This window comes from Burkholderia seminalis DSM 23518, from assembly GCF_902832885.1.
Classification (GTDB): domain Bacteria; phylum Pseudomonadota; class Gammaproteobacteria; order Burkholderiales; family Burkholderiaceae; genus Burkholderia; species Burkholderia seminalis.
This window is the reverse complement of the sequence record NZ_CADFDK010000017.1, coordinates 1-113992: the sequence shown is the minus strand read 5'-3', so window position 1 is coordinate 113992 and position 113992 is coordinate 1. Positions and strand designations below refer to the sequence as shown.

General features: G+C 66.7%; 107 protein-coding genes, 1 tRNA gene and 2 pseudogenes (1 of these 110 cut by a window edge). 62 read left to right on the top strand and 48 right to left on the bottom strand.

All coding sequences use genetic code 11. The features are described 5' to 3' along the window. Window positions 1–266: the 3' end of a hypothetical protein gene (locus HWX00_RS32555; RefSeq protein ID WP_059558780.1), read on the top strand. 307 nt of this gene lie to the left of the window's left edge; the window shows 266 of its 573 coding nt (coding positions 308–573); the start codon falls outside the window, past its left edge; it ends in the stop codon at window positions 264–266. A gap of 332 nt (window positions 267–598) precedes the next feature. Here HWX00_RS32555 and HWX00_RS32550 read toward each other — a convergent pair whose 3' ends face one another. Then, complete coding sequence (locus HWX00_RS32550; protein ID WP_034189216.1) at window positions 599–2197, bottom strand: YifB family Mg chelatase-like AAA ATPase; 1599 nt, start codon at window positions 2195–2197, stop codon at window positions 599–601. A 266-nt stretch (window positions 2198–2463) separates the two neighbouring features. Beyond that, complete coding sequence (locus tag HWX00_RS32545; RefSeq protein WP_006489451.1) at window positions 2464–2715, bottom strand: accessory factor UbiK family protein; 252 nt, start codon at window positions 2713–2715, stop codon at window positions 2464–2466. Between the two features lie 355 nt (window positions 2716–3070). On the opposite strand from HWX00_RS32545, the gene HWX00_RS32540 reads away from it, so the two are divergent. The 7 genes from HWX00_RS32540 (at window position 3071) to ptsP (HWX00_RS32510) (ending at window position 10494) form a co-directional block, all read left to right on the top strand. Further along, window positions 3071–3409: a P-II family nitrogen regulator gene (locus HWX00_RS32540; RefSeq protein WP_006398175.1), complete on the top strand. Its 339-nt coding sequence runs from the start codon at window positions 3071–3073 to the stop codon at window positions 3407–3409. Window positions 3410–3446: 37 nt separating this feature from the next. Continuing rightward, window positions 3447–4958: an ammonium transporter gene (locus HWX00_RS32535; protein ID WP_034189217.1), complete on the top strand. Its 1512-nt coding sequence runs from the start codon at window positions 3447–3449 to the stop codon at window positions 4956–4958. A gap of 243 nt (window positions 4959–5201) precedes the next feature. Next, on the top strand, window positions 5202–6491 hold the full coding sequence (gshA, locus tag HWX00_RS32530) for a glutamate--cysteine ligase (protein WP_034189218.1): 1290 nt from the start codon (window positions 5202–5204) through the stop codon (window positions 6489–6491). Between the two features lie 27 nt (window positions 6492–6518). Next, on the top strand, window positions 6519–7475 hold the full coding sequence (gshB, locus tag HWX00_RS32525; protein WP_034189219.1) for a glutathione synthase: 957 nt from the start codon (window positions 6519–6521) through the stop codon (window positions 7473–7475). A 231-nt stretch (window positions 7476–7706) separates the two neighbouring features. Then, window positions 7707–8177: a PTS sugar transporter subunit IIA gene (locus HWX00_RS32520; RefSeq protein ID WP_021163157.1), complete on the top strand. Its 471-nt coding sequence runs from the start codon at window positions 7707–7709 to the stop codon at window positions 8175–8177. Between the two features lie 73 nt (window positions 8178–8250). After that, the gene (locus HWX00_RS32515; protein WP_011353292.1) at window positions 8251–8520 is read left to right on the top strand and encodes an HPr family phosphocarrier protein; all 270 of its coding nucleotides are present in this window, start codon (window positions 8251–8253) and stop codon (window positions 8518–8520) included. A gap of 201 nt (window positions 8521–8721) precedes the next feature. Then, a complete protein-coding gene (gene ptsP, locus HWX00_RS32510) occupies window positions 8722–10494 on the top strand; it encodes a phosphoenolpyruvate--protein phosphotransferase (RefSeq protein ID WP_124608972.1) in 1773 nt (590 codons plus the stop codon). 66 nt (window positions 10495–10560) lie between these two features. Here the strand turns inward: ptsP (HWX00_RS32510) and HWX00_RS32505 are convergent, their stop codons facing one another. From HWX00_RS32505 to gpmA, 3 genes are all read right to left on the bottom strand, one after another. Further along, window positions 10561–11313, bottom strand: coding sequence for a HesA/MoeB/ThiF family protein (locus tag HWX00_RS32505; protein WP_034189220.1), 753 nt, complete (start codon window positions 11311–11313; stop codon window positions 10561–10563). A gap of 106 nt (window positions 11314–11419) precedes the next feature. Further along, window positions 11420–12967 (bottom strand): S41 family peptidase, encoded by a 1548-nt coding sequence (locus tag HWX00_RS32500; protein WP_034189221.1) that lies wholly within the window; start codon window positions 12965–12967, stop codon window positions 11420–11422. A gap of 255 nt (window positions 12968–13222) precedes the next feature. Next, window positions 13223–13969: a 2,3-diphosphoglycerate-dependent phosphoglycerate mutase gene (gene gpmA, locus HWX00_RS32495; RefSeq protein WP_034189222.1), complete on the bottom strand. Its 747-nt coding sequence runs from the start codon at window positions 13967–13969 to the stop codon at window positions 13223–13225. Window positions 13970–14105: 136 nt separating this feature from the next. Between gpmA and HWX00_RS32490 the strand changes: the two genes are divergently transcribed. The 5 genes from HWX00_RS32490 (at window position 14106) to HWX00_RS32470 (ending at window position 17016) form a co-directional block, all read left to right on the top strand. Next, window positions 14106–14528, top strand: coding sequence for a rhodanese-like domain-containing protein (locus HWX00_RS32490; RefSeq protein ID WP_034189223.1), 423 nt, complete (start codon window positions 14106–14108; stop codon window positions 14526–14528). Continuing rightward, window positions 14525–14785 (top strand): glutaredoxin 3, encoded by a 261-nt coding sequence (gene grxC / locus HWX00_RS32485; protein WP_006477722.1) that lies wholly within the window; start codon window positions 14525–14527, stop codon window positions 14783–14785. Before HWX00_RS32490 ends, grxC begins: the two co-directional genes overlap by 4 nt. A gap of 107 nt (window positions 14786–14892) precedes the next feature. Then, the gene (gene secB / locus HWX00_RS32480) at window positions 14893–15375 is read left to right on the top strand and encodes a protein-export chaperone SecB (protein ID WP_011353285.1); all 483 of its coding nucleotides are present in this window, start codon (window positions 14893–14895) and stop codon (window positions 15373–15375) included. A gap of 25 nt (window positions 15376–15400) precedes the next feature. Next, the gene (locus HWX00_RS32475; protein WP_059558774.1) at window positions 15401–16399 is read left to right on the top strand and encodes an NAD(P)H-dependent glycerol-3-phosphate dehydrogenase; all 999 of its coding nucleotides are present in this window, start codon (window positions 15401–15403) and stop codon (window positions 16397–16399) included. A 92-nt stretch (window positions 16400–16491) separates the two neighbouring features. Beyond that, a complete protein-coding gene (locus tag HWX00_RS32470) occupies window positions 16492–17016 on the top strand; it encodes an O-acetyl-ADP-ribose deacetylase (RefSeq protein WP_034189225.1) in 525 nt (174 codons plus the stop codon). Between the two features lie 34 nt (window positions 17017–17050). Here HWX00_RS32470 and trmL read toward each other — a convergent pair whose 3' ends face one another. Together trmL and HWX00_RS32460 are read right to left on the bottom strand one after the other, a co-directional pair. Continuing rightward, window positions 17051–17521: a tRNA (uridine(34)/cytosine(34)/5-carboxymethylaminomethyluridine(34)-2'-O)-methyltransferase TrmL gene (gene trmL, locus HWX00_RS32465; RefSeq protein WP_034189226.1), complete on the bottom strand. Its 471-nt coding sequence runs from the start codon at window positions 17519–17521 to the stop codon at window positions 17051–17053. A gap of 105 nt (window positions 17522–17626) precedes the next feature. Then, the gene (locus HWX00_RS32460; protein ID WP_175028903.1) at window positions 17627–18424 is read right to left on the bottom strand and encodes a ComF family protein; all 798 of its coding nucleotides are present in this window, start codon (window positions 18422–18424) and stop codon (window positions 17627–17629) included. A gap of 81 nt (window positions 18425–18505) precedes the next feature. On the opposite strand from HWX00_RS32460, the gene HWX00_RS32455 reads away from it, so the two are divergent. The 8 genes from HWX00_RS32455 (at window position 18506) to HWX00_RS32420 (ending at window position 25572) form a co-directional block, all read left to right on the top strand. Beyond that, window positions 18506–19471, top strand: a complete 966-nt coding sequence (locus HWX00_RS32455) for a methyltransferase domain-containing protein (protein ID WP_175028904.1) — start codon at window positions 18506–18508, stop codon at window positions 19469–19471. A 195-nt stretch (window positions 19472–19666) separates the two neighbouring features. Next, entirely contained in the window at window positions 19667–20191 is a 525-nt protein-coding gene (locus tag HWX00_RS32450) for a DUF2244 domain-containing protein (RefSeq protein WP_049030539.1), read from the top strand. 56 nt (window positions 20192–20247) lie between these two features. Next, window positions 20248–21843, top strand: a complete 1596-nt coding sequence (gene coxB, locus HWX00_RS32445) for a cytochrome c oxidase subunit II (RefSeq protein ID WP_175028905.1) — start codon at window positions 20248–20250, stop codon at window positions 21841–21843. Between the two features lie 43 nt (window positions 21844–21886). Further along, window positions 21887–23494, top strand: coding sequence for a cytochrome c oxidase subunit I (gene ctaD / locus HWX00_RS32440; protein WP_021163746.1), 1608 nt, complete (start codon window positions 21887–21889; stop codon window positions 23492–23494). 80 nt (window positions 23495–23574) lie between these two features. Beyond that, window positions 23575–23715, top strand: a complete 141-nt coding sequence (locus HWX00_RS32435) for a cytochrome oxidase small assembly protein (protein ID WP_006752059.1) — start codon at window positions 23575–23577, stop codon at window positions 23713–23715. Between the two features lie 35 nt (window positions 23716–23750). Continuing rightward, complete coding sequence (locus tag HWX00_RS32430) at window positions 23751–24359, top strand: cytochrome c oxidase assembly protein (RefSeq protein ID WP_034189231.1); 609 nt, start codon at window positions 23751–23753, stop codon at window positions 24357–24359. Window positions 24360–24375: 16 nt separating this feature from the next. Next, on the top strand, window positions 24376–24576 hold the full coding sequence (locus HWX00_RS32425; protein WP_021163748.1) for a DUF2970 domain-containing protein: 201 nt from the start codon (window positions 24376–24378) through the stop codon (window positions 24574–24576). A 138-nt stretch (window positions 24577–24714) separates the two neighbouring features. After that, window positions 24715–25572, top strand: coding sequence for a cytochrome c oxidase subunit 3 (locus tag HWX00_RS32420; RefSeq protein WP_027785504.1), 858 nt, complete (start codon window positions 24715–24717; stop codon window positions 25570–25572). A gap of 172 nt (window positions 25573–25744) precedes the next feature. Here HWX00_RS32420 and HWX00_RS32415 read toward each other — a convergent pair whose 3' ends face one another. Next, the gene (locus HWX00_RS32415) at window positions 25745–25954 is read right to left on the bottom strand and encodes a twin transmembrane helix small protein (RefSeq protein WP_011353273.1); all 210 of its coding nucleotides are present in this window, start codon (window positions 25952–25954) and stop codon (window positions 25745–25747) included. A gap of 84 nt (window positions 25955–26038) precedes the next feature. On the opposite strand from HWX00_RS32415, the gene HWX00_RS32410 reads away from it, so the two are divergent. From HWX00_RS32410 to HWX00_RS32390, 5 genes are read left to right on the top strand one after another with little or no spacing between them, the layout of a single operon-like run. After that, entirely contained in the window at window positions 26039–26749 is a 711-nt protein-coding gene (locus tag HWX00_RS32410) for an SURF1 family protein (protein WP_034189298.1), read from the top strand. 60 nt (window positions 26750–26809) lie between these two features. Continuing rightward, window positions 26810–27436, top strand: coding sequence for an SCO family protein (locus tag HWX00_RS32405; RefSeq protein ID WP_034189232.1), 627 nt, complete (start codon window positions 26810–26812; stop codon window positions 27434–27436). A 25-nt stretch (window positions 27437–27461) separates the two neighbouring features. Further along, a complete protein-coding gene (locus HWX00_RS32400; protein ID WP_034189233.1) occupies window positions 27462–28574 on the top strand; it encodes a COX15/CtaA family protein in 1113 nt (370 codons plus the stop codon). An 8-nt stretch (window positions 28575–28582) separates the two neighbouring features. Then, entirely contained in the window at window positions 28583–29485 is a 903-nt protein-coding gene (gene cyoE, locus HWX00_RS32395) for a heme o synthase (protein WP_034189234.1), read from the top strand. Window positions 29486–29502: 17 nt separating this feature from the next. Further along, entirely contained in the window at window positions 29503–30120 is a 618-nt protein-coding gene (locus tag HWX00_RS32390; RefSeq protein ID WP_049030543.1) for an SCO family protein, read from the top strand. A gap of 112 nt (window positions 30121–30232) precedes the next feature. On the opposite strand, the gene HWX00_RS32385 is transcribed toward HWX00_RS32390, so the two are convergent. Next, window positions 30233–30523, bottom strand: a complete 291-nt coding sequence (locus HWX00_RS32385) for a YciI family protein (RefSeq protein WP_034189236.1) — start codon at window positions 30521–30523, stop codon at window positions 30233–30235. A 189-nt stretch (window positions 30524–30712) separates the two neighbouring features. Between HWX00_RS32385 and HWX00_RS32380 the strand changes: the two genes are divergently transcribed. Together HWX00_RS32380 and HWX00_RS32375 are read left to right on the top strand one after the other, a co-directional pair. Further along, complete coding sequence (locus tag HWX00_RS32380) at window positions 30713–32350, top strand: methyl-accepting chemotaxis protein (RefSeq protein WP_175028907.1); 1638 nt, start codon at window positions 30713–30715, stop codon at window positions 32348–32350. Window positions 32351–32556: 206 nt separating this feature from the next. Next, window positions 32557–33372, top strand: a complete 816-nt coding sequence (locus HWX00_RS32375; RefSeq protein ID WP_034189238.1) for a MetQ/NlpA family ABC transporter substrate-binding protein — start codon at window positions 32557–32559, stop codon at window positions 33370–33372. Between the two features lie 99 nt (window positions 33373–33471). On the opposite strand, the gene HWX00_RS32370 is transcribed toward HWX00_RS32375, so the two are convergent. Further along, entirely contained in the window at window positions 33472–33780 is a 309-nt protein-coding gene (locus HWX00_RS32370) for a VF_A0006 family four-cysteine protein (protein WP_034189239.1), read from the bottom strand. A gap of 331 nt (window positions 33781–34111) precedes the next feature. Between HWX00_RS32370 and HWX00_RS32365 the strand changes: the two genes are divergently transcribed. From HWX00_RS32365 to HWX00_RS32340, 6 genes are all read left to right on the top strand, one after another. Next, entirely contained in the window at window positions 34112–35077 is a 966-nt protein-coding gene (locus HWX00_RS32365) for an ABC transporter substrate-binding protein (RefSeq protein ID WP_175028908.1), read from the top strand. 139 nt (window positions 35078–35216) lie between these two features. Further along, entirely contained in the window at window positions 35217–36113 is an 897-nt protein-coding gene (locus HWX00_RS32360; RefSeq protein ID WP_034189241.1) for an ABC transporter permease, read from the top strand. Window position 36114: 1 nt separating this feature from the next. Beyond that, the gene (locus HWX00_RS32355) at window positions 36115–36909 is read left to right on the top strand and encodes an ABC transporter ATP-binding protein (protein WP_059558759.1); all 795 of its coding nucleotides are present in this window, start codon (window positions 36115–36117) and stop codon (window positions 36907–36909) included. A 147-nt stretch (window positions 36910–37056) separates the two neighbouring features. Then, entirely contained in the window at window positions 37057–37764 is a 708-nt protein-coding gene (gene imuA / locus HWX00_RS32350; RefSeq protein WP_034189243.1) for a translesion DNA synthesis-associated protein ImuA, read from the top strand. Continuing rightward, the gene (locus HWX00_RS32345) at window positions 37697–39193 is read left to right on the top strand and encodes a Y-family DNA polymerase (RefSeq protein WP_059558756.1); all 1497 of its coding nucleotides are present in this window, start codon (window positions 37697–37699) and stop codon (window positions 39191–39193) included. The genes imuA and HWX00_RS32345 overlap by 68 nt, the downstream gene beginning before the upstream one ends. Before the next feature lie 6 nt (window positions 39194–39199). Continuing rightward, complete coding sequence (locus tag HWX00_RS32340; protein ID WP_175868178.1) at window positions 39200–42415, top strand: error-prone DNA polymerase; 3216 nt, start codon at window positions 39200–39202, stop codon at window positions 42413–42415. 85 nt (window positions 42416–42500) lie between these two features. Here the strand turns inward: HWX00_RS32340 and HWX00_RS32335 are convergent, their stop codons facing one another. The 3 genes from HWX00_RS32335 to HWX00_RS32325 are packed head-to-tail and all read right to left on the bottom strand — an operon-like array spanning window position 42501 to window position 48382. Further along, on the bottom strand, window positions 42501–43952 hold the full coding sequence (locus tag HWX00_RS32335; protein WP_175029281.1) for a short-chain fatty acid transporter: 1452 nt from the start codon (window positions 43950–43952) through the stop codon (window positions 42501–42503). 25 nt (window positions 43953–43977) lie between these two features. After that, a complete protein-coding gene (gene lhpI, locus HWX00_RS32330; RefSeq protein WP_175029280.1) occupies window positions 43978–44913 on the bottom strand; it encodes a bifunctional Delta(1)-pyrroline-2-carboxylate/Delta(1)-piperideine-2-carboxylate reductase in 936 nt (311 codons plus the stop codon). 22 nt (window positions 44914–44935) lie between these two features. Next, window positions 44936–48382 carry a molybdopterin-dependent oxidoreductase gene (locus tag HWX00_RS32325; RefSeq protein WP_175029279.1) on the bottom strand — a complete coding sequence of 1149 codons (3447 nt, stop codon included), beginning with the start codon at window positions 48380–48382 and terminating at the stop codon, window positions 44936–44938. A gap of 183 nt (window positions 48383–48565) precedes the next feature. Here HWX00_RS32325 and HWX00_RS32320 point away from each other — a divergent pair, with 183 nt between their 5' ends. From HWX00_RS32320 to nagE, 6 genes are all read left to right on the top strand, one after another. Continuing rightward, the gene (locus HWX00_RS32320) at window positions 48566–49477 is read left to right on the top strand and encodes a LysR family transcriptional regulator (protein WP_175029278.1); all 912 of its coding nucleotides are present in this window, start codon (window positions 48566–48568) and stop codon (window positions 49475–49477) included. Window positions 49478–49885: 408 nt separating this feature from the next. After that, window positions 49886–50620 (top strand): GntR family transcriptional regulator, encoded by a 735-nt coding sequence (locus tag HWX00_RS32315; protein ID WP_034189246.1) that lies wholly within the window; start codon window positions 49886–49888, stop codon window positions 50618–50620. A gap of 123 nt (window positions 50621–50743) precedes the next feature. Further along, entirely contained in the window at window positions 50744–51847 is a 1104-nt protein-coding gene (gene nagA, locus HWX00_RS32310) for an N-acetylglucosamine-6-phosphate deacetylase (protein WP_034189247.1), read from the top strand. After that, window positions 51840–52847, top strand: a complete 1008-nt coding sequence (locus HWX00_RS32305) for an SIS domain-containing protein (RefSeq protein WP_175029282.1) — start codon at window positions 51840–51842, stop codon at window positions 52845–52847. The genes nagA and HWX00_RS32305 overlap by 8 nt, the downstream gene beginning before the upstream one ends. Before the next feature lie 15 nt (window positions 52848–52862). Beyond that, on the top strand, window positions 52863–55445 hold the full coding sequence (gene ptsP / locus HWX00_RS32300; RefSeq protein ID WP_175029277.1) for a phosphoenolpyruvate--protein phosphotransferase: 2583 nt from the start codon (window positions 52863–52865) through the stop codon (window positions 55443–55445). An 87-nt stretch (window positions 55446–55532) separates the two neighbouring features. After that, window positions 55533–57302 carry an N-acetylglucosamine-specific PTS transporter subunit IIBC gene (gene nagE / locus HWX00_RS32295; RefSeq protein ID WP_059558745.1) on the top strand — a complete coding sequence of 590 codons (1770 nt, stop codon included), beginning with the start codon at window positions 55533–55535 and terminating at the stop codon, window positions 57300–57302. 151 nt (window positions 57303–57453) lie between these two features. Here the strand turns inward: nagE and HWX00_RS32290 are convergent, their stop codons facing one another. From HWX00_RS32290 to rpoH, 6 genes are all read right to left on the bottom strand, one after another. After that, window positions 57454–59937 carry a family 20 glycosylhydrolase gene (locus HWX00_RS32290; protein WP_175868177.1) on the bottom strand — a complete coding sequence of 828 codons (2484 nt, stop codon included), beginning with the start codon at window positions 59935–59937 and terminating at the stop codon, window positions 57454–57456. 561 nt (window positions 59938–60498) lie between these two features. Further along, window positions 60499–60621 (bottom strand): cytochrome bd-I oxidase subunit CydX, encoded by a 123-nt coding sequence (gene cydX / locus HWX00_RS32285; protein ID WP_175028681.1) that lies wholly within the window; start codon window positions 60619–60621, stop codon window positions 60499–60501. Between the two features lie 56 nt (window positions 60622–60677). Continuing rightward, the gene (cydB, locus tag HWX00_RS32280) at window positions 60678–61814 is read right to left on the bottom strand and encodes a cytochrome d ubiquinol oxidase subunit II (RefSeq protein WP_034189253.1); all 1137 of its coding nucleotides are present in this window, start codon (window positions 61812–61814) and stop codon (window positions 60678–60680) included. 31 nt (window positions 61815–61845) lie between these two features. Continuing rightward, on the bottom strand, window positions 61846–63426 hold the full coding sequence (locus HWX00_RS32275; protein WP_175028680.1) for a cytochrome ubiquinol oxidase subunit I: 1581 nt from the start codon (window positions 63424–63426) through the stop codon (window positions 61846–61848). Continuing rightward, window positions 63416–63694 carry a cytochrome oxidase putative small subunit CydP gene (cydP, locus tag HWX00_RS32270; protein ID WP_034189255.1) on the bottom strand — a complete coding sequence of 93 codons (279 nt, stop codon included), beginning with the start codon at window positions 63692–63694 and terminating at the stop codon, window positions 63416–63418. The genes HWX00_RS32275 and cydP overlap by 11 nt, the downstream gene beginning before the upstream one ends. Window positions 63695–64098: 404 nt before the next feature. Beyond that, window positions 64099–65034, bottom strand: coding sequence for an RNA polymerase sigma factor RpoH (gene rpoH, locus HWX00_RS32265; protein ID WP_034189256.1), 936 nt, complete (start codon window positions 65032–65034; stop codon window positions 64099–64101). A 358-nt stretch (window positions 65035–65392) separates the two neighbouring features. Between rpoH and HWX00_RS32260 the strand changes: the two genes are divergently transcribed. Together HWX00_RS32260 and HWX00_RS32255 are read left to right on the top strand one after the other, a co-directional pair. Then, complete coding sequence (locus HWX00_RS32260) at window positions 65393–65962, top strand: acyloxyacyl hydrolase (RefSeq protein WP_175028679.1); 570 nt, start codon at window positions 65393–65395, stop codon at window positions 65960–65962. A gap of 45 nt (window positions 65963–66007) precedes the next feature. Next, window positions 66008–66391 carry a nuclear transport factor 2 family protein gene (locus tag HWX00_RS32255; protein ID WP_034189258.1) on the top strand — a complete coding sequence of 128 codons (384 nt, stop codon included), beginning with the start codon at window positions 66008–66010 and terminating at the stop codon, window positions 66389–66391. Between the two features lie 142 nt (window positions 66392–66533). On the opposite strand, the gene leuA is transcribed toward HWX00_RS32255, so the two are convergent. Continuing rightward, complete coding sequence (gene leuA, locus HWX00_RS32250) at window positions 66534–68186, bottom strand: 2-isopropylmalate synthase (RefSeq protein WP_034189299.1); 1653 nt, start codon at window positions 68184–68186, stop codon at window positions 66534–66536. Window positions 68187–68565: 379 nt separating this feature from the next. After that, the gene (gene ybiB, locus HWX00_RS32245; RefSeq protein ID WP_034189259.1) at window positions 68566–69540 is read right to left on the bottom strand and encodes a DNA-binding protein YbiB; all 975 of its coding nucleotides are present in this window, start codon (window positions 69538–69540) and stop codon (window positions 68566–68568) included. Between the two features lie 178 nt (window positions 69541–69718). Here ybiB and maiA point away from each other — a divergent pair, with 178 nt between their 5' ends. Then, a complete protein-coding gene (gene maiA, locus HWX00_RS32240; protein WP_049034324.1) occupies window positions 69719–70363 on the top strand; it encodes a maleylacetoacetate isomerase in 645 nt (214 codons plus the stop codon). A gap of 82 nt (window positions 70364–70445) precedes the next feature. On the opposite strand, the gene ftsY is transcribed toward maiA, so the two are convergent. Beyond that, window positions 70446–71600 (bottom strand): signal recognition particle-docking protein FtsY, encoded by a 1155-nt coding sequence (ftsY, locus tag HWX00_RS32235; protein ID WP_034189261.1) that lies wholly within the window; start codon window positions 71598–71600, stop codon window positions 70446–70448. A 217-nt stretch (window positions 71601–71817) separates the two neighbouring features. Between ftsY and rsmD the strand changes: the two genes are divergently transcribed. From rsmD to HWX00_RS32220, 3 genes are all read left to right on the top strand, one after another. Next, complete coding sequence (rsmD, locus tag HWX00_RS32230; protein ID WP_175028678.1) at window positions 71818–72432, top strand: 16S rRNA (guanine(966)-N(2))-methyltransferase RsmD; 615 nt, start codon at window positions 71818–71820, stop codon at window positions 72430–72432. Between the two features lie 111 nt (window positions 72433–72543). Continuing rightward, window positions 72544–73044, top strand: a complete 501-nt coding sequence (coaD, locus tag HWX00_RS32225) for a pantetheine-phosphate adenylyltransferase (protein WP_175028677.1) — start codon at window positions 72544–72546, stop codon at window positions 73042–73044. Window positions 73045–73245: 201 nt separating this feature from the next. Then, entirely contained in the window at window positions 73246–74232 is a 987-nt protein-coding gene (locus HWX00_RS32220; RefSeq protein ID WP_175028676.1) for a tyrosine-type recombinase/integrase, read from the top strand. A gap of 144 nt (window positions 74233–74376) precedes the next feature. Here HWX00_RS32220 and HWX00_RS32215 read toward each other — a convergent pair whose 3' ends face one another. Further along, entirely contained in the window at window positions 74377–74562 is a 186-nt protein-coding gene (locus tag HWX00_RS32215) for a hypothetical protein (RefSeq protein ID WP_175028665.1), read from the bottom strand. A 150-nt stretch (window positions 74563–74712) separates the two neighbouring features. Here HWX00_RS32215 and HWX00_RS32210 point away from each other — a divergent pair, with 150 nt between their 5' ends. After that, window positions 74713–75621, top strand: a complete 909-nt coding sequence (locus HWX00_RS32210) for a TIR domain-containing protein (protein ID WP_175028675.1) — start codon at window positions 74713–74715, stop codon at window positions 75619–75621. Next, window positions 75618–76394: a hypothetical protein gene (locus tag HWX00_RS32205; RefSeq protein ID WP_175028674.1), complete on the top strand. Its 777-nt coding sequence runs from the start codon at window positions 75618–75620 to the stop codon at window positions 76392–76394. The genes HWX00_RS32210 and HWX00_RS32205 overlap by 4 nt, the downstream gene beginning before the upstream one ends. Before the next feature lie 41 nt (window positions 76395–76435). On the opposite strand, the pseudogene HWX00_RS32200 reads toward HWX00_RS32205, so the two are convergent. The 4 genes and pseudogenes from HWX00_RS32200 to HWX00_RS32185 form a co-directional block, all read right to left on the bottom strand. Further along, window positions 76436–76881: pseudogene (locus tag HWX00_RS32200) on the bottom strand (DUF6641 family protein). A gap of 635 nt (window positions 76882–77516) precedes the next feature. Further along, the gene (locus tag HWX00_RS32195; RefSeq protein WP_226194142.1) at window positions 77517–78452 is read right to left on the bottom strand and encodes a HEPN domain-containing protein; all 936 of its coding nucleotides are present in this window, start codon (window positions 78450–78452) and stop codon (window positions 77517–77519) included. 7 nt (window positions 78453–78459) lie between these two features. Beyond that, complete coding sequence (locus HWX00_RS32190) at window positions 78460–79551, bottom strand: DUF262 domain-containing protein (RefSeq protein WP_208456749.1); 1092 nt, start codon at window positions 79549–79551, stop codon at window positions 78460–78462. An 86-nt stretch (window positions 79552–79637) separates the two neighbouring features. After that, window positions 79638–79703, bottom strand: a pseudogene (locus HWX00_RS32185) (YfhL family 4Fe-4S dicluster ferredoxin); the annotation flags it as partial. Window positions 79704–79886: 183 nt separating this feature from the next. Between HWX00_RS32185 and HWX00_RS32180 the strand changes: the two are divergent. Next, window positions 79887–80153, top strand: coding sequence for a YfhL family 4Fe-4S dicluster ferredoxin (locus HWX00_RS32180; protein WP_006477774.1), 267 nt, complete (start codon window positions 79887–79889; stop codon window positions 80151–80153). Window positions 80154–80235: 82 nt separating this feature from the next. On the opposite strand, the gene hisC is transcribed toward HWX00_RS32180, so the two are convergent. From hisC to HWX00_RS32140, 8 genes are all read right to left on the bottom strand, one after another. Beyond that, a complete protein-coding gene (hisC, locus tag HWX00_RS32175) occupies window positions 80236–81303 on the bottom strand; it encodes a histidinol-phosphate transaminase (protein WP_175028672.1) in 1068 nt (355 codons plus the stop codon). 118 nt (window positions 81304–81421) lie between these two features. After that, window positions 81422–82021: an aminoacyl-tRNA hydrolase gene (gene pth, locus HWX00_RS32170; protein ID WP_034189264.1), complete on the bottom strand. Its 600-nt coding sequence runs from the start codon at window positions 82019–82021 to the stop codon at window positions 81422–81424. Between the two features lie 120 nt (window positions 82022–82141). Then, entirely contained in the window at window positions 82142–82747 is a 606-nt protein-coding gene (locus tag HWX00_RS32165; protein WP_034189265.1) for a 50S ribosomal protein L25/general stress protein Ctc, read from the bottom strand. Between the two features lie 161 nt (window positions 82748–82908). Continuing rightward, window positions 82909–83871, bottom strand: a complete 963-nt coding sequence (locus HWX00_RS32160) for a ribose-phosphate pyrophosphokinase (protein WP_034189266.1) — start codon at window positions 83869–83871, stop codon at window positions 82909–82911. A gap of 45 nt (window positions 83872–83916) precedes the next feature. Further along, window positions 83917–83993: transfer RNA gene (locus HWX00_RS32155), tRNA-Gln, on the bottom strand. Window positions 83994–84048: 55 nt separating this feature from the next. Further along, window positions 84049–84930: a 4-(cytidine 5'-diphospho)-2-C-methyl-D-erythritol kinase gene (ispE, locus tag HWX00_RS32150; protein WP_069706839.1), complete on the bottom strand. Its 882-nt coding sequence runs from the start codon at window positions 84928–84930 to the stop codon at window positions 84049–84051. A 25-nt stretch (window positions 84931–84955) separates the two neighbouring features. Next, entirely contained in the window at window positions 84956–85579 is a 624-nt protein-coding gene (gene lolB / locus HWX00_RS32145; protein WP_034189268.1) for a lipoprotein insertase outer membrane protein LolB, read from the bottom strand. Beyond that, on the bottom strand, window positions 85579–87402 hold the full coding sequence (locus HWX00_RS32140) for a tetratricopeptide repeat protein (RefSeq protein WP_175028671.1): 1824 nt from the start codon (window positions 87400–87402) through the stop codon (window positions 85579–85581). The genes lolB and HWX00_RS32140 overlap by 1 nt, the downstream gene beginning before the upstream one ends. Window positions 87403–87488: 86 nt before the next feature. On the opposite strand from HWX00_RS32140, the gene mutM reads away from it, so the two are divergent. Both mutM and mutY read left to right on the top strand, forming a co-directional pair. After that, entirely contained in the window at window positions 87489–88316 is an 828-nt protein-coding gene (gene mutM, locus HWX00_RS32135; protein WP_034189270.1) for a bifunctional DNA-formamidopyrimidine glycosylase/DNA-(apurinic or apyrimidinic site) lyase, read from the top strand. 24 nt (window positions 88317–88340) lie between these two features. Beyond that, complete coding sequence (gene mutY, locus HWX00_RS32130; RefSeq protein ID WP_034189271.1) at window positions 88341–89447, top strand: A/G-specific adenine glycosylase; 1107 nt, start codon at window positions 88341–88343, stop codon at window positions 89445–89447. Window positions 89448–89497: 50 nt separating this feature from the next. On the opposite strand, the gene HWX00_RS32125 is transcribed toward mutY, so the two are convergent. The 11 genes from HWX00_RS32125 to kdsD form a co-directional block, all read right to left on the bottom strand. Continuing rightward, window positions 89498–90133 carry an LON peptidase substrate-binding domain-containing protein gene (locus HWX00_RS32125; protein ID WP_034189272.1) on the bottom strand — a complete coding sequence of 212 codons (636 nt, stop codon included), beginning with the start codon at window positions 90131–90133 and terminating at the stop codon, window positions 89498–89500. Between the two features lie 27 nt (window positions 90134–90160). Continuing rightward, a complete protein-coding gene (gene rapZ / locus HWX00_RS32120) occupies window positions 90161–91069 on the bottom strand; it encodes an RNase adapter RapZ (RefSeq protein WP_034189273.1) in 909 nt (302 codons plus the stop codon). Between the two features lie 75 nt (window positions 91070–91144). Further along, complete coding sequence (gene hprK, locus HWX00_RS32115; RefSeq protein WP_011353227.1) at window positions 91145–92113, bottom strand: HPr(Ser) kinase/phosphatase; 969 nt, start codon at window positions 92111–92113, stop codon at window positions 91145–91147. A gap of 129 nt (window positions 92114–92242) precedes the next feature. Next, entirely contained in the window at window positions 92243–92755 is a 513-nt protein-coding gene (locus HWX00_RS32110) for a PTS sugar transporter subunit IIA (protein WP_049034209.1), read from the bottom strand. Between the two features lie 194 nt (window positions 92756–92949). Next, entirely contained in the window at window positions 92950–93309 is a 360-nt protein-coding gene (gene hpf / locus HWX00_RS32105) for a ribosome hibernation-promoting factor, HPF/YfiA family (protein ID WP_006477786.1), read from the bottom strand. 158 nt (window positions 93310–93467) lie between these two features. Continuing rightward, window positions 93468–94973, bottom strand: a complete 1506-nt coding sequence (locus HWX00_RS32100; RefSeq protein ID WP_034189274.1) for an RNA polymerase factor sigma-54 — start codon at window positions 94971–94973, stop codon at window positions 93468–93470. 171 nt (window positions 94974–95144) lie between these two features. Beyond that, window positions 95145–95921: an LPS export ABC transporter ATP-binding protein gene (lptB, locus tag HWX00_RS32095; protein WP_034189275.1), complete on the bottom strand. Its 777-nt coding sequence runs from the start codon at window positions 95919–95921 to the stop codon at window positions 95145–95147. Continuing rightward, the gene (gene lptA / locus HWX00_RS32090) at window positions 95918–96583 is read right to left on the bottom strand and encodes a lipopolysaccharide transport periplasmic protein LptA (protein ID WP_006483139.1); all 666 of its coding nucleotides are present in this window, start codon (window positions 96581–96583) and stop codon (window positions 95918–95920) included. The genes lptB and lptA overlap by 4 nt, the downstream gene beginning before the upstream one ends. A gap of 20 nt (window positions 96584–96603) precedes the next feature. Continuing rightward, window positions 96604–97218, bottom strand: coding sequence for an LPS export ABC transporter periplasmic protein LptC (lptC, locus tag HWX00_RS32085; protein ID WP_034189276.1), 615 nt, complete (start codon window positions 97216–97218; stop codon window positions 96604–96606). A gap of 3 nt (window positions 97219–97221) precedes the next feature. Next, window positions 97222–97758, bottom strand: a complete 537-nt coding sequence (locus HWX00_RS32080) for a KdsC family phosphatase (RefSeq protein WP_034189277.1) — start codon at window positions 97756–97758, stop codon at window positions 97222–97224. Further along, on the bottom strand, window positions 97758–98741 hold the full coding sequence (gene kdsD / locus HWX00_RS32075; RefSeq protein ID WP_034189278.1) for an arabinose 5-phosphate isomerase KdsD: 984 nt from the start codon (window positions 98739–98741) through the stop codon (window positions 97758–97760). The genes HWX00_RS32080 and kdsD overlap by 1 nt, the downstream gene beginning before the upstream one ends. 125 nt (window positions 98742–98866) lie before the next feature. On the opposite strand from kdsD, the gene HWX00_RS32070 reads away from it, so the two are divergent. From HWX00_RS32070 to purU, 5 genes are all read left to right on the top strand, one after another. Next, on the top strand, window positions 98867–100873 hold the full coding sequence (locus tag HWX00_RS32070; RefSeq protein ID WP_034189279.1) for a monovalent cation:proton antiporter family protein: 2007 nt from the start codon (window positions 98867–98869) through the stop codon (window positions 100871–100873). Window positions 100874–100950: 77 nt separating this feature from the next. Next, complete coding sequence (locus HWX00_RS32065; RefSeq protein WP_034189280.1) at window positions 100951–101517, top strand: adenine phosphoribosyltransferase; 567 nt, start codon at window positions 100951–100953, stop codon at window positions 101515–101517. A 31-nt stretch (window positions 101518–101548) separates the two neighbouring features. Next, window positions 101549–102163, top strand: a complete 615-nt coding sequence (locus tag HWX00_RS32060; protein WP_034189281.1) for a LysE family translocator — start codon at window positions 101549–101551, stop codon at window positions 102161–102163. 5 nt (window positions 102164–102168) lie between these two features. Beyond that, window positions 102169–103035, top strand: a complete 867-nt coding sequence (locus HWX00_RS32055) for an NUDIX hydrolase (protein ID WP_034189282.1) — start codon at window positions 102169–102171, stop codon at window positions 103033–103035. A 74-nt stretch (window positions 103036–103109) separates the two neighbouring features. Next, window positions 103110–103994: a formyltetrahydrofolate deformylase gene (gene purU, locus HWX00_RS32050; protein ID WP_034189283.1), complete on the top strand. Its 885-nt coding sequence runs from the start codon at window positions 103110–103112 to the stop codon at window positions 103992–103994. 89 nt (window positions 103995–104083) lie between these two features. Here purU and HWX00_RS32045 read toward each other — a convergent pair whose 3' ends face one another. Together HWX00_RS32045 and uvrA are read right to left on the bottom strand one after the other, a co-directional pair. Beyond that, the gene (locus tag HWX00_RS32045) at window positions 104084–105169 is read right to left on the bottom strand and encodes an AI-2E family transporter (RefSeq protein ID WP_034189284.1); all 1086 of its coding nucleotides are present in this window, start codon (window positions 105167–105169) and stop codon (window positions 104084–104086) included. 246 nt (window positions 105170–105415) lie between these two features. Continuing rightward, on the bottom strand, window positions 105416–108301 hold the full coding sequence (uvrA, locus tag HWX00_RS32040) for an excinuclease ABC subunit UvrA (protein WP_034189285.1): 2886 nt from the start codon (window positions 108299–108301) through the stop codon (window positions 105416–105418). 266 nt (window positions 108302–108567) lie between these two features. Between uvrA and HWX00_RS32035 the strand changes: the two genes are divergently transcribed. From HWX00_RS32035 to phaP, 6 genes are all read left to right on the top strand, one after another. Further along, the gene (locus HWX00_RS32035; RefSeq protein WP_175028670.1) at window positions 108568–109755 is read left to right on the top strand and encodes an MFS transporter; all 1188 of its coding nucleotides are present in this window, start codon (window positions 108568–108570) and stop codon (window positions 109753–109755) included. Between the two features lie 100 nt (window positions 109756–109855). Next, window positions 109856–110407 carry a single-stranded DNA-binding protein gene (locus HWX00_RS32030; RefSeq protein ID WP_034189287.1) on the top strand — a complete coding sequence of 184 codons (552 nt, stop codon included), beginning with the start codon at window positions 109856–109858 and terminating at the stop codon, window positions 110405–110407. 135 nt (window positions 110408–110542) lie between these two features. Then, window positions 110543–111073, top strand: a complete 531-nt coding sequence (gene mug, locus HWX00_RS32025; protein WP_175028669.1) for a G/U mismatch-specific DNA glycosylase — start codon at window positions 110543–110545, stop codon at window positions 111071–111073. Continuing rightward, window positions 111060–111683: a DNA-3-methyladenine glycosylase gene (locus HWX00_RS32020; protein ID WP_175028668.1), complete on the top strand. Its 624-nt coding sequence runs from the start codon at window positions 111060–111062 to the stop codon at window positions 111681–111683. Before mug ends, HWX00_RS32020 begins: the two co-directional genes overlap by 14 nt. Before the next feature lie 101 nt (window positions 111684–111784). After that, on the top strand, window positions 111785–112549 hold the full coding sequence (locus tag HWX00_RS32015) for a ParA family protein (protein ID WP_175028667.1): 765 nt from the start codon (window positions 111785–111787) through the stop codon (window positions 112547–112549). A gap of 499 nt (window positions 112550–113048) precedes the next feature. Then, window positions 113049–113630 carry a TIGR01841 family phasin gene (gene phaP / locus HWX00_RS32010; RefSeq protein ID WP_034189291.1) on the top strand — a complete coding sequence of 194 codons (582 nt, stop codon included), beginning with the start codon at window positions 113049–113051 and terminating at the stop codon, window positions 113628–113630. Window positions 113631–113992 lie beyond the last annotated feature (362 nt).

Here is a 113992-nt window from a genome sequence, read left to right as displayed (position 1 = left end):
ACTTCCTGCGCGCCGGGCTGTCGCGCAACCTCGAAGGCGCGCCGCGGACGGCATCGGTGCCGGTGCCGCTCGCGGCCGGCGGCGCGGTGGACGGGATCGAGCTGCGTATCGCGGGGGCCGCCGCCGGCGGGGATCGCGCGCGCAAGACGATCGTCGCACGACTCGCCGCGCGCGGCCGGCACGCGTACCAGGCCGTCGTGATCGCCGACCGGCCGCTCGCGCAGGAGCAGCTCGACCAGTTTTTCGGCTCGTTCAAACTCGATTGATCGCGGCCCGCGAGCGCCCCGGACACGCTGTGACAACTGAAAGTTCATTCGCAGCTTTCGACGCTAGTGACCGGATTTTGCGAGGTTTTTTCGACTATCCACAGCGCATGTGGATAACTTTGTTGAAAAGTCACCCGGATTTCCCGCCGAGCCTCACCGGACGGCCTTCCGGCTCATTTGGCCGTGCACGTGCCGTTTGGGAAAGATCAATGAAAACAAAGGGATACGGATTCCGTCACGCAACGGCCCCGGCGAGCCGCGATCCGGGGCCGGATTCGCTAAATTGTGCATAAGTCAAGTCTTGACAGCCGGATTTTGTCCTAAGAGGGCGCTTAGAGCGCCGTGAGCGCGCGCCGGTAGCGGATCGCCTCGGCGATCTGCGCGGCCGTCGGCAGCGGGTCGCCGGCCAGGTCGGCGATCGTCCGCGCCACTTTCAGCACGCGGAAATACGCGCGCGCCGACCAGCCGAAGCGCTCGCCGGCCTCGCGCAACAGCCGCTCGCCTTCGTCGGTCGGCCGGCACAGGTCGTCGGTCTCGCGGCCGCTCAGCATGTGATTCGTCTTGCCCTGCCGGTCGAGCTGCAGCGCCCGCGCCTGCGCGACGCGCGCGGCCACCGCCGCGCTCGGCTCGCCGGGCGCCGTCGTGCGCGACGCGAGCTCGGCCGGCGACAGCGCGGGCAGGTCGATCTGGATGTCGATGCGATCGAGCAGCGGCCCCGACAGCTTGCGCAGGTAGCGCGCGGCGACGTCCGGCGAGCAGCGGCAGCGCCCGGACGGATCGCCGTGCCAGCCGCACGGGCACGGATTCATCGCGGCGATCAACTGGCACGCGGCCGGGAAGTCGGCCTGCTGGGCCGCGCGCGAAATCGTGATGCGGCCGGCTTCGAGCGGCTCGCGCAGCATTTCGAGCACGTGCCGGTCGAATTCCGGCAGCTCGTCGAGAAACAGCACGCCGAGATGCGCGAGCGTGATTTCGCCCGGCTGCGGCGGATTGCGGCCGCCGACCAGCGCGGCGGCGCTCGACGAGTGATGTGGCGAACGGAACGGCCGCCGGCGCCACTGCGCGGGCGAGAAGCCGAGGCGGCTCGCGGAAAGCAGCGCGGCCGACGTCAGCGCCTCGTCGTCGGTCAGCGGCGGCAGCAGGCCGGCCAGCCGCGCGGCCAGCATCGACTTGCCGGCCCCCGGCGGCCCGACCATCAGCATGTGATGGCCGCCTGCGGCGGCGACTTCGAGCGCACGCCGCGCCCCGCGCTGGCCGACCACATCCGCGAGGTCGGGCGCGGCCGGCGCCGGCAGGCCGTCGAGGCAGGGCGCCGCGACCGGCGTGAGCCGCCCGTCCGGCGCATCGGCGAGGTGCGCGCACAGCGCGGGCAGGTCGCGCGCGCCGAACACGGTCACGCCCGGCACGAGCGCGGCCTCGGCCGCGCTGTCGAACGGCAGGTACAACTCCGGCGCGCGTGATGCCGCCGCGGAGCCCGGCGTCGCGACGGCGTCCGGGCCCGAGCCCGGTTCCGATCCGGTTTCGCCCGCCCGCCAGTCCCGCGCGGCACCGCACGCCATCGCGAACGCGCCGCGCATCGGCCGCAGCGCGCCCGTCAGCGACAGTTCGCCGGCGAATTCGCGGCCGGCCAGCGCGTCGGCCGGGATCTGGCCGTTCGCGGCGAGGATGCCGAGCGCGATCGGCAGGTCGAACCGGCCCGACTCCTTGGGCAGGTCGGCCGGCGCGAGATTCACGGTGATGCGGCGCACGGGAAATTCGAAGCCGCAGTTCTGCAGCGCGGCGCGCACGCGCTCGCGGCTCTCGCGGACTTCGAGATCGGGCAGGCCGACGATCGAGAACGACGGCAGCCCGTTGGCGAGATGGACTTCGACGGTAACGTCCGGCGCGCGGCCGGAGGCGGGCGCGCGACTGCGCACCACGGCGAGCGACATGGCGAGGCTCCTGTAAGCAGGCGGACGACGGCCGTTCGGGGCCGCATGCCGCGGGAATCGGAGAAATCGGTGCGCGCGTGCCGGCGTGGCGCGGGGAAAGAACGAGGGACTGCGAAACGACGAACTGCGAAGAGCGATGGACTGCGAAGAGCGGGGTGCTGCGGAGAACGACGGACGACGAACTACGACGAAAACGGCGGCTCGGCGGTGGCGGGCGCGGGCCGCGCGAGGCGGCCCGCGCCCGGACCTTGCGGCCGGGTGCGGCGTCAGGCCTGCGGTGCGGCGAGCTTCTGCTCGAGTTCCGCGACGCGCTTTTCGAGTTCCTCGAGGCGCACGCGGGTGCGGGCGAGCACCTGGGCCTGCGTGTCGAATTCCTCGCGCGTGACGAGATCGAGCTTCGAGAAGCCTTGCGACAGCATGGCCTTCACGTTGCGCTCGACGTCCTTGGCCGGCGAGTTTTTCAGCAGGTCGCTGACGCGCGACTGCAGATCGTTGAAAACGTCGCTGGGTTGCTTCATGTGATTCCCCTTCCTTGCACAAAAATTGTGCATCTTCAGTTGCGTACGTGCCCATGATGCACGCATGACCGGAAATGGTGCGCCGGGGGCGCGAATTCCGGGCATGGCGCCGGCATGGGTGAATGGCCCGGTAATCCGGGACGTGCGTGCACTCTAGCAACGTTCCTTTCGCCGCGCCAGCAAACCGGCCCGCGTTGGCCATTCGGCCGGGCTTCGGCGCCTTACATCGGGGGATGCGACCCCGTTCCCGAGCCCTTCGAGACGGTGCTCGGATCAACATGGCATGCGAGTTGCTGAGGAGAGTCCGTTACAACATTCCAACCAATTCGACGGGACAACTCAGCGAGAGGACTTCATGAAACTCATTACCGCAATCATCAAGCCGTTCAAGCTCGATGAGACGCGCGAGGCGCTGTCGGCGCTTGGCGTCTCGGGCATCACGGTGACGGAGGTAAAAGGGTTCGGCCGCCAGAAGGGGCATACCGAGCTGTATCGCGGCGCCGAATACGTGGTCGATTTCCTGCCGAAGATGAAGATCGAGGCGGCCGTGTCCGACGATCTCGTCGACCAGGCGGTGGAAGCGATCGAGCGGGCCGCGCGCACCGGGAAAATCGGCGACGGCAAGATTTTCGTCACGCCGATCGAGCAAGTGATCCGGATTCGCACCGGGGAGACCGGCGCCGACGCGCTGTAACAGAACAGACAAGACAAGCGACAAGAGGAAACCCAAGATGCGCAAACTTCTGATGTCCCTGCTGATGGCCGGCTCGCTGATGGCGGCCGGCGTCGGCTCCGCGCTTGCCGACGACGCGGCGTCCGCCGCGGCCGCATCCGCGCCCGCCGCCACGGCTTCCGACGCATCGGCCGCCGCCGCGCCGGCCGCTTCGGCGCCGGCCGCCGACGCATCCGCCACCGCCGCTGCCGCCGCACCGGCTTCGGGCGCCGCCGACGCATCGGCCGCCGCCGCCGCGTCCGCGCCGGCCGCACCGGCTGCGCCGACCGCCCCGTTCTCGGTCGATTCGTCGAAGATCAGCGCGGGCGACACCGCGTGGATGCTGACCTCCACCGCGCTCGTGCTGTTCATGACGATCCCGGGCCTCGCGCTGTTCTACGCGGGCATGGTCCGCAAGAAGAACGTGCTCGCGACCGTGATGCAGAGCTTCGCGATCACCGCGGTGATCACGGTGCTGTGGACGGTGGTCGGCTACAGCCTCGCGTTCACGCCGGGCAACGGCTTCATCGGCGGCCTGTCGCGCGCGTTCCTGCACGGCATGAACTACATCAAGGGCGACAAGGCGACGACGCTGACCGTCAGCCATCTCGCGACGACGATTCCGGAATCGGTCTACTTCGTCTACCAGATGACGTTCGCGATCATCACGCCGGCGCTGATCTGCGGCGCGTTCGCCGATCGCATGAAGTTCTCGGCGATGCTCGTGTTCATGACGCTCTGGTCGCTGATCGTCTACGTGCCGATCGCGCACATGGTGTGGGAGCCGACCGGCTGGCTGTCGGCCGACGGCGTGCTCGACTTCGCGGGCGGCACGGTGGTGCACATCAACGCCGGTATCGCGGGCCTCGTGTCGTGCCTCGTGCTCGGCAAGCGTGTCGGCTACGGTCGCGAATCGATGGCGCCGCACAACCTCGTGCTGACGATGATCGGCGGCTCGATGCTGTGGGTCGGCTGGTTCGGCTTCAACGCGGGTTCCGCGGTCGCGGCCGACGGCCGTGCCGGCTTCGCGATGCTGACCACGCAAGTGGCAACCGCCTGCGCGGCGCTCGGCTGGATGTTTGCCGAGTGGATCGCGAAGGGCAAGCCGTCGGTGCTCGGCATCGTGTCGGGCGCGGTCGCGGGTCTCGTGGCGATCACGCCGGCCGCCGGTTTCGTCGGCGTGGCGGGCGCACTGGTGATCGGTATCGCCGCCGGCGTCGTCTGCTTCTGGTCGGCGACCTGGCTCAAGTCGAAGCTCGGCTACGACGATTCGCTCGACGCGTTCGGCGTGCACGGCATCGGCGGGATTCTCGGCGCGCTGCTGACGGGTGTGTTCGCGGTCAAGGACATCGGCGGCGCCGACGGCAGCCTGCTGCTGCAGGCGAAGGGCGTGCTGATCACGCTGGTCTACAGCGGCGTGCTGAGCTTCGTGCTGCTGAAGCTGATCGATCTGACGATGGGCCTGCGCGTGACCGAAGAGGAAGAGCGCGAAGGTCTCGACGTGATCCTGCACGGCGAGCACGTGGAATAAATCTCACGAATCAACAGCGGGCCGCCGCGACGACGGCGCCCGCTCCGAATGAGCGCAGCGACTTCGGCCCGCCTACCCGGCGGGCTTTTTTTCTCCTGCCACTCACTGCCGTAGCGGATAACCCTTCACTCTATCGGGTCAATAGCCGAAAACTTCCTCCTTATCCTTGTGAAGCCGGGAACAATCCCCAAATGGGCAAGGCAATTGCTCTACAATCTTCATTCTCCCGCTCGCGAGTGATTCATGGTTCCCCACCTCGTTACCGCGTTGAACGGTCCGCTGCTCGAACTCGAGCAGAAGATCCTCGACGCGACGCCTGCGATCGAACGCTGGTTCAGGCTCGAATGGCAGGAACACACCCCGCCGTTCTATTGTTCGGTGGACCTGCGCAATGCCGGCTTCAAGCTGGCGCCCGTCGACGCGAACCTGTTTCCCGGCGCGTTCAACAACCTGCCGTCCGAAGTGCTGCCGCTGGCCGTGCAGGCCGCGATGGCCGCGATCGAGAAGATCTGCCCGGACGCGAAGAACCTGCTCGTGATCCCCGAGCTGCCGACCCGCAACGCGTTCTACCTCGAAAACGTCGCGCGCCTCGCGACGATCATGCGTCAGGCCGGCCTGAACGTGCGCTTCGGCTCGCTCGACCCGAGCATCACCGACATGACGCCGATCACGCTGGCCGACGGCCAGAAGATCGTGCTCGAGCCGCTCGAGCGTTCGCCGCGCCGCCTTGGCCTGAAGAATTTCGATCCGTGCTCGATCCTGCTGAACAACGACCTGTCGGCCGGCATCCCGGCCGTGCTGGAAAACCTGCACGAGCAGTACCTGCTGCCGCCGCTGCACGCGGGCTGGGCCGTGCGCCGCAAATCGACGCACTTCGCGTGCTACGACGACGTCGCGAAGAAGTTCGCGAAGATGGTCGGCGTCGATCCGTGGATGGTGAATCCGTATTTCGCGCACGTGGAAGGCGTCGACTGGCAGGCGCATGAAGGCGAGCAGGCGCTCGCCGACGCGATCGACGGCGTGCTGAAGAAGATCGCGCGCAAGTATCGCGAATACGGGATCAGCGAGAAGCCGTACGTCGTCGTGAAGGCCGACGCGGGCACGGCGGGGCGCGGCGTGATGACCGTGCACGACGCGGCCGAGATCGGCCGGATGTCGAAGGCGGAGCGCGCGCAGATGGCCGAGTCGAAGGCCGGCCTCGCGGTGCGCGACGTGATCGTGCAGGAAGGCGTCTATACGTTCGAGCGCGTCGGCGACGAAGTGGCCGAGCCCGTCGTGTACATGATCGACCGCTACGTGGTCGGCGGCTTCTACCGCACGCACGGCGGCCGCGAGCGCGACCAGAACCTGAACGCGCCCGGCATGCACTACGTGCCGCTCGGCTTCGAGCACACCGCGCTGCCGGATGCCGGCGCGAAGCCCGGCGCCGCGCCGCCGAACCGTTTCTACATGTACGGCGTCGTCGCGCGGCTGTCGCTGATCGCGTCGTCGATCGAACTGGAAAAGACCGATCCCGAAGCCATCCAGGTGTAACGGACCTTCGCTACGTACAGGACCCGCATGGACATTCTTTTTATCGCCGACCCGCTCGAGCATTTCAAGATCTACAAGGATTCGACCTACGCGATGATGGCGGAGGCCGCCCGGCGCGGGCATGCGGTGTACACGTGCCAGCCGCACCAGCTCGCGTGGACGGGCTCGGGCGTCGAGGCGGACGTGCAGCGCGTGACGATCGTCGGCGACACGACCGACCTGCATCGCCGTCCGTGGTACGAGGCGGCCGCGCACGAGTCGCGTCAACTGACGTCGTTCGGCGCGGTGCTGATGCGCAAGGATCCGCCGTTCGACATGGAGTACGTGACGGCCACCTGGATGCTGGAGCTGGCCGAACGCGCGGGCGCACGCGTGTTCAACAAGCCGCAGTCGATCCGCGATCACTCGGAGAAGCTGGCGATCGGCGAGTTTCCGCAGTTCGTCGCGCCGACGCTCGTCACGCGCGACGCGGCGCGCTTGCGTGCATTCCACGCCGAGCATGGCGACGTGATCGTGAAGCCGCTCGACGGGATGGGCGGGATGGGCGTGTTCCGCGTGAAGGCCGACGGGATGAATCTCGGCGCGATCATCGAGATGCTCGGCCATGACGGCACGCGCTCGCTGATGATCCAGAAGTTCATTCCGGAGATCAAGGCGGGCGACAAGCGCATCCTGTTGATCGCCGGCGAGCCCGTGCCGTATTCGCTCGCGCGGATTCCGCAGGGCAGCGAGGTGCGCGGCAATCTCGCCGCGGGCGGGCTCGGCGTCGCGCAGCCGCTGACGGCCCGCGATCGCGAGATCGCGGCCACGCTCGGGCCCGTGCTTGCGTCGCGCGGGCTGCTGCTGGTCGGCCTCGATGCGATCGGCGACTGGCTGACCGAGGTGAACGTCACGAGTCCGACGTGCTTCCGCGAGATCATGGAGCAAACGGGCTTCGACGTCGCCGCGATGTTCATCGACGCGCTGGAGCGTGCGGCCGCGTAGGCCGCTTTCCGCGCAACCCCGGCGGCGGCCGCGCAGGCCCCCCGTCGCCGGAGCCGCTTGACCGGCCTGCTACAATGCCCGCTTGCCAGGTGCCGTTTTCGGCGCACCGAAGGCCCGGCGGTCGGGCCGATACTGTTGCAAGGCTGAACATGAAACGTTTCCCACACTCGCTACGCTCCTTGCCCCGCCGCGGGGCGTCGGCCCGCCAGGGGCGGCCGGGAGCGATCTGACATGGCCGGGATCCTGATCATCGCGCACGCTCCGCTCGCCACCGCGCTGCGGGACTGCATCGCGCACATCTATGGCGGCGTGCCTGCCCGCATCGGCTGTATCGACGTGATGGCGGACAGCGACCCGGCCCAGGTGATGGCGTTCGCGCACGCGGAACTCGCGCGGCTCCGGGAAGACAACGGCGTGGTCGTGCTGACCGACATGTACGGCGCGACGCCGGCGAACATCGCCGGCCAGCTCGCGAAGCTCGACAACGTGCGCGTGCTGGCGGGCGTGAACCTGCCGATGCTCGTGCGGGCCGTCTGCTACCGTACCGTGCCGCTCGACAAGCTCGTCGACAAGGCGCTGTCCGGCGGCGCGAAGGGCGTCCACGAGGTGTCGGCCGGCACACCGCCGCCGCCGACGGAAACCGGCTGCGGCCAATGCGCGCCGATTCCGCCGGAACCGCAGCCGCGCACCGAGTCGCACTGATTTCCCGTTTTCCGTTTTAGACCACACCGCCGGCGTGCGCCGCCGGCGGCCTCGACCGACCCGACCGAGAATCATGCTTCAACAAGAAACCACCATCGTCAATAAATTGGGGCTCCATGCGCGCGCATCGGCCAAGCTCACGCAACTGGCCGGCAACTTCCAGTCGGAAGTCTGGATGACGCGCAACGGGCGCAAGATCAATGCGAAGAGCATCATGGGCGTGATGATGCTGGCGGCGGGGATCGGCAGCACCGTGACGATCGAGACCGAAGGGTCCGACGAGCAGGAAGCGATGGACGCGCTGCTGAAGCTGATCGCCGACAAGTTCGGCGAAGGCCAGTGATCGCCACGCGCGATCGTTGCCGTTTCCAGTCAGAATGCCGCGGATTTCGCGGCATTTTTTTCGTCGGCAGCATTGATGCGGAATGCGCAATGCTGCGGTGCATGCAGTCAGCGGGGGGGCGCGGAATTTATAATCGCTAACCGGGGTCATAAGCGCATCGCAGCAGTGTGCCGCGGCTTTACTTGTACAGAGGAGGTGCGCGTGTCCTTCACGCTGCATGGCATTCCCGTCTCACGTGGTATCGCGATCGGGCGAGCGTATCTGATCGCGCCGGCGGCGCTCGACGTCGCCCATTACCTGGTCGAGGCACCCCAGATCGACGCCGAGGTCGAGCGATTCCGCACGGCGCTCGACGTCGTGCATCACGAACTCGAGGCGCTGCGCGCCGACCTGACCGACGACACCCCGAGCGAAGTCGGCGCATTCATCGACGTCCACACGATGATCCTGAGCGACGAGATGCTCGTGCAGGAAACCATCGACCTGATCCGCACGCGCCGCTACAACGTCGAATGGGCACTGACCGAGCAGCTCGAGCTGCTCACGCGCCACTTCGACGACATCGAGGACGAATACCTGCGCGAGCGCAAGGCCGACATCGAGCAGGTGGTCGAGCGCGTGCTGAAGGCCTTGGCCGGTGCGCCGTCCGCGTCGCAGGCGCTCGACCGCGCGGCCAGGAACGGCACGAACGAGATGATCGTCGTCGCGCACGACATCGCGCCGGCCGACATGATGCAGTTCAAGACGCAGTCGTTCCAGGCGTTCGTCACCGATCTCGGCGGGCGCACGTCGCACACGGCGATCGTCGCGCGCAGTCTCGGCATTCCGGCCGCGGTCGGCGTGCAGCACGCGAGCGCGCTGATCCGCCAGGACGACCTGATCATCGTCGACGGCGACCAGGGCATCGTGATCGTCGATCCCGCGCCGATCGTCCTCGAGGAATATTCGTACCGCCAGTCCGAGAAGCAGCTGGAGCAGCGCAAGCTGCAGCGGCTGAAGTTCTCGCCGACGCAAACCTTGTGCGGCACCAAGATCGAGCTGTACGCGAACATCGAGCTGCCCGACGACGCGAAGGCGGCCGTCGAGGCCGGTGCGGTCGGCGTCGGCCTGTTCCGCTCCGAGTTCCTGTTCATGCATCAGAAGGAGATGCCGGAAGAGGAGGAGCAGTTCGCCGCGTACAAGCGCGCCGTCGAGTGGATGAAGGGCATGCCGGTGACGATCCGCACGATCGACGTCGGCGCGGACAAGCCGCTCGAGGCGCTCGACGAAGGCTACGAAACCGCGCCGAACCCGGCGCTCGGCCTGCGCGCGATCCGCTGGAGCCTGTCCGAGCCGCAGATGTTCCTCACGCAGCTGCGGGCGATCCTGCGCGCGTCCGCGTTCGGCCAGGTGAAGATCCTGATCCCGATGCTCGCGCACGCGCAGGAAATCGACCAGACGCTCGACCTGATCCGCGAGGCGAAGCGCCAGCTCGACGATGCGGGGCTCGCGTACGACCGGAACGTGCGCATCGGCGCGATGATCGAGATTCCGGCCGCGGCGATCGCGCTGCCGCTGTTCCTGAAGCGGTTCGATTTCCTGTCGATCGGCACGAACGACCTGATCCAGTACACGCTCGCGATCGACCGCGCCGACAACGCGGTCGCGCACCTGTACGACCCGCTGCATCCGGCCGTGCTGCACCTGATCGCCTATACGCTGCGCGAAGCGAAGCGCGCGGGCGTGTCGGTGTCGGTGTGCGGGGAGATGGCGGGCGATCCGGCGCTCACGCGCCTGTTGCTCGGGATGGGGCTCACCGAGTTCTCGATGCACCCGAGCCAGCTGCTCGTCGTGAAGCAGGAGATCCTGCGCGCGCATCTGAAGGCGCTCGAGAAGCCGACGGCCGACGTGCTCGCGGCGTTCGAGCCGGAAGAGGTGCAGGCGGCGTTGCAGCGGTTGTCGGTCGCCGAGCCGCGGGCGGATGCGGCCGCCTAGGCGGCCAGGTCGCCGCTCGCTGTCGCCGTGTCGCGCAGGCGCCGCTCGGCGCCTGCCCGTCGCGCGTCAGTGCCGGCCCCCGCACACGGGGCAGTCGGCCTGGCGCGCGATTTTCATCGTCGTCCACTCCATTCGCAGCGAATCGAGCATCATCAGCCGCCCGTTGAGCGTCTTGCCGATGCCGCCGATCACGCGCAGCGCTTCGGCCGCCTGCATCGCGCCGATGATCCCGACCGTCGGTGCGAACACGCCCATCGTCGCGCACGCGACTTCCTCGAACGGCTGGTCTTCCGGGAACACGCACGCATAGCAGGGCGCGGCCGGATCGCGGAAGTCGAACGTGCTGATCTGGCCGTCGAAACGCAGTGCGGCGCCCGACACGAGCGGCACGCCGTGCGCGACGCACGCGCGGTTGATCGCGTGGCGCGTCGCGAAGTTGTCGGTGCAGTCGAGCACGACGGTCGCCCGCGGGACGTGCGTGTCGAGCCACGCATCGTCGACGCGTGCCGCGACCGCGTTCACCTTCACCTCGGGGTTCAGCTGCGCGAGTGCGTCGCGCCCCGATTCGACCTTGCTGCGGCCGACCGATGCCGTCACGTGCAGGATCTGCCGCTGCAGGTTCGTGAGGTCGACCGTATCGGCGTCGACGAGCGTGATCGTGCCGACACCCGATGCCGCGAGGTACATCGCGGCGGGCGAGCCGAGGCCGCCCGCGCCGACGACGATCGCATGCGCGTCGAGAAAGCGCTGCTGCGCGTCGATGCCGATTTCGTCGACGAGGATGTGTCGGGAGTAGCGCAGGAGTTGATCGTCGTTCATGGGGAGTCGTGGGGCGAGGCGGGCGGACGTTTCGTTATTTTAGGCGCGCATGAAAAACGGGCCATCGCGGTCTTCCCGCGATGGCCCGTCGGATGCCGGCCGGCGCTTACTTCGGCGCCGACGCGGGCTTCGGTGCGGACGCCGGCTTTGCGCTGGCGCCCGATGCCTTCGATACGGCGGCAGCCTTGCCGGTCGGGCTCTTCGTGCTCTCGGCGAGCAGCGACTTCGATTCCTGGACCGGCTTGCCCTCGAGCTTGTTGAGCGCCTGCTGCATCATGAAGTCGTCGGCGCTGCCGAACTCGATCGGCTTGCGATCGCGATCCTTCTGGCGTTGCTCCGGCGTCTTCTTGTCGTTCTGCTCTTCGAGGATGCGCAGCTGATCCATCCGGCGCTGCTCGCGCTCTTCCTGTTCCTTCTTCTCGTTCGGGTCCTGCGTGTTCGCGAGGTGGTTCGTGTAGTCGACCTCGCGCGTCACGAGCACGTCGTCGGGATCGCCGTCCGCGTACTGATCGACCGGCACGTCCGGCGTGATGCCCTTGTTCTGGATCGAACGGCCGCTCGGCGTGTAGTAGTACGCGGTGGTCAGGCGCAGCGCCGTGTCGGCCGTCATCGGGCGGACCGTCTGCACCGAACCCTTGCCGAACGTCGTCTTGCCCATGATCTGCGCGCGCTTCGAATCCTGCAGCGCACCCGCGACGATTTCCGACGCGGATGCCGAATAGGCGTTCGTCAGCACGATCATCGGCACGGTCTTGAAGACCGGCGGCAGGTTCTTCAGCGGATCGCCGTCGAAGGACGGCAGGCGATAGTTGTCGTACGTATCGCGGTAGACCTGCTTCGAATCGGGGATCTGGCCGTTGGTCGACACGACGACCGAGTCGGGCGGCAGGAACGCGCCGGCCACGCCGACCGCGCTCTGCAGCAGGCCGCCGCCGTTGTTGCGCAGGTCGAGGATGAGGCCCTTCAGGTTCGGCTGCTGGCGCGCGATGTCCTGCAGCTTCTGCGCGAGGTCGGGCGTCGTGCGCTCCTGGAAGCTCGTGATGCGGACATACGCGTAGCCCGGATCGAGGATCTTCATCTTCACGCTCTGGACCTTGATGATCGCGCGCGTGACCGTGACCGGGAACGTGCGGTCGTCGCTCTTGCGGAAGATCGTCAGCGTGACCTTGGTGCCCGGCTCGCCGCGCATCTGCTTGACGGCCTTGTCGAGCGTCATGCCGCGCACCGGCTTGTCGTTGATGCGCGTGATCAGGTCGCCCGGACGGATGCCGGCGCGGAACGCGGGCGTATCCTCGATCGGCGAGATCACCTTGACGAGGCCGTCTTCCTGCGAGATCTCGATGCCGAGACCCGCGAAGCGGCCCTTCGTCTGCTCCTGCAGCTCGTCATAGTCGGTCTTGTCGAGGAACGACGAGTGCGGGTCGAGGCTCGACACCATGCCCTTGATCGCCGCCGTCAGCAGCTTCTTGTCGTCGACCGGTTCGACGTACTCGCGCTTGATCTGGCCGAAGACTTCCGCGAACAGGCGGAGCTGGTCCAGGGGAAGCGGCGCCGTGGCGGTCTGCTCGGCCGATGCGGAAACCTGCAGCGTGGCGAACACGCCCGTGGCGAGGCCCGCGGCAATCAGGCCGATGTTCTTCAATTTCATTCGCATAGAGATCTGGTGCGGTCGGGAAGCGCGTGGCGGTAGCGGGGATGTAGCGGACAAGTATAACTGTTCGTCCGAAGACTCAGTGGAACGGCGCGAAAAGCGCCGCAAACGGCCCGGAGCCGGCCTGGCTGGGCCCCGCCGGCCGCGCTGCGGGTTCGAAAGCGGATTCGACAGCAGCGGGGCCGAGAAGGTTCGCGCGGGGTGCGGGCCGCGGCCGGGCACCCCGCGCCGGACGCGGCCCGCCCGGCGCGACGGGCGTCAGCCCGCCTTGCCCTGCTTCGCGACGGCGGCCTGCGCCTGCGCGATCGCGTCCTGGTCGCCGAGGTAATAGTGCTGGATCGGCTTCAGGTTCTCGTCGAGTTCATACACGAGCGGCACGCCGTTCGGGATGTTCAGGCCGACGATGTCGCTGTCCGAGATGCCGTCGAGGTACTTGATCAGCGCGCGCAGCGAGTTGCCGTGCGCGGCGATCAGCACCTGCTTGCCGGCACGGACGGCCGGCGCGATCGATTCGTTCCACAGCGGCAGCACGCGCGCGACCGTGTCCTTCAGGCACTCGGTGAGCGGCAGCTGCTCGCGCGGCACCTTCGCGTAGCGCGGGTCGTTGAACGGCGCGCGCTCGTCGGTCGGCTCGAGCGCGGGCGGCGGCGTGTCGTAGCTGCGGCGCCACACGAGCACCTGCTCGTCGCCGAACTTCGCGGCCGTTTCCGCCTTGTTCAGGCCCGACAGCGCACCGTAGTGGCGCTCGTTCAGGCGCCACGAGTGGACGACTGGCAGGTACATCAGGTCCATCCGGTCCTGCACGTGCCACAGCGTGCGGATCGCGCGCTTGAGCACCGACGTGTACGCGATGTCGAACGTGTAGCCGGCCTCCTTGAGCAATTCGCCGGCCTGGTAGGCCTCGTTGCGACCCTGTTCGGTCAGGTCGACGTCGACCCAGCCGGTGAAGCGGTTTTCCTTGTTCCACGTCGATTCGCCGTGGCGGATGAGAACGAGTTTGTACATGGATCTTGCGGTCGGTAGTGATAGGGAAGCGGGGCGCGTCGCACGGGCCCCGACCGGGGCCCGCCATCGCGCAAGACGGTTATTTTATAATGGCGGGATTGTCCTCATCCGATTTCTCTTTTTCCGGCGGAATTCCGTGACGTTCTTTACCGATTACACGAACCTGGCCCTCATCGCGATCCTGGTGGTCTCCGGCGGCCTGCTGGCCTGGCCCGCACTGCGCCGCGGCCGTGGCGGCCTGTCGGCCGCGGAGGCGACGCAACTCATCAACCGTCGCAACGCGGTCGTGATCGACCTGCGCGCCGCGTCCGATTTCGCCGCCGGCCACCTGCCGTCGGCGCGCCAGGTCGCCGCGGGCGAGATCGGCGCGAAAATTGCGCAAGTCGCGAAGAACAAGAGCACGCCGGTGCTGCTCGTCTGCCAGAACGGCCAGCAGTCGCAGAAGGCGGCGCGCGAGGTCGAGGCGGCCGGTTACGCCGAGGTGCACGTGCTCGAGGGCGGCGTGGCCGCCTGGCAGCAGGCCGGGATGCCGGTCGTCAAACAAGGAGTGGCGAAGTGAACAAGGTTTTGATGTACAGCACGCAGGTGTGTCCGTATTGCATGCAGGCCGAGCGCCTGCTGAAGCTGCGCGGGGTCGAGCAGATCGAGAAGGTGCTGATCGATCGCGATCCGGCCCGCCGCGAGGAAATGATGACGCGCACGGGGCGCCGCACGGTGCCGCAGATCTATATCGGCGACACGCACGTCGGCGGTTACGACGATCTGTCGAAGCTCGACCGCGAAGGCGGGCTCGTGCCGCTTCTGCAAGCGGCCTGATTAGGGCAGAATGGCCGCCGGCCGCGCCGCGGCTTGGGCGCGCAGGATTCATCCGTGGCGGCCGGCGAGAAGCCGGGCCGCCCCGTCACCACTTTTAGGGAAACACCATGTCCGACGTCGAAAACCAACCGTTCTTCAACATCCAGCGCGTCTACCTGAAGGATATGTCGCTCGAGCAGCCGAATTCGCCGGCGATCTTCCTCGAGCAGGACATGCCGTCGGTTGAAGTCGAAGTCGACGTGAAGGCCGACCGTCTCGCGGAAAGCGTGTTCGAAGTCGTCGTGTCGGGGACCGTCACGGCGAAGGTGAAGGACAAGGTCGCGTTCCTGATCGAAGCGAAGCAGGCCGGTATTTTCGACATCCGCAACATTCCGGACGAACAGCTCGACCCGCTCGTCGGCATCGCTTGCCCGACGATCCTGTTCCCGTACCTGCGTTCGAACATCGCCGACGCGATCACGCGCGCGGGCTTCCCGCCGATCCACCTGGCGGAAATCAACTTCCAGGCGCTGTACGAGCAGCGCCTCGCGCAGCTTCAGCAGCAGGCCGGCGCCGCGGCAGGCGCGCCGAACGGCACGACGCTGAACTGACGTTGAACGCAGACCGGTGCTGGGTATGAAAGTAGCCGTTCTCGGCGCCGGTGCCTGGGGCACCGCGCTCGCGGGCCATCTGGCCGCGCGGCACGATACGCTTCTGTGGGCGCGCGACGCCGCGCTCATCGCCGGGCTGCAGGCCCGGCACGAAAACGCCCGCTATCTGGACGGCATCGCGCTGCCCGACGCGTTGCGCTACGACGCCGATCTCGGCGCCGCGCTCGCGCACGGCGCCGCGGACGACGCGCTGTGCGTGATCGCCGCGCCCGTGGCCGGGCTGCGCACGCTGTGCCGCGCGATGCGCGACGCAGGCTGCGTGCCCGCGCATATCGTCTGGGTCTGCAAGGGCTTCGAGGCCGACACGCATCTGCTGCCGCACCAGGTGATCGCGGCCGAGCTGCCCGAGCAGCAGAGCAACGGCGTGCTGTCGGGCCCGAGCTTCGCGCGCGAGGTCGGCCAGTCGCTGCCCGTCGCGCTGACGGTGGCGAGCACGTCGTCCGCATGCCGCGAGCGCACGCTCGCCGCGTTCCATCACGGCGCCATGCGGATCTACACGGGCGACGACGTGGTCGGCGTCGAGGTCGGCGGCGCGGTGAAGAACGTGCTGGCGATCGCGACCGGCATCTCGGACGGCCTGGGCCTCGGGCTGAACGCGCGCGCCGCGCTGATCACGCGCGGCCTCGCCGAAATGTCGCGGCTCGGCGTCGCGCTCGGCGGCCGCGCGGAAACCTTCACGGGCCTCACGGGCCTCGGCGACCTGATCCTCACCGCGACGGGCGACCTGTCGCGCAACCGTACGGTCGGCCTGCAACTGGCGGCCGGCCGCACGCTGAACGACATCCTCGGCGCGCTCGGCCACGTGGCCGAAGGCGTGCGCTGCGCGCAGGCCGTGCTGGCGCTCGCGCGCGCGCAGTCGATCGAAATGCCGATTACCGAGGCCGTGTGCGGCGTGCTGTTCGACGGCATCGCACCGCGCGACGCGGTCAGCGGCCTGCTGCGGCGCGACGCGCGCGCGGAGTAGCGCGAACCGGCGCTTCCCGGTGCGGTTGCGCCGGGCGCGCGGCACCAAAGCGGACTACGCTTGAACCGTCTCCGGCGTTCCGGGAGGGTGTCATGCTGCAGATCGGTTCCACCACGCTCGACGCGCGGGTCGTCGACATCACGACGCTCGAGGTCGACGCGATCGTCAACGCGGCGAACGGCTCGCTGCTCGGCGGGGGCGGCGTCGACGGCGCCATCCATCGCGCGGCCGGCCCCGGCCTGCTCGCCGAGTGCCGCACGCTCGGCGGCTGCGACACGGGCGACGCAAAGCTCACGCGCGGCCACGGGCTGCCGGCGCGCTACGTGATCCATGCGGTCGGCCCCGTATGGCACGGCGGCGGGCGCGGCGAGGCCGACCTGCTCGCGTCGTGCTACCGGCGGGCGATCGAGCTGGCCGAGGAGGTCGCCGCGACGTCGATCGCGTTCCCGGCAATCAGCTGCGGAATCTATCGTTATCCGGTCGAGGAGGCCGTCGGCATCGCGGTCGGCACCGTCGCCGAAATGCTGCCGCAGGCGCCGAACCTCGCACGCGTGGTGTTCGCGTGCTTTTCCCCCGACATCTACGACCTGTATCGCGTGCGGCTCACGCGGACCTGACGCATCGCGCGCCGCGGGTGGCGTGCCCGGTGGGTCAGGCGCCGCCTTCGAAGCCGGCCTGGCGCCACGCCTCGAACACGACCACCGCGACCGTGTTGGACAGGTTCAGGCTGCGGTTGTCCGGCCGCATCGGCAGGCGGACGCGCTGTTCGTCCGGAAAGCGCTCGAGCAGCTCGGCGGGCAGGCCGCGGGTCTCCGAGCCGAACACGAACCAGTCGCCCGGCAGGAACGCGTGATCGTGGAAGCGGCCCGAGCCGCGGGTCGTGAACGCGAACATCCGCGCGGGATCGGGTGCTTCGGATGCGACGAACGCATCCCAGTCGCGGTGCACGCGCATCTGCGCATACTCGTGATAGTCGAGGCCGGCGCGGCGCATCCGTGCGTCGTCGAGCGGGAAGCCGAGCGGCTCGATCAGGTGCAGGTGCGCGCCCGTATTGGCGCACAGGCGGATCACGTTGCCGGTGTTCGGCGGAATTTCGGGAGCGACGAGGACGACGTTGAACATGTTTCGGTTTGGCTGGGCCGGCCGGGGCCGCGCAACGTGCGCGTTCCCGGCCGGCCGGTTCGTGGCGGCCGCGGCCACGCAGGCGTGGCCGGCCTCTCTATCTAATTAATCCCTGGCGGTGCGCAGCGCAACCAGATTCGTCACGCGCGCGGCGCCCGCCGCCTTCAGCGCGTGGGCGGCGGCCGCGAGCGTCGCGCCGGACGTCATCACGTCGTCGACGAGCGCGATGTGGCGGCCGGCGACGTCACCGGCCACCACGAACGCCGCCATTACGTTGTCGCGCCGCGCCTGCCGGTCGAGCCGCGACTGCGGCGCGGTGTGGGCGACGCGCGCGAGCAGCGCCGCATCCGCGCGCACGCCGAGCCGGCGCGCGAGCGGACGTGCGATCGCCCACGCCTGGTTGTAGCCGCGCGCGACGAGCCGCCGGTGCGACAGCGGCACCGGCGCGACCAGGTCGAAACGGCTCGCGCCGCGCGTATCGTCTACCAGCCGCGCGAGCCGCGCCGCGAATTCGGCGCCGAGTGCGAGCCGCGCGTGAAACTTCAGGCCGCGTGCCAGCCCGTCGAGCGGCGCGCGGTAATCCGCGAGCGCGAGCGTCGCGTCGAACGGCGGCGGGGCAGTGCGGCACGCATCGCATCGATACGCGGCCGGATGGCCGGCACCGGTGCGGCGGCCGCCGCGCGAACGCGGCTGCCCGACACCCAGCGGCAGCGCGCAGGCGTCGCAGCGCAATCGCGCTTCATTCCAGTACGCGGCGTCGCAAGCGTCGCAGATCACGGCGTGTGACAAATTGCCGCACAGCGCGCAGCGATTCGGCAGCGCGACCGCGGCGACTTTCGCCGCCAGCATGCGAACCTGCGACAAAACGACGCGCATCGTGCGTCCGGCGGAACTGCGGGTCATCGCAACACTCCTGCCACCCCGTCTCAATGAAGCTTCCGGGGCGAGCGAGTATACTTCGGGCTCTTCGCCAGTGTGCCCGACATGTCCCCAGCTTCGACTCCAACCGGCCGTCCGGCCAATGACGCCAGGCGCCTGCGGCGGATCTTCGACCGCCGTGCCGCCATCTTCGACGCGGTCGCGTTCCTGCCGCGCGAGATCGCGCAGCGGATGAACGAGCGTCTCGAATACATCAAGGTGAGCCCCACGGCCGTGCTCGATGCCGGCTGCGGCCCGGGCGACGATCTGCCGGCACTGCGCGCGCGCTTTCCGGAAGCGCCCGTGTTCGGCGTCGACCTGTCCGGCGCGATGCTCGCGCGGGCCGGTCAGCGCGAGGTCGAACAAACCAACTGGCGCCGCTGGCTGCCGGCGTCGCTCGGCCGCGCGCTGGGCCAGCGCGGGCCGCGTGTCGCGCAGGCCGATTTCGCCGCGCTGCCGTTCCCGGGCGGCGCGTTCGACCTGATCTGGTCGAATCTCGCTCTCCACTGGCATTCGCGTCCCGACGCGGTGCTGCCCGAATGGCAGCGCGTGCTGCGCGTGAACGGCCTGCTGATGTTCAGCACGCTCGGGCCCGACACGCTGCGCGAGCTGCGGGCGGCCTGCGCGGACGCCGAAGCGGCGCTGGGCATGGCGCCGCCCGCCGCGCGCGTGATCGATTTCGTCGACATGCACGACCTCGGCGACATGCTCGTCGAGAGCGGCTTCGAGATTCCCGTGATGGATCAGGAAGTGCTGACCGTCACCTACAAATCCCCCGATTCCCTGCTGGCCGACGTGCGCCGCTGGGGCGCCTATCCGTTCGAGCGCACGGCGCCGCGGCACGCGATGCGGCGCTTTCGCGCGGCGCTCGGCGACGCGCTGGCGGCGCGCCGGCGCGAGGACGGCACGATTCCGCTGACCTTCGAGGTGATCTACGGCCACGCATGGAAGGCCGTCCCGCGCACGACCGCCGAGGGGCACGGGATCGTGCGCATCGAGGATATCGGCAAGGGGCGTCCGAAGAATCGGTAAAGCGGTAAAGAGGGGTTTTGTTATGTCTGAAATTAGCGGCGCAAAGCGGGGTCGAATTGGCGCGAAAAATGGCCGAAAAGCTTGTCGCGCTTGGCTTGGCGGGCGATAGGCGCTTGCTTGTGGATGCCATTGAACCCGCCTATAATGCGTCAGCTTGTCGTCCCGGGGTCCCCGCAATACGGGGCGACGAGTCCGATGCAGGCATGCATCGCATGCCATTCGCGTGAGGCGGCGATGGAAGCAGCGAGGGTTTTGGCGGAGACGACGAACGGCGAGCCGGTCCTCGAAGACTGGCTGATCAAACGCAACTGTTCGGTGTCGCCACGCCAGTTCGTGCTGTTTTATGCGTCGCTCGCGGGCTTCTCGCTGGTGATCGCGTCGTTGCTGATGTGGAGAGGGGCCTGGCTCGTCATGCCCTTTACCGGAATCGAGTTGCTGGCAGTGGGTGTCGCATTTGCGATCCATGCTCGCCATGCGGTCGATTACGAGCGCATCAGGCTGTTTCCGCATCGGCTCGTGATCGAGCGGATGGATGCGGAGCGGCTCACGCAGATCGAATTCAACCCGCGCTGGGTGCGGGTCGAGCCGGGTGCGACGCCACGCGATCCGATTCGACTGGTATCGCGCGGGCAGACCGTCGTGATCGGGCAGCATCTCGCGCAGTACAAGCGTGCGCAGTTCGCCGACGAACTGCGCGTGTCGCTCAGGCGCTGCGGCTGACGAGGCGCGGGCACCGGCCGATACGGGCCGGCGGCTTGCGACGGGGGAGGGTTTGAATGGAAATTTTGGGTAAGGATGCTATGAAAACAATCAAGCGAGCCCTCACGGGCGTGCTGGCATGCAGCGGATTGCTCTTTGCCGGTGCCGCCCTGGCGGTCGGTGATAGCCCGGGCGGCCCCCGCGTCAACGAGATCAACTTTCAGCCGCCGGTCACGAAAATCGCCGAGGAGCTCTACGATCTCCACACGATGATGCTGATCCTGTGTACGGTGATCTTCGTCGGCGTGTTCGGCGTGATGTTCTATTCGATCTTCGCGCACCGCAAATCCAAAGGCCACAAGGCCGCCAATTTCCATGAAAGCACGACCGTCGAGATCATCTGGACGATCGTGCCGTTCGTCATCGTCGTGCTGATGGCGCTGCCGGCGACGAAGGCCGTCGTCGCGATGAAGGACACGACGAACGCCGATCTCACGATCAAGGTCACCGGCTACCAGTGGAAGTGGGGCTACGACTACGTGAAGGGCCCGGGCGAGGGCATCGGCTTCCTGTCGACGCTGACCACCCCGCGCGACGAAGTGATGGGCAAGAAGCCGATCACCGACACCTATCTGCAGGAAGTCGACAACCCGCTCGTCGTGCCGGTCAACAAGAAGATCCGCATCATCACGACCGCGAACGACGTCGTCCACTCGTGGTACGTGCCCGCGTTCGGCGTGAAGCAGGATGCGATCCCCGGCTTCGTGCGCGACACGTGGTTCAAGGCCGACAAGGTCGGCACGTTCCGCGGTTTCTGTACCGAGCTGTGCGGCAAGGAACACGCGTACATGCCGGTCGTCGTCGAAGTGCTGTCGGAGGACGACTACGCGAAGTGGGTCACGGCGCAGAAGGCCAAGCTGGCCAGCGCGGCGGTCGATCCGAACAAGGTCTACACGATGGCTGAACTCGTCGCGCACGGCGAGGAAGTCTACAAGGCGAACTGCGCGGCCTGCCACCAGGTGAGCGGCAAGGGCCTCGGCGCGTTCCCGGCGATGGACGGCAGCCCGATCGTGAACGGCCCGATCGCCGGCCACGTCGAGCGCGTGCTGCACGGCAAGGGCGCGATGCCGTCGTGGGCGTCGCTGTCGGACCTCGACATCGCGTCGGTCATCACGTACGAACGCAACTCGTGGGGCAACCACAAGAACGACCTGCTGCAGCCGAAGCAAGTGGCCGACGCGCGCAACGGCAAGATGCCGGAAGACGCGGCAGGCGCGGCAGCGGCACCGGCGGAAGCGGCATCGGCACCGGCGCAAGCCGCGTCGGGCGCCGCCGAGCAGCCGGCGGCAGCGGCATCGGCCGCGCTGTCGACGATCTACTTCGAAACGGGCAAGAGCGTGCTGCCGGCCGACGCGAAAGCGGCGATCGCCGCCGCGGCCGACTATGCGAAGGCACATCCGGACGCGAAGCTCGCGCTGTCGGGTTTCACCGACAAGACGGGCTCGGCCGACGCGAACGCCGAACTGGCGAAGCATCGTGCACAGGCCGTGCGCGACGCGCTGAAGGCAGCAGGCGTGGCGGAAGACCACATCATCATGAAAAAGCCGGAAACGATCACGGGCGGGGCTGACGCTAAGGAAGCCCGGCGTGTCGAGATCGGCCCGGCGGCTTGACGTGTCGCTGAGTTAGTCGACGTATTCGCATTAGGAGATTCTCATGTCTAGCATCGGGCACGACGTAGCCGCGGACCACGCGCACGACGACCACGCGCACGAAATGCCGCACGGCTGGCGTCGCTGGCTGTTCGCCACCAACCACAAGGACATCGGTACGCTGTACCTGCTGTTCTCGTTCATCATGTTCCTGTCGGGCGGCGTGATGGCGCTCGGCATCCGTGCCGAGCTGTTCGAGCCGGGCCTGCAGATCATGCGTCCGGAGTTCTTCAACGAACTCACGACGATGCACGGCCTGATCATGGTGTTCGGCGCGATCATGCCGGCGTTCGTCGGCTTCGCGAACTGGATGATTCCGCTGCAGATCGGCGCATCCGACATGGCGTTCGCGCGGATGAACAACTTCAGCTTCTGGCTGCTGCCGGTCGCGGCCGTGCTGCTGGTCGGTTCGTTCTTCGCGCCGGGCGGCGCGACGGCTGCCGGCTGGACGCTGTACGCACCGCTGTCGACGCAGATGGGCCCGGGCATGGACTTCGCGATCTTCGCGGTCCACATCATGGGCGCGTCGTCGATCATGGGCGGGATCAACATCGTCGTGACGATCCTGAACATGCGCGCACCGGGCATGACGCTGATGAAGATGCCGATGTTCGCATGGACGTGGCTGATCACGGCGTACCTGCTGATCGCGGTGATGCCGGTTCTGGCAGGCGCGATCACGATGGTGCTGTTCGACCGCCACTTCGGCACGTCGTTCTTCAACGCGGCAGGCGGCGGCGACCCGGTGATGTACCAGCACATCTTCTGGTTCTTCGGCCACCCCGAGGTGTACATCATGATTCTGCCGGCGTTCGGGATCGTGTCGCAGGTGATCCCGGCGTTCGCACGCAAGACGCTGTTCGGCTATAGCTCGATGGTGTACGCGACGGCATCGATCGCGATCCTGTCGTTCATGGTCTGGGCGCACCACATGTTCGCGACGGGCATGCCGGTCACCGGCCAGCTGTTCTTCATGTACGCGACGATGCTGATCGCCGTGCCGACGGGCGTGAAGGTGTTCAACTGGCTCGCGACGATGTGGCGCGGCTCGATGACGTTCGAAACCCCGATGCTGTTCGCGATCGGCTTCCTGTTCGTGTTCACGTTCGGCGGCCTGACGGGCCTGATGCTCGCGATGGCGCCGCTCGACATCCAGTATCACGGCACCTACTTCGTGGTGGCGCACTTCCACTACGTGCTGGTGGCCGGCTCGCTGTTCGCGCTGTTCTCGGGCTGGTACTACTGGGCGCCGAAGTGGACGGGTTGGATGTACAACGAGACGCGCGGCAAGATCCACTTCTGGGCGTCGATGATCTTCTTCAACCTGACGTTCTTCCCGATGCACTTCGTCGGTCTGGCCGGCATGCCGCGTCGTTATGCGGACTACCCGGCGCAGTTCACGGACTTCAACCAGGTGGCGACGATCGGCGCATTCGGCTTCGGCCTCGCGCAGGTGTACTTCCTGTTCGCGGTCGCGCTGCCGGCCTACCGTGGCGGCGGCGAGCTGGAAAAGGCGTCGGACAAGCCGTGGGACGGCGCGACGGGCCTCGAGTGGACGGTGCCGAGCCCGGCTCCGTTCCACACGTTCGAGCAACCGCCGCACGTCGAGTAAGTTTCATGGTGCGCCCGGCCGCTGCCTGCCTTGATGGCAGGCGCGGCGGGCGCCGCATTGAGGTTTCAGCGAAGTTTCAGATGAACCGGAATCCACAAGAAAGACGAACGCCCGAGCAGATTCGCGCGGGCAACAAGCGGCTCGGCCTCACCCTGCTCGTCATCGCCGCCGTTTTCTTTGTGGGTGTCGTGATCAAGCAGTGGTGGCTGTCCACTCACTGATGCAGCAACTGACGCAGTAGCGAGGAAGTCGTCGTATGTCGAAGCCGGAAGAGGGCGCCGTCGATCGCGCGTTCAATCGTTCGATGCTGGTGAAGCTCTTCGTCGTGGCCGGACTGATGTTCGGTTTCGGCTTCGCGCTGATCCCGATGTATCGGGCGATCTGCCAGATCACCGGCATCAACAACCTGGTGCAGCGCGACGTCAGCGAGCGCGAGGTGAAGAACTCGCAGGTCGACTACAGCCGCACGGTGTCGGTCGAGTTCGATGCGAACGCGCGCGGGCCGCTCGGTTTCAAGCCGGAGCACAACAGCCTCGACGTGCATCCGGGCGAACTGATGACGATCGTGTACGACGTGACGAACGGGCAGGGCCGGCCGGTCGTGGCGCAGGCGATTCCGAGCTACGCGCCGAAGCAGGCGACGGAGTTCTTCAAGAAGATCGAGTGCTTTTGCTTTACGCAGCAGACGCTGGCCGCGAACGAGTCGCGCAAGATGCCGGTGGTGTTCGTGATCGATCCGAAACTGCCGAAGGACGTGAAGACGATCACGCTGTCGTACACGTTCTTCGAACTGAATACCCCGGCCACGCCGGCACCGGCGCAGCGCAGTACCGCGGCGCAGGGCACGGCGAAGCCGGACGCATGACGACGGAGGCGGGGCGATGACGGAGGTCAAGCGGGGCGGGTCGTTCGGCCAGGCGCTGAAAGCCGTGCTGTGGTCGTTCTTCGGCGTGCGCAAGCGGCGCGACCTGGAGGCCGATGCGACGCAGCTGAATCCGCTGCACGTGCTGATCGTCGCGTTGCTCGCGGCCGGCGTGTTCATCGGCGTGCTGATCCTGATCGTGCGTGCCGTCGTGGGCTGAGGCCCGCGGCCACGAAAGAATGCAGTGCGCGGCGTCACGGCGCGGCGTGCGGGAAAGAGCGGTGGCAGTCGCGCCGCGCAAGAAATAAAGCCGGAGCGGTTTCCGGTACACAAATTGGACTGAAGTGGAGAATCAAGCATGAGCGGTCAAAACCAGACCCCGTACTATTTCGTGCCGCATCCGTCGCAGCATCCGATCAGCGCGGCCATCGGCCTGCTGGTCATGCTCGGCTCGGTAGCGCTGTGGATCAACGGTCACGACTGGGCGCCGTTTACGGCGCTGCTCGGCCTGCTGTGGTTGCTCTTCACGCTGTATCACTGGTTCGGCGACGCGATCGCCGAATCGGAAGGCGGTCATTACGGCAAGAACGTCGACAAGTCGTACCGCTGGAGCATGAGCTGGTTCATCTTCTCGGAAGTGATGTTCTTCGGCGCGTTCTTCGGCGCGCTGTTCTATGCGCGTGAAATCGCGCTGCACCAGCTCGGCAGCCTCGACTACAAGCTGATCTGGCCGGACTTCTCCGCCGTGTGGCCGAACGAAGGCCCCGCCGCGCTCGCCGGGCACTTCAAGACGATGGGCCCGTGGCCGATCCCGACGCTGAACACCGCATTCCTGCTGTCGTCGGGCGTGACGCTGACGATCTCGCACCATGCGCTGCGTGACGATCATCGCAAGAAGGCGATCGCATGGCTGGCCGCGACGCTCGTGTTCGGTATCTGCTTCCTGTTCCTGCAGGGCTTCGAGTACTACCACGCGTACAACGAACTGAACCTGACGCTGAACTCCGGCGTGTACGGCTCGACGTTCTTCCTGCTGACGGGCTTCCACGGTTTCCACGTGTTCCTCGGCGGCACGATGCTCGCGGTGGTGCTGGTGCGGATGATCCGCGGCCACTTCAAGCCCGATCATCACTTCGCATTCGAAGGCGCCGCGTGGTACTGGCACTTCGTCGACGTCGTCTGGCTCGGCCTGTACGTCGTCGTCTACTGGCTGTAAATGGAAAAACGGCCCGCGCAGCAATGCGCGGGCCGTTTTCATTGGTGCCGACCGGGTAGCGCCGCTGCCTGCCGACACCACCCTGGCGCCGCCGCGACTCAGTCAGGCGGCGCTTTTGCTTGGTGGCGCGACCGTGCGGCGAAATGTCACAGCGGCCGCCGCGGCAACGGCATCAACGCCCGATCGGCAGGCCGGTCGAATGGATCCAGCCCATCCAGTTCGCGATCAGGATGAGCAGGAACAGCGACACCGACAGCCCGACACGGGTGGCGAGCGACCAGACCATGCGTTTCGTGTGGCCGCGGTCGTGCATCATGAAGTAGAGCGCCGAGCCCATGCTGGCAATGATGAGGACGAAGGCGATGGGAACGAGGATGTGCATGACACGAACCGGACGACGGCCATTCGAAAGGAAGGGGATAATTATCGCACTTCGCTTTCGCGCATGTGCCCGGCGGGCCGCATGATGAAGATCCGCTGGCTGCCCGCGCTCCTGATCCTCGTCGTCGTCGCCGTGACGATCCGGCTCGGTTTCTGGCAGCGCGATCGCGCGCACCAGAAGGAAGCGCTGCAGGCGAGCATCGCGCGCTACGAGCAGGCGGCGCCCGTCGACGTCGGCGCGCAGCCGATGCCGCTTGCGTCGATCGAGTTCCATCGCGTGCGGGCCAGGGGCCGTTTCCTGCCCGAGCAGGCGGTGTTTCTCGACAATCGGCCGTATAACGACCAGCCGGGTTTTTACGTCGTGATGCCGTTTAAACTCACGGGCGGCGGTGTCGTGCTCGTGAACCGCGGCTGGCTGCCGCGCAATATCGCCGATCGCACCGCGATCGAGCCGTTCGCGACGCCGGCGGGCGACGTCGAGATCGTCGGTATCGCGCGTGCCGACGCATCGCGTGCGTTCGAGCTCGGCGAGGGCGGGTCGGCCGCGCACCAGAAGATCCGGCAGAACCTGGACGTCGCCGAGTATGCGAAGGAAACGGGGCTGCCGCTGCAGCCGTTCGTGATCCAGCAGACGAGCGACGACGGCGACAAACTCGTGCGCGACTGGCCGGCGGCGACGACCGGCGTCGAGCGCAATTACGGTTACATGTTTCAGTGGTGGGCGATGGCGGCGGCCGCGCTCGGCTTCGGCCTGTACGCCGCGCGGCGTGCGGCGAAGAAGTCGGCCGGCGCATGAGCGCCATCCCAGGACGCGGCGCCGGCGCCGCGGGTTCGTTTCGAGAGGTCTGATTTGTCCATGCAATCTTCCCGTCAGGGTCCGGCCGCTGCGCCGATCTCGCCGGCGGCCCGCAAGCGCGGCCGCTGGATGCTCGTGCTGCTGGGTCTCGTGTGCGCCGCGCCGATGATCGCGTCGTACTTCACCTATTACGTGATCAAGCCGAAGGGCGGGTCGACGAACTACGGCACGCTGATCGAGCCGCAGCGCCCGATCCCGGCCGGTCTGCAGGTGACCGACGAAACCGGCAAGACCGTGCCGCTGGCGTCGCTGCGCGGCGTGTGGCTGTTCGTGATGACCGACCGCAGCGCGTGCGACGACGCGTGCGCGCAGAAGCTTTATTTCATGCGCCAGATCCGCGTCACGCAGGCGGGCGAGCGGCACCGGATCACGATGGTGTGGCTGCGCAGCGACGCGGGCGCGATGCCGCAGAAGGTGCTCGACGCGTACCCCGACACGCGCCGGCTCGTCGCCGATCCGGCCGCGGTGGCCGCATGGCTGCCGGCCGATGCCGGCACGAAGGACAGCGACCACATTTACCTGGTCGACCCGAACGGCAACCTGATGATGCGTTTCCCGAAGGACCCGAATCCCAGCAAGATCAAGTCGGACGTGACGAAGCTGCTGAAGTGGTCGAGCATCGGTTAAGGCAAGAGAACGAGGCACCATTCCGATGTCGTATCTACTGCAACTCGGCCTGATCGGCTTGTGCATCGCGCTGCTGCCGCTGTCGTACGTGTGGGTGAAGGCCGACGACGACAAGTTCCGCAAGCTCGTGTGGATCACCACCTTCCTGACGCTCGACCTCGTGATGTTCGGCGGCTTCACGCGGCTGACCGATTCGGGGCTCGGCTGCCCCGACTGGCCCGGCTGTTACGGCACGTCGTCGCCGTTCATCGCGCACGCCGCGATCACGGCCGCGCACCAGGCGATGCCGACGGGCCCCGTCAGCATGACGAAGGCGTGGATCGAGATGATCCACCGCTATTTCGCGATGGCGATCGGCGTGCTGATCATCGCGCAGGTCGTGATCGCGTGGGCCGCGCGGCTGCGCCGCCGCCCGCTGCACGTGTCGCCGTGGTGGCCGACGAGCCTGCTGCTGCTGATCCTCGTGCAGGGCGCGTTCGGCGCGTGGACGGTCACGATGAAGCTGCAGCCGGTGATCGTCACGATCCACCTGCTGCTCGGCCTCACGCTGCTCGGCACGCTCGGCTGGCTCGCGGCGCGGCAGACGCCGCTGCCGTCGTATGACCCCGAGGCCGGACGCTACCGCGCGGCCGCGCTCGCGGCGCTCGTGCTGCTGGTCGTGCAGATCGCGCTCGGCGGCTGGGTGAGCACCAACTACGCGGTGCTCGCCTGCACCGACTTCCCGACCTGCAACGGCCAGTGGATCCCGCCGATGGACTTCCAGCATGGCTTCCACCTGTGGCGCGCGCTCGGGATGACGAAGGACGGCGAGGCGATCACGCAGGACGCGCTGGTCGCGATCCACTGGACGCACCGCACGTTCGCGTTCGTCGTGGTCGCGTACCTGGTCGCGTTCGCGCTGAAGATGCGCCGCTTCGAGTCGCTGCGGCGGCCCGCGAACGGCGTGCTGCTGGTCGTGCTGCTGCAGTTCGTGACGGGCCTGACCAACATCGTGCTGCAGTGGCCGCTGCCGGTCGCCGTCGCGCACAACGGCGGGGCCGCGATCCTGCTGCTGCTCGTCGTCATGTTAAACTTTCGCATCCTTTCAAGCCGTCCCGGCCGTGTCGCGCAGCCTGCGCGCGACGCCGCCCCGGCGTGACCGTCCCCATGCAAAGCACCCTCTCCCAATCGCCCGGTAGCCGCTTTTCCCAGTACATGGCGCTGACGAAGCCGCGTGTCACGCAGCTCGCGGTGTTCTGCGCGGTGATCGGCATGTTCCTCGCGACGCCGGGCATGGTGCCGTGGCATGTGCTGATCGGCGGCACGATCGGCATCTGGCTGCTGGCCGGTGCCGCGTTCGCGATCAACTGCCTCGTCGAACAGAAGATCGACGCGATGATGCGCCGTACCGCGTGGCGCCCGTCCGCGCGCGGCGAGATCACGACGCCGCAGATCCTGCTGTTCTCGGCCGTGCTCGGCAGCGTCGGCGCATGGACGCTCTATACGTTCACGAACCCGCTGACGATGTGGCTGACGATCGCGACGTTCGTCGGCTACGCGGTGATCTACACGCTGCTGCTCAAGCCGATGACGCCGCAGAACATCGTGATCGGCGGCGCGTCGGGCGCGATGCCGCCGGCGCTCGGCTGGGCCGCCGTCACCGGCGCGGTGCCGGGCGACGCGTGGATCCTCGTGCTGATCATCTTCGTGTGGACGCCGCCGCATTTCTGGGTGCTCGCGCTCTATCGCCGCAAGGATTACGAGAACGCGGGGCTGCCGATGCTGCCGGTCACGCACGGCGAGAAATTCACGCGGCTGCACATCCTGCTGTATACGGTGATCCTGTTCGCGGTCACGCTGATGCCGTTCATCTCCGGGATGAGCGGGGCCGTCTACCTGACGAGCGCGGTGCTGCTCGGCGCGGTGTTCCTCGCGTATGCGTGGAAGATCCATCGCGACTATTCGGACGAACTCGCCCGCAAGGCCTTCCGCTACTCGATCGTCTACCTGTCGCTGCTGTTCGCCGCGCTGCTCGTCGATCACTACGCACGCCCGCTGCTCGGCGTGTAACCGCACGGTTGAACGCAATGCTCCAATCAAGGTTCGGGCGCCGCGCGCGCCAAGGCTGGATGTTCGCGTGCGCATTCGCGGCGGCGCTGCTGCTCGCCGGATGCGACAACGCGCCGAAATTCCAGAATCTCGACATCACCGGCAACACGCAGTTCGGCAGCGATTTCTCGCTGCCGGATACGGCCGGCAAGGTGCGTACGCTCGCCGATTTCAAGGGCAAGGCCGTCGTGATGTTCTTCGGCTATACGCATTGCCCGGACGTGTGCCCGACGACGATGGCCGAGCTGTCCGAAGCATTGAAGCAGCTCGGGCCCGATGCCGCGAAGCGCGTGCAGGTGCTGTTCGTCACCGTCGACCCGGAACGCGACACGCCGGCGCTGCTCGGCCAGTACGTGCCCGCGTTCGATCCGTCGTTCATCGGCCTGCGGCCGGCCGACGAAGCGGCGCTGAAGAAGGTGACGAAGGACTTCCGCGTGTACTACGCGAAGGTACCCGGCAAGACGCCCGGCAGCTACACGATGGATCACACGGCCGCGAGCTACGTGTTCGACCGCGACGGCAAGCTGCGCCTGTTCGTGCGCGACGGCCAGGGCCCCGGCCCGTGGGTCCACGACCTGAAGCTGCTGGTCGACTGACCGGCCGCCGCCGGGCGTCCTGCCCGGCGATCACGTGACGGCCGTCCCGCGCCGTCACGCTTTTCCTCTTTCCCCGCTGTCCGCCTGCGCTGAGCGCCGGGCGGCGCGCGCGTTACGGCAGCGCCGGCACGTTGAAGCCGGACGCGGCACGCGTGATCCGGAATTCGGTCACGCGATAGGTGGCGAGCCCCTCGGTGACGAACGGATCGGTCTCGAGGATCGCGTCGAGTGCGTCGCGATCGATGCGGGCCGCGAGGATCATGCCGCCTTCGCGCGGCACCTTCGGTCCCGCCGCGATGAAGATGCCCTTGTCGAATTGCGGCTGCAGATACGCGCGATGGCGTTCGAGCGCGTCGTCGATGCGTTCGAGCGACGCGGTGTAGTGGATGTCGATGACGTACATGGATGGCCCTGGAATGGTGCCGGCGCGTTGCGCGCCGGTCAGGCGGTCTTTGTAGCACAGCGGATGCGGGCTGTCGCGCCGGCGCGTATTCAAGTTGTAAGCCTCGTTGCCGTAATTGAAGGAGCAACCGTTTGCGCGGGACAGGCCGTTCGCGCGCATCGGCGCATCGACATCGACAAAGGCACGCAGATGAGCAGAATGAGTTTGAACCGCAAGCTGTGGCTCGCGCTTGCGCTGGTATGGGTCGGTCTGCTGGGCGTCGGCGCATGGAGCGCGTACGAGACGCGCGCGACGATGCTGGACGAACGCAAGGCGGGCATCGCGAATCTCGTCGACTCGGCGGCCGGCATCGTGAACGCGTATCACGCCCTCGCGCAGAGCGGCACGCTGCCCGAGGCCGACGCGAAGCGCGACGCGCTCGCGAGCCTCGCCGCGATGCGCTACGGCGATTCGGGCTACGTGTTCGTGATGGACTCGAAGCCGGTCGTGCTGATGCACCCGACGCTGCCGAAGCTCGTCGGCACGCAGGTCGGCGACTATCTCGATCCGGACGGCAAGCCGCTGTTCGTGACGATCCTGAACGCCGCGAAGGCGACCGGCAGCGGCTTCGCCGAATATCGCGGGCGGCTGCCGCACAGCGAGACGGCCGTGCCGAAGATCAGCTACGTCACGCGGTTCGCGCCGTGGGACTGGAACATCTCGAGCGGGGTGTTCCTGAAGGACATCGACACCCTCTATTACCGGACGCTGCTGGGCCACCTCGCGGTGGTGCTCGTGATCGGCTTCGTGATCAGCGCGGCGATGCTGGTGATCATTCGCAACGTGCGCGGCAGCCTGGGCGGCGAGCCCGACGAAGCGGCCGCGCTCGCGGCGCGCATCGCGCGGGGCGACCTGACGCAGCCGGTACCGGTGCGCGCGGGCGACCGCACCAGCATGATGGCCGCGATGCACGACATGCAGGCGCGGCTGCAGGCGACGCTCGGCGGGATCCGCCAGTCGGCGGAGTCGATCGCGTCGGCAAGTCGCCAGATCTCGGCCGGCAACGACGACCTGTCGCAGCGCACCGAGGAGCAGGCCGCGTCGCTCGAGGAAACGGCCGCGAGCATGGAGCAGCTCACCGCGACGGTGAAGCAGAACGCCGACAACGCGCGGCAGGCGAGCGGGCTCGCGAACAACGCGTCGGACATCGCGCGCACCGGGAGCGACGTCGTGAGCCGCGTGATCGGCACGATGGGCGAGATCGACGACAGCTCGCGCAAGATCGCCGACATCATCGGCGTGATCGAGGGCATCGCGTTCCAGACCAACATCCTCGCGCTGAACGCGGCGGTCGAGGCCGCGCGCGCGGGCGAGCAGGGGCGCGGTTTCGCGGTGGTCGCGGGCGAAGTGCGTTCGCTCGCGCAGCGCAGCGCGACGGCCGCGAAGGAAATCCGCGAACTGATCGTCGACTCGGTCGAGCGCGTACGCAACGGCTCGACGCTGGTCGGCCAGGCCGGCACGACGATGGGCGAGATCCTGCAGGCCGTCGCGCGCGTGACCGACATCATGGGCGAGATCGCGGCCGCGTCCGAGGAGCAGGCGAGCGGCATCACGCAGGTCGGCCGCGCGGTCACGCAGATGGACCAGGTGACGCAGCAGAACGCGGCGCTCGTCGAGGAAGCCGCCGCGGCTGCCGCGTCGCTGCAGGAACAGGCCGCACGGCTGCGCGACGCGGTCGGCGCGTTCCGGGTCGGCGACGCCGGCGGGCGGGCGCCGCGCCGGGCCGGCGAGCAGGCGGCCGAGCCGGCGTTCGGGGCGAACACGGCCGGCGAGACGGCGGTGAGGTAAAGCGTGCCGGCCGACGCGCGACGCGTCATGAACGCAACTAACGGCCGAACCCCGCACCTGCCGTCAGCACTGTACCGGTGCATACCCATATGAGCGGGATGTATTTCACTTCCCGCTGATCCTGTGACACCATTTGCCCCTTCCTGCGAGTCGGGGCTTACCCGTATCGCGCCCCATTTTTTAGCAAGCAAGAAAGCGAGAAACAGATGAAGCGTCGCAGTCTCCTGAAGGTATTTTCCGTACTGGCCACCGGTGCCGCGCTGACGCTGTCGGCAGGCGCACGCGCCGACGACAAGGTGATCAAGGTCGGCACGGTCGCCGGCCCGGATGCGGAAGTGTGGCAAGTCGTGCAGAAGGTCGCGAAGGAGAAGGAAGGCCTGAACGTGAAGGTCATCGAGTTCAACGACTACGTGCAGCCGAACGCGGCGCTCGACGCGGGCGACCTCGACGCGAACAGCTTCCAGCACCAGCCCTACCTCGACAGCCAGGTGAAGCAGCGCGGCTACAAGATCGTCAGCGCGGGCCTGACCTACATCTCGCCGATCGGCGTGTACTCGAAGAAGTACAAGTCGCTGAAGGACCTGCCGCAAGGCGCGAAGCTCGCGGTGCCGAACGATCCGTCGAACGAGAACCGCGCGCTGCTGCTGCTGCAGACGCAAGGCGTGATCAAGCTGAAGGCGGGCGCCGGCACGGGCGGCAACAACGCGACGGTGCTCGACATCGCCGAGAACCCGAAGAAGCTGAAGATCTCCGAACTCGACGCCGCGCAACTGCCGCGCGTGCTGTCGGACGTCGATGCCGCCGTGATCAACACGAACTACGCGCTGGCCGCGAACCTGCAGCCGACCAAGGACGCGATCGCGCTCGAATCGCTGACGAGCCCGTACGCGAACCTGATCGCCGTGCGCGCGAAGGACAAGGATCAGCCGTGGGTGAAGAAGCTGGTCAAGGCGTACCAGTCGCAGGAAGTGCGGGAATTCATCAAGAAGCAGTTCAAGGGCTCGATGGTCGCGTCGTTCTGAACGCCGCGCACCGGTACCGCTGAACGAAAAGGGCCTGCATCGCGAGGGCCTGCATCGCGCAGGCCCTTTTTTCATGGGCGTCCGGCGCGCGGCGCCCGTTCACATCTCGCCGCGCCGCGAGCAGATCGACATGATCTGCTGGATCGCGTAGTTGTCGCGCACGCCCGGCAGCGACTGCACGACGCACTCGTGAAAGCGCCGCTCGCGCGGCAGCAGCATCGCGTTGTTGCGGTACAGCGCGTCGCACGAACGCTGGATCAGCTGCGCCGCCGCGCCGTTGCGGCTTTCGCGCAGCGCATTGAGCATGCAGTCGTCGTATTGCGCGCTGCCGTCGGTCAGCGCGCATGCCGTACCGGGCAGCGCCAGCGCGACGGCCACGCATGCGATGGTTCGGATCCCCCGTTTCATCTGCCCTCCATGGCGTGGATTGGGTCGGCCGACAGCATAACGTAAAGCCGCGCGCGCGGCTGACGCGTTGGCCGACACCGGCCGGCACCGCCGCCGGCCGGGCTTCGCGCGCATTTTCGGGCTTCGGCGCGTGCCGCGATCCGGCGTGCCTGGCGAAAGCGTTCAGTCAGGCGGTGGTCTGCGGAAATGGTATGCTCGTGCGTTCGCCGCTGCACGCTTTCCCGGAGCGTGCGCGGGCCGATCGCCGGCGTGTCGTACGCGCGGCGGCGCCCGCCCGACGGCGGCGGGAATCCATCATCCAGAACCGACACAATACGGGGGAGACTCACCCATGAAGCGATTCAAGACTTTCGCGATCCGTTCGATCGCGGCCGGCGTCGCCGCATTCGCGCTGGCCGGCGCCGCGCATGCGCAGACCGTCAAGGTGCTGTCGATCGTCGATCATCCGGCGCTCGACGCGATCCGCGACGGCGTGCGCGCCGAACTGAAGGCGGAAGGTTACGGCGATGACAAGCTCAAGTGGGAATACCAGAGCGCGCAGGGCAACACGGGCACGGCCGCGCAGATCGCGCGCAAGTTCGTCGGCGACCAGCCGGACGTGATCGTCGCGATCGCGACGCCGGCCGCGCAGGCGGTCGTCGCCGCGACGAAGAGCGTGCCGGTCGTCTATTCGGGCGTCACCGATCCGGTCGCCGCGCAGCTCGTGAAGGGCTGGGGCCCGTCGGGCACCAACGTGACGGGCGTGTCCGACAAGCTGCCGCTCGATCGCCAGGCTGCGCTGATCAAGCGCGTCGTGCCGAATGCGAAGACGGTCGGCATGGTCTACAACCCGGGCGAGGCGAATTCGGTCGTCGTCGTGAAGGCGCTCAAGGAGATCCTCGCGAAGCAGGGGATGGCGCTGAAGGAAGCCGCCGCCCCGCGTACCGTCGACATCGGCCCGGCCGCGAAGAGCCTGGTCGGCAAGGTCGACGTGATCTACACGAATACCGACAACAACGTGGTGTCCGCATACGAAGCGCTCGTGAAGGTCGCGAACGAAGCGAAGATCCCGCTTGTCGCCGGCGACACCGACAGCGTGAAGCGCGGCGGCATCGCGGCGCTCGGCATCAATTACGGCGATCTCGGCCGGCAGACGGGCAAGGTCGTCGCGCGCATCCTGAAGGGCGAGAAGCCGGGCGCGATCGCGTCGGAGACGAGCAGCAACCTCGAACTGTTCGCGAACACGGGCGCGGCCGCGAAGCAGGGCGTCACGCTGTCGCCGGATCTCGTCAAGGAAGCGAAGACGGTCATCAAGTAAGCCGCGGCACGCGCGCCGCGCTTGCCGGCCCGATCCGGGCCTCGACGACATCGCCGGACGGGCGGCTCCCACCCGGGGCCGCCCGTTCGCTTCGCCCGGCCGTACACGTCCGGCCGGGAAGCAACAGGATTTCCCCACCATGTCTCTGTTCTCGTTTCTGGGCGCACTGGAGATCGGCCTGATCTTCAGCCTCGTCGCCCTCGGGGTGCTGATCTCGTTCCGCATCCTCAACTTCCCCGACCTCACCGTCGACGGCAGCTTTCCGCTCGGCGGCGCCGTCGCCGCGACGCTGATCTCGGCCGGCTACGACCCGTTCACGTCGACGCTGCTCGCGATCGTCGCGGGTGCGCTGGCCGGCTTCGTCACCGGCTGGCTGAACGTGCGCCTGAAGATCATGGATCTGCTCGCCAGCATCCTGATGATGATCGCGCTCTACTCGGTGAACCTGCGGATCATGGGCCGCCCGAACGTGCCGCTGATCACCGAGCCGACGCTGTTCACCGTGCTGCAGCCGGACTGGATGCCCGACTACGTGCTGCGCCCGGCGCTGCTCGCGATCGTCGTCGTGGTCGCGAAGCTCGGCCTCGACTGGTTCTTCTCGTCGCAGCTCGGCCTCGCGATGCGCGCGACCGGCGCGAACCCGCGGATGGCGCGCGCGCAAGGCATCGCGACCGGCCGCGCGACGCTCGCCGGGATGGCGCTGTCGAACGCGCTCGTCGCGCTCGCCGGCGCGCTGTTCGCGCAGACGCAGGGCGGCTCGGACATCTCGATGGGGATCGGCACGATCGTGATCGGGCTGGCCGCCGTGATCATCGGCGAGACGCTGCTGCCCGCGCGCCGGCTCGTGCTGACGACGCTCGCGGTCGTGCTTGGCGCGATCGTCTACCGTTTCTTCATCGCGCTCGCGCTGAACAGCGAATTCATCGGCCTGAAGGCGCAGGACCTGAACCTCGTGACGGCCGCGCTCGTCACGCTCGCGCTGGTGCTGCCGGCGACGCGCAAGAAGCTGTTCGCGCGCAAGAACGGAGGAGCATGACATGCTGTCCGCACACGATCTCAAACTCACGTTCAATCCCGGCACGCCGATCGAGACGCGCGCGCTGCGCGGGCTGTCGCTCGAGATTCCCGACGGCCAGTTCGTCGCGGTGATCGGCTCGAACGGCGCCGGCAAGTCGACCTTCCTCAATGCGGTCAGCGGCGACCAGCCGGTCGATGCGGGGCGCATCGCGATCGACGGCGCGGATGTGACGCGCAAGGCCGCGTGGGACCGCGCGCACCTCGTCGCGCGCGTGTTCCAGGATCCGATGGCCGGCACCTGCGAGGCGCTGACGATCGAGGAGAACATGGCGCTCGCGATGGCGCGCGGCGTGCGGCGCGGCTTTCGCGCCGCGCTCGACCGGCCGTCGCGCGAACTGTTCCGCGACAAGCTGCGGCTCCTGAACCTCGGCCTCGAGAACCGGCTGACCGACCGGATCGGGCTGCTGTCCGGCGGCCAGCGGCAGGCCGTGAGCCTGCTGATGGCGTCGCTGCGGCCGTCGCGGATCCTGCTGCTCGACGAGCACACGGCCGCGCTCGACCCGAAGACGGCCGCGTTCGTGCTGGAGCTGACCGCGCGCATCGTCGCCGAGAGCAAACTGACGACGATGATGGTCACGCACAGCATGCGGCAGGCGCTCGACTACGGCGACCGCACGGTGATGCTGCACCAGGGGCAGGTCGTGCTCGACGTGTCGGGCGATGCGCGCAAGGGGCTCGACGTGCCGGACCTGCTGCAGATGTTCGAGAAGGTGCGTCACGAGCAGCTCGACGACGACGCGCTGCTGCTCGGCTGACGGGCGGGGCCGGCCGGCGTGCGATGACCTGACGCGCGCGCCGGCCTCCTCCCGGCTTTCCTCTGACGAAAACCGGTTTCGCACCGGTGCTGTGCGACGCGGGCGCATTGCCATATACTGTATATCCATACAGTTGTGGGTGGCGTCATGCTCGCATCCTCCATTTCTCCCGAATCCCTTCATCCGTCGCTCTGGCGCGGCTCGCAGCTCGCGCGCGGCGGCCCGCGCACGATCGAGACCGGCTTCGCGCCGCTATCGGCCGAATTGCCGGGCGGCGGCTGGCCGGTCGGCGGGCTCGTCGAACTGCTGGCCGCGCAGCCGGGCTGCGGCGAGATGCGGCTGCTCGCGCCCGCGCTGGCCCGTACCGTCAGTGCGCGGCGTCCGCTCGCGCTCGTCGCGCCGCCGCAATCGCCGCATGCGACCGCGCTCGCCAGTCTCGGCGTGCCGGCCGACGCGCTGCTGTGGCTGCGCGCCGGCAGCCGCACCGATGCGCTGTGGGCCGCCGAGCAGGCGCTCCGGACGGGGTGCTGCGGCGCGCTGCTGCTCTGGCAGGAGGCACGGCCCGATGCGCTGCGGCGCCTGCATCTCGCGGCCGCGCGCACGGGCGACACGCTGTTCGTGATGCTGCGCCCGCTGTCGGCCGCGCGGCAGCCGTCGCCGGCCGTGCTGCGCGTCGCGCTGTATCCGGTGCCGGGCGGCGTGTCGCTCGACATCGTCAAGCGTCGCGGCCCGGCGCGCGGCGAGCCGCTCGTGCTCGACCTGCCGTCGCCCATCGTGGAGAGCCGCTATGCGCGTCTTGCTCGGCATCCATCTGCCGCGCCTGCCGCTCGACGTGTGCGTCCCGCCGCCGTCTGACGCAGCGGCCGGCGAGGCCGGCGACGCAGGCTGTGCGGTGCTCGAGCAGGGTGTCGTGCTGATCGCCGATGCGGCCGCGCAGCGGCGGGGCGTGCGCGCGGGCATGAAGCGCGGCGGCGTGCTCACGCTCGCGCCCGAGACGCAGCTCGTCGAACGCGATCCCGCGCGCGAAGCCGATGCGCTGCGCGCGGTCGCGCTCGCATTGCTGCGTTTCTCGCCGTGCGTCGCGCTCGACGACGAAGCCACGCTGATCGTCGACGTCGGCCCGAGCCTGCGGCTGTTCGGCGGCCTGCCGTCGCTGTGCCGTCAGGTACGCGCGACGCTCGCGGCGCTCGGTTATGCGGCGCGCCTGTCCGCCGCGCCGACCGGGCGCGGCGCGTGGCTGCTCGCGCGCACGTCGGCGCGGGCGCGTCTCCGGCGCCGCGTTGCGCGCCCGGCTTCGCTCGTCCGTTCGCTCGACCGGCTGCCCTGCGTGCTGCTGCCCGATGCGCGCCCGTACGCGGGCTGGTTCGACGGCCTCGGCTGCCGCACGCTCGCCGATCTGCGCGGTCTTCCGCGTGCGGGGTTGCAGCGTCGTTGCGGCCCCGCGCTGCTGGCCGCGCTCGATCGTGCGTACGGCGACGCGGTCGAGCCGCTCGCGTGGATGGCGGTGCCGCCCGTGTTCGACGTGCGGCTCGAATTGCCGGAGCGCGTCGAATACGCGGAAGCCGTGCTGTTCGCCGCGCGGCGGCTCGTCGTGCAGCTGTGCGGGTGGCTGGCCGCGCGGCAACTGTCGCTGGCCGCGATGACGTTCGAGCTCGAGCACGAGCGCGGCCGCCAGGCCGTGCCGCCGACGCCGCTCGAACTCGCGTTCGCCGCACCCGTGCGCGACGAAGCGCACTTCATGCGGCTGCTCGGCGAGCGGCTCGCGCGCGTCGAGTTGCCGGCCGCGGTGATCGCGGTGCGTCTGAAGGCCACGCGCGTCGAGTCGGTCGCGCCGCCGGCCGACGATCTTTTTCCCGAACCGGGCGGTACGCGGGAAACCCGTGAGCGGTTGTTCGAACTGCTGGTCGCGCGGCTCGGCGCGGAGAACGTGCTGCGCGCGGCGCCCGTCGCCGATCACCGGCCCGAGGCCGCGAACCGCTGGCTGCCGCTCGATGCGCAGGCGGGCAAGCCGGCCGGCGGGCCGCCGGCGGTGCCGCCGAGGCCCGCGTGGCTGCTCGCCGAGCCGCTGCCGTTGCTGGTGCGCGAGAACCGGCCGGTATTTCATACGCCGCTGAGAATGATGTCGTCGGTGGAGCGGATCGAGGCCGGCTGGTTCGACGGTCAGTTCGCCGCGCGCGATTACCACGTCGCGCAGGACGAAGCCGGTGCGTGCTACTGGGTGTTCAAGGAGCGGGCGGGGAGCGAGGCCGAGCCGCGCTGGTTCCTGCACGGCTTGTTCGGGTGAACGGAGATGGTTGCGGATTTCAGTGGGTTGCCCGATTACGCGGAGTTGTTTTGCCGCTCGAACTTTTCGTTTCTGCATGGCGCGTCGCATGCGGAAGAACTGGTCGAGCGTGCGGCGGAACTCGGCTATCGCGGGATCGCGATCACCGACGAGTGCTCACTCGCCGGCGCGCCGCGCATGCATGTCGCCGCGCAAGCGAAAGGGCTGCCGCTCGTCATCGGTTCGTACTTCGACGTCACGCCGGACGACGTCGCGCCCGGTCACGATCCGGGCCCCGGTGCGTTCGGGCTCGTGTTGCTCGCGCAGAACCGCGAGGGGTACGGCAATCTTTCGGAGCTGATTTCGTGGCGGCGGATGGCGTCGCCGAAGGGGACTTACACGCTGACGTCGCGGATGCTGTCGGCGCCGCCTGCGGAGTTTGCCCACTTGCGCGGGATGCCCGACTGCTTCGCGATTCTCGTGCCCATGTATCCGGTACGCGCGGACGTGCTCGATGTGCAGGTCGCGTGGTTTCGCGTGACGTTCGGCGCGCGCGCGCGGCTCGGGCTCGTGCAGTTGCAGCGTGCGCTGGACGGCGCGCAGCGCGACGAGATTCGCGAGGCGGGCGAGCGGCGGGGCGTGCGTATCGTCGCGCTGGGCGACGTGACGATGCACCGGCGCTCGTGCAAGGCATTGCAGGACGTGATGACGGCGATTCGCGTCGGGATGCCGGTATCGGAATGCGGTTATGCGCTGGCGCCGAATGCGGAACAGCATTTGCGTTCGCGCGGGCGGATCGCGAAGCTGTTTTCGCCGGACGAGATCGCGGAGACATGCGCGATGCTCGATGCGTGCGATTTCGAACTCGATTCGCTGCGCTATGAATATCCGGACGAGATCGTGCCTGAAGGTCATACGCCGACGAGTTATCTGGAGCAGGAAACCCGGGCAGGCGCGCGCCGTCGCTATTCCGGGGAACCGCCGGAGCACGTCCGGGAACGGATCGACTACGAGTTGGCGCTGATCGCGACACTGAGTTACGAGCCGTTCTTCCTGACTGTCTACGACATCGTCAAGTTTGCACGTAGCCAGAACATCCTGTGCCAGGGGCGTGGTTCCGCGGCGAACTCGGTTGTTTGCTATTGCCTCGAGATCACCGAAGTCAGTCCCGATCAGAGCACGATGCTGTTCGAGCGTTTCATCAGCGCGGAGCGCGGCGAGCCGCCCGACATCGACGTCGATTTCGAGCATCAGCGCCGCGAAGAAGTCATTCAGCATATCTATCGGAAATACGGCGAGAATCGCGCCGCGCTCGCGGCAGCCGTGTCGACCTATCGCCCGCGCGGCGTGCTGCGCGAAACCGGCAAGGCACTCGGCATCGATCCGATGCTGGTCGATCGCGTCGCGAAGGGGCATCGCTGGTTCGACGGCAGCCGCGACCTGTTGCAGCAATTCGCGACGACCGGACTCGATCCCGAAACGCCGCTGATTCGCACATGGGCCGAACTGGCGGGGCGATTGCTCAACTTTCCGCGTCATCTGTCGCAGCATTCGGGCGGCTTCGTGATCAGCCGCGGCAAGCTCACGCGGCTCGTGCCGGTCGAGAACGCGGCGATGGACGGGCGGCGCGTGATTCAGTGGGACAAGGACGATCTCGAATCGCTCAAGCTGATGAAGGTCGACGTGCTCGCGCTCGGCATGCTGTCGGCGTTGCATCGGGCGTTCGACCTGCGCACCGCATGGCGCGGGCCGGCGGAGGACGGCGAGCCGTTCACGCTGAAACACATTCCACAGGACGATGAGGAAACCTACGACATGATCTGCCGCGCCGACACGGTCGGCGTGTTCCAGATCGAATCGCGCGCGCAGATGTCGATGCTGCCGCGTTTGCGACCGCGTGATTACTACGATCTGGTGGTTGAGGTCTCCATCGTGCGACCAGGGCCGATCCAGGGCGGTGCCGTCCATCCGTACCTCAAGCGGCGCAAGATCAAGGCGGGGGAGGAAAAAGGGGAAATTACCTATCCGAGCGACGCGCTCAAGGAGGTGCTCGAACGCACGCTCGGTATTCCAATCTTCCAGGAACAGGTGATGCAGATCGCGATCGTTGCGGCGGGTTTTACACCCGGCGAAGCCGATCGACTGCGTCGTGCGATGGCCGCGTGGAAGCGCAGGGGCGATCTCGGCCCCTACCACGACAAGATCGTCCAGGGCATGCTCGCGCGCGGCTACACACGCGAATTCGCCGAGCAGATCTTCGAGCAGATCAAGGGCTTCGGCGAATACGGCTTCCCCGAAAGCCACGCCGCCAGCTTCGCGAAACTGGCGTACGCGAGCAGCTGGCTCAAATGCCACGAACCGGCGATCTTTCTCGCCGCGCTGCTGAACAGTCAGCCGATGGGCTTCTATCCGCCGTCGCAACTCGTGCAGGACGCGAAGCGTCATCGCGTGAAGGTGCTGCCGATCGACGTGACGCAAAGCAACTGGGAGGCGTCGCTCGAAGCGCTCCCCGGCCAGCTGCCGCCGCACGGCCAGCCGGCCGTGCGGCTCGGCCTGTCGCTCGTGCGCGGCCTTGGCGAAGCCGCCGCGCGCCGGATCGAAGCCGCGCGCGCCGCCGGCCCGATCGACAACGTCGATACGCTCGCGCGCCGCGCGCAGCTCGAACGCCGCGACCTCGAAGCGCTCGCCGCGGCGAACGCGCTCGCGACGCTCGCCGGCCATCGCCGCGACGCGCTGTGGCAGGCTGTCGCCGCGGCGCCCGAGCGCGACCTGCTCGCCGCCGCACCGATCGACGAAGCGGAGCGGCCCGCGCTCGGCGCGCCGTCGGAAGCCGACGACATCCTCGCCGACTATCACACCACCGGCCTCACGCTGAACCGCCACCCGGTCGCGCTGCTGCGGCCCGCGCTGCGTGCGCGGCGGCTGTCGTCCGCGGCCGAGCTGCACGACCGTCCCGACGGCCGGCTCGCGCGCGCGTGCGGGCTCGTGACCGCGCGGCAGATGCCGGGTACCGCGAAAGGCGTGATGTTCATGACGCTCGAGGACGAAACCGGCTGCGTGAACCTGATCGTCCGGCCCGAGCTGCTCGCGCGGCAGCGCCGCGAAACCCTCGATTCGCGGCTGCTCGCGGCGTCCGGCGTGTGGCAGGTCGCGAGCGACGTGCGGCACCTCGTCGTGCAGCATTTCGAGGATCTGACGCCGCTGCTCGGCGGCCTGCGCACGTCGAGCCGCGAATTCCACTGAGGCCGGCATGCCCCGCCGGCACGCGCGCCACGACCCACGCCGCGCCGCACTGGCACCGAAGGCGGCAAGCCGGCCCCGATGCACGTTACGGCATCACCGGCGGATGGTAGGCGAGCGTGCCCGCGAGCGCCCACAGCATGAAGATCACGAGCGGCAGGTGCACCACCAGTTGCGTGAACGTGAAGCCGACGATGTCGCGGGCCCGCAAGCCGAGCACGCCGAGAAGCGGCAGCATCCAGAACGGGTTGATCAGGTTCGGCAATGCCTCGGCTGCGTTGTAGACCGTCACGGCCCAGCCCAGATGAACCTGCAGCAGTTTTGCCGCTTCGATCACGTACGGCGCCTCGATGATCCACTTGCCGCCGCCGGAGGGCACGAAGAATCCGAGCACGGCCGAATACACGCCCATCACCGCGGGAAACGACGAATGCGACGACATCGCGACGAAGAAGTGGGCCAGGTGATCGGAGAGCGGCAGTCCGGCGGGCGCCGCCGCCTTGGTCAGGATGTACGCGATCCCGCCGTACAGCGGAAACTGGATCAGCACACCCGCGACCGACGGCACCGAACGCGCGACGGCATTGAGGAATCGCCGCGGCCGCCAGTTCAGCAGCATGCCCAGCAGCAGGAACACGAAGTTGTACGTGTTCAGGTTCGAGATCGCGATCAGCGGATTTTTCGTCGTGAACTCGTGCCAGGCCCAGATCGCGCCGATCGCCACGATCACGACGGTGACGAGCGGGCTGTATTCGAGCCAGTCCCCGGGGCGGGTCGGGCGGGCGAGCGCGGCATGGTTTTCGTCGAGCGGAATGCCGAGTTCCGTCGCGGTCTTCGCCCGCGCGCCGTCGGGCGCGGACAGATACGCGATCAGCAGCGACGCGACGGTCAGCACCGCGGCCATCAGCATCGACTGCGGAAGAAAGATGGTCTCGGTGAACGGGATGACGCCGGAGATCGACAGCAGCGCCTTGGGCAGACTGTCCGGATTCGCCTGCAGTTGCGACGCGGATGAACTCAAGCCCAGCGCCCACGTCGCGCCCATTCCGAGATAAGCGGCCGCACCCGCCGCGCGGTAATCCATGCGCAGCGCGGTACGGCGCGCGAGCGCACGCACCAGCAGGCCGCTGAAGATCAGGCTGATCGCCCAGTTGAACAACGACGCGACGATGCTGACGAGCGCGACGAACGTCACCGCGGCGCGCCCGGACGACGGCACGCGCGCGAGCGCATCGATCAGCCTCGACGCAGGCGGCGACACCGCGACGACATAACCCGAGATGGCGACGATCGCCATCTGCATCGTGAACGGGATGAGGCTCCAGAAGCCGTCGCCGAACGCCACGCCGACCCGCGTGATCGGCGCCCCGGCCGCCACTGCGCCCGCCGCCACGATCATCACCGCGAGCGCGGCGAAGATATAGGCGTCCGGAAACCACTTCTCCGACCAGCGCGCCATGCCCGCAGCCATCCGTTCCAGCACGCGTTCGCGCTCGACCGCCGGTGCGTCGCCGCGCGGCACGTCCATCAGCTCTTTCATCTCGATCTCCTTGCCCGTCACGGGTTCAGTGCGTTTTTTCAACGATTTGAATGGCCGCGGCCAGATCCTCCAGCGCGGTGCCGACGGCCTTGAACACGGTGCGCTGAAGGTCGTTCGTGCGGCCCTGCGCTTCGCCGCGGCACAGCGCCGTCAGCGTCCGGCTCAGGCGGTCGGGCGCAATGACGTTGCGCGCCAGCGGGCCCAGCAGGTCGCCGGATTTTTGCGCGGCCTCGTCCGTATCGACATAAATCTCCGCCTGCCGGAAGCAGTCGTCGTCCGCTTCGCGCATGCGCGGCGTAAAACTGCCGATCAGGTCCAGATGCGAGCCTGGGGCGAGCCACCGGCCGCGGACGATCGGCTCCGTCGCGAGCGTCGCGCAGGTGACGACGTCCGCGCGCCGGACGCTGTCCTCGAGATGCGTGACGGGCGCGGCATCGAAACCGTCGCGCGTCAGCCGGTCGACCAGTCGCGCCACCGCTTCGGGATCCTTGTCCCAGACTTCGACGTGCGAGATCGGCAACTGGCTGCGATACGCAAGCGGCACCAGGCTGCCGACCCGGCCGGCACCCAGCAGCACGAGGCGCGATGCATCGGGGCGGGCCAGATAGGTAGCGGCCAGCGCCGATGCCGCCGCGGTGCGGCGCGACGTGATTTCGTTGCCGTCCAGTTGCGCGAGCGGGTTGCCCGTCCGCCCGTCGTAAAGCACGTAGGTCGAGTGCAAACCGGGCATGCCGTGTTCCGCATTGCCGGGGAAGATGTTGACCGTCTTGATGCCTAGATAGCCGTGGTCTTCCCACGCGGGCATGATGAGCACCGTGCCTTCGTCCGCGCTGCCGGCATTGAAGACGTGCGAATGCCGCGGCGGCACGTGGCAGCCGTCGACGAACGCTTGCCTCAGGCGTGCGACCAGCGATTCGAAATCCAGCGCGTCGCGTGTCGCGACGGCATCGAAATGTTTCATGGTGAACCTTTCGTTGACGGGGTTATGCGTCGATGCTGACGTCGGTGGCCGGAATGGCCTGGCAGGCGAGGCACATGTCGGCTTCGTCAGGCCCGTGTCCGCTCGGATGCGTGACCTCGCCCGCCACGACCTTGACCGCGCAGCTCTCGCACTGTCCGACCCGGCAGCCGCTCGGCAACGCGATGCCGAGACTTTCCGCGAACGACAGCAGGCTGCCGTCGCCGGGCGTCCAGGTGGCCGTGCGGCGCGACCGCGTGAACCGCACCGCGTATCGCTTCGACGGGTCGAGCGTCGGCCGGGCCGGCGATCTGAACGCTTCCTTGAAGATGTCGAAAGGCGGCACGCCGCGCGCGATCAGTCCCGCCGTGATCGCCTCCATCATCGGCTCGGGGCCGCACAGATAAAACCGCGCGCGCCGCCGGATCAGGTCGTCGGCGACCACGTCGGCCGACAGGTAGCCGTGCAGCTGATAGTCCCGTCCCGGCGTCTCGCCGTGCGGCTGGTTGTAGCAGTTGACGACCTCGAGCGTCGGCAGGCGCTGCTTCAGGGTCTCGATGCGGTCCCGGAACGCGTGCGTGCTGCTGTTCAGGTTTGCATGGAAGAGCAGCGATTCCGGCGCCCGGTCCGCCTGATCGCGGATCGATTCCAGGTACGAGATGAACGGCGTGATGCCGATGCCGCCCGCGAACATCACGACGGGCTGGCGCGACGCCGGCGGCACGACGAACGTCCCGCCGGGCGCGCCGAGCAACACGGGATCGCCGACCCCGAGCGTGCCGTGAATGTAGGACGACATCACGCCTTCGAACGCCGTGCCGTCGCGGGTGCGGCCTTTCTGGTGACGCACCGAGATCGTGTAACTGCGGCGCGCGTCTTCGCGGGCGGCGCCCGTCAGCGAATAGGCACGCGTCGTCCCGCCGTCGCCGAGCGACGGGATGTGCAGCGTCACGTGCTGACCGGGCAAGTAGTCCGGCAGCGCGCCGCCGTCCGCGGCGCGAAACGTGACGGTGCGTACGCCGCTCGCTTCCTCTCGGATGGCTGACACGACGAAATCCCGCAAGCCTTTCCACGCTCGGCGCGCCGGATCGACCGACGGGTCGCGCCGGATGCGGCAGCGCACGGAACGCAACGGCGACGAGCCGCTGACGGGATCGAGTTGCGCCGCCGACACGAGCGAGTTGAAATTGCTGTTGTCGCGACCGCTTGCGGGGAACGCATCGAGGCCGACCTCGTCGCATGCCTGCCACCAGCCGTATTCGGCCACGATCACGTTGCGCGCCAGTTCCGGTACGACGCGCGCCTTGAAGCGCGCCGTGCCGTTCGTGGTTTCGATCACGCACCAGTCGCCGTCGACGATGTCGTGCTCCGCCGCCAGTGCGTCGTTGAGTTCCGCCACGGGGTACGGCGCGCGCCGCCGCAGGCTCGGCAGCCCGCGATGCTGGCTGTGGCAGTAGTAGCCGTTCTTCATCGAGGTCAACGTGCAGGGAAAGCGACGGCGGTTGTCCGCGCGCGCATCGTCGCCATGCCGCGGCGGCACGTACTGCGGGACGGGCGGGTAGCCGTGACGATGCAATTTCTCGGAATACAGCTCGACGCGCCGCGTCTCCGTGTCGAAACCGCGCACGCCGTCGGGTGTCGCCGCCGCGTATTGCCGTTCGCGTTGCGGCAGCGGCCGGTAGATGCCTTCCGGATGGGCGCGCAGCGACGCGACGTCCAGCCCGAGCGGCGCGAGCACGTGATTCCAGCCGGCTTCGATGCTGCCGCCGAAGAACGCGTCCTGCATGCCGAGCCGCACGGCCAGGTCGAAGACGATGTCGTAGTCGGCGCGGCTCTCGCCGCGCGGCGGCACCATGCGTTGCCTGAGCTGCACCAGTTCGACCGCGCGCGCGTCGATCTCGAAACCGAGCCGCAGCCCTTCGCGCTCCCACGGCGTGTTCACCGGAAGCAGGATGTCCGCATAGCGTGACGACGGTGTCTCGAAGAGATCGCAGTGAACATGGAAATCGAGCGCGCGGAGCGCATCGTGCGCGAGGCCGCCATCCGCCTGCGACATCACCATGTTCGTGCCGAACGCGAACAGCGCGCGTACGCGGTAGGGTTCGCCGTCGAGGATCGCGCGGTAGACGTCGCGCGCCGTGACCCAGCCTTGCGCCGGCGGGCCGAGCGGCCGCTCCGCGAGGCCGAGCGCTTTCGCGCGTTGCCACGGGTCGAGCATCGCGTAGCGGCTGACCGCGTTGGCCGGCTGCTTCGTCCATTCCCGGTTCGAGCCGCGCGTGTCGAACGCACCCGTCAACGCATACAACGTCGCGATGGCGCGCTCGGTCTGCGTCGCATTGGTGTGCATGCCGACGCCCGACCAGGCGTGATAGGCAATGGCCTGATGCGGCCGCAGCAGCTGCGCGGCCTTCACGATGTCGGCCGCGTCGACGCCGGTGATCGCGGCCGCATGTTCCGGCGTATAGGCGTCGAGCGCCTTCGAATAGAGGTCGAAGGCCGGCGTGCAGTCCACGTCCACGCAACGGCCCGCCGCATCCCGGATCGTCACGCGGCGCACGCCGGTCATCAACAGGTCGGCAGGCCGCGTCGCGGTTTCCTCGCCGGCGAGTTCCAGCCGGTCGAGCGTCTTGTTCCAGCGCACATGACGGTTGTCGGGCGCATTGCAGTCGAGATCCCGCTCGCGCAAAAACCGCCCGGTGTCGGTCCGCACGAGCAACGGACCGTTGGTCCATTCCCGCACGAAGGCGTCGTCGATGTTGCCGGTCGCGATCATCTGCCGCGCGATCGCCATCGCGAGCGCGCCGTCGGTCCCGGGAGCGACGCGCAGCCACAGATCGGCTTCCCGTGCGAGCGCGGTCGGCCGTGGATCGACGACGATCAGCCGGGCTCCGTTGCGGCGGCCTTCCGCGATCGCGTCGGCCTGCGCGAGCCAGGTGTTGGCGGGGTTGTTGCCCCACAGCACGATGAGCTCGGCATGCCGGTAATCCGCGACGGGAATGCCGCAGCCGAACGTGAACGCATGCGCGCTGTCCTTGTGCCAGTTGCAGATCTCGGTCGCATAGCAAATATTCGGGCTCCCGAACAACCAGACGAATCGCTCGACCCAGTCGATGCTGTCGCTCATCGGCGTGCCGCTGGGCGTGGTCACGCCGAAGGCGACCGACTCGGCGCCGTTTTCCCGCTTGAAATACGCGAGACGCTCCGCGATCTCGGACAGCGCTTCGTCCCAACCGATGCGTTGCCAGCCGGGATCGGCGGCATCCTTCGGACGCGTGCGCCGCATCGGGTACAGCACGCGGTTCGGGTGATGCAGGAGTTCCGGCGCCGCTTTTCCCTTCATGCACATCGCGTGGCCGGTCGGGTGCGTGTCGTCGGGCCGGACCTTGATCATCATGTCGCCGCGCACGACGTTGATCGTGCCGCAGCGCGACCGGCACAACGTGCAATAGCCCTTCTTTTCCTGCGTTTCCATCGGTTTGCATCGTCCGCTTCATGTTTGCGACTATGCTAGGAAGCGGCGGCAGCGATGACAAATTCATCCTTTCGATGGTCCGGTATATATTGAATCAATATCGCGCCCATCGATCTGCCGTACTGTTCGGGCCTTTCGGGCCGTGCCGATCCGGCGCTGCCCGGCCTTATCGGATCCTTTCCCGTGAACACGCACATCACCCTGCGCCAGATCGAATACTTCGTGTCCGTTGCCGATACGGGGCAAATTTCGAAGTCGGCCAATCTCTGTTCGGTGTCTCAATCGTCGATGACGATCGCGTTGAAGAACCTCGAGGAGGCGGTCGGCGTCACGCTGCTGCTGCGTCATCCGAAAGGCGTGCGCCTGACACCGGCCGGCGAGCGGTTCCTGCGTCACGTGCAGCACGCGACGACGTCGATCGAGCGCGTCGTCACGGCCGCGCAGGAGGACCCGGAGCAGGTCTCCGGGCATGTCCGGATCGGGATGACCGAAACCATCTCGACCTATCTGATGCCGTCGCTGATGTCCGCCATTTCCCGGCGCTTCGGCGACCTGAGCGTGAGCATCGTCGAAAGCGAACGCGAAACGATCGAGACGATGCTCGTCGACGACCGCCTCGATATCGCGCTGCTGCTGGTGTCGAATACCGCGGAAGTCGGCGACCTGAAATACGAGACGATGCTGCGCTCGCCGCGCCGGCTGTGGACCCACCCCGGTCATCCGCTGCAGGACGCCCGTCGCGTCACCCTCGAGGACGTCGCGCGCGAGAACTTTCTGCTGCTGGACATGGACGAGCACCTGCGAACGGTCGGCAAGTACTGGGGCAGCTACGGCATCGCGCCGAACGTCTGGATGCAGAGCAAGTCGATCGAAGCGGTGAGAAGCCTCGTCGCGCTCGGGCACGGGGTGACGATACTCTCGGATCTCGTTTATCGGCCGTGGTCGCTGGAAGGCAACCGGATCAGCCGCCGGAACCTGAGCGTGACCGTGCCGACGATGGACGTCGGCGCGGTGTGGCGGCGGGGCGGCGCGACGTCCACACCGTGCCGCGCGCTGCTCGAGCTGTTCCGGTCGTGGAGAAAGACGGCCGGATAGCGCGTCCGGCCGCCGTGCCGAAGCGCGGGATTCGGCGGCCGTGAGCCGCACGCCTGGACGTCATTCTCGAGCGCGCCTGCTTGCGTTCCCGTCGATACCGCCCGGCCCGCATGCCCCCGTCGCGCGATGCATACCAGTCGCTCAAATTGGTTCTATCCTGGTCTGCTTCCGCAGCCCGAAAACGCGGTAAATCCACTCCTCGAACTGTCCCCTTGCATACCACCTCGGGTAAATCCCTATCCCGCACTGCTTTGTAAACAAAGGCTTTGCCGGCACTAAAACGCTTGTCGGGCAAGGCTTCCGGCGATTTCCGCGATGCTAATACCAGTTCGTTGACTGGTATTATGGTGGTTATATAATGCGTTCACTTTCGACGGTCCGAGATCGTCGTCCGATACCCGGAGGCACATGGAAACCGGCTGGTCCGAACTGGCGCCCGATCCCCTCGACGACACGCCGCTCTATCTGCAGCTCGCCCGCAACCTGGCGAGCGCGATCCACGGCGGCGCGTGGCGGGCCGGCGAGGCGCTGCCGTCGGAGCGGTTGCTGTCGGTGTCGGTCGGCGTATCGCGCATCACGGCGCGTCGCGCATTGGCGCTGCTGGTCGAGCAGGGGTTGATCAAGCGGGCGCGCGGGGCGGGCAGTTTCATCACGCCGCGCGTGGCCGATCCGCTGTCGCGTCTGGTCGGCTTCACCGCGAAGATGCAGCAGCGCGGCTTCGTGCCCGATTCGGTGTGGCTGTCGCGCCGGCTGCGCGCCGCGAGCCGCGACGAGATCACGCATCTCGGCCTCGCGCCGGGTGCGACGGTGGCGCGGCTCGAACGGCTGCGCCGCGCGGACGGCATCGTGATGGCCGTCGAGCACTCGACGCTGCCGGCCGCGGTGGTGCCGGATCCGCAGGCGCTCGGCGCGTCGCTGTACGAATACCTCGAAGCGCGCGGCATGATCGTCGTGCGCGCGCTGCAGCACTTTCGCGCGGTGAACGCGACGCGCGAGATCGCGAAATGGATGGCGGTAAAGCCCGGCGCGGCGCTCCTCGTGATCACGCGCATCGGCTACGGTGCCGACCAGCGCGCGATCGAAGTGACCGAAACGTATTGCCGCGACGACTATTACGACTTCGTCGCCGAACTGAAACGCTGACGCGCGAGACTGCGCGCGCATCGCGCGCGATCGCGATGGAACGCAATCGCGCGCGATGAATCGCAACGAATTGGCAAATCGCGACGCGGATGCCCGCGTCACCAGATCATCAAGAGAAACGTCATGCTGACTGGCAACATCCTCACCCCCGACGGCTGGATTCACGGTTCGCTCGATAGCGAGAACGGCCGCATCACCACGCTCGACGGCGCGCCCGTCGATCCCGCGACGAACGACGCGCCGTACATCCTGCCCGGCTTCATCGATCTGCACGTGCACGGCGGCGGCGGCGCCGACGTGATGGAAGGCGGCGACGCGATCGAGACGATCGCGCGCACGCACGCGCAATTCGGCACGACGAGCCTGCTCGCGACGACGATGACCGCGCCGCGCGACGAACTGATGCAGGTCGTCGCGAACCTCGGCACCGTCGCGCGTACCCGCACGCCGGGCGGCGCGCGCGTGCTCGGCGTGCACCTCGAAGGGCCGTACATCAACCCCGGCAAGCTCGGCGCGCAGCCCGACGCGGCCGTGTCGGCGGTGCTCGACGAAGTGCTGAAGTACCTGTCGATCGCGCCGATCCGCGTGGTCACGCTGGCACCGGAAATCGCGGGCCACATCGAGATCATCGGCGAGATGGCCGCGCGCGGCGTGCGCGTGCAGCTCGGCCACTCGCTCGCGACCTACGACGACGCGGTCGCCGCGCTCAAGCACGGCGCGTGCGGTTTCACGCACCTGTTCAACGCGATGTCGCCGCTGCATCACCGCAACCCGGGCCTCGTGGGCGCGGCGCTTGCGCACGCCGAATACGCGGAAATCATCCCCGACCTGCTGCACGTTCACCCGGGCGCGATTCGGGCCGCGCTGCGCGCGATTCCGCGCCTGTACGTCGTGACCGACAGCACGTCGGCCACCGGCATGCCCGACGGCGAATACCGGCTCGGCAGCCAGCACGTGACGAAGTGCCTCGGCGGCGTGCGGCTCGCCGACGGCACGCTCGCCGGCAGCACGCTGACGATGGACCAGGCGCTGCGCAACCTCGTGTCGCTCGGCCTGCCGATCGCCGACGTGTCGAACCGGATGTCGCGCTACGCGGCCGATTACCTCGGCGTCGCCGATCGCGGCCGCCTCGAGCGCGGCGCATGGGCCGATCTCGCGGTGTTCGACCGCGACCTGAACCTCACCGCGACCTACGTCGAAGGAGAATCGATTGTCGAATATGCTTAAGGAAGCGCGCGAGTCCGCCCAGGTCGTCGCCGCGCAGATCGCCGACACCACGCGCGTCGAAGCGCTCGCCGGCCAATTGCTCGATCACCCGCCGGCCGTCGCGCTGACGGTCGCGCGCGGCAGCTCGGATCACGCCGCGAGCTATTTCGCGAGCCTGACGATGAGCCGCCTCGGCGTGCCGGTCGCGTCGCTGCCGATGTCGGTCGCGACGCTGCAGCAGGCGCCGCTGAAGGTGCAGGACCAACTCGCGATCGCGTTCTCCCAGTCGGGCAAGAGCCCCGACCTCGTCAACACGATGGCCGCGCTGCGCGAAGCCGGCGCACGCACCGTCGCCGCCGTGAACGTGCTGCCGTCGCCGCTCGCCGACGCATGCGAGCACCAGTTGCCGCTGCTTGCCGGCCCCGAACTGTCGGTCGCCGCGACCAAGAGCTATATCGCGATGCTGTCGCTGTCCGCGCAGATCGTCGCCTACTGGCAGCGCGACGCCGCGCTGATGACCGCGCTGCGCGGGCTGCCCGACGTGCTCGCGCAGGCCGGCCGGCTCGACTGGTCGCAGGCCGTCGCCGCGCTCGCCGGTATCGAGCGGATGATCGTCATCGGCCGCGGCCTTGGCCTCGCCATCGCGCAGGAAGCCGCGTTGAAACTGAAGGAAACCTCCGGCATCCAGGCCGAGGCATTCTCGAGCGCCGAAGTCCGGCACGGCCCGATGGAGCTGATCGACCGCGATTATCCGCTGCTCGTGTTCGCCCCGCCCGGGCCCGAGCAGGCCGGCCTGCTGCAGCTCGCCGACGACATGCGCGCCCGCGGCGCCGCCGTGCTGCTCGCGGCGCCCGCCGGCACGCCCGGCGCGATGCTGCCGCTCGCGCAGTCCGCCCATTCGGCGCTCGACCCGATCGCCGCCATTCTTTCGTTCTACGTGATGGCGGCGGATCTCGCCGTCGCGCGCGGCCGCAATCCCGACACGCCGCGCCACCTGAACAAAGTCACCGAAACGCACTGATAGCCGAGACAGCCGATGAGACGCGCCGAGGAGTCCCAGTTGAAGAGCCCCACCCCCGATCAGATCGTCCTGCTTAGCCCCTTGACGGGGCCGATCGTCGCGCTGGCCGACGTGCCCGATCCGGTGTTCTCCGGCGGGATGTTCGGCGACGGCATCGGCATCGACCCGCTCGCGGGCCGGCTCGTCGCGCCGTGCGCGGGCGTCGTGTCGCATCTCGCGCGCACGGGCCACGCGGTGACGATCACGACGCCGCAAGGCGCCGAAGTGCTGCTGCACATCGGCATCGACACCGTCGAGCTGAACGGGCAGGGCTTCATCGCGCACGTCGAGGCCGGCGCGCGCGTCGAAGCGGGCACGCTGCTGATCGAATTCGACCAGGATGCGGTGGCGCGCAGCGCGCATTCGCTCGTGTCGGTGATCGCGATCGCGAACTCCGACGCGTTCGAGGTCGTCGAGCGCGCGAGCGGCTTCGCGACGGCCGGCGAGACGCCGCTGCTCACGTTGCGCGGCAAGGGCGACGCGGCCGTGCAGGCCGCGCAGACCGGTGCGGCGGCGCAGAACGAAGTGCGCCGCGAGATCGTGCTGGCGCAGCCGGGCGGCCTGCATGCGCGGCCGGCCGCGCGGGCGCGCGAAGCCGTGCGCGGGTTCGACGCGACCGTCGACGTGCTGTTCGACGGCCGCAAGGCATCGATCGCGAGCGTCGTCGGCCTGCTCGGCCTCGGCGCCGGCGAAGGCGCGACGGTCGAACTGGTCGGCCGCGGCGCGCATGCGCAGCAGGCGGTCGACGCGGTCGAGCACGAGCTGCTGCGCGAAGCGCACGGCGAAGTGGAGGAAAAGCCGGCGCGGATGACGTCGCCCGTGCCGCGGACGATTGCGCGCAGCACCGGCGCACCGCTGGACCCGAACACGCTCGCGGGCGTGTGCGCGGCGCCCGGCATCGCGGTCGGCGCGCTGGTGCGTCTGGACGATGCGGACATCGTGCCGCCCGAACAGGCCGCCGGCACGCCGGCCACCGAAAGTCGCCAGCTCGACCAGGCGCTGAAGGCGGTCGACGCCGAACTCGACGAAACGGTGCGCAATGCGTCGGCGCGCGGCGCGGTCGGCGAAGCGGGCATCTTCGCGGTGCATCGCGTGCTGCTGGAAGATCCGACGCTGATCGACGCGGCGCGCGACCTGATCAGCCTCGGCAAGAGCGCGGGCTTCGCGTGGCGCGCGACGATCCGCACGCAGATCGACACGCTGTCGAAGCTCGACGACGCGCTGCTGGCCGAACGCGCGGCCGACCTGCGCGACATCGAGAAGCGCGTGCTGCGCGCGCTCGGCCACACGAACGGCGCCGCGCGTACGCTGCCCGACGAGGCCGTGCTCGCGGCCGAGGAATTCACGCCGTCCGACCTGTCGTCGCTCGATCGCCAGCGCGTGACCGCGCTCGTGATGGCGCGCGGCGGCGCGACGTCGCACGCGGCGATCATCGCGCGGCAGCTCGGCATTCCGGCACTGGTCGCGGTCGGCGATGCGCTGTACGCGATCCCGGACGGCACGCAGGTCGTCGTCGATGCGAGCGCGGGCCGGCTCGAACACGCGCCGACCGCACTCGACGTCGAGCGCGCGCGGCACGAACGCCAGCGCCTGGACGGCGTGCGCGAGGCGAACCGGCAACTGGCCGGTGCGGCCGCCGCGACGGTCGACGGCCGCGCGATCGAGGTCGCCGCGAACATCGCGACGCTCGACGATGCGAACACCGCGGTCGACAACGGCGCCGACGCGGTCGGCCTGCTGCGCACCGAGCTGATGTTCATCCATCGCCAGGCGGCGCCGACGGTCGTCGAACACCAGCAGAGCTACCAGTCGATCGTCGACGCGCTGCAGGGCCGCACCGCGATCATCCGCACGCTCGACGTCGGCGCGGACAAGGAAGTCGACTACCTGACGCTGCCGCCCGAACCGAACCCGGCACTCGGCCTGCGCGGCATCCGCCTCGCGCAGGTGCGCCCCGACCTGCTCGACGATCAATTGCAGGGCCTGCTCGCGGTGAAGCCGTTCGGCGCGGTGCGCATCCTGCTGCCGATGGTTACCGACGCCGGCGAACTCGTGCGGCTGCGCAAGCGCATCGACGAATTCGCGCGCGCGCAGGGCCGCACCGAGCCGATCGAGGTCGGCGTGATGATCGAGGTGCCGTCGGCCGCGCTGCTGGCCGACCAGCTCGCGCAGCACGCGGATTTCCTGTCGATCGGCACCAACGACCTGACCCAGTACACGCTCGCGATGGACCGCTGCCAGGCCGACCTGGCCGCGCAATCCGACGGCCTGCATCCGGCCGTGCTGCGCCTGATCGACATCGCGGTGCGCGGCGCGGCGAAGCACGGCAAGTGGGTCGGCGTGTGCGGCGCGCTCGGCGGCGATCCGCTCGCGGTGCCGATCCTGGTGGGCCTCGGCGTGACCGAACTGTCGGTCGACCCCGTATCGGTGCCGGGCATCAAGGCGCGTGTGCGCCGTCTCGATTACCAGTTGTGCCGTCAGCGCGCGCAGGACCTGCTCGCGCTCGATTCGGCACAGGCGGTAAGGGCAGCAAGCCGCGAGGTCTGGCCGCTCGACTGAACGTCGGCGGCAGGTTCGTGGCCCGTATGACGACGAAAGCAATCAGCGCAACGACGATTAACGAAGAGACAAGGATTGGAGGACTGAATGAACGGGAATCCGTTTCTGAAAATACAGGGCCTGGGCCGGGCACTGATGCTGCCGATCGCGGTACTGCCGGTCGCCGGCATCCTGCTGCGACTCGGCCAGCCGGACGTGTTCAACATCAAGATGATCGCCGACGCCGGCGGCGCGATCTTCGACAACCTGCCGCTGCTGTTCGCGATCGGCGTGGCGGTCGGGTTCGCGAAGGACAACAACGGCGTGGCGGCGCTCGCGGGCGCGATCGGCTACCTGATCGAAACCGCGATCATGAAGGACATCGATCCCAAGCTGAACATGGGCGTGCTGTCCGGGATCATCGCGGGTGTCGTCGCGGGCCTGCTGTACAACCGCTACAAGGACATCAAGCTGCCGGACTACCTCGCGTTCTTCGGCGGCAAACGGTTCGTGCCGATCATCACGGGGCTGGTGTGCGTGGTGCTCGGCATCGTGTTCGGGTACGTGTGGCAGCCGGTCCAGCACCTGATCGACGCGGCCGGCCAGTGGCTGACGACGGCGGGCGCGATCGGTGCGTTCGTGTTCGGCTTCCTGAACCGCCTGCTGCTCGTCACGGGCCTGCATCACATCATCAACTCGCTGGCGTGGTTCGTGTTCGGCAACTTCACGCCGCCGGCCGGCGGCGAGATCGTGCACGGCGACCTGCACCGCTTCTTCGCGGGCGACCCGACCGCGGGCACCTTCATGGCCGGCTTCTTCCCGATCATGATGTTCGGCCTGCCGGCGGCGTGTCTCGCGATGCTGCACGAAGCGCCCAAGGAACGCCGCGCGATGGTCGGCGGCCTGCTGTTCTCGATGGCGCTCACGTCGTTCCTGACCGGCGTGACCGAGCCGATCGAGTTCAGCTTCATGTTCCTCGCGCCGGTGCTGTACGTGATCCACGCGGTCCTGACGGGGCTGTCGCTCGCGATCTGCCAGATTCTCGGCGTGAAGCTCGGCTTCACGTTCTCGGCCGGCGCGATCGACTACGTGCTGAACTACGGGCTGTCGACGAAGGGCTGGATCGCGATCCCGCTCGGCATTGCGTACGGCGTCGCGTACTACGGGCTGTTCCGCTTCTTCATCCGCAAGTTCAACATGGCCACGCCGGGCCGCGAGCCGGCATCGGCCGATGCGGCTGCCGAATCGTACGCGTCGGGCGGCTTCGTCGCGCCGGCTGCGGGCGCCGCCGCGACGGCCGCCGCACCGCGCGCGCAACGCTACATCGCCGCGCTCGGCGGCGCGGGCAACCTGTCGGTCGTCGACGCCTGCACGACGCGCCTGCGCCTGACCGTCGTCGATCCGGAGAAGGTCTCGGAACCTGAACTGAAGTCGATCGGCGCGCGCGGCGTGCTCAAGCGCGGCGGCAACAGCGTGCAGGTGATCATCGGGCCGGAGGCCGACATCATCGCCGACGAAATGCGTGCCGCGATCGGCAGCGGCGCGACCGGTGCCGCGTCGGCCGCGCCGGCCGCCGCCGCGCAGCCCGTCACGGGCGCGGCCGCCGGCCCGCTCGATCCGGAGCCGACGCGCTGGCTCGCGGTGTTCGGCGGCGCGACCAACGTCGCGTCGCTCGATGCGGTGGCGACCACGCGCCTGCGCGTCGTCGTGCGCGATCCGTCGGCGGTCGATCGCGATCGCCTCGGTGCGCTCGACGTCGCGTGGGTGTCGCTCGACACGTTCCACATCGTCTGCGGCAACGCGGCCGCACGTTATGCCGAACAGCTCGGCGCGCGCCTGCCGCCGTCGGCCGGCGGGGCGGCCGCGCAGCCGGCCTGATGCGATGAAACCGGCCCGACCCGCGATGCGGGTTCGGCCGGGCGGTAAAACGAAAAACGGCTTGCGATGTGTCGCAAGCCGTTTTTCGTTGGAGCGGGGCGACGGCGCGTGGCAGTCGACTGCCGCGCGCAGCGCCAGACGGCTCAGCCGGTCACGGATTCGTCAGCGTGAAGGTCGGCTTCCGGTAGCCGACACCGGCGCGGTCGAGCTTCGGCAATTCGCGTTGCGTGAGCAGCGTCGCGAAACCGGCCCAGTCGCGCTGCAGCGCGGCCGTGTCGACGTGATGCGTGTCGCCGCGCTTGAAGCGCACGCCGGCCGCATACGGCAGCTCCCAGTCGGCCCGGTGCCACGCGCGCTCGGCGAGCGCGAGCAGCCGCGGATAGGCCATGTATTCGAGGAGGGTGTCGTTGCGCATCACCTCGCCCCATGCCTGGCCCTGCATGCCTTCGATGCGCGGCGCGGGGCCCGTGCCGGTCGCCTCGAACGGGTTGCCGTCACGGTCGCCCATCACTTCGGCGTTCTGCGGCAGGTTCTCCGGCGCGAGCGAGAACACCTTGTACTCGTCGGTCGCGTGCGAGCCCCAGTAGTAGCCGCGCTCGCGCGGGTTGAGCGTGTACGGGAAGTCGAAGTACAGGTAGTCGGGCAGCGCGAGCACCGTCAGGTAGCCCTTGCCGCTCAGGTCGCGCGCGCTGTCCGACGCCCCCCAGAAGATCGTGTCCCACAGCGACACCATCACGTGGCGCGTGCTGAAGTCCTGCGGCCCGTTCGCATGCTTGATGCCGTCCTGCCACGCGGCCATCGTGTCGATCCCGTTCGCGCTGACGGCCGCGCTCACCTGTTTCGCGAAACGCGTCGGCAACTCGTCGATCGACTTGATCTCGCCGCGCTGGAGCAGCGCCGTGCACGCGGGCGAGCGCGCCCACGGCTTGTCCTGCGCGGCGAGATCGATACGCCCCTTGTTCGGGTCGGTGCCGTTCAGCGGCTGGAAGCCCCCGCCGAGGAAGATGTTCTTCGCTTCGTCGCCGCCGTAGTGCCAGGTGCGCAGCGGCGCCTGCGCGTCCGCATGCATCGCCGCGATCTCGCGGATCACCTTCGACGCGAAATTGAGCGCGCCCGGCACGCACGGGTTCAGGTCGCTGCGCCGGTCGTAGAACTGCACGGTCGTCAGGTTCGTCGTGTCCTGCGGATCGAGCAGCCGGTACGCGTTCGCTTCCTGGTCCCGGCCGGCCGCATGCAGCCGCCGGTAGCGCGCCTCCATCGTCACGACGGCCGCGCGCGCATGCGCGGGCATGTCGATCTCGGGGATGACCTGCACGAAGTGCGCGGCCGCGTAGCGCACGAGCGCCACGTAGTCGTCGCGCGTCAGGTAGCCGCCACCAGAGCGGTTGTCGGGGCCCGAGCCGAGCTGCGGCAGCAGGCAGCGCGTCTCGTCCGGGTCGTGGCAGCGGCGCCCGCCGATTTCGGTCAGCTCCGGCAGGCCGGGAATCTCGATGCGCCAGCCTTCGTCGTCGGACAGGTGCAGGTGCAGGCGGTTGAGCTTGTACGCGCTCATCTGGTCGATCAGGCGGCGCAGCGTCGCCGGGTGCTTGAAGTTGCGCGCGAGGTCGACGTGCATCCCGCGGTGCGTGAAGCGCGGCGCATCCTCGACGAGCATCGCCGGGACCGGGCCGCCGCCGGCCGGCACGAGCGAGTAGAGCGTTTGCACGCCGTAGTAGAGGCCCGCGCGATCGTAGCCTTCGATCAGCACGCCGCGCGGCCCGATCGCGAGCCGGTAACCGCCCGGCGTCGCGATGTCGGCCGGCAGCCGGCGCGGCGCGACGGCGCCGCGAACCGGCGTGCGCGCGCCGTCGAGCCCGAGTGTCGCCGCGCGTTCGCGCAGTGCCGCGACCTGCGCGTCCGCCAGGTCCGGCAGCGCGAGTTCGACGCCGCGCAGCTCGAGCGTGCCGGGCAGCGGCTGTGCGCGTTTCACGCTCGGCAGCGCGCGGCTCGCGTCGGGCCGTGCAGCCACCGGCGGTGCATTGCCGGTCGAGTTGTTCTGCGCGTCGGCCGGCAGCGATTCGACGTAGCGCAGCTCGTCGTCGGTGTCGTTGTAGCGCAGCACGACCGGCGGCGCGCCGTCGACCACGACATACGGGCGCGGAATCACGTCGCTGTAGCGCAGCAGCCAGTACTCGGCGACGAACGGCAGCTCGATGCGCTCGCCGGGCGCGAGCCGCACCGAGCCCGGCTGCGGCGTCAGTTCGTACAGGTCGCCGGTGAGCCGCCGCAGCGCGAAGCCCGGGCGGTCGATCCGCAGCAGCCGGCGGATGCTGTGCAGATAGAGCTTCCAGCCGCCGTCGGCGATCGCCTGGTGGCCACGGTTCTGCAGGATCAGGCGGCCCGTCGCGCAGGCCGCGCCGTCCGCGCCGAGATCGGCGCACGGCACGCCGGCCGTGGCCGCGTGATTGTTGTCGACGGCGACGCGCAGCGCGAGGCCGTTCGACAGCAGCGTCGCGAGACTGGCCGCTCGCGCGGCGGCTGGCGCGGTGCCGACGGTCGTGCCGGCGGTGGCCGGCGCCGGTTGAGCCGCGATCGCGGCCGGCGACAGCACCGCGATCGGCAGGCTCGCAAGAAGGGACGACAAGATGTTTTTCATTCGAACTCCTAAAAAGTTGGCGTAGCGGCGTCGTGGGACGACGTCGCTGCGATCGGGTCTTTCAGTGGAGCTGCGGGCGATACCAGCACGCGGGGCGATGCGGCCGCACCACGCGCAATTTGCACGCGGGGGCGTGCGTTACGGAACGGGAGGCGGGCACGCGTGCCGATCGGATCGGCGCGGCGGTGTGCGTGGGGTCATCGGCGGCGCGCCGCCATTGCCACGGCGGCGAGTCGAGCGCGGCCGGCCGGATTCGGGCCGCCGCGCGCGAGCACGACGGGCGCCGCCGCCGCACGCGGACGTCGACACGGCGCGCGCGCGCGCGCCCCACACGGGATTCGCATGTCTCCCCCACCCAAGAAGGAATCGGCCTGTCAGCGGCCGTGTCCAACGATCTTATGAAACCTTTTATTGGTATTCAAGTGGTATCAATCTGGCGCTAAATTGGCATCGACGCACGGCGCCCGTCCGGCGGGGGCGGGACGAAAAAAAACCTCGCGTGATGCGAGGTTCGTTCCGGACGGCGGCGGCGCGATCGGCCGCACGCGGGTCAGGCGGGCATCAGTCGCGGCGGGTGCGCGCGGGTGCTTCCTGCGCCTTCTGCCGTGCTTCGAGCCACATCGCGTTGACGATGCCGAACGACAGCGCGACGCCGATACCGAGAATCCAGCTGAAATACCACATGATCCGACTCCTTGCGAAACGATGGGCGAGGGCGCGGCGCGCCCCGGCCCGGTTCTTCAATACATCGAGTGCTTGTTCTCTTCGAGCGTCTGGCGCGTGACCTTGCCGCGCATCACGCGATACACCCAGCTCGTGTAGAGCAGGATGATCGGCAGGAACACGATCACCGCGAACAGCATCACCTGCAGCGTCAGGTGGCTCGACGTCGAATCCCACACGGTCAGGCTGCTGCGCGGGTCGAGCGACGACGGCATGATGAACGGGAACATCGAGAAGCCCGCGGTCAGGATCACGCCGGTGATCATCAGCCCCGTGCAGAAGAAGGCCGTCTTCTCCTGCTTCGAGCCGGCGAGCAGCAGCGCGAGCAGGCCGCCCGCGATGCCGACCACGGGGGCGGCGATCATCCACGGGAATTCGCCGTAGTTCGCGAGCCACAGGCCCGAGCCGGCGGCGACATCCTTGAGCAGCGGGTTCGCGACGGTGTCGGTCGGCGCGGCATGCGTGATGTGGAAGCCGCCGATGGTCGACGCGACCAGCACGCCGGCCAGCACGAACAGCACGACCGCGAGCAACGACGCCACGCGCAGCGCGATCGAGGCGCGGCGCGCGATCACGCCGTCGGTCTTCATCTTGATGAACGCGGCGCCGTGCGCGACGAGCATCGTGAGGCTGACGAGCCCGCACAACAGCGCGAACGGGTTCAGCAGCGCCCAGAAGCCGCCGTAGTAGGTCACGCGCAGGTCGCTGTCGAACTTGAACGGCACGCCCTGCAGCAGGTTGCCGAACGCGACGCCGAACACGAGCGCCGGCACGAAGCCACCGACGAACAGGCCCCAGTCCCAGCCGGCACGCCAGCGCGGGTCGGGCCGCTTGCTGCGGTAGTCGAAGCCCACCGGCCGGAAGAACAGCGCGAACAGTACGAGCAGCATCGCGAAGTAGAAGCCGGAGAACGACGCCGCGTAGACGAGCGGCCAGGCGGCGAACATCGCGCCGCCCGCCGTGATCAGCCACACCTGGTTGCCTTCCCAGGTCGCGCCGACGGTGTTGACGATGATGCGGCGCTCGTCGTCGGTCTTGCCGAGGAACGGCAGCAGCGCGGTCGCGCCCATGTCGAAGCCGTCGGTGACGGCGAAGCCGATCAGCAGCACGCCGACGAGCAGCCACCAGATCAGCTTGAGAGTTGCATAGTCCATAGCGATTCCTTGTTCCGTTTCGGGTGCGTGCTCACGCCGGGGCGCGCTCGCTGGCGGCCGCGAGTTCGTGGTGATAACGGCCGGTATGCAGCGACGACGGGCCGAGGCGCGCGTACTTGAACATCAGCGTGATCTCGATGACGAACAGGACGGTGTAGAACAGGATGAAACCCGCGAGACTCAGGTACAGGTCGCTCGGCTGCAGGCTCGACGCGGACAGGTGCGTCGGCAGGATGCCCGCGATCGTCCACGGCTGGCGGCCGAGCTCGGCGACCACCCAGCCGAATTCCGCGGCCAGCCACGGCAGCGGGATCGCCCACACCGCATAGCGGAGGAACCAGCGGCGGTTGTCCTGCAGCAGTTCGCGGCGCGCGCAGAACCAGAACGCGGCGACGAAGGTCGCGAGGAACAGGAAGCCGAGGAACACCATGATCCGGAACGAGAAGAACACGGGCGCGACCGGCGGAATCGTCTTCTTCGCGGCGGCCTTGATCTGCTCCGGCGTCGCATCGACGACGTTCGGCGTGAACTGCTTGAGCATCAGCCCGTAGCCGAGATACTGCTTGTGCTGGTCGAACAACGCGCGCGTGGCCGCGCTCGTGTCGCCTTCCTTCAGCTTCTGCAGCGCGCCGTACGCGATCATCCCGCTCTGGATGTGCTCCTCGCTGTGCTTCGCGAGATCGCGCAGGCCGATCACGGGCTCGTCGATCGAGCGCGTCGCGATCAGGCCGAGCGCGTACGGGATCTTGATCGCGTAGTCGGTGCGCTGTTCTTCCTGGTTCGGAATGTCGATCAGCGTGAACGACGCGGGCGCCGGCTGCGTTTCCCATTCGGATTCGATCGCGGCGAGCTTCATCTTCTGCACTTCGCCGGTCGTGTAGCCCGATTCGTCGCCGAGCACGATCACGCACAGCGTCGCCGCGAGGCCGAAGCCGGCCGCGACCGCGAACGAGCGCAGCGCGAAGTCGACGTCGCGCTTCTTCAGCAGGTACCACGACGACACGCCGAGCACGAACATCGCGGCCGTCACGTAGCCGGCCGACACCGTATGCACGAACTTCACCTGCGCGACCGGGTTGAACAGCACGTCGAACAGGCTGGTCAGCTCCATGCGCATCGTCTGGTAGTTGAACTCGGCGCCGACCGGGTTGTTCATCCAGCCGTTCGCGACGAGGATCCACAGCGCGGACAGGTTCGAGCCCAGCGCGACGAGGAACGTGACGATCAGGTGCTTGACCTTCGACAGGCGGTTCCAGCCGAAGAAGAACAGGCCGACGAAGGTCGATTCGAGGAAGAACGCCATCAGCCCCTCGACCGCGAGCGGCACGCCGAAGATGTCGCCGACGTAGTGCGAGTAGTACGACCAGTTCGTGCCGAACTGGAATTCGAGCGTGATGCCGGTCGTCACGCCCATCGCGAAGTTGATCCCGAACAGCTTGCCCCAGAACTGCGTCATGTCCTTGTAGACCTGCTTGCCGGTCATCACGTAGACCGCTTCCATGATGACGAGCAGCCAGGACAGGCCGAGCGTCAGCGGCACGAACAGGAAGTGGTAGAGCGCCGTGATGCCGAACTGCAGACGTGACAGATCGACGACATCGCTACTTATCATGGTGGTCTCCCTCGGTAGATGCAGGCGCCGGTACCGAGAGCAGCTTCTCGGCGACGGCGGCAGGCGGAAGCGACATGTGCTCGGCCTGCGGATGATTGAAGAATGCGTATTTGAGCGACATCAGGAGGATCAGCTTGACGATCAGCACCAGGGTGATGTCGCGGGCGAGGGTCGGTCCGCGTGCCCACGCGGCGATGCGCGCGCGCCAGCCGATCGTGCCGGGCGGCCGCGGGGAAGGCGGCGCAGGCTCTTTATTGATCGAGATCAAGGTGATTATCCTGAATCGATTTACGTCGGATTTGGGGCGACTTTACGTCGGATTTATGACGGCCGTGAAGCTGTTTTAATCCTTTTGCGCCTGACATGCCAATTTTAAAAGGACTGCTTTCCGATGCCGAGTGCTGCGCTGCGGCAGACCGTCGCGAAACGGGGGGCAAAAGTTGAGGCAGATCAAGGTTATGCGGAAGGGGGCCGCAAATGGCCGAATACCTGATGAATCAGCTCAATTAATCGGCGGAGAAACGGGAAGGGAAACGAGCGGAGAAACGGGAAGAGAAGCGGGAAGAGAAGCGCATGCGGAAGCGCGTGAAAATCCGCGAAAAAGACGCACGAAAAAAAACCGCTGCCGGTCGGGCAGCGGTTTTCGACGAGGCGCGCTCGAGCGCCGGCGATTTACGCGTATTCGGCGAGGGCCGTGCGCATCTTTTTCATTGCGCTCGCTTCGATCTGGCGGATGCGTTCCGCGGACACGCCGAATTCGGCGGCGAGATCGTGCAGCGTCGAGCCGCCCGAGCCGTCGTCGTCGACGTGCAGCCAGCGCGCCTCGATGATGCGGCGGCTGCGCGCGTCGAGTGCCTCGAGCGCCTGCGCGATGCCGTCCGTCTGCAGCATGTCGCGCTGACGCGCGGCGAGCACGGCGGTCGGCTCGTTGTGCGAGTCGGCCAGGTAGGCGATCGGCGCGTACGATTCCTCGCCGTCTTCCACCTGCCCTTCGAGCGCGATATCGCCGCCCGACAGGCGCGTTTCCATCTCGGTCACGTCTTCGCGCTTGACGTTGAGTTCCTGCGCGAGACCGTCGATTTCCTCGGGCGTCATCGCCTGCATGGACTTCTTGTGGCTGCGCAGGTTGAAGAACAGCTTGCGCTGCGCCTTCGTCGTCGCGACCTTCACCATGCGCCAGTTGCGCAGGATGTACTCGTGGATCTCGGCCTTGATCCAGTGGATCGCGTACGACACCAGGCGCACGTTTTGCGCCGGGTCGAAACGCTTCACCGCCTTCATCAGGCCGATGTTGCCTTCCTGGATCAGGTCGCCGTGCGGCAGGCCGTAGCCGAGATAGTTGCGTGCGACCGACACGACCAGACGCAGGTGCGACAGCACGAGGCGGCGCGCCGAGTCGAGGTTGTTGTCCTCGCGGAATTCGGTTGCGTACCGGCGTTCCTCTTCGGCGGTCAGCAGCGGAATGCGGTTGACGGCCTGGATGTACGCGTCGATGTTGCCGAGCTGGCCGGGCAACATCGATTGGGCTGCGAGCGCCAGCGAGCCTGCCGATTCGGCCTTGGCCGGCGTCGGGCTCAGGGTGTTCGGGAGGGTCAGGGCGTTGCTCACTAAAAACTCCTTTGGAATCAGGGACAAACCCCCGGTCTCGAATGAGATTCCGTGGGCCATCTTAGCACTCCCGGAAGACGAGTGCTAATCCTTAGAGCGGACGTGGGCATCCGAGTTCCCGTTTTTCTATCGAAGAAGTCGAATCGATAGTCTAATTTGCGACCCGGGGCGCGACGCGAAGTTCCGTAAACCGTTGTTTCTGATGGTAATCAGTAGACGATTTCGATTTTTGCCGTTTTGGAAGCAAGCCATTTCGCTTCGTGATGCCGATCCGAAAAGTCCTTTACCATACCATTCAGTTCGCTCGGGCCAGGCCGTCGCGGCAGGCTCCATTCAACCCAAAAAGTTGGAGTGTCAGATGAACAATAAGAAGAATCGCCGGCCCCGCAGCCGGCTTGCGCTGCATGCGTTGCTGGCGGCGTCCCTGCTGGGCGGACCGGGTGCGGCGTTCGCGGATCGATGGGGGATCCAGGCGGGTGGCGGGTTTTCGGATCGGCGCGGGATCGACAAGGGCGACCTGGGCGTCGTGTGGGATCCGGGCTGGAACTGGTGGCAGGTCGGCGGCTGGCACTTCGCGTTCGTCGTCGAAGGGCACGCCGGATACTGGCACACGGGCGGCAACGTCCACGGCAGCATCGGCGAATTCGGCGTGACGCCGTTGTTCCGCTTCATCAAGAGCACGGGCGAGATTCGCCCGTTCATCGAGGCGGGCGGCGGGGTCCGGCTCCTGACCCATCCGACGATCTCGAACAACTTCTCGCTGTCGACCGCGTTCCAGTTCGCGCCGACCGGGGGCGTCGGCGTGCAGTTCGGCCAACGGCAACAGTATCAGGTCGGCTACCGTTTTGAACATGTGTCTAACGCGGGTATCAAAGAGCCGAATCCTGGTATAAATTTCCACCAGTTCTACGTGCAGTACAACTTCTGATCCGCACGCCCGCGCACGGCGGGCGCGTTGCCGAGGAGTCAGGCGATGGCGAAGGTGATCGATGCGATCCGCGCGCTCGAGCGCGATCGGTTCCGGGCGATGGTGGACGGGGACGGCGAGGCGCTCGGCGCGCTGCTGTCGGACAAGGTGTTCTTCGTGCACACCAACGGCAAACGCGAAACCAAGCAGCAGTTCATCGATGCCATCGTCGCCGGCCGCCGCCGCTATCGCCAGATCGAAATCCAGTCGCAGGACGTGCTGCCGGTCGGCGGCGAAACCTGCGTCGTCACCGGGCGCGCGTTGATCGAGATGGAAACGAACAACGGCGGCCTGGTCTTCCCGATCGCCTATACGTCCGTCCACACCGAGGAACAGGGGCGCTGGTGCCTGCTCGCGTGGCAGGCGACGCGGTGCGCGACCGAGACATGAGCGCGCGTCGCGCTCCTTTTCATGCCCCCGAATCGAGCGGCCTTCTGGGCCGCTTTTTGCTGGCCCGTGCGGCGCGGATCGCGCGGCGCACGGGCGGTCGTTCCGCTCGCTGACGTTTGAACGCTCGGTCGATGCGCGGCCGTCAGGCCGCCGCGCGGTGGTCCGTGCAGTGCCACGCCGATCGGTTGATCGCACTGACGACCGCGTCGAGCGCGGCGCTCGCCGCATCGGCATGCAGGCCGACGCCGTGCCGCAGCGGTGCGTCGCCGACCCGGCAGCCGACCGATACCGCGAACCGTCCGTCCGTCGCGCGCACCGATTCGCACGACGCGACGTCGATCGCGGCGCCGGCCGCCGCCGCGAAGGCCGCGGCGAATCGTCGCACGGCGTCCTCCGGCGCCGACTCGGTCGCGGCCGCGGGCGCCGCCGCGATCTCGCGGTTCTGCCAGCGCGCGCTGCCGCCGTGGCGCGCGGCCGGGCCGTCGGTCTCGAAGAATTCGCGCGTGAACAGCGCGCAGATCGCGTCGCCCGTCACTTCCTCGCCGGATGCGTCCGCGAGCGTCTGCACCGCGTGGCTGAATTCGATCTGCACGCGCCGCGTCGGCGTGAAGCCCATCCCGCGTTCGAGCAGGAACGTCGCGCCGCCCTTGCCGGACTGGCTGTTCACGCGGATCACCGCGTCATAGCTGCGGCCGAGGTCGGCCGGGTCGATCGGCAGGTACGGCACTTCCCAGACCGCGTCGGGGCGTTGCTGCGCGAAACCCTTGCGGATCGCGTCCTGGTGCGAGCCCGAGAACGCGGTGAACACGAGGTCGCCCGCGTACGGGTGGCGCGGGTGCACGGGAATCTGGTTGCAGCGTTCGACGACGCGGCGCACCGCGTCGATGTCGGAGAAGTCGAGGCCCGGGTCGATGCCCTGCGTGTAGAGGTTCAGCGCGAGCGTGACGAGATCGACGTTGCCGGTGCGTTCGCCGTTGCCGAACAGGCAGCCCTCGATGCGGTCGGCGCCCGCGAGCAGCGCGAGTTCGGCCGCCGCCACCGCGGTGCCGCGGTCGTTGTGCGGATGCACCGACAGCACGATGCTGTCGCGATACGCGAGGTTGCGGTCCATCCATTCGATCTGGTCGGCGAACACGTTCGGGCTTGCGGCTTCGACGGTGGCCGGCAGGTTGACGATCATCTTGTGGTCGCGGGTCGGGCGCCACGTCTGCGCGACCGCGTCGCAGATCTCGCGTGCAAACGTCAGCTCGGTCATGCTGAAGGTTTCCGGCGAGTACTGGAAGGTCCACTGCGTGTCGGGGCGCGCGTCGGCGTGCGCCTTGATGATGCGCGTGCCGTCGATCGCGAGCGCCTTCACGTCGTTTTTCGACATCCCGAACACGATGCGGCGGAACGACGGGCACACCGCGTTGTACAGGTGCACGATCGCGCGCGGCACGCCTTCGAGCGCGTCGAACGTGCGGGCGATCAGGTCCTCGCGCGACTGCACGAGCACCTCGATCGTCACGTCGTCGGGAATCCGCTGGTCGTCGATCAGCTTGCGGACGAAATCGAAGTCGGTTTGCGACGCCGACGGAAAACCGACTTCGATCTCCTTGAACCCGATCGCCACCAGCATCTCGAAGAATTCGAGCTTCTGCTCGATGCTCATCGGCTCGATCAGCGACTGGTTGCCGTCGCGCAGGTCGGTGCTCATCCACACGGGCGCGCGCTCGATGGTGCGGGACGGCCAGCGGCGGCCATTGAGGCGGACGGGTTCGAACGGACGGTACTTGTCTTGCGGATTGCGCTGCATCTTCTGGACCTCGGGTCTCAAGTCGCGAGCGAAGACGGGCGGCATGAGCGACGGTTGGCGCTGCCTCGCATCGCCGCGCGCCATTGCGCCGCGGATGCGGATGATCTTCGCGAATCGGCCGACGGATAGACGGACGAATGCTGACGACTTCGGTTGTAAAAACTGCGAGAGGGGTACTGCGAGGAACTGCTGGGAGGGACCGTGCGGACAGCACACGGCGCTACGACAGCCTTAGGCTAGTCGTAGCGATAGCGGCCGCGCTAGGCGGCCGGAGGTAATTCGGAGGGTGTTCGGAAAGGAACGCATGGCAGTCACTCTATGCCAGGATGCGGGCGCGTGTCAAATGGTCGGGACAAAGGGGCCGGTCGCGGCCGCGTCGTCAGCGTGCGATGCGCGCGATCTCCACGATCGTCGCGACCTGCCGCGCCACCGTGTCCGGCACCGGCACCTCGCCGCGCAGCACGGCGTCCGTCCACGCGGCCGTGGTCGCCGCATCGCGCGCTTCGGGCAGCGCGACGGGCGGCGCATCGGTCGACGAACGCTCGGCCTCGATCAGTGTGTCGCACACGCCGTCGTGCAGCCAGTCGACCTGCACCTGGCGCCGCGTGTCGGCGACGGCTTCGCCCTCGGTGCCGCGCGCGAGCAGCGCGCCGCCCAGCGCGGCGTCCGGATGATCGCGAAACAGCTGCGCGAGGCTGTCGCGGTACGGCGGATGCGTGTAGTTGACGAGCCGCAGCCCGGCCGGCGCGAACGGCTGCAGGATCTTCACGAGCGTGTGCGTCGAGTTGCGTACGCCGAGCACGCTGCGCATCGACAGCAGGCGGGCGATGCGCGGCGCCAGGACGCCGATCGGTGCGAACGCGACGCGGCGCTCGGCCAGCATGTCCTCGATCGCATCGTGCGACGCCGACGGCGCGAGCGACAGCGCGGAGAAGATCTCCGCGCTCGTCACGCGACCGGGATCGCGCTCCACGCCGTGCACGAGCGCCGGTACGCCTTCGCGCGCGAGCAGCAGCGCGAGCAGCGGCACGAGGTTCGGCTGCTTGCGCGCACCGTTGTAGCTCGGGATCGCGACCGGGCGGAACGCGGCGTCCTGCACGTGCACGGGCTCGAACGACGCCTGCGCGGCGGCGAGCATCGCGGCCAGTTCGTCGGCGGTTTCGCCCTTCAGCCGATAGGCGATCAGGATCGCGCCAAGTTCGACGTCCGACACGCGTGCGTCGAGCATCGCGCGATAGAGCGCGAACGTGTCCTCGGCGGACAGCGCGCGCGCGCCGTTCGGGCCGCGGCCGATTTCCTTGATGAAGCGGGCGCAAGGGAACGGAGCGGCGGCGGTGTCGGGGGAAGCGGTCATCGGGGCGTGGGGCGGGCGGCCGGCATCGGGCCGCGCGGTGAGCGGTGAGGAATGCCCGAGTATCGCACGGGCGCGGCCGCGCATCGTGCCGCGCTACACTCTGGGTCCCGGCGGTGCGCGCGCCGGTTGCGCCGCGCCCGTGCCGTTGCCGGCCGAATACGACCAACAGAGACATCCCATGAAGCTCTACAGCTATTTCCGCAGTTCCGCGTCGTACCGCGTGCGGATTGCCCTGAACCTGAAGCGGCTGCCGTTCGACTATGTTCCCGTGCACATGCTGCGCGACGGCGGCGAGCAACTGAAGGACGCGTACCGCGCAGTGAATCCGGACGCGGTCGTGCCGACGCTGGTCGACGGCGACGCGACGCTGCAGCAGTCGCTCGCGATCATCGAGTATCTCGAGGAAACCCATCCCGAGCCCGCGCTGCTGCCGAAGCAGCCGGTCGATCGCGCATACGTGCGCGCGATCGCGCTGCAGATCGCGTGCGAAATCCATCCGCTGAACAACCTGCGCGTGCTGAAGTACCTGAAGCACACGATGAAGGTGCCCGAGGAGGCGAAGAGCGCGTGGTACCGGCACTGGATCGAGGCCGGCTTCGAGACGCTCGAGACGCGTCTCGCGAGCGATCCGCGCACCGGCAAGCTGTGCTTCGGCGACACGCCGACGCTCGCCGACGTGTGCCTCGTGCCGCAGGTGTTCAACGCGAACCGCTTCTCGATCGATACCACGCGCTTCCCGACGATCCAGCGGATCGCCGACCACGCCGCGGCGCTCGACGCGTTCAAGGCCGCCGAGCCGGGCGCGCAGCCCGACGCGGAATGAGCGCGCCGCGCCGCTGGTGACGAGCGGGCGCGCATGAAAAAGGGCGCCCGAAGGCGCCCCGTGCGGTGCGTGCCGGCGAGGGTCAGCCGAGCAGCGCGTCCGCGAATTCCACCGCGCTGAACGGCTGCAGGTCCTCGACCTTTTCGCCGACGCCGATGAAGTAGACGGGCACCGGGCGTTGCCGCGCGATCGCGGCGAGAATCCCGCCCTTCGCGGTGCCGTCGAGCTTCGTGACGATCAGGCCCGTGAGGCCGAGCGCGTCGTCGAATGCCTTCACCTGCGTGAGCGCGTTCTGGCCGGTGTTCGCGTCGATCACCAGCAGCACTTCGTGCGGCGCGCCGTCGTGCGCCTTCGCAATCACGCGCTTTACCTTCTTCAGCTCTTCCATCAGGTGGAGCTGCGTCGGCAGGCGGCCGGCCGTATCGGCCATCATCACGTCGATCTTGCGCGCGCGCGCGGCGCTGACCGCGTCGAAGATCACCGCGGCCGGATCGCCGCTTTCCTGCTGCACGACCGTCACGTTGTTGCGTTCGCCCCAGACCGCGAGCTGCTCGCGCGCGGCCGCGCGGAACGTATCGCCCGCGGCCAGCAGCACCGACTGGTCGAAGCTCTGCAGATGCTTCGCGAGCTTGCCGATGCTGGTCGTCTTGCCCGCGCCGTTCACGCCGGCGATCATCATCACGAGCGGCTGCGCGCGGCCGAGCATCAGCGATTTCTCGAGCGGCGTCAGCAGTTCGACGAGCAGGTCGTGCAGCGCGCCCTTTACCTGCTGCGGGTCGGTCAGCCGGCCCGTGCGCACCTTTTCGCGCAGCGCGCCGAGCAGGTACTCGGTCGCATCGACGCCCGCGTCGGACATCAGCAGCGCGGTTTCGAGCTCCTCGTACAGATCCTCGTCGATCTTCGTGTTGACGAAGACGCCGGTGATGCTCGAGCCCGTTTTCGCGAGCCCCGTTTTCAGGCGCGCGAGCCACGACTTCTTCGCGGACGCGTCCTGCAGCGGCGGCGGGACGATCTCGACCGTCTCGACGACCTCGTCGCGGCCGTCGTTGGTCGGCGTGACCGTCATCACGACGGCCGGCGCGGCCGGTTGCGCGGGTGCCTGCGGCACGTCGGCCGCGGGCGGGGCCACGGGCGCGGGCGCATCGGACGGCTCGTCCGCTTGCTGCGCGTCGGCCGATTGCGATTCCGCCGGATCGGGCTCCTGCGATTTCTTGAATCGTTTGAAGAAACTGAACATGGTCTGACGTCGGGAAGAGGGCAGGCCCGCCGAGAGAGGCGGGGCGCTGGGCGGGCCGTTCTGCGTTCGCGCGGGCGCGGCGCACGGCGGCCGAGACCGTGCATTTTATCAGTGCGGCGTGGCGCTCGCGTCAGCGCGCGCCGCCGCTGTGGTAACGTGCGCCTGTTTGGCGGTGCGCCCCTGCGCGCGCCCGGTCCCTCCGTCGTCGATATCCCGTATGTCCCGTTTCTCTTCCGGCCGCCCGGCGGCCCCTCCTGCCCGCGGCAAGCCGCACACGATCCGCATCATCGGCGGCGACTGGAAGCGCACGCCGCTCGCGGTGCTCGATCTCGACGGCCTGCGGCCGACACCCGACCGCGTGCGCGAGACGCTGTTCAACTGGCTCGGCCAGGATCTCGAAGGCCGCCGCTGCCTCGACCTGTTCGCGGGCACCGGCGCGCTCGGCTTCGAGGCCGCGTCGCGCGGCGCGGCGGGCGTCGTGATGGTCGAGCGTCACCCGCGCGCCGCGCAGCAGCTGCGGGCGATCAAGGACAAGCTCGGCGCCCGTTCGGTCGAGGTTGCCGAGGCCGATGCGCTGCGGCTCGCAGCCGGGCTCACGCCGGGCGCGTTCGACGTCGTGTTTCTCGATCCGCCGTTCGGCGAACCGGCCGTGCTCGATCGCGCGATCGCGCTGGCGGCGCCGCTCGTCGCGGCGGGCGGCGCGCTGTACGTCGAAACGGGGGCGGAACTCGACCCGGCCGCGCACGAGGCGCTCGCGGGCTGGGAGGTGGTGAAGCACGGCAAGGCCGGCGCGGTTCACTATCATTTGCTGCGGCGCGAAAATGATGAATAATGCGCGTTCCATACGAGGCGGCGCGCCGCAAAGGCGACGCATGCCCATCTCGGCAGTGGCGTGCGCATCGCGCGGCTGCCATCCCGTTTGCGTGATGACAGGAGGAGCGACATGGTAGTCGCCGTGTATCCCGGTACGTTCGATCCGCTGACGCGCGGGCACGAAGACCTCGTGCGGCGTGCGTCGAGCATTTTTGATACGCTGGTCGTGGGCGTCGCCGACAGCCGCGCGAAAAAGCCGTTTTTCTCGCTCGAAGAACGTCTGACGATTGCGAACGAGGTGCTCGGCCATTACCCGAACGTGAAGGTGATGAGTTTCACCGGTCTCCTGAAGGATTTCGTCCGGACCAACAACGCACGCGTGATCGTGCGCGGCCTGCGTGCCGTGTCCGATTTCGAATATGAGTTCCAGATGGCGGGGATGAACCGCTACCTGTTGCCCGACGTCGAGACGATGTTCATGACACCGTCCGACCAGTACCAGTTCATCTCGGGGACGATCGTGCGCGAAATCGCGCAGTTGGGCGGTGATGTCAGCAAGTTCGTGTTCCCGTCCGTCGAGAAGTGGCTGACCGAGAAAGTGACGGCGATGGGAGGAGGCCCTGCCGCGTGATGCGGCGCCGGCCGGTTTCGTCGCGAAGCCGGCCGCCGGCCTGAAGAAGTGAGATCAGTATGGCTTTGATGATTACCGACGAGTGCATCAATTGAAAATTGGGGTCATATCGCTGGTTTAACCGTGGGCTGAGGCTTTCCAGCTTTTCCAATTGTCCGAAATCATGTTTTTGCAACTCAACTGCAACTCAGAGGCAAAAACATGGCGACATTCAGTCAGCGCAGCGGACGCTGGCAAGTCAAAATTAATCGCAAGGGATTTCCTACGCAGTACAAATCATTTGCGACGAAGGCAGAAGGGCAAGTCTGGGCACGTTCCGTCGAAACGTCGATGGACGACGGAACGTGGGTCGATCCGGCAGGTACGACCGACATAACCTTCGGCAAACTACTGGAGCGTTACAAGGAATCGATCACGCCGACCAAGCGTAGCAGGCGCAGCGAAGAATATCGGATCGGCAAAATGCTGCGCGACAAGATCGCTGAATACAGCATGCGCAATCTGACGGCCAGTCTGCTGGCCGATTACCGCGATCAACGTCTCAAGGTGGCTACCAACTCGTGCGTCTGCCGTGAACTCGCGACGATCAGCGCAGTGATCACCCATGCGCAACGTGAATGGGGACTCTCAGTAAGCAATCCGACGAAGCTTGTGAAAAAGCCCCGATTGCCACCTGGGCGGAATCGCATATTGAAGCCTGCCGAACTTGATTGCCTCTTGCATGAACTGCATGCGGAGCGCCACGGATTGCGGAGCAAGTGGTTGCTACCGCTCGTGAAGCTTGCGCTTGAGACTGCGATGCGACAAGGAGAATTATTGTCTCTGCAATGGAGACACGTTGACTTCGATCAACGCACGGCCTATCTCCCTATAACGAAAAACGGCAAGGATAGGTATGTTCCGTTGAGCAGTGCCGCGATCACAATTCTGGAAAGCTTGGAGCGCATCGACGAGCGCGTTATCCCGATCAGTCAGAACGTCGTCTTGTGTGCGTGGCCGCGAGCGTGCAAACGTGCCGGAATAGAAAACTTTCACTTTCACGATCTCCGGCACATGGCAACGACGAATCTTGCCAAAAAGCTGCCGAACGTGATCGAGCTTGCATCGGTGACGGGACATTCGAACGTTCAGATGCTGAGTCGGTATTACCACACGTCGGCGAGCGAACTGGCGAAGAAGCTCGGATAAGCGCTGATAACTTGTGTATACCGTACACACGGGAAACCTCAAAAAATGCGGTTCTCTATAATAACGAAGCCCTGTTCGATTGCGTACGGACAGGGCTTGTGCCTCAAGTAAACGTCGGTTCGACCGACATTTACCGGATATCGATCAGATCGGCTTGGCGTTGAGGTTGGCGAGCTGCTTCTTCGCCTTGTCGACGCGATGGGTCAGGTCGGCACGCTTTGCTGCGACCGTCTGGCGCTTGGCGGCCTGCTTCTGCGCTTTGATGCGCTGCTGCTCAAGGTCTGCGACTTCATGCAGACCTGCTCGGGTCAGGATTTCGTGGTATCTCATGGGTGTTGTCTCCATCACTGGCTGCTGGTATTTATACGAAATAAGACCATGAGTGACCGGCCGTGCGGGATACTTGCACAGCAACTGACCGGTAGTTGTGCATTGGTCAAATGAAGAACGAATATTTCTCTATATGCTACGGGGGTAGTAATGAAGGAACGGTTCGAGGGAGAAACGCGTCGTCAAAATCTCATCGACGCGCTTGGAATGCAGGGAGTTTGTCGGGATATTCCCAACTTGCCGGAGCGATTGGCCGATACTTGCGAGCTTGTCGAGTTTCATGACGGGGAAAAACTGATCGTGCAGGGTGATCAGTCAAGCGACGTTTACTTGTTATTGACCGGTGGCACGAAGATCGTCGTAGGTAAGAAAGAGGTTGATCGCGTTGATGCGGGTAGGCACGTGGGTGAAATGGCCGCAATCGAAGCGCTACCGCGATCCGCAACTGTAGTCGCCGATGGCACTGTCGTGGCGGCCAAACTCTCAGAGTCTCAGTTCATAGAGTTGGCAGATCAATTTCCTCGGATATACAAGCATATTGCTACTGAGCTAGCGCGCCGCTTGGAACGACGCAACAAGGCACTTGCCCGCGCAGATCAAAAGGTAAATGTGTTTGCGATTTCCTCAGTTGAAGCTCTGCCGGTCGCCGAAACAGGGGTCATTGCATTTGAGCATGAAGAAAATATCAGATTCTGGAACTGGCCTGACAACGTTTTTGGAGTGAGTAGTTATCCACTCGAAGACCTCGAACAGCATCTTGAAACGGCCGATTTTGCTATCGCAATTGCACAAGATGATGATCTGACAACATCTCGCAAGGGGAGGAGCCCGAGTCCACGAGACAATGTCATATTCGAGCTTGGATTATTCATGGGACGGCTTGGCCGCCGCCGAACCATTTTGATGAAACCGAAGGGCGTGGCTATAAAGCTGCCGAGCGATCTTGCTGGCGTAACAACCATCGACTATCCAGCAAAGCTATCCGATGACGCCCCGAACCGCGATATGGCGGCAGCATGGAAGAAGGTTCGCACGCACATCGAGAAAGTAAATCGATGAACAATAATGAGACTGCGAAGGTGCGTGCCGCGATCGAGCAAGGCCTCGATCGTGCAGAGTCCAATTGGAGAAAAGTCGGTCATTTGTTGGTAGAGGCACGGCTACAAAAGTCAATGGAGTCATACGCTGCCGATAGCGCCGACTCAAACATCCCGGGTTATCGGGTTGTGTCGGCAGATCATCCGCAAGTCGACGAGTTTATCGCGCTGGTAATTGACATGCGTGGATCCACCCAACGACTCAAGACGCATATAAAAAATGCGAAAGTCAATGGACTACAACGGGTTTACTACGAAACGTCAGCACTTCTACCAGCTTTCGCCGTTACCTGCGGCTTCAAAGATGGCATGGTTACAGAATATTTGGGTGATGGCGGATTGGTATTGTTCAGTGTAAACAAGGACGATAGGGAAAATTCTGTTCGGCTTGCATACCGTGCCGCGAAAGACTGTATCGGTAGTATGAGGACGCTGATTAATGACGCAATCGCGGAACGCTACAATCTGCCGGAAATTTCCCTTGGGGTTGGACTGGCGATGAGTAAAGCAATGATCACCTTAGTAGGCGTGCCCGGCAACTATCAACCTAAAGCCATCGGTTCATGTGTGTGGGATGCGACAAAACTTAGCGGCGGTGTAAATGCCGTGCATGTTTCGCCAGATATAAAAGGTATTTGGCCATCATCTCAAGGAGGGTTGATGCGATTCAGGCGGCTCGATCTCAAGCATGTCGAGGGATTTAAAATGTATAAAGAGTCCGCGACAGACCGATAACTGATTAATAGCAGGTCCGAACATCGGACCTGCCAGGCACTTCACTTCTTGCTAACAAACCCCGACCGCATCAGACCGCTGACGGCTTCGATCTGAGCATCAAGTTCACCGGCAGCAACTGCCGCCTTGAGCGTTTCGAGCGTTGGAATCAGATCGTCCAGCGTACCGACTTCGATAGCCTGCTTACCTTCGCAAGTTCCAGCGTCTTAGCACCGTACTTGACGAACATATGAACGCGGCCGTTTTCGGCAGTCCACCACCAAGCACGGACACGCTTCTGCACTTCCAAGTTACGTCGTTCGCCGGTTTCTGCATCCTTCACCGAACGAAACTTCGTCGGTGTAAACGACGTTCCAGCCTGTTGAGCCTTGGCGAGTTCCGTCTGTTCCCAAATTTGCGCGATCAGTCGGTTACGGCGTTGCACGATCTGCGGCAGCGCACCGGGCCGTTTCGCAGCGACGATCTTCAGATTTGCGATTGCGCTCATGTATTCCTCCTATGTCGTTTCGATACAGAGGAGGATGTATTCCGTCTGGCATGGGATCAAGAAAAGTTTGACGCTGTGTCTCGCTTCGCGTGCTACCCTGCGGAACCGCAATTTCGGCGGACAAAGTCATAGGTTGAGCCACAAGAATTTTTGTGGGATCTGGTAGCGAAACGCATGATGGCTCGTTTGGCCAACCGTAGGGGAAATGTCGGTCGCACCGACAATTGGTGCGGCCTGGGTTGCCATGGCTCTCATGCTTGCGCGCCGTGCGAATCTAGAAAGCCAACGCCGTCCAGAAAAGAGCAGGGTGCGACGCCGAAGATGGCTTAGCCGATTGCTCGGACTGGACGCCGACCGGCGCCGTCATCGTCCTTCCGTGCAAGGACTGCCGTGCCCACCACAACGACAGATCACCCTTGAAATATTTGTGCGAAGAGGGAGCCCCTTGAATGGTTTTACCCGACCTTAAGTTTCGGGATCTCGAATTGTGCGTCAACCGACAATGGTGATGTTCTGCTCGGCCATGCGCTAGACTTTTTGATGTGTGCAGGCTCGAGCATCGAACCCGCTAAGTCAAATTGTCTGTAATTCAAGCCGACTAAATCACCAGGCGCCGGGCTTGAAGTGAAACGCTGTCAGCCCAGAACCGTTTTCCAAACAGAAGCTCTGCCAGTTGAATCCTGGCAAACTACTGAGAGTTGCCGTGATCTTGCAGCTAACGTGGCTCGTGCCAACGCAGCGTTAAAGTCCGATTCGGTGAACAGTGCTCTTGCGCGGTTAGGAAGGAATGCGCCCCAATTTCCAGCTCTGTGTGGTTTGAGTGTCAAAAAATCAACGTCCGTGCCGGTAATTGAAGCTGGTGGCACACCACGGGCAATATGAGATGTGCTTAGGCGCTCAGTCGCTGCAGAAACAAGGGCATCAAAGCTGAGAGCAAGCGTAAGTGCTTGGGGCAGTGCCGCCATCAGTTGACTATGCGACACGTTATACGATGGTACGTGTGCAGCCTTGTGACGCTCACGCGCCAACTGCTTAAACACATCATCAACGTTGCCCGGCATTGCCATGCCGGCCTTCTGACTCACAATTCCCGCAGCCCGCCAAAAATTGTCGACACCAAAACTTTTCGCAATCTTTGAGACATCTTCCGAAGTAATATTGGATTTGTCACGCCCGAACGAATAGGCCGTGAACTGATAGGGTGACCCCAATGAACCCGCTGCAACAGCAACGGCGGCTTGTTCGAACTCTGAAAGCTTGTCGCTCATTGGCAAACTACGAGATAGATTGCCAAGCCCCTCAAACGTCGCAATCAGAGACGCCGCTTTCAGTCCAATGGGCAAGTGGGTATATGGCACCGCTGTTTGATCAATAGCTCTCGCGCACTCTAGGCTTCGATCTCGCAGAAAACCCTCCAGCGCGCTAAAGAGCATTACCATACAGCCGTTGCGTATAACGACTGCTGGGCTATTCGGGGTAGGTACCGGGGAACTATCGGTTGACAGAGGATCAGACAGGACCGTCTGTATAGCGGCGATTCTGCCGACAAGTTGATCACGTGCGGTCGACATTTCTACCTCACGCTATCGTGTCCAGCATGCCCTTAATAGCTCCTATACGACCCTCAACACTGGAGCGAGTATTCGTGCCGGTACGCACCCAACCTTCGAATTCACCGCCCTCAAAAAGCTTCTTGGTCGCCTTGCGAATTTGTGGAATCTTCGCGCTAAGCTTTTTTACCTTTGCTACACTCAGCAGTGACACAGCGACCATCTGCGCGTCGTACATGCCGGCAAGGAACTGGTTTCGTGTCGATGCTCCGTCGTATCTCTTGAAGGCGTCTGCCCCCCAGAACATCTCGCATCGGGCTAGTGCATCTAGGAATGCTTTCCTGAAAGCCGCAAGCTGGGCGGGAGACGGATCACGGTTCTTCTCCATGAACTTATCCATGGACCTTCGATAGTCACCGGAGAAGTTCGCCCATGAATCACGCATTGTCATAAAGCGCAACACGTATTCCACATCCTGCATCTGCAGATATGCAGGCTCGGTATTCTTTGATATTTTTAGCTGCTGGCGCAGAAAATTCGAGGTCGAGAGTTGGAACAAGAGATCGTTTAGTTTTCCTCGAAACGCCGCGTTTCTAATTTCCTGCGCAAACAGAGCTTCGCCACCTGTGTTGAGACGCTCAAAAACCTCGTACTTCAAATCCGGATCGGACTGTTTCAATAGCGTGATGACGCGAACGTACGGGCGAATTTCGAGCGCATTTTTGGGCTCGGTCGGTAGCTTCTCAAACGTAAATCCTGTTAGTGCGGTAAATTTCTCCAACTCACCCAGTGAAAACTTGTTCCGCATGAACCGGGTAATCGTGGATAGGCGTTGTTTCCCATCGATCACGGTGTATTTACCGTATGCCTCTTCGGCGAGATACACCGGCGGGATCGGGATGTTCAATAAGAACGACTCGATTAACGCAGACTGCCGCTTCGGACTCCAGCGCTCTCGCCGTTGATACGACGGCTGCGTATCGATTGCTCCCTTCTCAACCATGGCCGCCACAGTCTCCAACGACATATCAGAAGCCTGCAGGACAAGACGGTCCTGAGCGGCGTTGAAGATCTTCGTGATTTCGATCTCTTTCTGAGATGTGCTAGCGGGGGCGGCCATTTGGGCTCCTGGCGTCAATTATTGAAAGGGCTGGATCGGCGGGTAGCGTAGCACATTCGCCGTAGTGTCCCCACGCGAATGCGGCTTACGTAGATGTCCGGGCCCATCGAAATCGCGCCGTTCGGGCACTCGGGCTCGCAAACGTCGCAATTGTGCGGAAAACGTCTTGTTGCTCATGGCGTGGCGTGCTATCTCGACTTTGCGCGGTGCAAAATCTGCAACACCTGTGCAACTCGGCCGCAACTCAAAAACATGGATTTCGGGGAATTTGCACGACCGTGCGGAAGGATGAAAAGCTATAATATATTGTTTTTTATAGGAAAGTTGGTGGCAGCATGGCTTTGATGATTACCGACGAGTGCATCAATTGCGACGTGTGCGAGCCCGAGTGCCCGAACGGCGCGATTTCGATGGGCCCGGACATCTACGTGATCGACCCGAACAAGTGCACCGAGTGCGTCGGCCATTTCGACGAACCGCAGTGCCAGCAGGTGTGTCCGGTCGAATGCATTCCGCGCGATCCGCAGCATGACGAATCGCACGCGCAGTTGATGGAGAAGTATCACGCGCTGATCGCCGTGAAGGGCGACGACGCGTCGTGATCCGGCGGTGACGCGCGCCCGTTGATGGGCGAGCGCGCGTTCCGCGTCCCGATCGGCGCCACCCGGCGCCGGTTCTTCCGTATCAGGCCAGCCACTCGCGCAACGCCGCGACCAGCGCGTCGCATTCGGCGTCGGTGCCGACCGTGATGCGCAGGTGCTGGTCGATCCTCGGCAGCCGGAAGTGCCGCACGAAAATTTCCCGTTCCTTCAGTTTCGCCGCGATCGTGCCCGCATCGTGCGCGGGATGGCGCGCGAACACGAAATTCGCCGCCGACGGCACGATGTCGAAGCCGAGCGCGTCGAGCGCGTGCGTGAGCCGCGTCCGGCTGTCGACCACGCGCCGGCAGGTCGCGTCGAAATAGTCGGTGTCTTCATACGCGGCCTGCGCGGCGACCTGCGCGAGCCGGTCGAGCGGATAGGAGTTGAAGCTGTCCTTCACGCGGTTCAGTGCGTCGATCAGCGCCGCATCGCCGAACGCGAAGCCGACGCGCATGCCGGCGAGCGAGCGCGCCTTCGACGTCGTGTGCACGACGAGCAGGTTCGGATGACGGTCGATCAGCGCAATCGCCGACTGCGCGCCGAAATCGACATACGCCTCGTCGATCACGACGACCGATGACGGGTTCGCGGCCGCGATCCGCTCGACATCCGCGAGCGGCAGCGCGCGCCCGGTCGGCGCATTCGGGTTCGGAAACAGCACGCCGCCGGCATCGTCGAGGTAGTCGTCGACACGGATCGAGAAGTCGTCCGCGAGCGGCACGATCGCGGTCTCGACACCGTACAGACGCGCGTAGGTCGGATAGAAGCTGTACGTGATGTCCGGAAAGCGCAGCGGCCGGTCGTGCTTCAGCAGCGCCTGGAACGTGTGCGCGAGCACCTCGTCGGAGCCGTTGCCGACGAACACCTGCTCGGGCTTGATGCGGTGATGGGCCGCGACCGTCTCGCGCAGCGCGCGCGCGACCGGGTCGGGATAACGACGCAGCGTGTCGCCGGTCGTGCCGAGTTCGCGTGCGATCGCCGCGACGACGCGCGGCGACGGCGGATAGGGATTCTCGTTGGTGTTCAGCTTGACGGGGTGCGCGAGCGCGGGCTGCTCGCCCGGCACGTAAGGCACGAGTTGCTGAACGACGTCGCTCCAGTAACGGCTCACCGCTTGGCTCCTGTCGGGCAAAACGTCGAGATTACCGCATGTGCGCGTCGTAGTGGGGCGGGCGCAGCCGCCCGGCGACGCCGGACGGCCCGATGCACCGGGCCGGTGCGAGCGGCGATCAGTTGCGATGCAGTTGCATCGTCGCGCGGTCGAGTTCGCCCTTGACGACCATCGGCATCACGGCGAGCGCGCGTTCGATCGACGCGTCGATCACGTCCTGCTCCTCGCGGCGCGGCGGCTTCAGCACGAAGTTCGCGACGTCGGGCTTCGCGCCGGCGCGTGCGCTTTCCGGAATCAGGTCGCGCGGATGGCCGATGCCGATCCGCAGCCGCCAGTACTGCTGCGACGACAGGTGCGCGGAGATGTCCTTCAGGCCGTTGTGGCCGCCGCTGCCGCCGCCGAGCTTCAGCTTCACGGTGCCGGGTGGCAGGTCGAGCTCGTCGTGCGCGACGAGGATCTCGTCGGGCAGGATCTTGAAGAATTGCGCGAGCGCGACGACCGACTGGCCGGAGCGGTTCATGTAGGTCTGCGGCTCGAGCAGATGGACTTCCTCGCCGTGCAGGCGCGCTTTCGCGTAGAAGCCGTGGAATCGGCGTTCGTCGCGCAGCGTCGTGCCGGCTTCGCGGGCGAGCTGGTCGATCAGCCAGAAGCCGGCGTTGTGGCGCGTCGCGGTGTATTCCGCCCCGGGATTGCCGAGGCCGACGATCAGTTTGATCATGACGTTTCGAAGGCGGCAGCGGCCGCCTGGGCGCAGAAAAAGAAAAACCCGCCGGGCAAGCCGCGGCGGGTTGCGTCGACCGTTTCGTGAAACGGATCGATGGGGCGCGTAGGCAGCCGCTTAGGCAGCCGGCGTTTCGCCTTCGGCTGCGTCCGACACGGCACCAGCCGGGACCGTCGCCGAAGCGATGACCGGGTTTTCCGCGTCGATGTGCGCGACCAGCGCGACGCCCTTCGGCAGCGTGATGTCCTTCGCGTGCAGCGATTGACCGGCTTCGATCTTCGACAGGTCGACTTCGAGGAACTCCGGCAGGTCGGCCGGCAGGCACTCGATTTCGATTTCCGTCGCGACGTGCGAAACGATCGCGCTCGACAGCTTCACGGCCGGGCTGACTTCCGCGTTCAGGAAGTGCAGCGGTGCCTTCGTGTGCAGCTTCTTCTTCGCGTCAACGCGCTGGAAGTCCACGTGCAGCACCAGTTGCTTGAACGGGTGGTATTGCACGTCGCGCAGCAGAACCTGTTGCGACTGGCCAGCCACTTCGAGGTCGAGGATCGACGAGTGGAAAGCTTCCTTCTTCAGGGCGTGCCACAGGGCGTTGTGATCCAGTTCGATCTTTTGCGGGGCGGCTTCGCCACCGTAAACGATACCCGTGGTCTTGCCAGCGTTGCGCAGGCGGCGGCTCGCACCCGTACCTTGCTGTTGGCGCTCGAAAGCGACGACTTTCATATGATTCTCCAATAGCTGCCCGCGACCAGGCAGTAAAACGGGGCCGTCAAACGGCGGCCCCTGATGAAACGGCCGGGGTTTCGTCTATCCCGTCCGATTGTGCAAAAAGCGAAGCGTTGCCGCTTCGCTTTCCGCGCATGCTTTGTTCCGTCGATTCGCGATCAGGATTCCGCGAACAGCGACATCACCGAATCGCCGCGGCGGATCCGCGAGAACGTCTCGGCCAGCAGGCTCGCGCTCGTCAGCGAGCGGATCTTCGAGCAGGCCAGCGATTCGGCCGACAGCGGGATCGTGTCGGTGACGACCAGCTCGTCGAGTGCCGATGCGGCGATGCGATCCGCGGCGCCGCCCGACAGCACGGGGTGCGTCGCGTACGCGAACACCTGCTTCGCACCGCGGTCCTTCAGCACTTGTGCGGCCTTGCAGAGCGTGCCGGCCGTATCGACCATGTCGTCCATGATCACGCAGGTGCGGCCTTCGACTTCACCGATGATGTTCATCACTTCGGCGACGTTCGCCTTCGGGCGACGCTTGTCGATGATCGCGAGATCGCAGTTGAGCTGCTTCGCGAGTGCCCGGGCACGCACCACGCCGCCGACGTCCGGCGACACGACGAGCAGATCCGAGTAGTTCTGCTTGCGCAGGTCGCCCAGCAGGATCGGCGTTGCGTAGATGTTGTCGACCGGGATGTCGAAGAAGCCCTGAATCTGGTCGGCGTGCAGATCCATCGTGATGATCCGCTCGACGCCGGCGATTTCCAGCATGTTCGCGACGATCTTCGCCGAGATCGCGACCCGCGCCGAACGCGGGCGGCGATCCTGACGAGCGTAGCCGAAGTAGGGGATGGCTGCGGTGATCCGGCCGGCGGATGCGCGCTTGAGCGCATCGACCATGATCATCAGTTCCATCAGGTTGTCGTTCGCCGGTGCGCACGTGGATTGCAGGACGAAGACGTCCTTGCCACGCACGTTTTCCTGGATCTCGACCTGGATCTCGCCGTCGGAGAAACGGCTGACCATTGCTTTGCCGAGGGGGATACCAAGGATATTGACGACTTCCTGGGCAAGCGCGGGATTCGCGTTGCCAGTAAAGACCATCAGGCCATCATGGCTGTGGCTGCTCATCGTGCACCTGCTTCAGGCTTGGGGCGGGAAATGCGGGAAAATTTTTGGCAGGGGAGGAAGGACTCGAACCCTCGCATGCCGGAATCAAAATCCGGTGCCTTGACCAACTTGGCGACTCCCCTACACTTAACTGACTGCTTCACCGAACTCGTGTAGGCCGTTCGGCAAAGTAAAACTTCATGACGCGAAAGCGAAGAGCGGATGCTCGTTCAGACTCTCGGCAACTGCGCCCTTCCAGCTGGCGGGCAGCTTGGCTTTCGCCGCTTCTGCCTCGTGCTTGCTGTGAAACGCTGCAAACACGCTTGCTCCGGAGCCGGTCATCCTCGCGGGGGTCACATCATACAACCATTTGACCGCCTGCGCAACTTCCGCGTACTTCCTTGTTACAACTTCCTGCATGTCGTTCCGGCCGAAGCTATCTGGCCATCCCGCATCGCTGGTTTGCTGTGCAAGAAAGTCAGCAATTGTGACGGGCTTCGTATCTCTTGTCAACAACTCATCTGAAAATATTTCAGCGGTCGGGACATGAACGCTTGGCGTCACAACCAAGAACCAGCGAGTCGGCAATTCTACCTCAGCTAATTCTTCTCCGATACCCTCTGCGAACGCATTTTTTCCAAAAATAAAAAACGGGACGTCGGCGCCGAGTTTGACCGCGAGCGACTGCAGCTCGGCACGCGGCAGGTCGAGCTGCCACAGGCGGTTCAGCGCGAGCAGCGTCGTCGCCGCGTCGGAGCTGCCGCCGCCGAGACCGGCGCCCATCGGCAGGCACTTGTCGATCTCGATGTCGACGCCGTGCGCGGTGCCCGTATGCGTTTTCAGCAGGTTGGCCGCGCGCACGACGAGATCGCTTTCCTCGGGCACGCCGGGCACGTCGGTGACGCGTGCGACGCGACCGTCGTCGCGCAGCGTGAAGTGCAGCGTATCGCCCCAGTTCAGCAGCTGGAACACGCTCTGCAGGTCGTGATAGCCGTTCGGGCGACGGCCGGTGATGTGCAGGAACAGGTTGAGTTTCGCGGGCGCAAGGCAGTTGCGCAGCGAGCGGGTCGAATCGGTCATGCGTATGTCTGGGCTGGGCCGGTGCTCACTGGTCGAGCACGAGCTTGATGTCGAGCGGCGGTGTCGCGCGCACGAGGTTGACGCGTTTGACGCCCGTGGCCGGGGCGTCCGCGTAGGCAAGGTAGTCGATCGTCCAGCCGTCCTGGCGGATCTGCTTGACGCGCGTGCCGTCGGCCGGGTCGCGCACGGTTTCCGCCTGTGTCGCGGGCGCGGCCGTCGGCAGCAGCCAGTAGCGCAGGCCGGCGAGCGGCAGTTCGAAGCCGAGCGTCTTCTGCATCAGGTCGCCGACGTCCGGCGCGTATTGCGTCGGACGGTTCGGCAGTTCGAGCGAGGCTGCCTGCGGCGTCGATTTCACGATCGCGAGCGTCTGGCCGAGCGGGCTGCGCAGCTCGAGCGACACGTCGTCGCCGTGTTCCTGCCAGTCGAAGTTGCCGTACACGTGCTGCTGCTTGCCGAGACGGTCGTCGTACTGCACCGCGAAGCGGCCGTGGTAAGCATGCGACGCGGCCGTTTGCAGCACCGCGCCGGTCGCCGGCGCGCTGGCCGACGGCGGCGTGCTCGCGCAGCCGGCGAGCGCGAGCGCCGCGCCGGCCGCGGCCAGCGTGCGCTGCGCGCGGGAGAACAGGGAAAGCGTCGGGAACATCCGCATCAGAGGCCGTTGATCTGGAGGCGCTTCAGCGTCTGCACGAGCGTCTCGTTGTCGGGTTCGAGCTTCTGCGCGTCGCGCCATGCGGAACGTGCGTCGTCCTGCGCGCCGCTCTTCCACAGCACTTCGCCGAGGTGCGCGCCGATTTCGGCGTTCGGCTGCAGTTCGTACGCGCGCCGCAGGACCTTCGTCGCGCCGGCCGTGTCGCCCATCCGGTACTTCACCCAGCCGAGGCTGTCCATGATGTACGCGTCATTCGGCGCGAGCGCCATCGCCTTGTCGATCAGCTTGCTGGCTTCGGGCAGGCGCTGGTTGCGGTCGGCCAGCGAATAGCCGAGCGCGTTGTACGCCTGCGGGTTGTCGGGCTGCGTGCGGATCAGCTCGCGCAACTGCTTTTCCATCGTCGTGTAGTGGCCGGTCTTTTCGGCCGCCATCGCGTAGTCGTAGCGCAGGTCGGGATCGTCGGGGAAGTCCTGGACCGCCTGGCCGAGCCGCGCCTCGGCTTCCGGATAGCGTTTCGCTGTGAACAGGATCGACGCGTCGGTGCGCGCGACCACGGCCGCGTCGCGCGGATCGGTGATCGGCAGGTCGTCGAGCACCTTGCGCGCCTCATCGGTCTTGCCCTGTTTCTGCAGCAGCTGCGCGCGCGTGATTTGCGCGGGCAGGTAGTGCTGGCTCGTCTGGTCGACCTTGTCGAGCCATTGCGACGCCTGCGCGTCGTTGTTCTGGTCGATCGCGATCTGCGCGAGGTAGATGTAGCCCTGGCCGACGTCGAGGTTCGGCTGCTTGTTGCCGAGCTGCACGTACTGCTTCAGGTAGGCGGTCGCTTCGTCGAGCTTCTTCTGCTGGATCTTGATCAGCGCGAGCGCCATCAGCGGCGTCGGATCCTTCGCGTCGAGCTTGCGCATCGTCTCGAACTGCTTCTGCGCGTCGTCGAGGCGGTCGTCGGCGAGATACAGCTGCGACAGCGCGAGCCGCGCATCGCGCGACTTCGGATTCTGCTGAACATACTTCTCGAACGAGGCGATGCCGGCCGCGCGTTCCGCCGGGCCCATCTGCGACAGCATCAGCGCCGCCGGCAGGTAGTCGGGGCGCAGCGCCAGCGCCTGCTTCAGCGACTGCGCGGCGCCGTCCTTGTCGTCGACCGCGAGCTGCTGCCGTGCGATCGCGAGCTGGGCCTCGGGGCGGTTCATGTCGTTCTTCAGCATGTCCTTCAGCACCGCGAGGCCGCCGACGCGGTCGGGGCCGCGCACGAGCAGCGCCTGCAGCGCGAGGATCGCCGGGCCGCGCGTCTCGCCGGTCGCGCGGGCCAGCTCGCGCGCGAGCATCGGCTGCGCGTCGGCCGGCTTGCCGGCGAGCACCAGCAGCGCGGCATCGACCTGCGACGCCCGGTTCGAATCCGGCGCGTACTGGCGCCACAGATTCGCGGCGGACAGCGCGTCGGCCGGGCTCTGCGCGCCGAGCGCGATCTCGGTCGCGCGCTGCGCCATGCGCGGATCGCGCGTGTCGCGGGCAAGTGCGAGGTAGGTCTGGTAGGCGGGCGCCGGCTGGTTGCGCTGGAGCGCGACCTCGGCGGCGAGCACCTGGTAGACGATCTGGCTCGTCAGCGGCACGCCGGGGAGATTCTTCCGCTCGTCCGGCATCACATGCTCGAACGCACCCTGCGGCTCCGCGTCGTCCGATGCCGGATCCTGCGCGTGGGCCGGGAAGGCGGTGAGGGTCCAGGCGGCAAACAGCGCGGCGCCGAGTGCACGGCGGACCGGGAAGGCGCGCACGCCGCGCACGGCGGCGGGGCGCTTCTGAAGCAGCTTCGAGGGCAGAGTCATGGAAATCCGTTCGATGTTTCAACCGATTGTAACGCGCTCGCTACAATACACGCACGATCGTGAATCCAGCCTCAGACCCGTAAAACATGCCAGAGTTGCCAGAAGTCGAAGTCACGCGCCGGGGCATCGAGCCCTTTGTCGCGGGCCGCCGCGTCGAGCGTGTCGACGTCCGTACCGAGATGTTGCGCTGGCCCGTGCCGGCGGGGCTCGCCGAGCAGTTGCGCGCGCGCGAGGTGCTCGCCGTCGAGCGTCGCGGCAAGTATCTGCTGTTCGAGGTCGACGCCGGCTGGTTCATCGTCCATCTCGGCATGACGGGCACGCTGCGCGTGCTGCCCGCGGCCGGCGTGCCGGTCGCCGCGAAGCACGACCATATCGACTGGATCTTCGACGAATTCGTGCTGCGGTTCCGCGACCCGCGCCGCTTCGGCGCCGTGTTGTGGCACCCGCGCGAAGCAGGCGACGTGCACGCGCATCCGCTTCTCGCGAGCCTCGGCGTCGAGCCGTTCTCGCCGGCGTTCACCGGCGCGCTGCTGCACGCGCGCACGCGCGGCCGCACGGTGTCGGTCAAGCAGGCGCTGCTCGCGGGCGACATGGTCGTCGGCGTCGGCAACATCTATGCGTCGGAGAGCCTGTTTCGCGCCGGCATCCGGCCGACGACGGCCGCCGGCAAGGTCTCGCTGCCGCGCTACGAGCGGCTGGCCGACGCGGTGCGCGCGACACTTGCCGACGCGATCGAGCGCGGCGGCAGCACGTTGCGCGATTTTGTCGGCAGCAACGGCGAAAGCGGCTACTTCCAGCTCGACTGCTTCGTCTACGACCGGGCGGGCCAGCCGTGCCGCGTATGCGGCACGCCGATCCGCCAGATCGTGCAGGGCCAGCGGTCGACCTATTTCTGTCCGACCTGCCAGCGTTGAAACCTTTTTTCACGATTAGATAACTTGAAGCCGCCCCGCATCGCCCCCGCTCCGTTCCCCGTCACGCCGCTGCACCGCACGTTCGCCACGCGCCTGGTCGCGTGGCAGCGCGAGCACGGCCGCCACGACCTGCCGTGGCAGAACACCCGCGATCCGTACCGGATCTGGCTGTCGGAAATCATGCTGCAGCAGACGCAGGTGTCGACCGTGATTCCGTACTACACGCGCTTTCTCGAACGCTACCCCGACGTCGCGGCGCTCGCCGCCGCCCCGGCCGACGACGTGATGGCGCTGTGGGCGGGGCTCGGCTACTACTCGCGTGCGCGCAACCTGCATCGCTGCGCGCAGGTCGTCGTCGCCGAACACGGCGGTGCGTTTCCGGCGACGCCCGACGCGCTGGCCGAACTGCCGGGCATCGGCCGCTCGACGGCTGCCGCGATCGCGTCGTTCGCCTACGGCGCGCGTGCGACGATTCTCGACGGCAACGTGAAGCGCGTGCTCGCGCGCGTGTTCGGCGTCGAGGGGTTTCCGGGCGAGAAGCGGGTCGAGAACGACATGTGGGCGCTCGCCGAATCGCTATTGCCCGATGCCGCGAACGCGGCCGACGTGAGTGCCTACACGCAGGGGCTGATGGATCTTGGCGCGACGCTGTGCGTGCGCGGCAAGCCCGATTGCGCGCGCTGCCCGTTCGCGGGCGACTGCGTCGCGCAATCGACGGGCCGCCAGCGCGAACTGCCGGCCGCGCGGCCGAAGAAGGCCGTGCCGACGCGCAGGACCTGGATGCTCGTGCTGCGCGATGGCGATGCCGTGCTGCTGGAGCGCCGCCCGCCGACCGGGATCTGGGGCGGACTGTGGAGCCTGCCGCAAGCGGACGGCGACGCCGCGCTCGCGGAACTCGCGCGCGGTTTCGGCGGCGGCGGCACGGTGCCGCTCGCCCCGCTCACGCACACCTTCACGCATTTCCGGCTCGAGATCGAACCGCGGCTGAGCGATATCGCGGACGGCGGCGGCTTGCCTTCGTCCGCGCGCGACGCGGATACCGCCTGGGTGCCGTTGAGCCGGCTCGATGCGTACGGCGTCCCGGCGCCCGTGCGCAAGCTGCTCGACGCACTGAGCGGGCCGCTGCTGTAACGAAAGGGAAAGGGCGCCGCGCGCCCGGGAACGCGCCGGGCCGAAGCCGCCTAAAGCCAGCCGTGCCGGTCGAGCACGTGGTGCACGGCGTCGATGCGTGCGCCGACGTCCGGAAACTCCATCAGCTTCTGCCGCGCCCGCAGGTCGAGCGGCAGCAGTTCCGCGAGGCGGTTCGACACCCAGCTCGGATCGTCGAGGCGGAACGGTTCGCCGAACGGCATCTTCTCCGGATCGGACTTCTTCAGCGCGTTGATGATGCGCTCGAGCACCTCGGCGCACGAGCCGAACTGCGCGAGCGTCTGCTCGCCTTCGAGCGGGATGTCGTCGGGCAGCGGCTCCGCGATGCCGACCAGCAGCCCGTTGCCTTCGACGCGATACGACAGCAGCTCGAAACGCTGCGTGCCGACCGCCTGCAGATACAGCATCCCGAATTCACCGGTATCGCACTCGGTGATGCGCGCCATGCAGCCGATGGTCTCGGGCACCGACACGGCACCGTCCTGCGCGACTTCGGGCCCGCTCTTCAGCAGGCACACGCCGAACGGTGAGTTATCGCGCAGGCACGCGCGGGACATGTCGAGATAGCGCGCCTCGAACACCTTGAGCGGGAGCAGGCCTCCCGGAAACAGTACCGTGTGCAGTGGAAACAGCGGCAGGTCGATCAGGGTGGTCGATAGGGAGGACATGGCGCGCTGACAAGGGAGCGGGTGTCGCTAGGGTCGGGCGACCTCGGAGACGAGCCGCGACGACGCGTCGACATCCACTGGCGCGTCACGATGCCGCACGATCACGTTCGCCTCGTGCGCGAGGCGCGCGGCGAGCGTTTCCGCGATGAACACCGAGCGATGCTGGCCGCCCGTGCAGCCGATGGCGACGGTCAGGTAGCTGCGGTTGTCATCACGGAAGTGCGGCAGCCATTTCATCAGGAACGCATGGATGTCGTCGATCATCTGGTGGACGATCGGCAGTGCGTCGAGAAAGGCGATGACCGGCCGGTCGAGCCCGGTGAGCGGGCGCAACTCGTGGTCGTAGTACGGGTTCGGCAGCGCGCGCACGTCGAACATCAGGTCGGCGTCGAGCGGCACGCCGCGCTTGAAGCCGAACGACTCGAACATCACCATCAGGTCGTTGTCTTTCTGCTCGATGAAGCGCTTGACCCACGTGCGCAGCACGTTCGCGCGCAGCGTGCTCGTATCGATCTGGTGGCCGAATTCGGCGAGCGGCGCGACGAGGTCGCGCTCGCGCTCGATCGCTTCCTCGAGCGACGACAGCAGGCCGACGTCCGCATCGTGCGACAGCGAGCCGGACAGCGGATGGCGGCGGCGCGTTTCGGAGAAGCGCTGGATCAGCGCCTGGGTGCTGGCGTTGAGGAACAGCACGCGCACGTCGTGCTCGCCCGACAGTTCGCGGATCAGGCCGGGCATTTCGTCGAGCGACGCGCTCGAGCGCGCGTCGATCGCGACCGCGAGCCGGCGCTGGCCGTTCTGGCCGAGGTAGCGGGCGAGTTCGGGCAGCACGTGCGGCGGCAGGTTGTCGACGCAGTAATAGCCTGCGTCTTCGAGCGCGTTCAGCGCGACGGACTTGCCTGAGCCGGAGATGCCGGTGATAAGGACGATGCGCATGGGAAGCAGTGAATCCTGACGTTTCATCATAGCACCGGCTCGACGCGTCGGCGTTGCGCGGCCGGCGCGTGCGGGTTACACCAGTTTGCCGGGGAACTGACTGTCGGGATCCTGCATCGCGAGTCGTTGCCGATCCATGAAATCGCGCAAGGTGTCGATTCCGCGCAACTGCAGGATCGTGTTCCGGACGGCCGCCTCGACCAGCACCGCGAGGTTGCGGCCGGCCGCGACCTGGATCGTGACCTTGCTGATCGGCAGGCCGAGCACGTCGACGGTCTGGCTTTCGAGCGGCAGGCGCTGGAATTCGCCGTCGGGGCGCCGTACGAGCTGGACGATCAGCTTCAGCTTCATTTTCCGCCGCACGGCGGTTTCGCCGAAGATCGTCTTGATGTCGAGCAGGCCGAGGCCGCGCACTTCGAGCAGGTTCTGCAGCAGCGGCGGGCAGCGCCCTTCGACGAAATCGGGGCCAAGTCTGACGAAATCGACCGCGTCGTCGGCGACGAGGCCGTGGCCGCGGCTGATCAGCTCGAGGCCGAGTTCGCTCTTGCCGAGGCCCGAATCGCCGGTCAGGAGCACGCCCATCCCGAGGATGTCGATGAACACGCCGTGCAGCGTCGCGCGCGGCGCGAGGATGCGCGACATGTAGAGCCGCAGGCTGTCGATCACGGCGGCGGCCGACATCGGCGTCGTGAACAGCGGGGTGGACGAGCGCGTGCAGCGCAGCACGAGTTCGGGCGGGGCCGCGGCGCCGCCGGCGACGACGAGGAACGGCGGCTCGAGCGCGATCAGCTCGGCCATGTGGCGCGAGCGGTCTTCGTCGGTCTGCCGCTGGTAGTAGTCGATTTCGGCCTCGCCGAGCACCTGGATCCGGTTCGGGTGGATCAGGTTCAGGTGGCCGACGAGGTCGGCGCTCGAGGTCGCATTGCCGACCGTGTCGGCGGAAAAGCCGCGCTCCCAGCCTTCATGCCCCGTCAGCCAGCTCAGTTTCAGCGTGGCCGCGTTGTCGTCGAAGATGCTCTGGGCGTTGATGCTGGACGTATCCATGACTCTCGTCACTCCAATGAGCCGGTGCATGCGCGCGGCGACGGGCGTCGCCATGCCGAGCCGGCGCCGGGCGGCCCTGGACGGCGGCGTGTGCCGCCGCGTACCGGAAAATATTCCGCCCGGATCAACTCAAGGTTGCCACTGAGTGAGCAGGCGATGCAACTCGGCGATATCCGTTTCGTTGTGCAGACGCTCGCGCGCGTCGCGATCGGATAGCAGTTGCGCGATTTCCGACAGGATCTCGAGGTGCTGCTGGGTGGCTTGCTCGGGGACGAGCAGGAAGATCAGGAGGCCGACCGGCTGGCCGTCGGGCGCTTCGAACGGGATCGCATCGGCGAGGCGGACGAACGCGGCGAGCGGGTGCTTGAGACCCTTGATGCGGCCGTGCGGAATCGCGACCCCTTCGCCGAGCCCGGTCGAACCGAGGCGCTCGCGCGCGAACAGGTTGTCCGTGACGATGCTGCGGGCGATGCCGTTCTGATTCTCGAACATCAGCCCGGCTTGTTCGAAGACGCGTTTCTTGCTGGTGACTGAGAGGTCGATGACGACGTTCTCTATGGGCAGGATTTTGGCTAGGCGATTCATGTTGGCAGGCGATTGGGCGGCCTGGGGTCTCCTTGCTGCGGCAGACTGATTTTCCATGTTCGGCGATATCAAGGCATGTGGCATCGGCAACCTGCAACGCAGCTACCGCACCCAGCGCCCCCCGGCGATAACCGGAACATTATAGAGCACAGCCGCGTGCGTGGCGCAGCCCGGACCGACCGGTTGCACCCCTGCGCGGAGTCGCAAAAAAAACGCCCGGCGAACCGGGCGGCGTGCGTGTTGCGGTAAGGTTATTGCGGCGGCAGTTCGATCTGGTCGATCGACGGTTGAAGCTTGATCGGGTCGTGCGCGTGCGTTTGCAGGCGCTCCATGTGCTTGACGACCTGGCGATCCAGCTTGTCGATCAGCAAATCGATCGCAGCGTACAGGTTGCCGTTCGCGCTTTCGACGAAGATGTCCTTGCCCTTCAGGTGCAGGTTGATTTCCGCGCGCTGCTGCTTGTCCTTTTCCTTGTGGTTGTCGACCGAGAGGATCACAGTGCCATCGATCACCTGATCGCTATGCCGTAGCACCCGGTCCAGCTTGGTGATCACGTATTCGCGAATGGCAGGCGTGACTTCGAGATGATGTCCACTGATCTTCAGGTTCATAGTGCTTCTCCAAGCGAGTGACCACCCGGCCGCATCGAGGCGGCGCTCCGGTCGACTTGCCCCTGCCGCACGAGGCGGCATATCGCGGACAAGTCGCCCGGCCTGTTCCCCGTGTGCGCGGTGGCCGGAACACGCCTGCCGCCGGGCAGGCAGCAGGCTTAAAGAGACTTGCGCAGATTCACTGCCGGGATCTTGAGGGCTTCGCGATATTTCGCAACCGTGCGGCGCGCGACCACGAAACCCTGTTCTGCCAGCAGCTCGGCAATGCGGCTGTCCGAAAGTGGCGATTTTGGGTCTTCAGCTCCTATCAGTTGCTTGATGAGGGCTCGGATGGCGGTCGACGAGGCGGCGCCACCGGTGTCGGTCGAAACGTGAGATCCGAAGAAGTACTTAAATTCCAGCGTCCCGAACGGGGTCAGCATGTACTTCCCGGTTGTCACACGGCTGACAGTCGACTCGTGTAGGCCCAGCGTATCAGCTATTTCCCGCAAAACCAAGGGGCGCATGGCAATTTCACCGTGCGCAAAGAAATTCTTCTGACGCTCGACAATAGCCTGCGCGACTCGCAGGATCGTGTCGAAACGCTGCTGGATATTCTTGATCAGCCAGCGCGCTTCCTGGAGCTGCTGCTTCAGCGAACCGGCCGACGGATCGCCGCGGCTGTTGCGCAGGATGTTCGCGTACAGGTTGTTGATCCGCAGGCGCGGCACGACCTCCGGATTGAGTTCCGCGAGCCACCCCTGGCCGGCCTTCTTCACGATGATGTCGGGCACGACGTAGTCGGCCTCGGCCTTGCCGTACGCGGCGCCGGGGAACGGCTCCAGCGAGCGGATCAGCGCATGCGCGTCGCGCAGCGCGTCGTCGCTCGCCTTCAGGTGCTTGCGCAACCGTGTGAAATCGCGGGCCGCGAGCAGTTCGAGGTGCTGCGACACGATCTCGAGCGCGAGCGTGCGCGTCGGGGACGGATCGAGGCGCAGCAGCTGCAGCTTCAGGCATTCGGACGCCGAGCGCGCGCCGACCCCGGGCGGGTCGAAGCTGTGCAGCAGCGCGAGCGCCGCGTTCAGTTCGTCGCAGTCGATCTCCAGCTCGGGCGGCAGGTCGGCGAGCACCTCGTCGAGCGTCGCGGTCAGGTAGCCGTCGTCGTCGAGCGACTCGATCAGGAACATCACGAGCGCGCGATCGCGCGGGCCGGCCTGCGTGACGCGCAACTGCGCGGACAGGTGGTCGCGCAGCGACGTCGCGGCTTCCTGCACCTGCAGCGGCGGGAGGTCGTCGTCGTCGGACGCGCCGCTCGCGCGGCCGAATTCGTCGAGATTCCATTGCGGGCCGTCGTTGCCGTCGCCGGAACCGTAACCGTCGTAGTCGTCGGCGCCGGCCGGCTCGTCGCGCTCCGCGCGATCGCTGGACGTGCTGCTGCCGTTTGCCGAGGCCGGCTCGGTGTTCTGCGCGGGCGGCGTCTGCGCGATCAGCGATCCGTCCGCCGCGACACGCAGCGGGCTCGCGATCCATTCGTCGTCGTTCTCGAGCAGCGGGTTCTGCGCGACGGCCATCGCGACTTCCTGCTGCAATTCGAGCGTGGACAACTGCAGGAGCCGGATCGACTGCTGCAGCTGCGGCGTCAGCGCCAGGTGTTGCGACAGGCGGAGTTGAAGGCTGGCTTTCATGGCAAGGAGGGAGTCATACCGGCAGTTTGCCACGACCCAGGCGCATTGAGCCATCCGCGATTACGCGCGGCGCGCCGCCCGGCCGCGGGCATGCCCGCGGGGCGTGGATGCAAAGCAGGGCGCGGCCCCGCGCGGCGATGCCGGGCGGGGTGCAGCCAGCCACGAGGGGAGTTACATGCGGAAGTGTTCGCCGAGGTACACGCGGCGCACGCTTTCGTTTTCGATGATTTCGCTCGGCGCGCCGGCGGCGAGCACCGAGCCGTCGCTGATGATGTACGCGTGATCGCAGATGCCGAGCGTTTCGCGGACGTTGTGGTCGGTGATCAGCACGCCGATGTTGCGTTGCTTCAGGAACTTGACGATCTTCTGGATCTCGAGCACCGCGATCGGGTCGACGCCGGCGAACGGTTCGTCGAGCAGGATGAAGTTCGGGTTGGTCGCGAGCGCGCGGGCGATCTCGACGCGGCGCCGTTCGCCGCCCGACAGCGACAGCGCGGGGTTCTCGCGCAGATGGCCGATCTGCAGCTCGTCGAGCAGCGCCTCGGTGCGCGACGAGATCGCGTCCTTCGACAGCCGCTTGCCGTCTTCGCCGTGCTGCAGTTCGAGCACCGCGCGGATGTTTTCCTCGACGGTCAGCTTGCGGAACACGGACGCTTCCTGCGGCAGGTACGACAGGCCGAGCGACGCGCGCTTGTGGATCGGCAGCAGGCTGATCGAGCTGCCGTTCAGCGAGATCTCGCCCGCGTCGAGCGGCACGAGGCCGACGATCATGTAGAACGACGTGGTCTTGCCGGCGCCGTTCGGGCCGAGCAGGCCGACGACCTCGCCGCTCTTCACGTCGAGCGACACGTCCTTGACGACCGTGCGCGAGCCGTAGCGCTTCTTCAGGTTGCGGACGACGAGCGAGCTCGTGGTGCCGGCAGGCTGGCGGTTCGGTAGCGCGTTCATTGGCCCGGCGCTCCCTGGATCGTGGTCGACGGCGACAGCTTCGCCGGCGCGCCGTTCAGCGGCGCGGGGCCGCCGTTCTTCGGCGACAGCATCGCGCGCACGCGGCCGTTCGGGTTGCCCGGCGCGGCCACGTCCTTGCCGCCCTTCGCGGTGTAGAAGTCGCGCTGGCCGTCGTACGTGATCACGCTGCCGTGCACGGTATCGGCGACGGTCGACGTGCCCTGCAGGCGGCGCACGGTCGCGGCCGTCGTGAGCGTGGTCAGGTCCTGCTTGCCGTCGTAGTCGATGCGCTCGGCGTCGCCGTCGATGTATTCGTCGAGGCCTTCGCGCTTCTGGCGGAACGTCGCGTGCTTCTTGCCGCTGCCGAACGAGGTGGCGTACTGATAGCCTTCCGGGTCCTGGCGCACTTCGACGCGATCGCCCTTGATGATGATCGTGCCCTTCGTGATCACGACGTTGCCGGTCGCGACCGTGACCTGCTTCAGGTCGTCATAGGTCAGGTTGTCGGCCTCGACGTTGATCGGCTTGTTCTGGTCGGCCTTCTCGGCATGGGCGAGCGGCGCCAGCCCGACCAGCGGGAGCGCCACGAGCGTCGCGGCAAGCGCGGCGCGGACGGCGCGCGCAGCGCCGCCGGAAATCTGTCGAGGGAACGGTTCGTTCATGCAGTCACGTGAGGGATGCGTCACTTGGGTTGACCTTTCGAGCCGCCGGACGTGTCCGCGGCGGCAATCGTGCCGCGCACGTTGCCGTAGAGCTCGATGACCCGGGTGACGTTGTTGTACTTCATGCCGTCGGTCGCGTTGACGAGCGACAGGCCGCGCTGAAGTTTAACCGGCTTTTCGGTCTGGATCACATCGTCATTGACGAAGATCCGGAAATGCTGGGAATCGGCCTGCATCTGCGGATCGCCGCCGCCGGCCGCGCGCAGGATGCGGGCATCGTCGTACAAATCGACGATCGACACGTCGCCGTTGACGGTGCCGCGCTTCGCGGTGGTCGTGACGACCGGCTTGCCGGGCTGGAACGCGCGCATGGCCGGATCGGTCAGGTCGCTGCTTTCGGTGTCTTCGTAGTGGATCAGCTTCGCGGCCGTCAGCCGGTACTGGGTCGAGCCGGACTGGTCGAGCTCGGTGACCGAGAAGTTGTCCGCGAAATAGTCGGGCGTGTGGCGCTTCGGCTGCACGGTGCCCTCGCCGGGCGGCGGCAGCGTGGCCTGCAGCAGCCACCACGTGACGCCCGCGAGCGCGGCGACCGCGCCGAGCGGCAGCAGCTGGGTCCAGCGGAAATGCGTATTCATCCGTCAGGCTCCGCAGGCCGCCGCGAGCAGCGCGTCGTAGCGGCGCTGCGCGCGCAGGATCGCGTCGCAGACTTCGCGCACGGCGCCCTGGCCGCCACGGGCCTCGGCCACCCAGTGCGCGCGGGCGATCACCTCGGGGTGCGCATTCGCGGGGGCCGTCGCGAAGCCGCAGCGCAGCATCACCGGCAGGTCGGGCCAGTCGTCGCCCATGTAGCCGCATGCGTCGGCGGCGAGGCCGAGCGAGGCGATCAGGTCGGCGAACACGGCGAGCTTGTTCTCGACGCCCTGGAACAGGTGCGCGATCTTCATTTCCTTCGCGCGCGCCGCGACGATCTCCGAGCGGCGGCCCGTGATGATCGCGGTCGCGATACCGGCTTCGCCGAGCAGCTTCACGCCGTGGCCGTCGAGCGAATTGAACGACTTCATCGTGTCGCCGGCCGCGGTAAACAGCAGGCCGCCGTCGGTCAGCACGCCGTCGACGTCGAAAATCATCAGCTTCACGCGGCTGGCGCGTTCGGCCGCAGTCAGCGCTGCGCTCATCAGATCACCTTCTTCGAAAACAGGTCGTGCATGTTCAGCGCGCCGATCAGCGCGCCGTCGGCATCGACCACCAGCATCTGGTTGATCCGGTGGCGCTCCATCAGTTCCACGGCCTCGACCGCCAGATGATCCGGCGCGATCGTGCGCGGGTCGCGCGTCATCACGTCGGTGATCGGCAGCGTGCGGAAATCGCCGTCGCGTGCGAGCACGCGGCGCAGGTCGCCGTCCGTGAAGATGCCGACGACCTTGCCGGCGGCGTCGACCACGGCCGTCATGCCGAGGCGTTTCGCGGTGATCTGGAACAGCGCGTCCGACAGCGTCGCGTCGAGCCCGACGGACGGGACGTCGTCGCCCGAGCGCATCACGTCGCGCACGTAGGTGAGCAGGCGCCGGCCGAGCGCGCCGCCCGGGTGCGAGCGCGCGAAATCCTCCGAGCCGAAGCCGCGCGCGTCGAGCACGGCGACGGCGAGCGCATCGCCGAGCGCGAGCGCGGCGGTCGTGCTCGCGGTGGGCGCGAGGTTCAGCGGGCACGCTTCCTTCGAGACCGCGGCGTTCAGGTTCACGTCGGCGAGTGTCCCGAGGCTCGACTCCGCGCGGCCCGTGATCGCGATCAGTTTCGCGCCGATCCGCTTCACGAGCGGCAGGATCGCGACGAGTTCTTCCGACTCGCCGGAATAGGAGATGCCGATGAAGACGTCGTCGGAGGTGACCATCCCGAGGTCGCCGTGGCTGGCTTCGGCGGGGTGGACGAAGAAGGCCGGCGTACCGGTGCTGGCCAGCGTGGCCGCGATCTTGCGGGCGATATGCCCCGATTTGCCGATACCGGACACCACCACGCGGCCGCGGCAGCCGAGCAGCAGCGCGACGGCCTGGACGAAGCCGCCGTCGAGCTGGTCGCGCAGCGCGCGCACGGCGTCCGCCTCGATGTCGAGTACGTCGCGGGCGAGCGCGAGCGCCCGATCATCATTGATTTTCGCTATCATGCGCGGAGTATAGCAAAGGCGTTTGTTCGCCGCGCCGGGCCCTCGGACTCGTCCGAGGTCGCCTGTCCACCGCCACCACCCGCGCCCGCATTGCCGTGGCCCCGACGAACGAGGACGCTTCGCCTGTGATTTCCCCGCTCGAAATGACCCTGCTGCTGCTGCTGGCCTCGGTGGTGGGCGTCGTCGTATTCCGTTCGCTGAACCTGCCGCCGATGCTCGGCTATCTGACCGTCGGCATCCTGGTCGGCCCGCATTCGTTCGGCGTTGCCGCGGATCTCGAACGGGCCGAGCACCTCGCGGAATTCGGCGTGGTGTTCCTGATGTTCTCGATCGGTCTCGAATTCTCGCTCGCGAAGCTGAGGGCGATGCAGCGGCTCGTGTTCGGGCTCGGGTTGCTGCAGGTCGTCGCGACGCTCGTGCTCGCGCTCGTGCTCGGCGCGCTGTTCGAGCGCTGGGTGCACATCACGTGGCAGGGCAGCATCGCGCTCGGCGGCGCGCTCGCGATGTCGTCGACGGCGATCGTGTCGAAGATGCTCGCCGAGCGCCTCGAGATCGAGACCGAGCACGGCCGCAACATCTTCGGCGTGCTGCTGTTCCAGGATCTCGCGGTCGTGCCGCTGCTGATCGTGATCGCGGCGTTCGGCGCCGAATCGTCGAAGGACCTCGCGATCACGCTCGGCTTCGCGGCGGTCAAGATCGTGATCGCGCTGACGCTGCTGCTGGTCATCGGCCAGCGTTTCATGACGCGCTGGCTGAACGTCGTCGCGCGGCGGCGCTCGCAGGAACTGTTCGTGCTGAACCTGCTGCTCGTCACGCTCGGCGCCGCGTTCGTCACCGACCGTTTCGGCCTGTCGCTCGCGCTCGGCGCGTTCATCGCGGGGATGCTCATCTCCGAGACGCCGTTCCGTCACCAGGTGGAAGAGGACATCAAGCCGTTCCGCGACGTGCTGCTCGGCCTGTTCTTCGTGACGACGGGGATGCTGCTCGATCCGCGCGTGATCTGGGAGCACCCGCTCCTCGTGCTCGGCTTCTTCGTCGGCCAGATCCTGTTCAAGGCGACGATGATCGCGGGGCTCGCGCGGCTGTTCGGCGCGACGCCGGGCGTCGCGATGCGCACCGGCATCGGCCTCGCGCAGGCCGGCGAGTTCGGCTTCGTGCTGCTGAACCTGATCCTCGACCGGCATCTCGTCGATTCGACGCTGCTGCAGGCGATCCTCGCGTCGATGCTGCTGTCGATGCTCGCCGCGCCGTTCCTGATCCAGAACGCCGACCGGATCGTGATGCGGCTGTCGTCGACCGAATGGATGCAGCAGTCGCTGCAGATGACGCGGATCGCGACGCAAAGCCTGAAGCAGCGCGGCCACGTGATCATCTGCGGCTACGGCCGTGCCGGGCAGAACCTGGCGCGGATGCTCGAGCAGGAAGGCATTTCGTACGTCGCGCTCGACCTCGACCCCGATCGCGTGAGCGCGGCCGCGGCGGCCGGCGAGTCGGTGGTATTCGGCGACGCGGCGCGCCGCGAGTCGCTGCTCGCGGCCGGTATCCACCGCGCGGCGGCCGTCGCGATCACCTATGCGAACACGCCGTCGGCGCTGCGCGTGCTGCACCACGTGCACGAGCTCGAGCCGACGCTGCCGGCGATCGTGCGTACCGTCGACGACGCCGATCTCGAGAAGCTGCTCGCGGCCGGCGCGACCGAGGTGATTCCCGAGATCGTCGAGGGCAGCCTGATGCTCGCGTCGCACACGCTGGTGCTGGTCGGCGTGCCGATGCGCAAGGTCGTGCGGCGCGTCGAGGAAATGCGCGACGAGCGTTACAGCCTGCTGCGCGGCTATTTCCGCGGGGCGGACGATGCGGACGACGACGACCACGAGCAGGTGCGGCTACAATCGGTGCCGGTCGACGCGCGCGCGGACGCGGTCGGGCGTTCGCTGGAAGAACTCGGGCTGTATGCGCTGGGGCTGGAAGTCACGGCGATCCGCCGCCATGGCATCCGCGGCGTCGAACCCGACCCGCAGACCAAGCTGCGCGCGAGCGACATCGTCGTCCTGCGCGGGCTGCCCGAGGCGCTCGCGCTCGCGGAGGAGCGGCTGTCGCGCCATCGGCGCGATCCGCCGGCCGCCGCCGCCTGAGTCGCGATTCACAACCCGACCCGTATTTATTCGAAACGGTGCCCGATCTTCGCGCACCGTTTTTTTCGGAGAGTTTCATGCCGCACTCGTCGCCGGGCGCACCGCTCGATCCGGTCGCCTTCATCCACAGCCAGATCCGTACGGTGCCCGACTGGCCGCAGCCGGGCGTGCAGTTCCGCGACATCACGACGCTGCTGCAGAGCCCGAAGGCGCTGCGCATCCTCGTCGACCTGTTCGTCGAACGTTATGTCGACGCGAAGCTCGACTATGTCGCGGGCCTCGACGCGCGCGGCTTCATCATCGCGCCGATCGTCGCGTACGAGCTGAGCGTCGGCTTCGTGCCGATCCGCAAGGTCGGCAAGCTGCCGTACAAGACGCGCTCGGAATCCTACGATCTCGAATACGGCAGCGCGACGGTCGAGATCCACGAAGACGCGTGCCGTCCCGGCGATCGCGTGATCATCATGGACGACCTGATCGCGACCGGCGGCACGATGATGGCGGGGCGCAACCTGCTGCAGCGGCTCGGCGCGGTGGTCGTCGAAGGCGCGGCGATCATCGACCTGCCCGATCTCGGTGGCTCGACGCTGCTGCGCAACGCCGGGTTGCCCGTCTATACCGTCACCGAATTCGGCGGCCACTGAGCGTCAGCGTCCGTCATCCCGCGAGGTCACGATGCCCAACTTCATGCTGTTTCTCGCCACGTCGATCGCGATCACGTTCGCGCCCGGTCCCGACAACCTGCAGGTGCTCGCGCGCGGCATCTCCCAGGGCCGCGCGGCCGGCTTCGTCGCCGCGCTCGGCTTCACCGCCGGGATCCTGTTCCACACGACGCTCGCGGCGCTCGGCGTCGCGGCCGTGCTGCGTTCGTCGCCCGTCGCGTTCCAGATCCTGAAGCTCGCGGGCGCCGCGTACCTCGTGTGGATCGGCATCAAGGCGCTGCGCAGCCAGGGGCTCGCGAATGCGCATGCGCGTCCGCCGCAGCCGCTCGGCACGATCTTCCGGCAGAGCGTGATCGGCAACCTGATGAATCCGAAGGTCACGCTGTTCTTCGTCGTGTTCCTGCCGCAGTTCGTCGATCCGCACGGCGCGCAGGGCGTGACGCTGCAGATGTTCGAGCTCGGCGCGCTGTTCATGCTGCAGACGGCCGTGGTCTTCTCGCTGTTCGGCGTCGGCGCGGGCATGATCGGCACGTGGCTGAAGCGCCGCCCGAAGGCCGGCGTGTGGCTCGACCGCATTGCCGGCGCGACGTTCATCGCGATCGGCATCCGCGTCGCGCTGAAGGACTGATCGCGATGACGTTTCCGTGCATCGCGGCCGCGCGCCGTTTCGATCCGGCCGCGCACCTGCGTTTCGAGATCGCCGGCCAGGCGGTCGGCTGGGTGCGCCGCCAGGACGTCGCGAAGCTCGCGCGCTGGCCCGACGTGTTCGAGCTGACCGGCGAGCGCGTCGTGCTGTCGGCGCGCTACGACTCGGTCGACGCGCGCAGCATGGCGCTCGCAAGCGCGATCGGCGCACTGGCGGCCGACGGCGCGATTCCCGGCTGGCGCGACGAGATCTACGCGATCCGCAACCGCTTCGACGACCCGCCGCTCGCGTACATCGAGCGCGCGGCGTCGCGCTTCTTCGGCACGCAGACCTATGCGGTGCATCTGAACGGCATCGTAGAATATGCGGTTGCGCCGGGCGCGCCGCGCGCCGCGGCCGTGCCGCAGATGTGGCTCGGCCGCCGCAGCGCGACCAAGGCCACCGACCCCGGCATGCTCGACAACGTCGTCGCGGGCGGCATCGGCTGGGGGCTGGGCGTTCACGAGACGCTCGCGAAGGAGTGCTGGGAAGAAGCCGGCATTCCGCCCGAACTGGCCGCGCGCGCGATCGCGGGCCGCGCGGTGCAGGTGCTGAACTCGCTGCCGGAAGGCACCCAGTCCGAACTGATCTTCGTGTACGACCTGCCGTTGCCGCCCGACTTCGCGCCGCGCAACCAGGACGGCGAAGTGGCCGAACACCTGCTGGCCGGCGTGCCCGAGGTGATCGGCTGGCTGCGCGAAGGCCGCGCGACGATGGATGCGAGCCTCGCGACGCTCGACACGCTGCTGCGCCACCGCTGGATCCCGGCGGCCGACGCGGCCGGCATCGACGCGCTGTTCGTACCGGCCGCATGACGCACGCCGCGGCGCGCGGTCAGGCGGGGCGAACGGGCAATTTGACGAATACGGAAACAAAGGGAGTAGCGGTCATGCCGACCGATCACAGCTTTATCTTGAAACTGTCGTGCCCCGACCGGCACGGCATCGTCCACGCGGTCTCGGGCTTCCTGTTCGAGCGCAGCAACAACATCCTCGATTCGGCGCAGTTCGGCGACAGCCGCACCAGCGAGTTCTTCATGCGCGTGCACTTCGAGCAGGACGGCGACGGCACGGATGCCGCGACGGCGCTCGACACGCTGCGCAAGGAATTCGCGCCGCTCGCCGAGCAGTTCTCGATGCGCTGGGAGCTGCACGACGCGGCCGTGAAGCCGCGCGTCGTGATCATGGTGTCGAAGATCGGCCATTGCCTGAACGACCTGCTGTTCCGCTATCGCACCGGCCAGCTGCCGATCGAGATCCCGGCGATCGTGTCGAACCACAAGGAGTTCTACCAGCTCGCCGCGAGCTACAACATCCCGTTCCATCACTTCCCGCTGATCGGCGGTTCGTCCGATGCCGCGAAGGCCGCGCAGGAAGCGCGCGTGCTGGAAGTGATCGACGAGCACCAGGCCGATCTCGTCGTGCTCGCGCGCTACATGCAGATCCTGTCGCCGAACATGTGCGAGCAGCTCGCCGGGCGCGCGATCAACATCCACCATTCGTTCCTGCCGAGCTTCAAGGGCGCGAAGCCGTACTACCAGGCGTTCGACCGCGGCGTGAAGCTGATCGGCGCGACCGCGCACTACGTGACGACCGATCTCGACGAAGGCCCGATCATCGAGCAGGAAGTCGAGCGCGTCGACCACAGCATGACGCCCGACCAGCTGACCGCGATCGGCCGCGACGTCGAGTGCGTGACGCTCGCGCGTGCGGTGAAGTGGCACGTCGAGCACCGGATCGTGCTGAACGGGACGAAGACGGTCGTGTTCCGCTGATCGGCCGGGCACCGGACGGCCTCGAAACGAAAACGCCGCACCCTTTCCGGGGTGCGGCGTTTTTTGTTGCCCGAGCGGGCGGCGCTGCGTCAGATCAGCCGCAGCAGGTACAGCTCGCGCTTCAGATACGCGTAGAAGATCGGCGCGGCGATCACGCCGGGCAGCCCGAACGCGGCTTCCATGATCAGCATCGCGAGCAGCAGCTCCCACGCGCGCGACTCGATCTGGCCGCCGATGATCTTCGCGTTCAGGAAGTATTCGAGCTTGTGGATGACCACCAGGAACGCGAGCGATGCGATCGCCGTGCCCATGCTGACCGACAGCGACACGGCGACGATCAGCGTGTTCGAGATCAGGTTGCCGATCACGGGCAGCAGGCCGACGATGAACGTGACGAGCACGAGTGTCTTCGACAACGGCAGCCGCTGGTGGAAGATCGGCAGCGCGACGAGCAGGTAGATGCCCGTGAACGCCGCGTTGATCGCCGAGATCTTGATCTGCGCGAACACGATCCGGCGGAATGCATCGGCGAAGCGCGACACGCGCGTGACGAGCGCGGTCGACAGCGGCCGGCGCACCTTGCCGTGCTCGACGCCGATCGCGATCATCGCGCCGATGATCATCCCGAACAGCACGTGGCCGAAGCCGCGCGCGACGCTCTTGCCGCTCTGCTGGAGCTGGTCCATGTGCGAGTGCATCAGCACGGCGGCCTTGGTCTTCATCTGCTCGACGTCGACGGGCAGCAGGTTCGCGATCCAGGCCGGCGTGCGCGCGCGGGTCTGCTCGACGATCTGCATCAGTTGATCGAGCAGGCTTTGCAGGTTCGGCACCGTGCGCTCGAAGTGTTCGATGATGCCGATCGTCAGGCCCGTCAATGCGCCGACGATCGCGATCGACAGCAGCACGACGGCGACCCAGCGCGCGCGCATGCTCGTGGTGTGGCGTTCGATCGCGGGCGCGATCGTGTGGATCAGCTGGTAGACGAGCAGGCCGGCCAGCAGCCCGCCGAGCAGCTTGAGCTCGATCACGAGCCACATGGAAAGGATCGCGAACGCATAGCTGCCGATCTCGAGTGCCGACAGCTTCGGCAGGCTGAAGTCACTCGTCAGCCGCACGCTGCGCAGGTGCGGTTCGCGATTGTGCGTATCGCGAGACGAGTCGGGTTGCTTCTCCATTGTGGATTCCTGTCGTTCGTGTGTCATGCCGCGGAATGCGAGGCAGAGCCGTGTTCGCCCGGTTCTGCACCGGATTGGTGCGGGCGGCGAACCTTACGACCGTAAAGTATAGCTGCCATTATGGTCCGCAACGGGACGGTTTGGCGCGTGGTGTAAACGCAGAAGGGAAAACGAGGGGAAGCGGGTTGCGCGGGGCGCCGGGACGCGCGCGCGGCCGGGCGGCCGCGCGCGGGAAGGGGGCCGGCGTCAGCCGGCCGCGACCTTGCGGGTCGGGCGCTTGAGCAGCGGCGCGAGGTACTTGCCGGTGAAGCTCGCCTTGGTTTTCGCGACCTGCTCGGGCGTGCCCTGCGCGATGATCTGGCCGCCGCCGGCACCGCCTTCGGGGCCGAGGTCGATCACCCAGTCGGCCGTCTTGATCACGTCGAGGTTGTGCTCGATGATCACGACCGTGTTGCCCTGGTCGCGCAGCCGGTGGATCACTTCCAGCAGCAGCGCGATGTCGTGGAAGTGCAGGCCGGTGGTCGGCTCGTCGAGGATGTACAGCGTGCGGCCCGTGTCGCGCTTCGACAGCTCGAGCGACAGCTTCACGCGCTGCGCCTCGCCGCCCGACAGCGTCGTGGCCGACTGGCCGAGGCGGATGTAGCCGAGGCCGACGTCGAGCAGCGTCTTCAGCTTGCGCGCGATGACCGGCACCGCGCTGAAGAACTCGTACGCGTGCTCGACCGTCATGTCGAGCACTTCGCTGATGTTCTTGCCCTTGTACTGCACTTCGAGCGTTTCGCGGTTGTAGCGCTTGCCGTGACACACGTCGCACGGCACGTAGACGTCCGGCAGGAAGTGCATCTCGACCTTCAGCACGCCGTCGCCCTGGCACGACTCGCAGCGGCCGCCCTTCACGTTGAACGAGAAGCGGCCCGGATCGTAGCCGCGCTCCTTCGAGGTCGGCACGCCCGAGAACAGCTCGCGGATCGGCGTGAACAGGCCCGTGTACGTGGCCGGGTTCGAGCGCGGCGTGCGTCCGATCGGCGACTGGTCGACGTTGATCACCTTGTCGAAGTGCTCGAGCCCCTCGATCGCCTCGTGCGGCGCCGGCTCGGCCGACGAGCCGTACAGGTGGCGGGCGACCGCGTGATACAGCGTGTCGTTGATCAGCGTCGACTTGCCGGAGCCCGACACGCCGGTGATGCAGGTCAGCAGGCCGACCGGCAGGTCGAGATCGACGTGCTTCAGGTTGTTGCCGTGCGCGTCGACGATGCGCAGCATCCGTTCGGGATCGGGCGCGAGCCGCTCGTCCGGGTACTCGATCGTGCGCTTGCCGACCAGGTACTGGCCCGTCAGCGACTGCGGGTTCGACTGCACCTGCTTCGGCGTGCCTTCGGCCACGATCACGCCGCCGTGCTCGCCCGCGCCGGGGCCCATGTCGACGACGTAGTCGGCCGTGCGGATCATGTCCTCGTCGTGCTCGACGACGATCACCGAGTTGCCGAGATCGCGCAGGTGCTTGAGCGTCGCGATCAGGCGGTCGTTGTCGCGCTGGTGCAGGCCGATCGACGGCTCGTCGAGCACGTACATCACGCCCGTCAGGCCCGAGCCGATCTGCGACGCGAGCCGGATGCGCTGCGCCTCGCCGCCCGACAGGGTCTCGGCGCTGCGCTCGAGCGACAGGTAGTCGAGGCCGACGTTGTTCAGGAACGTCAGGCGCGCGACGATTTCCTTGATCACCTTGTCGGCGATCTCGCGCTTCGCGCCTTCGAGCGTCAGGCCGTCGAAATAGCCGAGCGCGTCGCGCAGCGGCCAGCCGCTGATTTCATAGATGCCGCGCGCGTAGTCGCCGGTGCCGATCCGCACGTGGCGCGCCTCGCGGCGCAGGCGCGTGCCGTCGCACGACGGGCACGGCTGGTTGTTCTGGTACTTCGACAGCTCTTCGCGCACCGCGACCGAATCGGTCTCGCGGTAGCGGCGCTCGAGATTCGGGATGATCCCCTCGAACACGTGCTCGCGGATCGTCGTGCGACCGCGCTCGTTGATGTACGAGAACGGGATCGTCTGCTTGCCCGAGCCGAACAGCAGCACCTTCCGGATCTTTTCCGGCAGATCCTCGAACGCGGCGTCGATGTCGAATTCGTAGAATGCCGCGAGACTCTGCAGCATCTGGAAGTAGAACTGGTTGCGGCGGTCCCAGCCCTTCACGGCGCCGGCGGCGAGCGACAGCGACGGGTGCGCGACGACCCGCTTCGGGTCGAAGAACGTGATCTGGCCGAGGCCGTCGCATTCCGGGCACGCGCCCATCGGGTTGTTGAACGAGAACAGGCGCGGCTCGAGCTCCTGCAGCGAGTACGAGCAGATCGGGCACGCGAACTTCGAGCTGAACAGGTGCTCGCGGTCGGTATCCATCTCGAGCGCGATCGCGCGGCCGTCGGCGAGGCGCAGCGCCGTCTCGAACGATTCGGCGAGCCGCTGCTTCATGTCCGGACGCACCTTGAGGCGATCGACGACGACGTCGATCGTGTGCTTGTCGTTCTTCTTCAGCTTCGGCAGCGACTCGACCTCGTAGATCTTCGCGACGCCTTCGTTCGCGGTGCCGCCGCCCGAGCGCACGCGAAAGCGCACGAAGCCCTGCGCCTGCATGTCCTCGAACAGCTCGGCGTGCTCGCCCTTGCGGTCGGCGACGACGGGCGCGAGGATCATCAGCTTGGTTTCCTCGGGCAGCGCGAGCGCCGCGTCGACCATCTGCGACACGCTCTGCGCCTCGAGCGGGATGTCGTGGTCGGGGCAGTACGGCGTGCCGACACGTGCGTACAAAAGTCGCAGGTAGTCGTGGATCTCGGTGACCGTGCCGACGGTCGAACGCGGGTTGTGGGACGTCGCCTTCTGCTCGATCGAGATCGCGGGCGACAGGCCCTCGATCAGGTCGACGTCGGGTTTCTCCATCAACTGCAGGAACTGGCGGGCATACGCGGACAGGCTTTCGACGTAGCGGCGCTGGCCCTCGGCATAAAGGGTGTCGAACGCGAGCGACGACTTGCCCGACCCGGACAACCCGGTAATCACGATCAGCTTGTGGCGCGGCAGGTCGAGATTGACGTTTTTCAGGTTGTGGGTGCGTGCCCCACGGATACGGATCTGTTCCATGAACCTGGCGAAAATGGAGGGAACCAAACCTGCTACTATAACGGCTTTTCGAGACCGTCGTTTACGGCCCCCCAGCCTTTACAGCAGGTGGCAGCAAGGCGACACCCGCACCGGGGAAAGCGGTCGCGCCGCACGGTTCCGGGCGGCCCGCGGGCTGCCGGCATCGCGCCCCGACGCGTCGTCCGCCAGGCCTCCCGGGCCGCCGGTCCTGATCTTCCGCCGCCCGCCGCCGGGCGGACACCCCGATCATTCGAAATTCATTCCCGATGTCCAATCCGTCCGCCACGTCTTCCCGCATGACCGCGCCCGAACTGCGCGCGACCACGTCGCTCGCGGCGATCTTCGCGCTGCGCATGCTCGGCCTGTTCATGATCATGCCGGTGTTCTCGGTCTACGCGAAAACCATCCCGGGCGGCGACAACGTGCTGCTCGTCGGTATCGCGCTCGGGGCCTACGGCGTCACGCAGTCGCTGTTCTACATCTTCTACGGCTGGGCGTCCGACAAGTTCGGCCGCAAGCCGGTGATCGCCACGGGCCTCGTGATCTTCGCGATCGGCGGCTTCGTCGCCGCGTTCGCGCACGACATCACGTGGATCATCGTCGGCCGCGTGATCCAGGGGATGGGCGCCGTGTCGTCCGCGGTGCTCGCGTTCATTGCCGACCTGACCTCCGAGCAGAACCGCACGAAGGCGATGGCGATGGTCGGCGGGTCGATCGGCGTGTCGTTCGCGGTCGCGATCGTCGGCGCGCCGATCGTGTTCCACTGGGTCGGGATGAGCGGCTTGTTCGCGATCGTCGGCGTGCTGTCTATCGTCGCGATCGGCGTCGTGCTGTGGATCGTGCCCGACGCCGCGAAACCCGTGCACGTGCCCGCGCCGTTCGCCGAGGTGCTGCACAACGTCGAGCTGCTGCGCCTGAACTTCGGCGTGCTGGTGCTGCACGCGACGCAGACGGCGCTGTTCCTCGTCGTGCCGCGCCTGCTGGTCGACGGCGGGCTGCCGGTCGCCGCGCACTGGAAGGTCTACCTGCCGGTGATGGGGCTCGCGTTCGTGATGATGGTCCCGGCGATCATCGTCGCGGAAAAACGGGGCAAGATGAAGCCGGTGCTGCTCGGCGGCATTCTGGCTATCCTGATCGGTCAATTGCTGCTGGGCAGCGCGCCGCATACCATCCTGATTGTGGCGGCGATCCTGTTCGTCTACTTCCTCGGGTTCAACATCCTGGAAGCGTCGCAGCCGTCGCTCGTGTCGAAGCTCGCGCCGGGTTCGCGCAAGGGCGCGGCCACGGGTGTTTACAACACCACGCAGTCGATCGGGCTCGCGCTCGGCGGCATCGTGGGCGGCTGGCTGTTGAAGCACGGCGGCGCGAACACGGTGTTCTATACGTGCTCGGGGCTCGTGGCCGCGTGGCTTATAATCGCGGCCAGCATGAAAGCGCCGCCGCGCAAGGCCTGAACCTTATTTCGGGCAGGCACCGGCCGCGCGCCGGCTTGCCCGGCGGGCCGTTCCGGCGACAGGCGCGGGCGGCCCGGCATCGAATTTACTGGAGAAACACATGGCATCCGTCAACAAGGTCATCCTCGTCGGCAATCTCGGCGCCGATCCTGAAGTCCGTTACCTGCCGAGCGGCGACGCGGTTGCGAACATCCGTCTCGCGACGACCGACCGTTACAAGGACAAGGCGAGCGGCGATTTCAAGGAAATGACCGAGTGGCATCGCGTCGCGTTCTTCGGCCGTCTGGCGGAAATCGTCAGCGAATACCTGAAGAAGGGTTCGTCGGTCTATATCGAAGGCCGCATCCGCACGCGCAAGTGGCAGGGCCAGGACGGCCAGGACCGCTACTCGACCGAAATCGTGGCCGACCAGATGCAGATGCTCGGCGGCCGCGGCGGTTCGGGCGGCGGCGGTGGCGGTGACGAAGGCGGTTACGGCGGCGGCTACGGTGGTGGTGGCGGCGGTCGCGGCGAGCAGGCGGAACGCGGTGGCGGCGGCGGCGGTCGTGCCGGCGGCGCGGCGCGCGGCGGTGCAGGCGGCGGCGCGCAAAGCCGTCCGAGCGCACCGGCCGGCGGCGGCTTCGACGAGATGGACGACGATATTCCGTTCTGATCGCCAAGTCGTCATCCCGCATCACGACGGGCCCGAATGTCCGAGTCAAGCCGCTTGCTTGGCCCGGGTCTTCGGGCCTTTCTTCGTTTGACGTCGTTCCTGCACTTTTTCCGTATGTCGTGCTCCGGGTAAAACGTGGCTGACGAACTTCCCGACCTCATCGCCGAACATCTCGACGTGCTGTTCTGCGGGATCAATCCGGGCCTGACCGCGGCCGCGACCGGGCATCACTTCGCGGGAAGAAACAACCGCTTCTGGCGCGTGATCCATCTCGCGGGCTTCACGCCGACGGAAATTTCACCGCAGGACGATCACATGCTGCTCCGGTACGGCTGCGGCCTGACGGCGGTCGTGAAGCGGCCGACGGCGAGTGCCGAGCAACTGTCGCGTGCCGAATTCATCGCCGCGGCGGCGGCGTTCGAGCAGAAGGTCGTGCGTTACGGGCCGCGCTTCGTCGCCTTTCTCGGCAAGGCCGCGTATGCGGCGCTGTCGGGGCAACGCGAAGTCGCGTGGGGGCTGCAACCGGTCCGCATGCAGGGCGCGAACGTCTGGGTGCTCCCCAATCCGAGCGGGAGAAATCTCGCGTTCGGTCTCGGCGACCTGGTCGACGCGTACCGTCCGCTTTATCTGGCCGCGACGACGGCGGCACGACATGCGGCGCGATAAGACCGCTTTCGTCTGGCCGGGCACCGTGTTGCCGCGCGCGTTCTTCGATCGCGCGGCCACCGACGTCGCACCGCTCCTGCTCAACAAGATCCTCGCGGCCGCGGACGGCCGCGCCGGCCGCATCGTCGAAGTGGAGGCGTATGCCGGCGCGATCGACCCGGCGGCGCACACCTATCGCGGCAGGACGCCGCGCAATGCGACGATGTTCGGGCCGCCGGGGCATCTGTACGTCTATTTCACGTACGGCATGCACTGGTGCTGCAACTGCGTGTGCGGTCCTGACGGTGCGGGAACGGGCGTGCTGATCCGCGCGCTGGAACCGCTGCACGGAATCGAGCGCATGCGTGCGGCCCGGCCGCCGCAGACGCGCGATCGCGACCTGTGCCGCGGGCCGGCGCGGCTGACGCAGGCGATGGGCATCGATGGCGCGCGGGATGGCGTCGATCTCGTCGCTGCGCGCGAAGGGTTCGCGATCGTCGACGACAGCACGGCGCCGCCCGCGAACCTGGCGGGCGGGCCGCGCATCGGCATTCGCGTCGGCATGGACTTCCCGTGGCGGTGGTGCGTGGCCGGCAACCGCTACGTGTCGGGGGCGCTGCCGCGCACCTGATGCGTGCCGGACACAAGCCGCACGCCATTCGACCTGCGTCATGCGGCCGCCATTATTGACCGGCTAAGCTGCTCTTTTCGACGTTCGATCGAGGGGGCACCATGCGGCGGATCGTGTTCAACCAGAAGGGCGGCGTAGGCAAGTCGACGATCGTCTGCAACCTGGCCGCGATCAGCGCGAGCGAAGGATTGCGCACGCTCGTCATCGACCTCGACGCACAGGCGAACTCCACGCGCTACCTGCTCGGCGATGCGGCCGCCGACGCGCAACCGGGCGTTGCCGGGTTCTTCGAAACCGCGCTGACCTTCAACTTCCGGCCGATCGACGTCGCATCGTTCATCCATCCGACCCCGTTCGAAGGGCTCGACGTGATGCCCGCGCATCCGGATCTCGACACGCTGCACGGCAAGCTCGAATCGCGCTACAAGATCTACAAGCTGCGCGACGCGCTGAACGAACTCGACGCCTACGACGCCGTGTACATCGACACGCCGCCCGCGCTGAATTTCTATACGCGCTCGGCGCTGATCGCGGTCGAGCGCTGCCTGATCCCGTTCGACTGCGACGATTTCTCGCGCCGCGCGCTGTACACGCTGCTCGAGAACGTGAAGGAAATCCAGCAGGACCACAACGCGGCGCTCGAGGTCGAAGGGATCGTCATCAACCAGTTCCAGCCGCGCGCGAGCCTGCCGCAACGGCTGGTCGACGAGCTCGTCGACGAAGGGCTGCCGGTGCTCGCGTCGAGGCTGTCGGCATCGGTGAAGATTCGCGAGTCGCATCAGCAGTCGAAGCCGGTGATCCATCTCGAGCCGGGGCACAAGCTCGCGCAGGAATTCCGCGCGCTGCATCGCGAGCTGGCCGGCTGATTCCGCATTCACCCGTGTCGACCGCGGCCGCTTCATGCGGCCGTATTTTCATTTCGACTCTCAATTCGTCAGATCATTGATTTATTCAATAGTAATTCAGAAAACGATTTCATAATAATCCAGAAAAAACGATTACATCAGTGACCGCTCCATTTTCAATTCGCGTCGGTTTTCTAATAAACGGAATAATGGATTGGTAAATGTTGCGCGATGTCACGGCGCGCTATCCTGCAGAAAGGTAAAAAGACATTGCGGGACCCGCGCCCCAGTGGAATCTTCTCCGTGATACCGGCGTGCGGCGGGTTCCAGCAGCTGCCGGAAATGATAATAAGGGTTTACACCTACTATTAATGCCATTTAATTGACAATTAATCGATCTAGAATGACCTCCTTCAACTTCCCGTACTCAAATAAGTGGCGGGTTGTCAATAAGGAGGCCGTTTGAGATCGAGCTTCCATTTTTACGTCGTCTCTCGCATTGCTAACAGGAGCGTGCCCGATGTCCGTATTTGCCCCCGAAAAACTCACCGCCGATTATCAGTCCGGTATTGCCGCGTGGTTTGCGATTGCCCGTCCGGCGATTCACGGCTTCGAGGCTGTCGTCGAACTCAACCTGCAAGCGGCCCGGACGGCGCTGGAAGAGTACGAGGACAAGCTGAAAAACGCCTTCAACGGCAACAATCCGGCCGCCGGCTTCGCGCAGCAGATTGCCGCACCGCAAGAAGCGGCCGGCAAGGTCGTGTCGTACGGCCGCCATCTGTTCGACATCGCGGTGTCGACGCAGTCCGAATGGGCGAAGGTCGCGCAGGCGCAGTACGAACAGAACGACAAGCGCCTGAAGGACGTGCTCGGCGAGCTGTCGAAGCACGCGCCGGCGGGTTCGGCACCGGTGGTGGCTGCGCTGAATTCGGCGCTGTCGGCGGCGACGGCCGCGGCCGACTCGGTGCGCGCGGCGACGGGGCAGGCGATCGAGGCCGCACAGAGCGGTTTCGACGCGGTCAGCGAAACGGCCACGCGCGGCGCCAAGCAGACGGCTGCCGCCGCGCGCAAGGACGCTGCCGCGCGCGAATCGGCTGCGTAACCGCACGACGGCGTGCCGCGTGAAAGCGCGACACGCTTGATCGGCGCCGGACGGCGTCGGGCGCCGCGTGTGCCATGCGGGGTCCGGCCGTCGTCCGGTTCGCCGCAAGGCGCCCGTACCGGTGTGCCGCCGGTGTGCGCGAGCGCCGTCCGCCCCCATGGCGGCGTGCGACCGTGATCGCGCCGGATGGCGCGACGGGTGCCATCGCCCGTTGCAGCCGGCGCGTGCCGGTGTCGGAACGACGAACTGATTTCGATGCAGGAATTGAACATGACGGACGTAGTGATCGTATCGGCCGCGCGAACCGCGGTCGGCAAATTCGGCGGCTCGCTTGCGAAGATTGCAGCGCCGGAGCTGGGCGC

Coding starts and splice junctions, on each gene's coding strand:
- HWX00_RS32385 (WP_034189236.1), bottom strand. CDS start 30,523: ATGTACGTCATCGACATCCACTACACCGCGTCGCTCGAACGCATCGAC.
- HWX00_RS32475 (WP_059558774.1), top strand. CDS start 15,401: ATGAAAGTAGCCGTTCTCGGCGCCGGTGCCTGGGGCACCGCGCTCGCG.
- coaD (WP_175028677.1), top strand. CDS start 72,544: ATGGTAGTCGCCGTGTATCCCGGTACGTTCGATCCGCTGACGCGCGGG.
- HWX00_RS32425 (WP_021163748.1), top strand. CDS start 24,376: ATGACGGAGGTCAAGCGGGGCGGGTCGTTCGGCCAGGCGCTGAAAGCC.
- gshB (WP_034189219.1), top strand. CDS start 6,519: ATGGACATTCTTTTTATCGCCGACCCGCTCGAGCATTTCAAGATCTAC.
- nagE (WP_059558745.1), top strand. CDS start 55,533: ATGAACGGGAATCCGTTTCTGAAAATACAGGGCCTGGGCCGGGCACTG.
- HWX00_RS32180 (WP_006477774.1), top strand. CDS start 79,887: ATGGCTTTGATGATTACCGACGAGTGCATCAATTGCGACGTGTGCGAG.
- HWX00_RS32355 (WP_059558759.1), top strand. CDS start 36,115: ATGCTGTCCGCACACGATCTCAAACTCACGTTCAATCCCGGCACGCCG.
- HWX00_RS32520 (WP_021163157.1), top strand. CDS start 7,707: ATGGCCGGGATCCTGATCATCGCGCACGCTCCGCTCGCCACCGCGCTG.
- HWX00_RS32360 (WP_034189241.1), top strand. CDS start 35,217: ATGTCTCTGTTCTCGTTTCTGGGCGCACTGGAGATCGGCCTGATCTTC.
- HWX00_RS32545 (WP_006489451.1), bottom strand. CDS start 2,715: ATGAAGCAACCCAGCGACGTTTTCAACGATCTGCAGTCGCGCGTCAGC.
- secB (WP_011353285.1), top strand. CDS start 14,893: ATGTCCGACGTCGAAAACCAACCGTTCTTCAACATCCAGCGCGTCTAC.
- gshA (WP_034189218.1), top strand. CDS start 5,202: ATGGTTCCCCACCTCGTTACCGCGTTGAACGGTCCGCTGCTCGAACTC.
- uvrA (WP_034189285.1), bottom strand. CDS start 108,301: ATGGAACAGATCCGTATCCGTGGGGCACGCACCCACAACCTGAAAAAC.
- purU (WP_034189283.1), top strand. CDS start 103,110: ATGCCGACCGATCACAGCTTTATCTTGAAACTGTCGTGCCCCGACCGG.
- HWX00_RS32315 (WP_034189246.1), top strand. CDS start 49,886: ATGGAAACCGGCTGGTCCGAACTGGCGCCCGATCCCCTCGACGACACG.
- HWX00_RS32205 (WP_175028674.1), top strand. CDS start 75,618: ATGAACAATAATGAGACTGCGAAGGTGCGTGCCGCGATCGAGCAAGGC.
- imuA (WP_034189243.1), top strand. CDS start 37,057: ATGCTCGCATCCTCCATTTCTCCCGAATCCCTTCATCCGTCGCTCTGG.
- cyoE (WP_034189234.1), top strand. CDS start 28,583: ATGCAAAGCACCCTCTCCCAATCGCCCGGTAGCCGCTTTTCCCAGTAC.
- leuA (WP_034189299.1), bottom strand. CDS start 68,186: ATGCAGCGCAATCCGCAAGACAAGTACCGTCCGTTCGAACCCGTCCGC.
- HWX00_RS32110 (WP_049034209.1), bottom strand. CDS start 92,755: ATGGAAAATCAGTCTGCCGCAGCAAGGAGACCCCAGGCCGCCCAATCG.
- pth (WP_034189264.1), bottom strand. CDS start 82,021: ATGATCAAACTGATCGTCGGCCTCGGCAATCCCGGGGCGGAATACACC.
- HWX00_RS32215 (WP_175028665.1), bottom strand. CDS start 74,562: ATGAGATACCACGAAATCCTGACCCGAGCAGGTCTGCATGAAGTCGCA.
- HWX00_RS32035 (WP_175028670.1), top strand. CDS start 108,568: ATGTCCAATCCGTCCGCCACGTCTTCCCGCATGACCGCGCCCGAACTG.
- HWX00_RS32505 (WP_034189220.1), bottom strand. CDS start 11,313: ATGAACGACGATCAACTCCTGCGCTACTCCCGACACATCCTCGTCGAC.
- HWX00_RS32515 (WP_011353292.1), top strand. CDS start 8,251: ATGCTTCAACAAGAAACCACCATCGTCAATAAATTGGGGCTCCATGCG.
- mutM (WP_034189270.1), top strand. CDS start 87,489: ATGCCAGAGTTGCCAGAAGTCGAAGTCACGCGCCGGGGCATCGAGCCC.
- HWX00_RS32340 (WP_175868178.1), top strand. CDS start 39,200: ATGGTTGCGGATTTCAGTGGGTTGCCCGATTACGCGGAGTTGTTTTGC.
- HWX00_RS32125 (WP_034189272.1), bottom strand. CDS start 90,133: ATGTCCTCCCTATCGACCACCCTGATCGACCTGCCGCTGTTTCCACTG.
- lhpI (WP_175029280.1), bottom strand. CDS start 44,913: ATGAAACATTTCGATGCCGTCGCGACACGCGACGCGCTGGATTTCGAA.
- HWX00_RS32015 (WP_175028667.1), top strand. CDS start 111,785: ATGCGGCGGATCGTGTTCAACCAGAAGGGCGGCGTAGGCAAGTCGACG.
- HWX00_RS32305 (WP_175029282.1), top strand. CDS start 51,840: ATGCTTAAGGAAGCGCGCGAGTCCGCCCAGGTCGTCGCCGCGCAGATC.
- cydX (WP_175028681.1), bottom strand. CDS start 60,621: ATGTGGTATTTCAGCTGGATTCTCGGTATCGGCGTCGCGCTGTCGTTC.
- HWX00_RS32140 (WP_175028671.1), bottom strand. CDS start 87,402: ATGACTCTGCCCTCGAAGCTGCTTCAGAAGCGCCCCGCCGCCGTGCGC.
- kdsD (WP_034189278.1), bottom strand. CDS start 98,741: ATGATAGCGAAAATCAATGATGATCGGGCGCTCGCGCTCGCCCGCGAC.
- phaP (WP_034189291.1), top strand. CDS start 113,049: ATGTCCGTATTTGCCCCCGAAAAACTCACCGCCGATTATCAGTCCGGT.
- gpmA (WP_034189222.1), bottom strand. CDS start 13,969: ATGTACAAACTCGTTCTCATCCGCCACGGCGAATCGACGTGGAACAAG.
- HWX00_RS32410 (WP_034189298.1), top strand. CDS start 26,039: ATGAAGATCCGCTGGCTGCCCGCGCTCCTGATCCTCGTCGTCGTCGCC.
- HWX00_RS32260 (WP_175028679.1), top strand. CDS start 65,393: ATGAACAATAAGAAGAATCGCCGGCCCCGCAGCCGGCTTGCGCTGCAT.
- HWX00_RS32065 (WP_034189280.1), top strand. CDS start 100,951: ATGCCGCACTCGTCGCCGGGCGCACCGCTCGATCCGGTCGCCTTCATC.
- HWX00_RS32190 (WP_208456749.1), bottom strand. CDS start 79,551: ATGGCCGCCCCCGCTAGCACATCTCAGAAAGAGATCGAAATCACGAAG.
- hpf (WP_006477786.1), bottom strand. CDS start 93,309: ATGAACCTGAAGATCAGTGGACATCATCTCGAAGTCACGCCTGCCATT.
- HWX00_RS32100 (WP_034189274.1), bottom strand. CDS start 94,973: ATGAAAGCCAGCCTTCAACTCCGCCTGTCGCAACACCTGGCGCTGACG.
- lptC (WP_034189276.1), bottom strand. CDS start 97,218: ATGAATACGCATTTCCGCTGGACCCAGCTGCTGCCGCTCGGCGCGGTC.
- HWX00_RS32080 (WP_034189277.1), bottom strand. CDS start 97,758: ATGAGCGCAGCGCTGACTGCGGCCGAACGCGCCAGCCGCGTGAAGCTG.
- HWX00_RS32400 (WP_034189233.1), top strand. CDS start 27,462: ATGTCGTATCTACTGCAACTCGGCCTGATCGGCTTGTGCATCGCGCTG.
- HWX00_RS32255 (WP_034189258.1), top strand. CDS start 66,008: ATGGCGAAGGTGATCGATGCGATCCGCGCGCTCGAGCGCGATCGGTTC.
- HWX00_RS32275 (WP_175028680.1), bottom strand. CDS start 63,426: ATGATAAGTAGCGATGTCGTCGATCTGTCACGTCTGCAGTTCGGCATC.
- HWX00_RS32365 (WP_175028908.1), top strand. CDS start 34,112: ATGAAGCGATTCAAGACTTTCGCGATCCGTTCGATCGCGGCCGGCGTC.
- HWX00_RS32415 (WP_011353273.1), bottom strand. CDS start 25,954: ATGCACATCCTCGTTCCCATCGCCTTCGTCCTCATCATTGCCAGCATG.
- nagA (WP_034189247.1), top strand. CDS start 50,744: ATGCTGACTGGCAACATCCTCACCCCCGACGGCTGGATTCACGGTTCG.
- ftsY (WP_034189261.1), bottom strand. CDS start 71,600: ATGTTCAGTTTCTTCAAACGATTCAAGAAATCGCAGGAGCCCGATCCG.
- HWX00_RS32195 (WP_226194142.1), bottom strand. CDS start 78,452: ATGTCGACCGCACGTGATCAACTTGTCGGCAGAATCGCCGCTATACAG.
- rsmD (WP_175028678.1), top strand. CDS start 71,818: ATGTCCCGTTTCTCTTCCGGCCGCCCGGCGGCCCCTCCTGCCCGCGGC.
- HWX00_RS32210 (WP_175028675.1), top strand. CDS start 74,713: ATGAAGGAACGGTTCGAGGGAGAAACGCGTCGTCAAAATCTCATCGAC.
- ispE (WP_069706839.1), bottom strand. CDS start 84,930: ATGACCGATTCGACCCGCTCGCTGCGCAACTGCCTTGCGCCCGCGAAA.
- lolB (WP_034189268.1), bottom strand. CDS start 85,579: ATGCGGATGTTCCCGACGCTTTCCCTGTTCTCCCGCGCGCAGCGCACG.
- HWX00_RS32405 (WP_034189232.1), top strand. CDS start 26,810: ATGCAATCTTCCCGTCAGGGTCCGGCCGCTGCGCCGATCTCGCCGGCG.
- HWX00_RS32375 (WP_034189238.1), top strand. CDS start 32,557: ATGAAGCGTCGCAGTCTCCTGAAGGTATTTTCCGTACTGGCCACCGGT.
- ybiB (WP_034189259.1), bottom strand. CDS start 69,540: ATGACCGCTTCCCCCGACACCGCCGCCGCTCCGTTCCCTTGCGCCCGC.
- HWX00_RS32540 (WP_006398175.1), top strand. CDS start 3,071: ATGAAACTCATTACCGCAATCATCAAGCCGTTCAAGCTCGATGAGACG.
- HWX00_RS32060 (WP_034189281.1), top strand. CDS start 101,549: ATGCCCAACTTCATGCTGTTTCTCGCCACGTCGATCGCGATCACGTTC.
- HWX00_RS32550 (WP_034189216.1), bottom strand. CDS start 2,197: ATGTCGCTCGCCGTGGTGCGCAGTCGCGCGCCCGCCTCCGGCCGCGCG.
- HWX00_RS32020 (WP_175028668.1), top strand. CDS start 111,060: ATGCGGCGCGATAAGACCGCTTTCGTCTGGCCGGGCACCGTGTTGCCG.
- HWX00_RS32420 (WP_027785504.1), top strand. CDS start 24,715: ATGAGCGGTCAAAACCAGACCCCGTACTATTTCGTGCCGCATCCGTCG.
- HWX00_RS32460 (WP_175028903.1), bottom strand. CDS start 18,424: ATGACCCGCAGTTCCGCCGGACGCACGATGCGCGTCGTTTTGTCGCAG.
- HWX00_RS32430 (WP_034189231.1), top strand. CDS start 23,751: ATGTCGAAGCCGGAAGAGGGCGCCGTCGATCGCGCGTTCAATCGTTCG.
- HWX00_RS32290 (WP_175868177.1), bottom strand. CDS start 59,937: ATGAAAAACATCTTGTCGTCCCTTCTTGCGAGCCTGCCGATCGCGGTG.
- hprK (WP_011353227.1), bottom strand. CDS start 92,113: ATGGATACGTCCAGCATCAACGCCCAGAGCATCTTCGACGACAACGCG.
- HWX00_RS32500 (WP_034189221.1), bottom strand. CDS start 12,967: ATGCGAATGAAATTGAAGAACATCGGCCTGATTGCCGCGGGCCTCGCC.
- rapZ (WP_034189273.1), bottom strand. CDS start 91,069: ATGCGCATCGTCCTTATCACCGGCATCTCCGGCTCAGGCAAGTCCGTC.
- ptsP (WP_175029277.1), top strand. CDS start 52,863: ATGAGACGCGCCGAGGAGTCCCAGTTGAAGAGCCCCACCCCCGATCAG.
- trmL (WP_034189226.1), bottom strand. CDS start 17,521: ATGTTCAACGTCGTCCTCGTCGCTCCCGAAATTCCGCCGAACACCGGC.
- HWX00_RS32165 (WP_034189265.1), bottom strand. CDS start 82,747: ATGAAAGTCGTCGCTTTCGAGCGCCAACAGCAAGGTACGGGTGCGAGC.
- cydB (WP_034189253.1), bottom strand. CDS start 61,814: ATGGACTATGCAACTCTCAAGCTGATCTGGTGGCTGCTCGTCGGCGTG.
- HWX00_RS32220 (WP_175028676.1), top strand. CDS start 73,246: ATGGCGACATTCAGTCAGCGCAGCGGACGCTGGCAAGTCAAAATTAAT.
- coxB (WP_175028905.1), top strand. CDS start 20,248: ATGGAAATTTTGGGTAAGGATGCTATGAAAACAATCAAGCGAGCCCTC.
- HWX00_RS32435 (WP_006752059.1), top strand. CDS start 23,575: ATGAACCGGAATCCACAAGAAAGACGAACGCCCGAGCAGATTCGCGCG.
- HWX00_RS32325 (WP_175029279.1), bottom strand. CDS start 48,382: ATGGAAACGCAGGAAAAGAAGGGCTATTGCACGTTGTGCCGGTCGCGC.
- HWX00_RS32030 (WP_034189287.1), top strand. CDS start 109,856: ATGGCATCCGTCAACAAGGTCATCCTCGTCGGCAATCTCGGCGCCGAT.
- HWX00_RS32055 (WP_034189282.1), top strand. CDS start 102,169: ATGACGTTTCCGTGCATCGCGGCCGCGCGCCGTTTCGATCCGGCCGCG.
- maiA (WP_049034324.1), top strand. CDS start 69,719: ATGAAGCTCTACAGCTATTTCCGCAGTTCCGCGTCGTACCGCGTGCGG.
- HWX00_RS32450 (WP_049030539.1), top strand. CDS start 19,667: ATGCAGGCATGCATCGCATGCCATTCGCGTGAGGCGGCGATGGAAGCA.
- HWX00_RS32160 (WP_034189266.1), bottom strand. CDS start 83,871: ATGAGCAGCCACAGCCATGATGGCCTGATGGTCTTTACTGGCAACGCG.
- HWX00_RS32370 (WP_034189239.1), bottom strand. CDS start 33,780: ATGAAACGGGGGATCCGAACCATCGCATGCGTGGCCGTCGCGCTGGCG.
- HWX00_RS32390 (WP_049030543.1), top strand. CDS start 29,503: ATGCTCCAATCAAGGTTCGGGCGCCGCGCGCGCCAAGGCTGGATGTTC.
- HWX00_RS32455 (WP_175028904.1), top strand. CDS start 18,506: ATGTCCCCAGCTTCGACTCCAACCGGCCGTCCGGCCAATGACGCCAGG.
- lptB (WP_034189275.1), bottom strand. CDS start 95,921: ATGAACGCGCTACCGAACCGCCAGCCTGCCGGCACCACGAGCTCGCTC.
- HWX00_RS32335 (WP_175029281.1), bottom strand. CDS start 43,952: ATGAAAGAGCTGATGGACGTGCCGCGCGGCGACGCACCGGCGGTCGAG.
- ctaD (WP_021163746.1), top strand. CDS start 21,887: ATGTCTAGCATCGGGCACGACGTAGCCGCGGACCACGCGCACGACGAC.
- HWX00_RS32345 (WP_059558756.1), top strand. CDS start 37,697: ATGCGCGTCTTGCTCGGCATCCATCTGCCGCGCCTGCCGCTCGACGTG.
- HWX00_RS32045 (WP_034189284.1), bottom strand. CDS start 105,169: ATGGAGAAGCAACCCGACTCGTCTCGCGATACGCACAATCGCGAACCG.
- lptA (WP_006483139.1), bottom strand. CDS start 96,583: ATGAACGAACCGTTCCCTCGACAGATTTCCGGCGGCGCTGCGCGCGCC.
- HWX00_RS32380 (WP_175028907.1), top strand. CDS start 30,713: ATGAGCAGAATGAGTTTGAACCGCAAGCTGTGGCTCGCGCTTGCGCTG.
- HWX00_RS32535 (WP_034189217.1), top strand. CDS start 3,447: ATGCGCAAACTTCTGATGTCCCTGCTGATGGCCGGCTCGCTGATGGCG.
- HWX00_RS32470 (WP_034189225.1), top strand. CDS start 16,492: ATGCTGCAGATCGGTTCCACCACGCTCGACGCGCGGGTCGTCGACATC.